Below are 81,512 nucleotides of genomic sequence, written 5' to 3'. Positions count from 1 at the left end.
GATGATGGCGGCCCGACCGTCGGCATTCCCATAGAATTTCACCCCCTCGCCCGGCTTCACATAGGGATCGTAGCCCTCGCGGTAACGCCACAGGGTTTCCTTGCCGTCCACCACCGGCCAGCGCAGGCCACGGACCTCGTGATAGGCGTCGTAGGGCGCGAGATCGTGGACGCGGTCGAGTCGTCGATTCGACGACAAAGTCTGGCACTGGCGTGCTGATGATGAGTAGACCTTGCGATCCTCCTATTGATCAGAGTGCACCGCCTTATCTTGCTGACGTGCTATCAATCGAACTTGGTGCATGATTGCCGACGCCATCTCTGCATCGGCTGGGGTGTGCCAGCTGCATCTTCACCCGTTGCCTCATTCTTTGAAATTGGCCATACAAGGATCGACAGCGCTGGGAGATTTGTGATTCGGCCAGATCATCTCCTGTATAAAGCGACCACAAGCAATAATTCCGATAGCCGGCGATCAAACCGTGCCATCGTCCGAGAGAAAAATGAGATCGTTCCTGCTTGCTTTGGTGATGGTGATAGCTGAGGTGATCACTTCAAGCAGCGGAGCTGTCCACGCGCAGTCTGCAGCGCAAGACCCATCCCCGCCAGCCTGCGTCAAGGATAGCAACGTCGACAGTTGCTGGAGCGCCGGCGTCGCGGCCGAAAAACGGAACGATGCTGCCGCTGCCTTGGCGAACTATGAACGCTCCTGCGCGGCCGGTTTTCAGGTGGACGGCTGTTACGAGGCCGGCAAAATCTATTTCCTCGATCCCGCCCGTCGGAACTACGGCATCGCGAAGGATCGGATGACCCTGGTCTGCGACTCCGATGATGCCGGGATAGGCCCCTATGCCTGCAAATATCTGGGCATCATCTATCGCAATGGGCTGACAGCGAAGCCGCAGGTCGATCTGGCGTTCCGGCCCCTGTCACGTTCCTGCTTCCTGCATAATACAGAACCGTTCATCGATGGAAACGGCTGCGATATCCTGGCCGAAAGCCTCCCCACTGCTGACGACATGGGGCTTTCGGACGCGGCATGGCAACGCGACTATATCGCCTATCTGGCCTATGCGATGGGCTGCACCGACGACGCGCCAGCGCTGTGCACCAAAGCGCGCGATCGGTACCGTCGAGCGATCGCGGCATCGGCGAGCTGGCCCGCGCGCTGTGTGGAGGAGCTGGAGCGGAGCCCGTTCCCCGGGACCTGCGACGTCGTGGCAGACCCGGGCATGAGCGCTCAGTTCGAGCAGCGGCAGAAGCTGCGCCGCACGCTCGTGCGCATGTTCCGCAATGCCACGGAGAATCCGCCGTCCGACGGATGACGCCGACGCGGCAACCGGATGCAAACCCGGATCCGGGGTCTGAGTAGCAATGAAACAAAAAACCTACATAAGGATTTTAAGGTTCTTCGTCCGGATCGGCGGTTTTCGGATCGCGTAGCGGCCTGAGTTCGCCTCTGGCCACGAATTCGGGGAGCGTGAAAGCGTATCGACCCAGCAGCCGCAACAGATCGTCCCAATGGTCGGCATCAGCTTCATGTTGATCCTATTCGACGCGATATCGTAGAGGATGCCGTAGTCGGCTTTTGCAACCTCGCGCCGCATTACTTTCGTGTGGCCTGACAACAGTGTTCGTGGCAGAAATGGAAGGAAAGTTGGTGTCGTCCTGCACACTTGCGATTGTGCCCAACCTGTCGCGGGTGCGCGACGGTATGGAATGATCGAATCTTGTTCCGGCCCCGGACAGTCACACTACCCCTTCGCAAGATCCTTGCCTCTGGTTTCGGGCAACAGGAACCACAAGACGAAGAAGCAGACGATGGAGATGAGCGCCAGATACCACCCCGGCGCATTTGCATCACCGGTCACATACACAAGGCTTGCACCAATAAGAGGACTTGGCCCCGCAAGGAGCGCCAAAGCCATATTATGGCCGATGGCAGCACCGGACGAGCGAACTGAAGCGGGAAACACTTCGACCAAGAGAACGACATTCATCACTGCGGCAATGGCCGCAAGGACCCCAAGCACAACCAACGCTAATAGTATCAGCGGAATGTTGGCCGTATTCAGGAGCAGGAATAACGGATAGCCGAATAGGCTTAGGCCCGCGGCCGACGCCAGCACGAGGGGACGACGACCGATCTTGTCGCTAAGATGCCCAACGACTGGATTCGCCGCGACGGAGATTGTTAGAGCGACCGCGCAAGGCCAAAGCGCATTCACGCTGCTCAAACCGACCGTTAGGGTAAGGTGGTTGCTGGCGTAGACGAGAAGGTAGTAAAGCGAAACCCCGAAGAGTGCAGAAAAGGCAAGGCTGACTACTAGCGCACGGCTGTTGTCGCGCAACGAGACGGAATTAAATTCCATCTTTGACCGTTTCAGCTCGATAGCCTTGAATATAGGCGTTTCATCGAGTTCGCGGCGTATGTAAAGCCCGATTGCAGCCAACACTACGGAAGCCAGAAACGGCAGCCGCCAGCCCCAACTGATCATTATGTCGTCCGAAACCGTCGCTGACAAAGCGGCAGCAATCGATGTTCCCGCAACATATGCAAGGCCCGCAGTACCAGTGACAAGACTGGCCGCAATCGCTCGCTGATCGCGAGGGGCGCTTTCAACGATGAAGATTGCAGCGCTGGACCATTCGCCACCCACCATCATGCCTTGCACGAAGCGCAGAATGGCAAGGAAGATCGGTGCGGCTATGCCGATTGATGCGTAGCCGGGAAGAAGCCCGATCAGTGCCGTCACCAATCCCATCCCGGCAATCGTGAACGCCAGGACAGGTTTTCGCCCATAGCGATCACCGATCGGCCCAAAAATCAGAGCCCCGATGGGCCGTGAGAGAAAGCCTACCGCGAACACTGCAAGCGACGAAAGCAGGGCAATACCAGGCTCGGCAGTCGGAAAGAACACACGTCCAATTACCGCCGCGAAATACCCATAAATCGCAAAGTCAAACCATTCAATGAAGTTGCCGATGGCGACGGCCACGCGGGCCTTTCGCAATGGCGTCTGTCCGTCGAGCAGGTCCTTGAATTCCGCGCCCGACCGCATGTTCAATTGTGTCATTACTAGCTCCCTCAGCCCCAATGCTGGAGAATTCTAACCCACTAAGAGGTTGCTTGGAAACGGTTTAGGCGCTCGCCTTCGGACGGGCGGGCTTTTACGCTCTCCTGATGATATGTCCGTCGTCAGCGCCAGTGACACAGAATTGAGTTTGAAGAAAAAGTAGCTCCGGAGATCAGGTGAACTTCAGCCCCAGCTTCTTCCGTTTAGCGGCTGGCGGCGGCACGACCTCAACGGGGGCGCTCGGCGCCCAAGGTCGGCGCTTTTCGCTAAGCCCGATCGCAATGTGGTATAGTTCGGAAGGACCATCGGATAGTCGGCGGGCAGGCCCCATTTCTGCCGATAGGTATTCGGCGTCGGATCATAATGCGTGGCCAGGTGCCGTTTCAGGGATTTGAATTTCTTGCCGTTCTCGAGGCAGATCAGGAAATCCGGCGTGACCGATTTGCGAATCGATACCGCATGAACCAGCTTCTATTCTGGTTGGGCCATAGTAGCGCCGGCTGAAAGCCCCGCAATCGCCGCATGCGTATTTACGGCCGTCGCGTCCCGGCGTTGCCTTCACCTTGAATTTCCCGAAGCCGGGAATGCTCGTCTCGGCTCCGCTCGCGGCCGCATCCGCGATGGCCTTGAACACGCCGTCGACGATCGATTTGGCCTGAGCCTTGGTAACGCTCTGGTCGGCCGCGATCTTCTCTGCGATCTCTGCTGCTGTTGTCAGCAAATGGCTCCTCGTGTTGATAAGCCACTCTGTTAGACAGGCAAAATACCCGCTTGTGTAGCAGTTCAAGGCGACGCAAGACCCTTCAATCCCCCGAAAATGCCCGGTTTCAGAGCATAGTCTCTACTGCTGGATGTATCCGCGTCTGAGCTTTCGACGCGAAAGTTGGGTATAGGCGTCCCGCGCCTCCGCCTCGCCCTCGTAGAGATCTATGCGGCGGCGGCCGCTGGAACCGATCCGTCCCCATTCGCGGACGACAGAAACCGTGCCGAACAAAGTCGGCTCGATGGTCAGATTGTAAAACCGGGCCATGTTCCTTTCCCGGTCGATGCGGCGAAAATGCAAAAGATCCATGCCGCGATTCTCTGCTGCGCGAACCGCTCGGTCCAATGACTATTTTGAATCGGACAAGGCACTTCGATTCACGCCGGTGATGACCTGGCGCTCAGGTAGGCTCTGTTTTCCAGCCCGAAGGGCCGAGCCCCGAAAGGGCGAGGCGGAGACCAGAACGCGCTTTCAAATTGCGCCGAAGTGACGGCCGGAGCCTTGTGGTAAACATAGCCGGGAGGCAAAGCTCAAAGCGTCCCGGCTTCTTTCGAACCTTCCGCAGCAAAGCGCTGCGGACGTTGACCAAAAGGACTGACTTACGCTCTATAAAATCTCAGCTGCGAAGCCGGAGGTCTTGCCATGACACAGAGGCCTTTTCCGTCCTACGAGGAATTCTGGCGCCGCCAAGTGCGTATGCCACCCGAAGATTCGGCGAATAAATATGTCGGCTTGTTTTTCGCCATCCCCCTCTTGGTTGTTGTTGCTGCATTGGTGATATGGTTCGGGACCAACGTGGTGTCGGGCGGGACTGAAATCCCCGACGCGGAAGGCGGATCAATGAACGAAGACACCGTTCTTTAGTATCGTAGCTTCGCGATCTGGGCTGTCGTGATCATCGGCTTGGTGACCATTGTCGCCAATGCGAAAGATCCGGGGACCGGTTCGATCACCAGACTTGGCCATGTCATGATGCCACTCGCGAATGCGCTCTATGTCGGCCGGTGGTTGACCAGCATCGTCGATAAGAGCGCCGCCCTGTCGAACGAGGAAATCTACGAGCGCCATCGTGCGTCTGCCGAGAAACGCCAAGCCCGCTGACACTGCGGGAAGGCAGGTGTCAGGGCGAGCCGCCTGTCGGCGGACGGCTCTATTCACTTGCGCTCACCGAACTCCTCGCGGGTTTCGGCCTCACGGTCACGATCCTCTCGCGGCTGTGGCACTGTCCCGCCCCATAACCGGCGCTCTCGACGCCGACACGTTTCTGGCCGGCTGGCCCCCGGATACTGTCGCGGCCCATTGTGGGTCCGCACCGGTCTGGCCGGAGTTCGGCAATGACGAGGACGCGAAGCTGACATGGTGAAGCGCGGCGATGTGTGGCTCGCCGCGCTTGATCCGACGATTGACAGCGAGATCCAGAAAGTGAGGCAATGCATCATTGTCTCTCCGCCGGAGATCCATAATCAACTGCGCACCGAGGTCGGTCCGCCGGCTTCCGGGTGCCGGTCAGCTTCGACGGAGTCGACGGGATGATCCTACTGGAAGAATCCCGGGCGCTCGGCAAGCGCCGACTGACCAAGCACGTCGGACAAGTCCCTGGTGCGGCGCCTTCGCAGGTCCTGCGGACTCTGCGCGAAAATGTTCGAGGAATAGGAAAGGGCGATGGACGACGGGCATAAGCGAAACCTGATCGGTCAGGCTGCCATCGCAGAACGGCGGAAGCGCGGTCTTGCCGCGCGCATTCTGCGCCGGCTCATGGCGCTTCCGGTCGACCTGCTCGCGTTCGTCGGCCGCACTGCATTCTACGGCACATGGCACCTGCTCTATTATATCGGCTGCGCCTTTCGCGCCTTCACTGCATTCATACTGCTCGGCGCGGCCGTGATGATGCTGATGACCGTCGCGGTGCTTGTCAAACCGGATGCGGCACCCATGCCGTTCTGGTTCTTTCCGCTGACGAGCATCGTGCTGATCGTCCTCGCCGTCGTCTACAACGTGCTGCTCGACCGCTTCGCGCCGCCGGGCGCTGAAGATCCGTTCGACGTTTATCGGCGGCGAAGCACAAAACGCTGACGCGCCGGCGGCGCATTCACGAAGTGCGCTGTTCCAGCGAACGGCAAAGACATATCTTCGACCGAACCGGAGGGGCAGAAATGTCGAAAATCATTGAGGCGGCTTGCGCCACCGATGCCATTCAGGATCATGTTGACGTGGCGCTGAGCCGCATACAGCAGGGCTTCAACGGCCGCATCGTCAACGGATAAGGGCATCTATTCCGATCCCTCCATGCGCCGCAGCGACCTCGTCGCGGCACAAGAGGCGATCGAGGGGGCGCTCGTCGTCATGCGGGCAACCGCTTGGCCGACGAATGCGGAATACGACGCCGACGAGGAAGCCAGAAGCGCCCGCGTCAGCTCGTCTTAACGAAGCGGTTCGGATTGGCGGCCGCGTTCATGTCATTGCGGCGAAAATAGATCGCCCGGCCGCAGCGGATCGGATCGTGCCCCTGCACAATGATGATCTGTTCGTCCTTGCGCATCTGCTGCGTGATCTCATGCGGCATGATCAGCGGTCGGCGCTGCAGGTTCATACTTTCGGATCTGCGCGACCCATTATTGGATGTTGACCATCCGACATTGCGGGATTTGCCCTGCACCTCAACGGTCATCTCGCCGCATTGCGCCGACACGTTCCGTGCCGTGTCGAGCGCCTTGATCGCGGCATAGGACGCAAACGCGCATCCGTCGATCCACGACGTCGCGCCGTCCTTGCCGAAATGCCGCTCAAGCTGACCGACCGATTGGTACATCAACATCAGGCTGATGCCGTATTTGCGGCCGCGATCGCGGGCTTCCTCCAGCAAGCGCATGTAGCCAAGGAGGTCGACCTCGTCGAGCATGAACAGAGCGCGCCGTGAGAATGCGCCATCGGCCTGCACCATGGCATTGATCAGCGAACCGATGATGACCCGGCCGATGCCCGGATAGGATCGAAGGATCGCGGCCGGGATGTTGAGGAACACGTCTTTCTTGCCCGAGACGATATCGCGCGACCTGAAAGAGTTGCCGCAGACGAGGGCGGCGTAATTGTCGAGCGACAGCCATTGCGTATCCTTCGAGGCGGTCGAATAGACGCCCGAGAATGTCTGCTCGGTCATGTTGGTGAACACGCCCAGCGTCTCGCGGATGAAATCCGACGACGACGTTTCCTGGATCTCACGGAGCATCGTCAGCACAGAGGGCTCCGGCTCGGAGACGATCTGGCGCAGGCTGCGCAGCGATCGCCTGCCGGCATATTCCGGCGACAGCATCACATGCGCCAGCAAACCGGTCAGGAGATTGTGCGCCTGATTCTGGAAATAGCTCCCCGTCGACGTCTCGAAGCGCGCGCTTTCCGACAACAGCATATGGGCGACGGCGACGATGTCCTCTTCCTTGTGCGGCGACGTCTCGATCCAGTCGAGGACGTTGAAGCCGGTCACCGGGTTCGACGGATCGAGCACCATGCACTCGCGTCCGAGCTTGCGCATCCGGTGCTCGACCACCATCGGCGCGACTTCCGTCGACGGATCGAGGCAGATCAGCGGACCAGTATAAAGCAACGCCGTCGGCACCACGTTGCTGGTGGTCTTGAACCCGCCCGATCCGGCGAAAAACAGCATATGGGTGGAGTCGAAGTCGAGCTTGTAGGTGAGCAGCGCGGCCGTGCCGCCCTTGCCCCATGTCTCGCGATCGGCGGGATCGAAGGGAACATCCCGGATCGTTTCCCTGTCGACGCGATAGCGCTCTCCGACGACGATCTCGCCGTCGGGCGGAAAGAGCTTTCCCGCCGCCGACATGCTCAGCCAGTCGGCATCTCCGAAGGTTCCGCGCCGCGCCCGTTTCACGGGATCGGCGACGACCACGGAGATGCGCGAGGAGATGGCGACGAGCACAAAGCCGGCGATCGCGCCCGCCACTACGAAGATGTCGAGATAGGAAAGCACGCCGTCCCATGTGGCGGCTCCGGCTTCAACGGCGGGGGCGAGCCGGCCGTATTCGCGCATCGCGTAGAATCCGGCGACCGCCAGAAAGGCGAGCAGCGTCACCATCGACACCAGCCGACGGCGATGCAGCGGCAGGGCGAAAACGGTGACGAGGCCCGCGGCCGGTCCGAGAATCAGGTTCGGCAATGGCGCGGCCCGCATGAACCAATAGCCATGCTGCGACGATAGTCCCGCCGCGATCCCCGGCCATCGCCAACCGGTGATGAACACCGTGATTGCCGTCACCGCGATCGGCACGAAGATCAGCGCAATGGCAGGATTGAATTTTCGCTTCGCTTCCATTTGCGGCTTCCTCGGTTTTCGGTTCAGTCTTCCTCGCGCGGCGTTTCGCGGAACGCCTTCGCGCCGAGCGCTCGCAGCCGGTAATGCTCCGGCGATTGCTCCCGCACCTTCGCGGCCTCGATCAGCACGCCGAGCAGGAAGGCACGGTCGGCTGATCTCAACCCGGCCTTCACGATCAATCCGCCCAAGGCGATTTTCTCATGCGCGTTGCGTTTGCGATCGTTCGTCACGGCTCTCCTCCGCATCCTCTCAAGCGCCAGAATGCGCTGATCGATCCGTCTAAGCGGGGGCACCGCCCGCCCGCTTGGAGCCGTCCCGAAATCGCGCGCCGATCTCCTCGAACAGCGCGTCCAGCTCGGCATCGGAAATGTCGAGTTCGGTCAGCCCCGCTTTGACGGCCGCTTTGGCGAACCGTTCGCTTGCCCTTACTACAAGATTTTTGCGCTTTTCCCGCAGCTTTTCTATCTGCGCGTCAATCTCCGAAATCGAGGTTTTCGCCCGCATTTCAATTCCTTTCGGCTGTTTCATGGCTTCTTCAGCCTATGATTATACAGCCTGTTATTCCGTAGTAAAATAGGCTATGTTTTCGCAAGCTCTCAGCTTGCAATCAGGTTTGCGCCCGGACGGGCGCATCCCTCAAACCAATCGGCCCTGCGGTCCGATTGGTTTGAGGGCGCAATATACGTCGCTGAAGCGACAGGCTTGAAAGGGGTTCGGGATCGCATGGCGATCATGTTCGTTCGGGCACAGGTGATCGGTCGCGGATCGGGGCGCAGCGTGGTCTCCGCCGCCGCTTATCGTCATCGCACCCGGATGTTCGACGAGCAGGCCGGCACGCAGTTCCGATATGAGGGCGGCGCAGCCGAACTGGTGCATGAGGAACTGGCACTGCCCGACGTGACGCCGGCGTGGCTGCGAACGGCGATCGACGGGCGCTCGATCGCAGGCGCCAGCGAGGTGCTCTGGAATGCCGTCGATGCGTTCGAGAAGCGGGCCGATGCGCAGCTTGCCCGCGAACTGATCATCGCCCTTCCGGAAGAGCTGACACGGGCGGAGAATATCGAGCTTGTGCGCGAGTTCGTCAGAGACAATCTCACCGCGCAGGGGATGATCGCCGATTGGGTCTACCACGACAAGGACGGCAATCCGCATATCCATCTGATGACGACGCTGCGGCCGCTCACCGACGATGGGTTCGGCGCGAAGAAGGTGGCCGTGCTGGGCGATGACGGCAATCCGCTGCGCGTCGTCACGCCAAAGCGCCCGAAGGGAAAGATCGTCTACAAGCTGTGGGCCGGCGACAAGGAAACCATGAAGTCATGGAAGATCGCCTGGGCCGACACCGCGAACCGGCATCTGGCGCTGGCCGGCCATGACATCCGTCTTGATGGACGCTCCTATGCCGAACGGGGCCTGGATGGGATCGCGCAGAAACATCTCGGTCCGTTGAAGGCAGCGCTTGCCCGCAAGGGCAGGCCGATGCATTTCGCGCCGGCGGATCTGGCGCGGCGTCAGCAGATGGCGGATCGCCTCGCTGACGAACCGGGCCTGCTGCTGAAGCAGCTCAGCAACGAAAGGTCCACCTTCGACGAACGCGAAATCGCCAAGGCGCTGCATCGTTATGTGGACAATCCGACCGTGTTCGCCAACCTGCGCGCCCAACTCATGGTGTCGCCCGATCTCGTCACATTGCGCGACCAGAAGGTCGACCCGGATAGCGGAAAGGTAGCGGAGCCTGCGATCTTCACCACGCGCACCATGCTCCGCACCGAATACGACATGGCGCAATCGGCACGCGCCCTGTCAGCCCGCAGCGGCTTCAACGTCGATGAACAGCTCGTCCTGCAGGCGATCGAGACGGTCGAGACCCGCAACCCCGAACGGCCGTTCAAGCTCGACGCCGAACAGATCGATGCGGTCCGGCACGTTGCCGGCGATACCGCGATTGCCGCAGTCGTCGGTCTGGCCGGCGCGGGCAAATCCACGCTTCTTGACGCCGCCCGCATCGCCTGGGAGGCCGACGGCCGGAAAGTGATCGGCGCGGCTCTCGCCGGCAAGGCGGCGGAGGGGTTGGAGGATTCCTCCGGTATCCGCTCGCGCACGCTCGCCGCGTGGGAGCTTGCCTGGGCCGACGGGCGCGACCGCCTCAGCAAGGGCGATGTGCTCGTGGTCGACGAGGCGGGCATGGTGTCGTCGGAGCAACTGGCGCGGATCGTGAAAATAACCGAGGAGGCGCAGGCAAAGATCGTGCTCGTCGGCGACGCCATGCAGCTCCAGCCCATCCAGGCCGGCGCTGCGTTCCGTGCCATTGTCGAGCGGATCGGCTTTGCCGAACTGGTCGGTGTGCGCCGCCAGAGGGAACAATGGGCACGCGATGCGTCCCGCCTCTTCGCGCGCGGCAAGGTCGAGGATGCCCTCGACGCTTATGCGAAGCGGGGGCATATCGTTCAAACCGAAACGCGCGATTTCGCGATCGAGCGCATTGTCGCCGACTGGACAGCGGCGCGCGCCGAGATGCGGACTAAAGCCGAATCGGAAAGCCGCCAGCTCACCGGCTCGGAGCTTCTTGTGCTCGCCCAGACCAATGACGACGTCAGGAAGCTCAACGCCGCCATTCGCGACGTCATGATCGCACAGGGCGACCTTGCCGGAAGCAGCGCGTTCGACACCGAGCGCGGCAAGCGGGAATTCGCGGCGGGCGACCGCCTCATCTTCCTTCAGAACGCCCGCTTCGTCGAAGCCAGGGCGCAGCATCTCGGCCCGCAGGCGGTCAAGAACGGAATGCTCGGTACGGTCACCTCGGCACAATCGGACCGGGGCGAGACGGTGCTTTCCGTTCGCCTCGACAGTGGCCGCGACGTCGTCTTCTCCCAGGGGAGCTACCGCAATATCGATCATGGCTACGCGGCCACGGTTCACAAGTCCCAGGGTGCGACCGTCGACAGGACCTTCGTGCTGGCGACCGGCATGATGGACCAGCATCTGGGCTATGTGGCAATGTCGCGCCATCGCGCCCGCGCCGATCTCTACATGGCCGACGATGACTTTGCGCCTCGGAGCGGACCGGGTGGCAGCCGCCGTGTCGATCATGCCGCCGGCGTAACCGGCGAGCTGGTCGAGACCGGCGAGGCGCACTATCGCGACGATCAGGATTCCAAGCCGATCCCCTATGCCGACGTGAAGACCGACGATGACGAAGTGCATCGCGTCTGGGGCGTCAGCCTGCCGAAGGCGATCAAGGACGCCGGCGTCGGTCTCGGAGAAACGGTGACCTTGCGCAAGGATGGCACCGAGAAAGTCACCGTCACGGTGCCAGTCGTCGATGCCAAGACCGGCAAGAAGACATTCGAGGAGCGCGAGGTCAAGCGCAATGTCTGGACGGCAAACCAGCTCGAAACGGTCGAGCAGCGCACCGAGCGCCTGGACCAGGAAAGCTATCGGCCCGCTCTGTTCAAGCAGCTCGTCGAACGCCTGTCGCGCTCCGGCGCCAAGACCACGACGCTCGATTACGAAACCGAGGCCGGCTACCAGGCGCAGGTTGCCGACTTCGCGCGCCGTCGCGGCATGGACCATGCCTCCGAGGTGGTGGCCGGGATGGAGGAGCGGGTCGAGCGGCGGCTGTCGTGGATTTCCGGACAGCGCCAGCGCGTCGCAAAGCTCTGGGAACGCGCCAGCGTCGCCCTCGGCCTGACGATCGAGAAGGAGCGCAGCGTTTCCTATAGTGATCAGGCGCTCACACCGGCCCAATCCGCGCCGGTGGGCGCCCCGGCGAGGCCCGCCATCCTGCCGGCCGAAACCAGCTTTGCCCGGTCGCTCGAAGAGGATGCCCGCCGCCAGCAGCTTGCCTCTCCCCGATGGACGGAACGGGAAGAAGCGATCGCGCCGGTTCTCGATCGCATCTATCGCGATCCGCAGGCTGCCCTGAAGCGCCTGAACGACCACGCTTCCGACTTTCGTGCCGATCCGCGCCGGCTTGCCGAAGACATCGAGCGCAATCCGGATATGCTCGGCGCTGTGCGCGGCAGTCCTCATCTCGTCGACGGTCAGGCAGCGCGCAAGGAGAGGTCCGAGGCGCTCGCGGCCGCCGGCGAGCTGGCGCCGCTGGCGCGCGGCCACGCCGAGGCCTTCAAGGCAGACCAGAGCCGCTTCGGCATCCGCGAACATGCCCGGCGCGCGCATATGGCCCTTACAGTGCCGGCACTTTCGCCCAACGCCGCCGCGCGTCTCGCCGAGATCGAGGCCATCCGCGACAAGGGAGGCGACGATGCTTACAAGACCGCCTTCGCGCTTGCCGCCGAGGATCGCAGCGTCATCCAGGAGATCAAGGCCGTCGACGCCGCCCTGACCGCGCGCTTCGGCTGGAGCGCTTTCACGGCCAAAGCCGACGAGTTCGCCGAAAAGCATATCGCCGAGCGGATGCCGGACCATCTGGCCGAGGATCGCCGCGAGGAATTGACGAAGCTGTTTGTCGCGGTGCGCCGCTTCTCGGCGGAGCAGCATATATCCGAGAGCCGCAATCCCGCCCGTGTCGTCGCGCCTGCCGCTTATGATCCGGCGCAAGCGCCTGCTGCCAATCAGCGCCCGGTCCTGCCGATGCTGGCGGCCATTACCGAGTTCAAGACCACGCTCGACGAGGAGGCCAGGGAGCGCGCCGTCGGCTCCGGGCGCTACAAGCAGGAGCGGGCCGCCTTCAGCGAAGCCGCTGTGAAGGTCTGGCGAGATCCCGCCGCGGCGATCGCCACCATCGAGGGCCTGCTCCAGCGCGGCGTCGATCCGGACCGCGTTGCCCGCGCGATCGCGAATGATCCCTCCGCCTACGGCCCACTGCGCGGCAACGAGCGCGTCATGGACCGGCTGCTGGCACCCGGCCGGGAAAGGAAAGAAGCCCTTGCGTCTGTCGACACCGTTTCGGAGCGCATGTGGACGATGGGCAGGACGTGGCAAACCGTCCTCGATGGTGAAAAACAGACCGTGGCAGCCGATCGCGACCGGATGGCGATCCCGGTTCCGGCGCTGTCCGAGCACGCCGAGGCCGAGCTGAAGCGCTTGGCGGCGGCGGTCGAGAAGACCCCCACGGATCTTACGAAACTTGCCCGTGCCCTCGACAAGTCGGTGCGCGCCGAGTTCGCTGCCGTCAGCAAGGTGCTCGATGCGCGCTTCGGGCCGAATGCGATTGCCCGTGGCGACAAGGACGCGGTCAACAGGGTTCCGGCGGCGCAACGCAAAATCTTCGAGGCGATGCAGGTCCGCCTGCGCGTCCTGCAGAACGCCGTGCGGGCCGATCGAGCCCAGGCGGTGATTGCGGAGCGGCAGAACCGTGCGCTCAACCAGGCGCGCGGAAGGACGATCTGACAGGAAAAACAAGGAGGCAGACGCACCATGGCTGAAGACATCCCATACGACGCGATCGTGCGCGCGGAGATCGCGATCGAGATCATGAACAAGGCCAGGGGCCTGGTTTCGGCGCGCGTGACCGAGATCGAAGATGCCGATCCTGCCGGCGCCGAAGCGCTTCGGCGCAAGCGGCGCGAGCTGCTCGCAATCCAGAACGGCATCCGCGTCGGCGACGATGAGCATATCGAGGCGGTCATCGCGGAATGGGGGCCGCGCGTGAAGGATGCAGCCCGCTTCTGGCGCGAGCTGTAGCCATGGCGGAACTATCCGATCACGGACGGCTTTCGGACGCCGAAAACGAGCGCATCTTCCGGACCGAAATCCTGCCCGACTATCTGCCGGCCGAAACCAGCCGTGCCGATAGGCCGGTCCTCGTCATTCTCGGCGGTCAGCCGGGCGCCGGCAAGACCGCGTTGCTCACCTCGAGCCAGACGGAACTGGAAGGGCAGGGGCCGACGATCCGCATCGTGGGTGACGATCTGCGCTCCTACCATCCCGCCTTCAGCTCGCTGCAGGCGGCCGATACCGAGCGCGCGTCCCGTCACACCCAGCTCGATGCTGGCCGGTGGACGGAAAAGCTTCTCGCGGTCGCCACCGAACGCGGTGTGAACGTCGTCTTCGAGACGACCATGCGGACACCGGACAATGTGGCTCGTGTGGTCGAAAAAGGGAGGGAGGCGGGCTATCGGGTCGAGGCGCGCATCGTCGCCGTCAATCCGAGGGTCAGTTGGCAGGGTTGCCTTTATCGGTTCGAGGAGATGCACCATGCCGGAGAGGCGGCACGGATCCCGCCCCGAACGGTGCATGACGCCGCTGTCGCGGGGCTTGCCGCAAGTCTCGATCGTATCGAACGCGACCAGCTCGCCGACCGTGTCGTCATCCGCTTGCGCAATGGCGCCACAGTCTACGACAACGAGGTTGCCGACGGCCGGTGGCGGGCGACGCCCGAGGCCGTGTCCAGGCTCGAGAACGCCCGAAATCTCGTGATGTCCCGCCAGGAGAGCGAGACTTTCGCCGCGACTTGGCTGAAGGTGATCGCGCGCATGGAAGCACGCGGCGCGCGTGCCGAACTGGTCGACGAAGCCCGTGCCCTTTCGAAGCAGGATCTCGCCTGGCTCGCCGTGGAACGGCGCAAGACCGATCAGGGTGATGACGAAAAGCGCGCGCGATCGATGAAACCCCAGATCGGGGAGGGACCCGCCATTAGGCGGGCCATGGCAGAAGACGAGCGGCAAGATCGCGGTAGGGAGGAGCGCCGACGCCCGCCGCCATCGGCGCGCGCCAGCGATGCCGACGTTCTTATTCCCGGCCGGAACCTGCCCGATCTGGGCGCGGCCGAGATCGGCGACGCGCTTTCCCGATCCGTCAGGCTCGCCGAAAAGCGGGCCGAGATCGAACGCCTGTCCGTGCTCGTCTATGGCAGCGCGACGGCTGTCTCCCCATCGCTGCAGAATATCGACGGCGCTTCCGCGGGGTCTGTCGCCGGCGACGACGTCCGAACCGGCAAGCTAGGCCCGCTCGCCGGAGAGGGCAGGACGTTCCTGCGCGCCGAAAGCCCGGAGCGGCAGGCCGCGAAGGCACATCTGCCCCAGCTCGCAGCAGCCATGGAAGACTATGGCCGGTCGGTCGACTTCGAACGGCATCGCGTCGAGACGACGCATCGCGAGGAGCAATTCAGGCAGCGCCAGGAAGTCCGCCGCCCGTCCGAAGCGCTGGCAACCGTGCTCGACGTTCCGGCGCATGAGCAGGCCAGCCGGCTCGCCGCCTCTCCGGACCTGCGGCGGGAGCTGGACAGGATCTCGACCTCGATCAACCGGCGGCTCAATGTCGACGAGCGTAAGGCGCTCTCGATCGGCAATGCCGCAGAACTGTCGAGGTCTCTTGCCGTTTCCCGCTCGCAGGCGGACAACCTCATCAAGGTGCATGCGCAGACCCAGGCCGCCCAGCAGCTAAACCATGCACTGCGGCAATCCCAGGCGCGAGCGCGAACGGATGGCATCGGCCTGAAGCGGTGACCGGCCCCTTTTGCAGTTCATGGCTGCGCCCCTCAGGGCTGGCCCGAAAGGCTGTCCAACAGGGCTCCGAGATCGACCGCGATCACCTTTGCAATTGCGAATTGGCGGGCCTTGCCTCTGCCGAGGGAATTCTTGACCCAGGATTCGGTCAGGAGTCCGCGTTCCACAAGCGGATTGAGAAGCTCCTCAAGGCTTGGCCTGGACAGGCCGGTAATCTCGGCGAGCGACGTTATCGTGATGGGTATGCGCTGCGCATGCAGTTCCACGATGATCGACATCAGGCCGTATTGCCGCAGCCTCGATCCGGCCGACTCGCCGGCGAGAAGCTGTCCGAAGACCTGGTACGTGGTGACCGCCGATAGCACCGTATTCGCCAATTGTGGTGGGAGCTTTGGGACCATCGCGATCAGCACGCCTCGATCAACGCCCTCGACGAGAGAACGTGATCGCTTCTGGCGCGGCCGAGATCCCGGGCGGCGGCCGGGAAGCGCTCGGACAATGAAAATCTCAAATGGCAGGTCTGATTGGGCATTCGTCCGGTTTCGAAGGCATCGCTTGCGGTACGCCCCCGCTGCGATGCTCATTGACCCCTGGTGATCGGGGAGTTCGAAACCGTCACGAAACGGCCCCATGGCCTTTAGTCCGGAAGAGCCTGTTGTATACGCCACAGGCTCCCCGACCATAAGGTCAAGGAGGATGGTGCCGTAGCGGCCGACACCAGCCGTCGTGAGGGGTTTCGACGCCCCGAGGCAGTGCGTACCTGCCTCACCGATGGCTTATAGCCGGAAGGTTGGACGTTGTCGCGCCTAACCTGCGGTTTCTAATGCACAACTCATCTGCAAAGTGCCGACCGTGACCGGTCCGGTCTGGGAATTATGCGATGATGACGATGCCGGCACGCTGCCCGAAACGCCGCATTTCGAGCAGAAGGTCATCGTCGTCGCCGATGTCGATTTCCTCGAGCACGTCGAAATCATCCTCGCCTACCCGGTCTTCGAACAGGACGAGACACCGTTCCGGATCGCACTGCCTCGAGGTCCAGATCAGCCCGTCGAGATCCGGCCGCGCTTCATGGATCGCCTTTGCCCAGAGGACGGTTCGGGCATAGCTCGACTTGGGCGTCTCGATGATCTGGCCGCGATCAATGCTCCAGAGCTTCAGGTCAGGCGCGAAGAGCGCGGCAAACTGCAGATCACGCTTCGGCGATATCCGGCTGGCTGTCCTCGCTTCGACGTCATTCAAGCGCACGGTCTTGAATCTTGCGGCCGGATTGATGTCGTGGAAGATCGATTCGAAAGCGGCCGCTTCCCGGCTGGTGGCGGCGTAAAGCGTTGCGACACAGCCACCAGCCGCGTCCTGAAAGGGGGCGAAGCGGGTCGGCTGTCCCTTGCAGGGGTTGAACTGAGCGGGCCGGAAGGCGGACAGATGATTGCGATGGAGGACGCTTCCGGCTGTGAGTGTTTGGGCGTTAACGGTTGGAAACGGATCGGGCGGCAGGGGCAGCGGGGATGTCACCCGACCACCTCTTGCCCTTCACGCTCGGCCGCTTCGATCACGGCCTTGGCGTTGTCGAGCACGTCGACCGGTGCCTTGTCGCCCAGCCAGCCATTGGTCGACACGAACCAGAACGTCTTCTGCCATCCAGACAGGTGCGCGGGCAGCGCCTTCAGCACCTTCTTGATCGCCGGATGTGGCCGCCCGTCGCGGAACTGGAAGGCGGGATAATATTCGGTGCCACGATGAAGGACGGAGAAGATCTCCCCATTCTTTTTCCACCGCGCGGCGGTCGCATACGGGTTCTTCGTCTGCAAGCCAGCCTTGGCGCCGATCTCGGCGCTTGTCAGTTGCGGAACTTCCGAAATAAACTTGTCACGCAGTTCCAGATTGTCCGCTGCAAGCGCTCCCCGCGCTACTGACAAATCATCGGGCAGCATGAGATCGGCGAGCTTGCTGATCGTCGCTTCGAACCGGCTTTCGTCCAGGTTCTCGGACACGCGCACCAGCGTCTCGAGGAAGCTCCTGACGGCGCTCCGCTCCCCTTCGGCCAGGCCCGGCTTGAGCTGCAGGAGCACGGACCTGCCGCTGGCGAAATCCGCAAAGGCGTCCGCCAGCTTGTCGAACTCGATTCGACCCGCTCCCTCCGTCATAAGGTCGGGCAGTACAGCTTGCTCGACGCTCTGCCGGAACGCCCTGACCAGGGCATCATGGAACTTCTGATCGTCCGGCTCGCGTGTCGCTGCGGTCCGGAGCGCCCGCCTGGCGCGTGGCACGTTTCGATCACCAGGCGGCGGGACAACCCGGTCGATCATCAGGAATTGGGAAATTAGCGCTTCGGTCATGATCCACACATGAGATAGATTAGTTAGGTCTTCATATCATGTATGTCACGTCAAGTCGACTGCAAGACCTGTTCCACGAGATTCCGCGCGTTTCCTATCGCCGTCGAGCCGTCAGCATCCTGCTTGCGCGCGCGCGGCTCACTTCGATCCCTGATCCTCGATCCGCACTCGTCGGACGCGCGTGAGGATCGGGGGCAAGATCGGCTGCTCCTCATAGCGCAGCTTGTCTTCGTAGAGATCGTTTCCGGGCCGTGTCAGAAACCGGATCTCGCTCCTGGTCACGAATGAGGGAGCCAGATCGAAGAACACTGCTGCCGCAACGAGAACGATCATGACCAGCACGATGACGAGCCCAAGGTCCCTTGCGAGATCAGGCGAAATACCGAGCGTCTCCGCGGTGCCATTCAGCAACCACAAGAGAATGAAAGCCCCGACGCTGAGGCCGGCCATCCACCAGGACAGCGGCGAGCGCAACATATGGGAAAAATCGCGCTTGATTGCCTTGATGTCCGCTTGGTCTCGTTCGTCCTTCAGGGTGAGTTTGTCTTTCAGATTCATGATTTTATGCCCTCGAATAGCCCGCTCCTATAGTAATCGTAAGTGGTAGTAATAACAATCGCGACATATAAAAGTCACAAGTGATTATTGCGAGAAGAGTTTCCAAAATGAACATTAAATCAATGTTATAGGAGTTTCGGACCCGAAATCCCAAGAACCAAATAGTCTTGGATTTCCCGTTGGGTACCCGGTCATAGGTCACGTCCTGGGACTCCTCGCGGCCGAGCCCTACGCCCAAATGATCCCCGTTTATTCTCCGGGTTGATCGTGGAGGTTGAAAGGAGTGATCGTGCTGCATGAAATGCCGAGGAGACAACATGAATGACAGAAGCAGCTTGCGAGTATTTCTATACGCTTTCCGTCGACCGATGGGGCTCTGCCTCGCTCGGCTATTTCGACACCTGGCAAGAGGCGCGAGACGGAGCAGTGGCGCTTCGCCATGATCTGATCGGCCAGAGTGACGAAACCGCCCCAATACCGGATATGCAGATCGAGAAGATCCTCGTCGCGCCGATGACGAGGAAGAACCTGATCCACCTGTTGGAACATGGTGTCGAAAAGCTGATCCGAGATCGGGAGGTCGTCGAAATCGTCAACGAGCCCCAGCGCGAGCACATCAAGGCTTAGACCACTGTTTCGAAAGTAAACCGAGCCCATGCGCCTTTATCATTTCACGTCAGAGAAATACGGCTTGCTCGCACTCGAACAGCGCAGACTCAAAATTGCCCGCATCGATGAGCTGAACGATCCTTTCGAACTGCTCGGCTGGAACCTTCGAGACAAGAATGTGCGGGCCAAACTACGACGCTGGAAGCGCGATCGAAACGCCGAATTCGGCATCCTGTGCTTCAGCCGGAAATGGTCGCACCCGCTTCTCTGGGGCCACTATGCCGACAAGCACAAAGGCATGGCGATCGGCTTCGATGTGCCGGACGATGACAGCTATAGTCCGGTCGATTACCATCCCAAACGCTTTCCGATATCCCTCAACTCGCCGTTCGGCGAAAGCGATCTCAAGCGCCTTCTCATGAGCAAATTCACCGCTTGGCGCTACGAGACCGAATATCGCTGCTTCCTCCGGTTGAGCGGTCGAACGCCAGAGGGCGGTCTCTATTTCGAGCCGTTCTCCGACAGGTTGAAGGTGGCGGAAGTTATTATCGGCGATCGATGCGGCATCAGCCGCACGCGGTTGGCCGAGGCGCTCGGCCCCGACCACGCTCATGTCAAATCGTTCAAGGCACGGCCGGCCTTCGGGTCGTTCACAGTCGTGCAGAATCGCAACAAGGACTTGTGGACCTGAAGCCCGGATCTCAGGTTGCGGCCGCAGCCGTCAATCCTTGCCGAGAAGGCCTTTCCAGATGAACGCGCCAACGGCCGCGCCGATCAGCAGAGCGATCCAGAACAGCCAGAGCTGGCCGAGCGCACCAGTGTCGGCAAACAGGGCGACGCCCGTCGAGCGGGCTGGATTCACCGACGTGTTGGTGACCGGGATCGACACGAGATGGATCAGGGTGAGCCCAAGGCCGATCGCGATTGGCGCGAAGCCCGCCGGCGCCGCCGGCGCCGTCGAGCCGAGAATGATGATCAGGAAAAATGCGGTCAGGACAATTTCGCTCAGCAGGGCGGCCACAAGCCCATAGCCGCCCGGAGACAATTCCCCGAAGCCGTTCGATGCGAAGCCGCCCGCGGCAAACCCGGCCTTCCCCGATGCAATGACATAAAGCACGGCAGCGGCGATGATGGCGCCGGCGACCTGAACCGCCCAGTACGGCACGAGGTTTTTGGCGTCGAAGCGCCCGGCGAGCGCGAGCCCCAGCGACACGGCAGGATTGAAGTGGCCGCCGGAGATGCCGCCAACCGCAAAGGCCATGGTCATCACGGTGAGTCCGAAGGCGAGTGCGACACCGAGATAGCCGATCCCGACCTCGGGAATGCCGGCAGCAAGCACCGCGCTGCCGCATCCACCGAGAACGAGCCAGAATGTGCCGAAAAATTCGGCGGACAGTTTTTTGATCATGGGACCCTCTCCGGTCATCGATGCTGATTTGGCGGCCACGGCAACATCCATGCGCTGCCGTCGCCATTGCGAATTGCGAAGTCGGGGCCGCCTATTTGAGGTTGGCCAGCCTGTCGATCGCCGACGTGAACCCGGTCAGTGAAACGGGTATGGTGAGTGGATTACGCGTCACCGTTTCCAGCCCGATGTTCAGGACGGAACCGGCCTTGAGGGCGTTCAGCAGCTCGGGAGCCAGGGTGACGTTCGCATAGGCACCGTTCTGGTCGCTGCTGAAAATGACGGCCGTGTTCTTGGCCCCGGTGCCAATCTGATAGCTCACACCTGCCGGTAGATAGAGGCCGTGCGGCAGGACAAGGTTCATGCTCATCGAACCGCTTTGCGGCTTCCTGATCGTAATCACCATCAGGATCTGTCCCGTCTCTTGACGCAGGATCGTCTGGGACATCTGGCATTCGAGTGCGCCGGCGCCGGCATTCGCGCTGGAGCAGCTCAAGGCCCAGGCCGGCGCAGCCGGTTGGCTCGCGGCCGGGTTGCGTTGCGTCGTCTGGGCTCCTTGCGCCATTGCTGGCGCTGATCCGCCAACCAGTATGAGCAGCATGAGGCCGGCCAGGACCGGAGGCTTGCGAAAGACCATCATTTTCGTATTTCCCTTTCCCCAGGAGGTTTCACGATCGTCCGATCCAGTCATTTGCTGTCGTCGGGCGTTCTGCGGCGACCGCCGACCGCATGCTCAGTGTCCTTGGCGGCCTTGTGCTCGATGATTGCCTCGAAGGGCGTGTCCCGGGCTTCGATCCACATGACGCGCTCCGGCATGCCGATAGCGACTTCCGCAATCGCTGCTTCAAGCAGGATCTTGGCGCCATGGCAGGTTTGGATGTCGGTGGACTCGACATGCAGCAAGAGGGCTCCATCCTGCGGCCTGACCCTTGCCTGGGCGAAATCGAAATTGAAGAGATAATCCGTTTGATCACGCGATCTCGACGCGCAGAATTTCCCCAATAGATCAAAGACCAGTTCGATTGCCTCTTTGGCGTTGGCGATCTCTACACACGCCGATCCGGCAATAGTCATAATCATGCTGCTCCCGAATATGCTTGTATGCGCCCCCCGGCCGATCCGCCGGGCTGACTTCGTTTCAATAGGAAGGAGTAAAGTGTGGAATGCCCCCTGCGCGCCGAGGCGGGTGATGTCGCCAATGGTTAAAGTAAAGTCAGACATGGCCGCCCTCATTTCGGGAGGGTCTGGTTCACGAGACCTGCGGCGGAGGCGAGGCTCGCGAGCGTTGAAAATGGCTCCGCCTCGACAGGTGTGACGATCGGTACGCGCGACAGTTCCGCGATTGTGACGCTGTTGCGGCCCCGCGATTTGGAGTGGTAGAGCGCCTGGTCGACCGTTTCGAACAGCAGGCCGGGATCGCGTGGTTCGTGAAACATGGCGAGACCGAATGATGCGGTGACGACCCCTTCAGGATCGTTGCGCATATGGGGAATCGCCTTCGCGGCGATGCTTTTGCGCAGTTTCTCGAAGAATGCGATCGCTCCCGCCTCATTGCGGGCCTTGCAGGCTATAACGAATTCCTCGCCGCCAATCCGGAAGGCGCTGGCCGCTGGGTCCCGCAGATGGGAGGCGATGACCCGTCCGACACGCTGCAGCACAACGTCGCCTGCTGCATGTCCATAGGCGTCGTTGTAAGCCTTGAAGTTGTCGATATCCATGATCGCCAAAGCCGTGACGCGCCCGTCGGAGGGCGCCGACACAAGGGCGGGATAACGGATTGAATATGCGCGACGGTTCGGGAGACCGGTGAGGAGATCGATCTGCGCCTGGATCGCGTCGGTGATATCGCTGAAGATCCAGATCCGGGCGAAGCCGTCACCTTTCTCCTCAAGAGGTGCACTGCGCCTTGCGAAGACCCTGCCGTCCTTCAACAGAATTTCGTCATCGGAATGTTCAGCCGACCCGTAGAGCCTCTCGGCCTCGTTGCGGATCGTGCCGGGATCCACGAGCTGCCCCGCCATGAGGTGGAACACGTCTTCCTCGAGCAGCGTGCTCAACGCTCCGTCGGGTATGTTCCACAAACGAAGGAAGGGCCGGCTGGCATAGACTATATCACGCGCACGCCCGGTTAGAAGAACGCCATCGGCCATGCAGTCGAGCGTTCGTTGAAATAAAGATACTGTAACCTCACTGCGGGCTTGCACTGCGGACTCCGGTCTGCCTCTTCGGGCGGCTCCTCCACGGTCATTTTGAATGATGACAAGGGGAATCTGGGTAGGTCATGGATCTCGTGGTTCTTCCTCGTCAGTGTCCGTCGGGGCGTTCCATTGGGATGGCCTCGCTCGACGATCGGACGGTGGTGAGAGCCCGAGGGATGCGATGTCGTGGAAGCGGATGCCGCCTGAAGGGTCGGCGTCGTTCGCAAGGGCGGAATCCATACGTTCTAATTGGAACAAGGTCTTGTCGTTGACTTGCAGGGCCGCGACGCACATGACGGCGCACACCGCCTGCTGCTCGTCCCAGCCGGCCTCTGCCGCCAGTTTGATCAGCTTGATCACCGACGGCTCCAGCGCGAAAATGCAATCCTGCTGATACCGGTCGCTTCCGACCGGCGAATCGGTGGGTCCGTTGATCCGGCCAGCTTCGCTCATTGATATATGCCTTCATGATCCGGCATCCCCGCAGCGGGGGACCGCTCCATTTCGTTTGTGGTGATGTTCATGGGCCAGGTGATCGCCGGAAGGCTGGCAAGTCCCGGCCTGGCGAACAGGAAGCCCTGCATTAGGGTCACGCCGAGCTGCGAGAGCATGGAAAATTCCTGGTCGGTTTCCACACCCTCGGCGATCACGGTGCAATCGAATGATCGACAGGCGTCGACGACGCCCTTGACCAGGGCCTGACGGCTTCGGTCCGTGTCGATGTTGCGGACAAGCGCGAGGTCGAGCTTGATGATTTCGGGGCGCAGCGCGAGCAGGCTGCTGAGACCCGCATAGCCGGCGCCGAAATCGTCGATCGCGATCTTGACGTCGCGGGACCGGGCGGCTGCGATCCACCGTCCGAGCCGGTCGACGTCGGCGACGGGGTCATGCTCGGTCATCTCGAAGATCAGATTGTCGATCGGCCATCCAAGCTTTCGCGCCCGACGCAGCGTGGCATGAAGCCCATGCCTGCGGTCGCAGATGGCGGTCGCCGAAACATTGAGGCTGAGACGCGACGACATGCCGAGCGACGAAGCCAGATCGATTGCGCGGGACCGGCAGGCTTCGTCGAAAGCGGTGAGGGAAGTGGGCGATATGCCCGCGAAGATCTTGTCGGCGCCCTGTCCTGACGGCCCTCTGACAAGCGCCTCATACGCGAAGACCGACCCTCCCGCCCCGGTGTCGACTATGGGCTGAAAGGCCATGGTGAACTCTATCTCAATGTGCGTCGGCGCCCCCATGTGTCTCATCGTGTTCCCTGCCCCTTTTTGCTGCCGCGAAACCTGTTGCCATCTGCGATTCACCAATGTTCGTCTGCTGACCGAACGACACGAAGTGCTCAGTCGACACCACATTCCCCGGCAGGCGCGAGGCTGCCGTTCTTTCGATCCTCGATCGTCACGATCTCGTCCGAAGCGTAATTCGTGTTGGCGAGCGCAAACCGTTCGGGGGCCTTGCCATAGGCAAGCTTCTGCCAATATCCGGCCGGCGGTCTGGCGATCTCGTAGACATCACAAGCCTGTGCGACTTTCATCGCCGGGACGCCGTAGAACCTGGCGATCTCTGTCATCGGCTGAGACCAGATCAGCTCGTAAAGCTCAGATCGCGTTATCTCCATCATCACGCCGTTCCCGAATCCTCATCGACCGGCCGAATACGGCCGGCCACTCCATGGCTGCACATCCGCTCGTCAGGTGCAGACCCACTCCCTGATCTTGCACTGTACGGAACCGGCCTCGCACTGCTGGAGCGCCTGGTCTTCCGCGTCCTTGCGCGTCTCTGCTGAGGATGCCGCCCACGGCGTGGTTGCATCCGATGACTTCGCGTTCACTGCGAGGGCGGCGCAGTGATTGTAGGGGAAGCCGCTGCCGTCATCGTCGTCCCAATGGCGATGGTTTCGGAACGTCGTCACCAGAGCACAACTCTTGCCGCCTGCGTTCTCGCAATGCTCCACAGCGATATCCTCGGCTTCCTGGCGCTTGTCGGCGCCCCAGAAGAACCCGTGTTTGCCGTCGGCCTGGGAATAGGCGATGGCGCCCCAGATCCCGACCTGCTCGACGGGAGGCGACGGGACCTCGTTATAGGTCTGCGGCAGATCTGCGGCAGATCCCATCTGGCTGAAGGCCAGGACTATGCTGGCTGCAATGGTAATGGCTTTCCTATTCATCGGCGCCGGTCCTTTTCGTGATCTTGCCCCGCCGAGCTGCCGGCAAGAGCTGGTCCTGTCTCGTCCCTCATCTCCTGCAGCAGGTGCCTGCAGCATGGGCCGCCATCGCGTCTCTGCACTGCCGCGGAATCGGGGCCGGCTCGACCGGGACCAGGACTGGCGCCCGGTGCGGGGCCAGCAAACAGCGCCGCAGCCGTCATCACCGCGACGAAGGGATGAACCATCAAGACCGAACCGACGCGGAATTCCTTCTGCTTCTCTGTCATGATCAACCTTTCGCCCACGCGATCGACACGACCACGCAGGTCTCTCCAGACGGCACCAGCAGCGCCTGGCCGCCGTTTCCGGCCAGTGTGTAAAGCGACACCTTGCCCAGCGTATTGGCGATTTTGCTTCCCTGCGGGAGCGTGGCGGGGACGTTCGAACAAGCCATCGGCAATGGTGCGACCCGAACCATTGCCCCTTCGCAATCCGTCCCGTTTGGCGCGGCCATCACGATGCCGCCGGCCGGCCCGGTGTAGTTCTGCGATTCATAATCGAGCCCGACCAGTGCCTGGATCGGATGCTGATCCGGAGCCTGCTGGTTCCATTCGCTGACGATGTTATATTTGGCTCCGCTCGTCAGGAGCTGGCCGAGAACCGGAAACACGTTGGAGCAGGCGCTGAGTCCGGCCTGCTTGGTATGCGTCAGAAATGGCGTATCGGCCAGCGACGGGTCCGGCGTCTTCGTTGCCGTCACCGGCTGGGCAAAGACCTGCTGCACCTGGGGGAGCTGGTAGGCTGCAAAGCCTGCGACCCCGAGCAGGAGCAATCCCGCCACGGTGAACGCGATCGTCTTGATCGTCCGTTTTGACGATCTCAGCACCTTCTCGTCTTCAGGTGAAATGCGCGGACCGCTTTCGCGGGCCATGATCCTGTCGTGGATGGATTGCTGGCTCATGCGCCTCGCCCCCCGGTCAGTTGATCGCCGCAAGCGCTTTGTCGAGGCCCGCCAACGATGTGGTTACGGTTCTTGTTTCGCCCGACACCGTCGGGAATGAAATTTTGGGGTTCGTCGCTTTGGCGATCTGCCCACGCAGGATCGGCCCGACCGGAACCATGGCAATGCAAACTGCCTCATTGCAGCCCTGCAACGAGACATCGACAGGGTTCTGTCGCCCGTCGAAATAGAGCGACACCTTGCCGTCACTCGGCATGTTGGGTGGTGCGCGCATCAGAAAATACGGCTTCCCGTCTTCCGTTGCTGCCAGAGACCAACTGAAGACGCTGTTTCCTGCTTGGTCCTCGATAACCTGCGTGATGTTGCAGACCTTCTTCCGCTCCTTCAGGTTCTCGTCGCAAATCAGCGTCCAGTTTTCGAAGGGACGAATAGTCCGCTGGTACTGTCCCGTCGGAACGTCGGCAGGGATGACTACCTCCGACGGCTTGATTCTGTAGACCTGCGTGGATGGTTCCTGCCCGGCGGCGGGGGCGCCGCCGAGCAGGATCAGGCAAGCCAGGGCTATCCCTAGGCGGTGGGCTGGGGCGGCCTGCCTAATCATCTTGACCTCAGTTCAGCGTGAAGCTGACGCCGGCGCCCGCGCCCCACTTGCCGCCGGCGGTTGTCGCCGAGAGATTGGCCCGGACGCGCCCGTCCTCGCTTGTGTAGCCGGCGCCAAGGGCAAACGCGCCCTGGCCTCGCCAAACACCACCGCCAACCGCAACGCTCGCCTTTCCGGGCCGGTCGTCATACCGCAGTGAGGCAGCGGCAAGACCAATCGCGGCCGCCTGTCGGGCCTCGTTCCGAACCTCCCCGATCTCCTGGTTCAACTGCCCGAACTTGTAGTCGGTATAGTTGTTGGCCTGGTTGAGCGTCGTGACCGCCACCTGATCCGTGTAGCTGTTCGCGGTGTCGATCGCGTAGGACACGCGATTGTCGGTGTAGGAATTGGCGTCGATAAGGGTGTTCGACAGGCCTTCCTTGAGCTGGCCGACATTGACGGCATCGTTATTGGCGACGCCGTCGGCGACGTTGGAGAGCAATACCGGTGCATTCGGATCGCCACCAATCAAGGTGACCGAGTTCGCGCGCGAGCCGTCGGGGTTTTTGTCGTACATGACCGCCCCGTCCTGCAGATCCCCGATGCCGCTCGCCAGATCGTCGATCGCCTGGTTCGTGGCATAGAGCTGGCTGCCGTTGATGGCATCTGTCGAGTCGGCTGTGACACGGCCGGCGGCGACGTTGGTGATCGTGCGCTCGGAGCCGACCCCGCCGACGCTCACCGTGCTCGTGGCATTGGTTCCGGCAAAGGCGTAGTCCGTGCCGTTGATAGTCGTTCCGCTCGTGTTGACCACCGCCTGGGTGGTCGAGCCGGAACCGAGCGCGACGTCGCCGGCATTATTGGCCGTCGCACCCTGGCCGAGAGCAACCGCACCATCGGCGCCGGCGACCGTCGTGGCGCCGTTGCCCATGGCAACGCTGTTGTCTGCATTGGCCACGGCCTGCGGTCCGACCGCGACGCTCTCCTGTCCGATGGCCTGGCTGTCCGCTGCGGCGGAGTTGGCGTGGAAATACTTGATACCCCCGCCGTTGTTGATGTCGGTGATAGTATTGTTGATGTTGGTCAAGCTGGTGTCGACGGCCGCGAAGGTGTCGTAGACGGTCGTGTAATTCCCGCCCTGCATCACATAGGTCGGACCGTTGACAGTGCCGTCCGGGTTGACCGTCGCACCGCCGCCAAGGTGGTTGGCGATACTATTGGATACACCGTAGAGCTGGCTGCCGTTGACGGCGTCAGTCGAGGTTGAATTCACCGCGCCGGCTGCCAGGTTCGTGATAGTGGTGCCGTTGGTACCCTCGAGCGTGATGGTATCCTTCGGATCTCCGAGTGCACCGTCATACTTCACGGCGCGATCATCGAGTTCGGCCACGTTGTCGTCGATCGCCTCGACGGCCTGGTTCGTCGCAAAAAGCTGCGAACCGTTGATGGCGTCGGTGCTGTCGGCCGTGACGCGGCCTGCAGCAACATTGATGAGCTGCCGCTCGGCGCCAACCGCCCCGATGCTGACAACGCTTTCTGGCGTTGCGCCTGCGAAGGCGTAGGTCTGGCCGTTGATCACGATCTCCGAGGTGCCGACCGCTGCGGCTGTCATCGAACCCGAACCGAGAGCGACGCCGAGATAGTGATCTGCGACGGCGCCAGCGCCGATAGCGATCGCCTGCTCGCCGCCAGCCTGTGAACTTGTTCCGAGCGCGATGCCGTCGGCCATCATGACGTGGGCGTCCTGCCCGATCGCCGTGCCGCCCGGCGCAGTGGCATCGACGATCGAGCCGTTGCCCATGCCGATGCCGTTGTCGCCATTGACCACGGTCGAGGGACCGACCGCAATCGAGTCCGTCCCGATCGCCAGCGAATCCGGGGCTGCCGAATTCGCATGGAAATACTGGGTGGCCGTAACGCCAACCGACGCGATCGCGCCCTGGAGCTGGCGGATCGTCACGGCATCCTGGGCATCAGTGCCATCAGCAACATTGGTGATCTGGCGGTATGCTCCGTCCCGGCCTACCGAGACCGCGCCGAGCAGTTCCTGATCCGTCGTGTTGTAGGTGATGACCGCCGAGCCAGCCGGGATCGTCCCTGTCGAAGGCGCAATCACACGATCGGCGATCGATCCAGCACCAAGCGCAACGCCACCAAGGACATCCGCCTGCGCGTCCCGGCCGAGCGCCAGCGCGCTTTCTGCCGAGGCCGTTGCCTGATAGCCGACCGCAGTCGAGCCGACCCCTTGGGCAAACGCATCCGTCTGCGCAAGGCCCGTCTCGTTGGTGCGTGCATAGCGAATCCCGACGCCGTTCGCCTCGGTATAAGTGGTCGAGGTGTCGCCGGCGATGTTGGTGATGGTGTCGCCCAGATTGGTGATGTCTGTGGTATTCTGATCGACCTGTTGGTTCGTGGCAAAGAGCTGGCTGCCGTTCACCGCGTCGGTCGACGTCGCGCTGATATCACCGTCTGCCAAGTTGGTGATGGTCGTGCCCGCCGTGCCCTCAAGGGTTATTGTATCCTTCGGATCGCCGAGGGCGCCATCATATTTCACGGCACGATCGCCGAGTTCGGCGACGTCGTCATCGATCGCCTCGACTGCCTGGTTCGTCGCGAAAAGCTGCGAGCCGTTGATCGCATCGGTCGACGTGGCGCTGATCCGGCCGGCCGCCACGTTGGTGATGGTCCGCTCGGCCCCGACATTCCCCACCGACACTGTGCTCGTCGGCGTAGTTCCGGCGAAGGTGTAGGTCGTGCCGTTGATGTCGACGCTGGTTGTGCCGACCGCGGCATCCGTTACAGAGCCGGAGCCAAGCGCGACATCGGCTTCGTTGGTTGCCGTAGCCCCGGTGCCGATGGCAACGCCATCGTTGTCGCTTACGGTGCCGGCAGCACCAATGAGGACGCCGCCCGAGACACCATCAGCCACCGTGCCGCCGCTGGCAAGAACCTGAGTATTGCTTAGGCCGGTACCGAGCGTGTTCGCAAAACCGGAAACAGAGTTCCGCGTCCCGTTGGCTAGCGTGTTCTGACTGCCGATGATGCTGTTCTGGCTACCCCCGGTAATCGTATTTCCGACACCGGATATATTCGCCTGCATTGTGCCGGTAGCAGTATTGTTAACACCCGTGACACTCGCAAAATTGCCTGCGTTTAAGGTATTGCCTATGCCGATCACGCTGGCGCTGATGGAATTCTGAATGTTATTCAGGCCACCGATCACGGCAACGGCCGTTGAGGAGGCTATCGTATTCTGCGAGCCCGCCAGGACAGATGAGGATACCGAGGTGAGGGTATTGTTACCTCCCATCACGCCCGTGCCGCCAACATCGGCAAGCGTATTCGAAATGCCGATGACACTCGATTCGGTCGTACTGGTGAGTGAGTTGTCTCCGCCCAGTATCCCTGTTGATTCCGAATCCGAGGATATATTGGCCACGCCAATGGCAATCGAATTCGGGCTATCTGCGATCTGGTTCGAGTATCCGACCGAGATGCTGTTGATACTGCTGGCCCCGGAAACAGAACCGGATGACCCGATGACAACCGAATTTGCGGCTTCCGCCACGCTACCGACACCAGCCGCTATCGCATTCGTCCCCGTCGCGCCGTCATTGTTGTAGTTGCCGCCAGCCGTGCCGCCGTCATTGACGCTGTAGTAATGCGTCGCCGAAGCCTCGACCGTGCTGCCAAGATCCTCGATCGCCTGGTTTGTAGCAAAGAGCTGGGAGCCGTTGACCGCATCGGTCGAGGTGCCTGACACCTGGCCGGCGGCTACGTTGGTGATGGTCCGTTCGGCCCCGACATCCCCCACAGATACCGTACTTCCAGGGTTCGTCCCCGCGAAAGTGTAGGCAGAACCATTGATCGTGGCACCTGAGGTCCCGACAGCGGCGGCGGTCACGGACCCGGCACCCAGCGCAACCGAACCGTCCTCGGTGGCTACTGCATTCTGTCCGAGCGCCAGGGCGCCGACGCCGACTGCGGTGGCGTCATAGCCAACTGCGGTCGACCCCTGGCCCTGCGCGGAGGAGTCGCTCGGCGTCAGACCGGTTTCGTTGGTGCGGACATAGCGGATGCCGGAACCGTTCGCTTCGACATACGTGGTCGAGGTGTCGCCGGCGATGTTCGTGATTGTATCGCCGAGATTGGTGATGTCTGTCGTGTTCTGGTCGACCTGCTCATTGGTGGCGAAGAGCTGCGAGCCGTTCACGGCGTCAGTCGACGTTGCGCTCAACTCGCCGGGCGCCAGATTGGTAATTGTGGTGCCCGCAGTCCCCTCAAGCGTGATCGTGTCCTTCGGATCGCCGAGGGCACCATCATACTTGACGGCCCGGTCATTGACCTCGCCAACTTCTGTCCCGATCTCGTCTATCGCCTGATTGGTCGCGAAGAGCTGCGAGCCATTGATAGCATCGGTAGAAGTGCCACTAACCTGACCGGCCGCGACGTTGGTGATTGTCCGCTCGGCTCCCACGTCGCCGACTGAAACAGTGCTGCCCGGCGTGGTGCCGGCGAAGGTATAGGCTGTACCGTTAATTGTCGCGCCCGCGGTTCCAACCGCAGCGGCGGTCACTGAACCTTCGCCGAGGGCGACAGAGCCCTCTTCATTGGCTTGCGCACCGTTGCCGAGCGCGAGCGCATTGATGCCGACCGCGGTCGCCTCGTAGCCGACGGCGGTCGATCCCTGCCCCTGGGCCGAGGAATCGCTGGGCGTCAGTCCGGTTTCGTTGGTGCGGACATAGCGTATCCCGACGCCGTTGGCCTCGACATAGGTGGTCGAGGTGTCGCCGGCGATGTTGGTGATTGTATCGCCCAAATTCGTGATGTCGGTGGTATTTTGATCGACCTGCTCGTTGGTGGCGAACAGTTGGGACCCATTGACTGCATCCGTGGACGTCGCGCTCAGCTCGCCGGGGGCGACATTGGTGATCGTCGTTCCGGCGGTGCCTTCGAGCGTGATCGTGTCCTTCGGATCGCCGAGGGCACCATCATATTTGACGGCTCGATCATCGACCGCTGCCACATCGTCTGCAACCGATTGAAGCTGCCGCACATTGACAGCGTCTGTTGCCTGTGTGCCGCCGGCGACATTGGTGATCTGTCGCTCATTGCCACCCGATCCGACAGAGACCGCGCCTCGCGTGGAGGCAACAGCCGTTCCCGAAAAAAGCTCGGTCCCGCCATTCAAACCGGCGCGATTTGCGTTCGATCCTTCACCCAAGGCGACCCCGCCTGCTGCCGAGGCGCTCGTTCCGACGCCACCGATCGCAACCGCTCCGGCACCGGTGCTGGTCGTTCCAAAGCCCATCGCGATGCCGCGAAGGCCGGCGCTCGTGTTGCGCCCGATCGAAATGCCGAACTGACCGTCACTGGTCGTCGCCCCCTCGCCGATAGCGACGCCCCATTCGGCGCGGGTGTTCTCACCGATGGCGACACCGGGATTAGCGCCTTGCCCGGCGTATGAGTTATTACCCAGAGCAACCGAACTGTCACCGATCGCTGTATTCGCATTGCCGATCGCGACTGCTCCCGTCGCCGGATTTACCACCGACGTTCCAGTCGCCCGGTTGTTCGCACCGATCGCGACGGCGCCGGTGCCGTTCACGACATTGGGGTCACCGATAGCGACTGCACCGTCACCGGTCGCCATCTGGCCAACGCCGATCGCGACTGCCTGGCCGCCTTGTGCAGAAGAGTCTTGCCCGATAGCGATTGCGCCATCCGTCACGGCCGAGGCGTTCGCACCCATGGCGATTGAGGAAATGCCGGTTGCGCTGGCACCGGACGCCGCGTCGCCGCCGATAGCAATTGAGTTTTCGCCTTGCGCCAGGGCATTGCGCCCACCTGCAAAGGAACTCACTCCTTGCGCAGAAGCATTGTTCCCAACCGCTGTCGCACCGTCCGCTCCAGTATTCGCGCCAGAGCCTAATGCCGTCGAGGCAATCCCCTGGGCGTTCGATTGGTTACCAATGGCTGTGCTGAAATTGTCCGACGCTGTTGAGGCGAGACCCACAGCTGAGGCACCCTCACCGCCTGCGGTGGCTTCGCCGCCGATTGCGATACTATTGACGCTGGTAGCTTGCGCACCGCGCGTCCCATTCACACCGATCGCAATTGCGCCGTTTGCCGTTGCCCTTGTGGAATCCGCCTCCGATAGAACTGAGGCGCCGCCGCCGCCGATCGCGACAGTATTGTTTCCTGACGCTATGCTGCCGACGCCGTAAGCGGAACTACCCTCACCGGTCGCCGATGCTTCCACACCGACTGCCGTCGCAAAACGCCCTGTGGCGATCGCAGAATTGCCGACAGCAGTGACGCCGGTCCCGGTGGCTGTCGCAAAACTCCCTATGGCGGTGTAACCGAGTCCTGTCCCGGTGGACGCGCAACCTGACACCCAACCATAAGTACCGCCGCCGCTTCCGTCGCGGACACCACCGGCCGTCATTCCAGGCCCATTGGTCCCTCCCGGGTTCTTGCGAAACATGACGTCGTTGGCAGCGCTGAGGCACGGGTTTCCATCCATCGAAACAGACATTGCCCACACATCGCCTGGAGCCACGGTCCCGGCGGCAAGTGCCCCAAGGATCACGGCTGCCAGCGCGCCTCTTCCGCTCAGGAAGCCGACCTGCTCGCGTCTCTGGGCGATCTGGCGCTGTGCAGCCGTCGCCATTGCGATCGGTCGGCCGCATCCTGGGCATTTCGGAACATCACCGCGCGCCATCACCGACAGTTCCATCGGTGGGGATGTTTCGAGCCCCATGGCATCAAGCGCGGCTGCAATGGTGGCTCCCACGCCGAGTGAACCGAGCCCCAGACGCTTCCGCCCCATGCCGAGCGCCATATGCGCCAGCCTGAGAATAGCCATGAGGCGGCGGCGAACCGAACGGCTGTCGCCAGCACCGGCCACCCAGTTGCGAACGAATTCCTTGCGGTTTCCGGACCGATCGGTGCTGTTAAGCTGAAAATCGACGGGCATGCTATTCCTCCAAATGCTGCGCAGATCGGTCCAAGGACAGAGCTTCTGGTTTCGTTGTTGATCTCGTAGTTTTGAGTTGGTCTGAAAGTGCCCGGCCGTCCTTGACGCCCAGGGCTTCGATTGAATCGAAGGCCGTAGCGATCCATTCGTCCGAAGTTTTGGGGACCCGATGCAGGGTCCGCTCGATGCGCTCCGGCGAAAGCTTCAGTGCCAGTACCGTCCGGCAGACATGAAGGTGCGTTTGTGGATCGTCCTCGCCATGGAACGGTTGGGTCAATCCAAACACAAACCGCGCGAAGAGATGGTCGATTTCATCGGATGAAATCTCCCGACCATAACGGCCTTCAAGCGCTTTCCAGGCGGCAAGCGCCTTTCCGGTGAATATCTCGCAGTCGACAGACAGGTGGATGGGGAGGGCCGAATTCATTGCCGCCCTCCCCACCATTCCAGGGTCCGCCGCAACGCCTGATCCTGGTTGTCCATTTGCCAGCCGGAATACGAGAGAAACAGAAGATGTGTTTCGTCCGATGCGGGCTCCCCGGTATTCACTCCCGTCCATGGTCTTTGAGCGCCGCGATAGACGGCAACGCACAACAGGGTCTCGGCCGGGTAATATCGCGGAAGGGATGCGGCGACGCGGGGCAGCTCTCCTTCTCCATCGACCAGCTCCCCTCCGAGGACCTTCCCGTTGCGATACATCAGCGCGTAGATACCGCGCTGCGGGAAGCCGATGATGCGATCGGCTTCCTCCTTGGTTATGGTTAACGTGGTTGGTCCAAGCGGAGGTCGATCGCGAAGCAGCTCAGGTCCATTTGCGAAGTTAGTTGCTTTCTTCATGCATCGACCCTTGGATGCGTCGGTGCGGAGCCGATTGGAAAAAGCTCGGGCATGCCATGATGAAAGCCCTGCTGGTGCGTCGCCCCTGCAGAGCGGGCGGCGTCCGAATGTTCCCCCGTCTCGATCCCGTCGACGACGACCACGGGCACGAAGCATGAGGCGAAACCGACCAGATGCCGCAGGCTCGTTTGCCCGCCACGCTTCTGTTTCAGGTCTTGAACGAAGGTGCCGTCGATCTTGACGATGTCGAAGTCGATCAGGTGAAGGAGAGTGGGAGATGCAAAGCCTGCGCCAAAGTCGTCGAGCGCAACGCGGCAACCGAGCCTGCGGATCAGGTCTATCATCCCCGAGACCATGTCGAGATCCTCGAATGGTTCGGTCTGCGAGAATTCGAGAACAAGGCGGTCAAGCAGCGCCGGCCGCTCTTCCATCAGGTCAATGATCGAAATCCAGGCTGCGCCATCCTTGAGATAGTTCCCGCAGATGTTGCAGCCGAGCACGGCAGCGCCATCGGCCTCCAACGCATTCAGGACCTGCAGCAACACTGCCCGGTCGAGAGCGCGGAGGTCAGGTTGGTGGAGGACCGACGGATAGAACCGCTCGGCGCGCAACACCTCGCCTGTGTCAGTCATGAAGCGGGCAAGGCATTCGGTATAGAGCGCTTCGGCGCCGTCCGCGGTTGACACAACCGGCTGTTGGGCCAGGAGAAGTTGCCCGACCTCGATTTCCTCGAGCCAGTCAATGTTGAAAGAAGATGGAGGCATCGACCAGCTATTCATCGACGCTCTCACACGATGCTGGTGGATGCGGCCGTGTCATCCCAGCGCACGAGCCGTCGGTGCGGAATTCCGGAAGATGCGGAAAGAACGGCGAGGAGCCGCTGTAAGTCGTTGATTTGAATAGAAAACGACCGCGACAAAACCGGTCCTTTTTGGCGCATCCCCAACATGCCAGCCGCCCTCACAAATCGCTCAACAATTTCAATGGCCGGAGTTCTGTAACGCCATAGAATTGTGCAATTGATACCACATAGTCTAAATCGACCCCTTTTGTCAAGGAGTCCGGTAGCTCGGTCGTTTTAACAGTAATGGAAAAGGCATCGGGAGAAGACGTTATGTCCCGAGTGCACCGCGTCCTTCGTCCCGTGCTGGAAAGCAAGGACCAAATGATCATAGGATACGCTCGAGTATCGACCGAAGAGCAAAAGCTCGACCTGCAAATTCAGGCGCTGGAAAATCTTGGATGCGAGCGAATATTCACTGACCACGGCCAATCAGGTTTCCGTTTTGCGCGCAACGGCCTTGAGGACGCGCTTCGGAACCTCGGTCCCGGTGGGACACTTGTCGTCTGGCGGCTTGATCGACTAGGGCGCTCGCTGTCAGGGCTGGTGGGATTGATGGAACAACTCGGTGCACGCGATATCCACTTCCGATCGGTGATGGAAAATATCGACACCGGCTCGTCAGGTGGCAAGTTGATGTTTCACATGATGGCTGCACTCGCTGAATTCGAGCGTTCCATCATCAGCGAGCGAACGCGCGCCGGCATGGCCGCCGCTAAGGCGCGCGGAAGCAGGCTCGGGCGTCCGAGGATAACATCAGAAGAGCAACTCCGCCGTGCCGCAAGTGCGATCCGGACGCACGATATGCCGGCGCGTGACCTTGCCCGGGAACTCGGTATCTCGGTTCGGACGCTACATCGCCGTTTGAGGGAATTGCCGGTCACGAATAGGGTCACCGGGATTCTCTGATCTTGGAATGAAGCGCGTTGGGGTGACCGGCACTTTAACTGTCCGAAGGAAGCAAGCCGCATGCCCGAGCCTTCATGACGGCTTGGATGCGGCTGCTGACGCCCAGCTTGCCATAGATGTTTTTAAGGTGCCATTTGATCGTATTGACATCGAGGCCGAGTGTGCGAGCAATTTCCTTGTTCGACTTGCCGCGAGCGAGAATGTCGAGGATTTGCAGTTCCCGGTGGTTGAACTGCTCGCCCCATCCCGCCCCTCGCTCTTTCGTGATCGATGAATCGGTTGTGGCACCGCGGTCACCGCTCGGATTGGTGTTCGGCCACTGACGGAGGGTATCCCAGACATAACGATGCACTTCAGCATTGTCGTCAGCAACGCGAAGCTGCTTTGCGAGACGCTCCAGAAGCGTCCGCATCACCGGCCCCTCGTCGACTACATCCTGAACCAGGCCTTGTTGAGCAGCGAATGCAACGACATCGGCAAGCACCGACAGGGCGGCAGACGGCTCGCCGGCCATTGCCAGTGTTGTTGCGGTCTGGAGTTGAATGCGGAACTCCAGGAGCCGATGGCGTGACTGTCTGCTAAGGTCAAGGCGATGTCCAAGCATCGCCAGCGCTTCGCCGGTTTGCCCCTTCGCGGCCAGCACCCGGGCTTGAACAGGCTCTATTATCTCAGCTATCCACCTGCCAATCCGAGCGTCGCACTCCGCCGGGGAGTAACCGGTTAATGTTGCTTGGGCCTCGTCAGTGAGCCCTTGCGCCAGATAGATGCGGACCTTTTCAGCTATCATTGTGGCGCGTAGCCGTTCGTTTGAAAACGACGTGGCGGTCTGCAATCCCTCTTCCACGATGTTCAACGCATCGAAGAAGCGTCCTTGTAATGCAGCGATCCGCAAAGCTGCCACATAAGCGGCCATCGAGAAGTCGATGACACCTCCCTCGATGTCAAGTTTGCGGTTCTCGTTGATCAGCTTGACTGCCCGATCGACGTCCCCGCTCTCATAGGCCACGAGTCCCAGGACACCTAGAGCGATCCTCGACCCGAACGACCGGCTCCCCACCTCTGTAAGGGCGAGTTGATACGCCTTCTCCAAGGCGACGCGGCACGCATCCATGCGCCCACGGCTTCGCTCCGCCAGCCCCAGGTAACAAAGGCCGCAGAGCTTCGCGACAGGGCTCGGGTCCCGGTCGTGGAACTCAAAATAGCGATCCAGTATGTCGACGGCGCCGTCTAAATCTCCCTCGATGAACATCGCGAAGGAGATCATGTTCGAAGCCGACGCGACGGTATGGATGTTATATTTCCACGGTTCCGCGATAAGAGGATAAAGATGGTCCGACAGGCCTTGGACCCTGTCGAGATAGGCATTGTAGATCGACTGTATCAATTGAGCTTCACCGTGAAGCTTTGTCGCTTCAGGGGAGTCGGGGTTTTCATCGAGGATCGCACGCATGTCGCGAATGGTGTTGTTCACTTTTTCCATGCGCCGGGTGAGGCAATACGCCCAACTCAATGCCTGCAGAAGCGACAATCGCTTCCGGATACCCTCTTCCGGCAATAAGTTGACAAGGCCGATCAGTGTGCCGTATCGCCCCGCAATCGCAAGGTTCATGGCTTGCTTGTCGACGACAGTAATGGCTCGCTCGATGTCACCGGCCGCTTTGGCGTGCATCACTGCCGCCTCAGTATCGCCGGCCTGATCCAACCATTCGCATGCCGCCAGGTGCACATCCCGGATCCACGACGGGCGATCACGGTGCAGACGTCGTTGCAGATGATCGGCAAAAAGATGATGGTAGGTGAACCATTCTCCATGATCGTCGGCGGGGCGAATGAACAGATTCTGTCGAACCAATTCCTCCAGCACTGCCTGGCTTCCGCTGTGACCGCAAACCGCGTCGCAGAGATCGGATGACAGCCGCTGCAGGATAGAGGTCTTTAAAAGGAAATTCAGGGTATCCTCCGGAAGCGTGTCGAACACGTTTTCAGCCAGATACTCTCCGACATTGTCGGCCATTCCGATGGCGACCGCTGACTGAAGTCTATAACGCGCCGCTCCTGCCTCTCCGCGCATTGAAAGCGCCGCGAGTTGCAAAGCCGCAAGCCAGCCATCGGTACTACGCCAGAGGGATGCGGCCTCCTCGCATGTTACATCAAGCTCCCATACGTTTTGCAGAAATGATCGCGCCTCGTCCTCGTCGAGCCTCAAGTCGCGCGCGTTGATCAGGGTGAGGTTCCTTGCGACCCGCAGGCGCGACAGGGGCAGCTTGGGGCGCAAGCGCGACGTTACGAGGAAACGAACATTGGCGGACGATCGCTCGATCAGGAAAGCCAGAATCTGAAGGGACGCAGCATCGTCTCCGATCAGATGCAAATCTTCGATTGCCACACAAATCTCGCGATCGGTGGCAGCGAGACCGTTTATGAATTCCACAGACATGTTCTGGATGAGGCTGGGGCCACTTTGCTCAAAGGCAATTTCCTGATCATTGATCAGGTCGGGCTCGACCTTACGGACCGCCTCGACGACATAGCGCAAAAAGCGTGCCGGATCGGCATCAAGCCGGTCGATGTTCAGCCAGGCAACGGATATTCCGTTCTTTTCCATCATGTGCCGGCATGACAGGGCAAAAGTCGTCTTTCCAAAGCCGGCCGGCGCCTGAACCAGCGTCAGCTTTCGTTCCAATGCCGTCTCGAGCTGGGCAAGCAGCCCTGGTCGCTCGACCACTTTCTCGAGCATTCGAGGTGCAAGGAATTTTGTCGCAAGGAAGCCCCGTTCGAGCCCCACTGAACCCGCTGTAAATCTCACCTATTCCGCCGCCAATATATTTGCCCATGGTCGCCCCACCACCCGTTTTAGCGGCTCACCGCTACCCCTCCGGGTGGTGACGACCTTCAGCCCGATCTTATATTTCAGCACTTCTCCTTTCCAAACAACCATAAAATCGGACAGGCGCTCTCAATAATTCAAGCAGAAGAGTGGATCTTGCCCGCAAAACGGCGACGAGAATGATTGATGATTGTAGGTTATGCGCGAGTGTCGACCGACGAGCAGAAACTTGATTTGCAAATAAGCGCACTGGAAGTTGCCGGATGTCATCGGATCTACAAAGATCAGGGCCGGTCTGGTCAAAGCTTTGATCGAGAAGGTCTGGAGAGCGCGCTGAATAGTCTGCAGCCCGGGAGCACGCTCGTCGTCTGGCGACTCGACCGACTTGGACGATCACTTTCCGGTCTCGTTCAGCTCATCGACCAGCTCGGCAAACGGGAGGTCCATTTCCGCTCTGTTATGGAGAACATCGACACCTCTTCTCCAGGCGGCCGGCTCATGTTTCATATGATGGCAGCGTTGGCCGAATTCGAGCGCGCCCTTATCAGTGAACGAACACGAGCCGGACTGAACGAAGCGAGGTCGCAAGGCAAGCTGATCGGCCGACCGAAAGCTCTAACTGAAGCGGACGTCCGTCGCGCACTGCACGATGTCCACCGTCACGGCCTGACGATGATCGAGACGTCGGAGCGGCTCGGTGTGTCTGTACGCACTTTGCAGCGCCATCTGCGCTTGGCGAGGGCCAGCATCACAGTACCGGTCTGTGCCGAGCCCCCAATGACCGCAGCGCCGCCACGCACTATGCGACGCCAAAGACCCGACGGCGAAGTTGCTCGCCAATAATCGGCTGTTGAGGCGTCCGATCTGCCGCGACATTAGCGTTCGTCAAGCGGCGACCGCCGGCGAGCCAGAGCGAGAGTTAAAGTAGATCTCCGTAACCCGAAACCGACCGTCGACGCGCTTGCATTGAACGATCACGTCAATCGAAAGGCGCAATAGGTTATGGATGTCGTCACGGTCGAGATCGCGGCCGCCCTCCGATTCCTTGACCAGCAGTGTGAGCTGCTCGAACGCCAGCGAAGCGGAATCGGCGTGGACGGTGGTGATCGAGCCCGGATGGCCACTCATTACGTTACGGACATAGTAGAATGCGGTGCCGTCGCGCAGCTCCTGCAGCAGGATGCGGTCCGGTCGCATCCTGAGGCAGGATTCCAACAGATCCTTTGGGCCCGTTTTGGCGAGGCCCTGATCACCCTTCGAATAGAATAGCCTGACGTGATTGGCCTGGGGGATCACAAGCTCGGGCGTGTCCTCGATGGTGATGATCCGCTCCTCGGCCGGGATATGCTGGATCAGCGCCTTTGAAAGCGTGGTCTTACCCGAGCCGGTGGCGCCCGAAATGATGATGTTCTTGCGCGCCAGAACCGCCGCTTCCAGAAATTCCCGAAAGCACCCCTCCCTGTAGAGATCCACAATGTCCTTGCCGCTTTGACGCTCAAGCGATGTCGCCTCGGTTCCTTCGAAGAGCCCGCCGCGTTCGAGGTCGCTCATGCTGAGATTGACCGAGGAGGGCTTGCGTATGGTGATGCTGATCGCTCCCTTCGTCGTGGCTGGAGGGATCACGATCTGGATACGTTCCTCGTCTGGCAGCGTCGCCGAAAGCACCGGCCGGGTCTCATCGATTCCCTGGCTCGAAAAGCTCGCGACGGCCCGTGCAAGCCGCATCAGCTTGTCATAGGTCAGTTCTTCGCGCTTGTGCGTCTGCCAGCCGTCAGCGCCTTCCGTGAGCACCTCGCCCGGTCGGTTGATGACGATCTCGTAAAGCGTGGTGTCGGCGAGGAACCCGGAAAGAGGGGTGAGAAGCTGCCGAACGACACCGGCGTCGGACGTTTCGGCCATCCATCCCCTGCCCTATTTCGTGACCAGGTCGGAATGCCGGCTGAAATCACCCATCGCAGCCCGGTCGTAGATGATGTTTTTCGGTTCCGTCACGCGCAGGCTGTAAATGTTCGAGAAATCGAGGTCACGCGCGACGAAAATCGACACCAGCGAACCCTGGTGCTTGGAGAGCGTCGGCGGAATGTTGATCGATTGCTCGACTGCGATCGATGCCGCATCGCGGCCAGCGCTTGTCGTGCCCTGCGCTTGCACATCCTGATCCTGAAGCTGCTGACTGGCATAGGAGGTGACGTCGCCGACGATCGACAGCAGCAGAGCGCTGCCAAACCTCTCCCACCAATGCGTGTCGACATAGCCATCGAATCCAGCTCGGCCGAGCGCGTCGGTTGCGGGCGAGGCGAGCGTAATGATCACACCCGTCGGCGTCTTCGCGCGGTTCCAGAGCACGAAGAGCCTGCTTTGCCCGCGCCTCAGCCCGCCTCGGTACTCTCCGACCACCTGGGTGCCCTTTTCCATCAGCACCACCCGGCCGTTGTCTGAGAGCACGTCACGGGTGATGACGCAGCTCGTGAAACCGGGCTGATCGGAGCTGAGCGCGGTCTCCAGGGCACAGGGGATCGAGGTCCCCATCGCGACGATGAAGTTCCGGTTGCCGAGATATCCGGCCTTCGATCCCTCGAGCCGTGTGGGTGTCATCATGCGCGAGAACCGCTGATCCTCATTCTCTCCGCCCTGCCCGCCGCTCAACATCCCGTTAGCGGGAATGAAGCCGGACTCGCCGGCCGCCGCTGCCGAGGGCGGTTGCCGGTTTGCCGTTCCAGATTGCCCTCCGCCAAAGGCCATGACGGGCGCGCGCCTTGCCGACTCCAACAATTCGTCGACGGGCGCCGCCTCGGGCGTGGCCAGGACGGGGGTGGGGAGCTGCACTTCCGGAACGACCGTTACCGTCGGCCGAGGCTCCTCACGGGCTGGCTCGAACGGCGTGTTCTGCCGGATGACGGTGCGTTCTGGCTGGTCCGTCGTCTCTTCCTGCGGAGCCTGGCGCATCGACCAGAGCGCAAAGCCCATGAAGGCCACGACAGCAACCACAACCACGCCTCTCTTGAGGGTCGGATTGCCGTCAACCTTGCGCGCCGTGTCCGACTGGCTGCGCTCGCCCGGTATGGTAGCGTCTGCCTCTTCGGCCATGCATCTCTCCCTATTTCGGTGTTGCCTGGCTTGATGGGTTCACCACACGTTCGACCGACGGCGACGTGGTGTTGGTTCCCGGATTGATGCCAACGGGCGTATACGCTTCGTTGAAAATGCACAGAGTATCGTTCCCACGCCGCAGGATGAATTTACGGCTGATCGCGTGGACCATGACCAGATCGCCCTGCACGGTCTTGGGGACGAGGCTTTCCGTGCCATCCGAGTTCTCGATATAGATCGCCGGCATCTCCTGATTGCCCGTGAACGCAAATGTCGTGATCTTGCCGTTGTCATAGACCGCCTGGGGCTCGATCGCGGCCGAGCCCTGCGCCGAATAACGCCAATTGCGTGGCCCGTACTGCTCGTGGACATTGAGCACCTGATCGGCAAGGACGGCCTGCGCGGCACGTTTGGCCGCTTCCGCCTCCAGCCGCCACCGTTCGGCCTCATCCGCCGGGTAGCGGTATTTCACATAAAAATAGGTCGCCTCGCCGGCCGCGACCGATCCTTCCCTGACGACCAGTTCCATCTGATAACTGCGCTTTGAACCGTCGCGGCGCGTGGTCACGACCGAGATATTCGTGACGGGCTGGTTTTCGCGCGGCTTCAGAAAGAGGATGTTGCCGGCTGGAGCCACTTCCCAGGCGACCGAGTTGCCAAGCGCGATATGGGCGATCTCCTCATCAGCGGCGAATTCGACTTGGACCGAGGACCTGATCGAGCCGATGACGCGCGTCACGTTGTACGGCTGGTAATCGACGAAGCGCACCCGGTTGTCCTGTCCGCCGCCGCTCGGCACCTCGAGCGCGCCTGCCGGCAACGACGACATCACCACTACGATTGCGGCCGCAAGAATTACGTTCCTCGTCAATTGATTGCCTCCGGGTCTGCTCGGTACTCGCTGACAACAAAGCCGAGCGGGTTGACCAGGCGGTCTGTCGCGGACATCGGCGCATTCGCATAGGTATAGGTGATGGTCGCGACCCAGTGGGTCGTTCTCACCTCCTCGCCGCGGGTGATCGTCCTGATATAGCGGACGGAAACCACATTGCTGTTGATCAGCGATATCGACTTGATGGCGATTCGGGAGGTGGTGGCGCGGCCATAGATATTCTGCGGCGATTCCGGGTTGCCGCCCCGGTAATAGGCGGAAAACCGGGTCTGCTCGGCCGCATTCGACAAAAGCGAGACTGTCCGAAAATTCTCCTCCGCCTCGCTCCACACATATCCCTCGCGCGCCCGGACATATCGACCCGCGAAGTATTTCGTGACTTCCTCATCATAGGTCCCCGCCGTCGACGTAAGCGCCGAGACGACGTCGACGATGCCTGTCGCATTGTCGACTCGGATCACGAAGGGCTCGACCGTCTTCAGCGGCGTCAAAGCGGCCACCGCTGCCATCGAAAGGGCGGCGATCCCGCTCGCCACGATGGCCACGAACCAAGCCAGACGGCGCGAACGCTCGGCAGAAATCAGCCTGTCCTGATCGAACCGCCGCGCCTTGTCGAAATAGTCCTTCAAACTGTCATTCGTCACCATGGAATGCCCTACCCTGCCGAGCAAGAGCGGTAGGAGGCCGCTTCGTTGAAGCTGGCAAAGGCCGTCGGCTGCTGCCGATTCGGAGGGGCATCCGCGAAGGAAAGCGGGGTGACAGGTGTCGACGTCGTGGCGTTCGTCTGCTGCTGCTGGGCGCCGGCCTTGCCAGCTTCCCAATTCCACATCGAACGATTGAGGGGTCGCTTGGCGTATCCGTCGCATTTCGGTAGCGGATAGCTCAACGATGCACATCCGCCGAGAGAGAGCACAATCACCAATAAAGACAGAACTCTGAACATGGCTTCACTATGCGGGCTTCAGCCCGTCCCCCTTATCCTGCGGTATGCCCAGGCCATCGACCGGACTACCGTGTTGTGATGCCCATCCCTCGCCGCCGTGTAGCCATAGGTGAGCGATGCCCCGCCCGAGGCGAGCGCAGACGCGATGCCGGGCAATTGGTAGAAGACGTAGAGTGCGGCCAGCCCGATCGCCCCGACCGCGATCGGCCGCATGAGCACGTCGGAATAGGCCTCGATCGTTGTGAACATCGTGGCGAAGCTTGTCACGAGGAGCGATCCGACCGCGACCACCAGGACCTGCAGGATGACGAAATTGGCGAGCTGGCCGATCCAGGCTTCGGTGAAGCGCCGTGTCGACTGGAACATGGCCAGCGCGATGAAAATCGGCCCGATCGCCAGAACGATCGCCAGCGCGACGCGGGCATAGAGAGATACAACATAGCCGATCGAGGCCACGATGAAGGTCACGACGATCACGACGAGGCCGGCGAAGCTCGTGAGCGGATCGACCGGCCATGCCGATTGCGCCCAGATGTCGTTGGCCGATTTCTGGCCCTTGTCGAGCAAGCTATCGAAGGTCGACGCGCTCGGCGCTCCGCCCGTGTTCAGCGCCTCCGAGACCTCCCGCGGCAGGATCTCGAAGAAGACGTTCGTCACATAAGTCTGGTATTCGCTGGCATTGCGCACCAAGAGCAGGATGATGGCGAGCTTCATCGCCCGAAAGGCGAATTCCATGATCGGCTCCTGCACGGAGCCGCGAAGGACGAGAAACCCGTATAGGATAACATAAAGGGTCAGCGCCGCGGTCAGCGGGCCGGTCACCCATCCGCTGATGCCGCTCGTGCTGGAACTGATGAAGTTCTGCAATGGCGAGGAGAACTGATTGTCGAGAAAGGCGAAGACATTATACATCCGCTAGCCCCCCAGCGCTCTGTTCATGCGCTGGAGGCGCATCCTGCCCTCCGCCTCTTCGGCATTCTTGCAGTTGGCCGTGTTCTGCAACGATCCCGGGTTCTCACGGCAACGGCGGAGATGGTCGGACCGCAAAGCACTGTCGGCCATAAATTCGCTGACCGTCCACGTCCGCTCCGGCACCTCCGAGCAGGCCGAGGTCAATAGGAGCAGAAGGACGGCCAGCACTTGTCTCATTGGCCGAGCGCCGTGTTCATCGTGTCGATGCGTCGGCGCCAGTCTTCGGCCTTGCGCTGCTCCTCGACCTGCGCCTGCGCTTGCTGGACCATCTGCAAGCCCTGCATGCGCAGAACATCCGTCTGGAGAAACGCCGATTCAGCCTGGATGCGCGCCTGAAGGTCGGCGATGTCCTTTGCGTCACTGGCCGACGAGATCTGCTGACGCAACTGGTCGATCCCGTCAATACGCTTCGTGGCCGCATCGTAGATCTGTTGCCCAAGGCTCATCTGGCCGGCGTTACGTTGCTGAACGCGCGACAGCTCCTGCGCGTAAAAATCGTTGGCGCTCGTATGGTAGGTCGAATTGCTTTCTAGAAAGCGAGAGGCCGCCTCTCCGAAGACCCCTGAGCCGTTGCCGTTGATCAGGCCCTCGATCGCCGAGAAATTCTCCGGCAGAGCTTTGCGGATCGCAGGGTCCTTCAGCACGGAAGCGACGTCGGCCATATTGGTCAGCTTGTTCAGCGAGCCGAAGAGCTGCTCGGCCTGCGTGATCTGCTGGTTCAGCGCGTCGAGCTGCGACTTCAATTGCGCGATGCTCTCGATGTGCTTGGCGATCGCCGTTTGGTCGATAACAGGGATGCCCTGCGCCTCAGCGAGCTGTGCCGACAAAACGAGCCATGCGGCGACGGCCGCTGCGGATTTCCATTTACGCATCATCCGGCACTCCTTTGCTGCTGGAAGAGAGGCACCCAAGCCTCAGGATCATCGCCGACCTTGGCGCGGATCGTTTCGACAAGCTCGACATTCGCCGTCCGGCCGGAGAGAATGGCGAGTTCATCGTCAAAGCCGGCCAGATTCAGCTCGGCCACGACAGAGTTGTGCCCCTGCTTGACGATGAAGCGGCGGCTTTCGTTCGACAGCTCGCGCGCGATCAGTTCATACTCGCGCTCGGTGAGCTTGAATCCCCCGACATAGTCGTCGTGACTGCCCCGCGAATTCGGCATGAACACCTGGGTAGGGCACTGCTCGATGATGGTGTGGGCGATCGGCGACGCGATGGCATCACGCGCGCTCTGCGTCGCAAACAGCATCAGGCCATTCTGTTTGCGGATCGTCTTGAGCTTGTTCTGGGCAAGATCGCGAAAGCCCTCGTCGGCCAGCGCCTTCCAGAACTCGTCGATGACGATGATGATCCGACGACCGTCGATGAGCTGCTCGACGCGATAGAAAAGATACGACATGAGCGGCGTGCGGATTTCCTCATTGTCGAGGAACTGCGTCATGTCGTAGCCGAGGAATTTGGCCCCGATGCCGATTTCGTCCCGCTCGTTGTCGAAGACCCAACCAAGCGGCCCTCCCCGCTCCCATCGCCGCAGCCGAGCGGCGATGCCTTCCGGGTCCGTATTGTTGAGAAACGTTCTTAGCGCTCCGATCGTCCGGCGCTCGACCGGCAGATCGGCCAGCCCGTCGATCGCGCTTGCGATATCGCGGACTTCCGCCACCGCCAGCTCCCGGCCCCTGGCACCGACGAGCTTCGCGATCCACTGCGCCAGGAACACCTTGTTTTCCGCTGTGAGATCGAGAGCCTGCAGCGGAGCACAGCCGGTCGGCACACCGTTCTTCAACGGCAGATAGGTGCCGCCCGCCGCGCGCACGAACAGGTCCGCGCCCCTGTCCTTGTCGAAGAAGACGATATGCGGATCGTGCTTTTCGATTTGTGACAGCAGGAAGTTGAGCAGTACCGTCTTTCCTGACCCGGACGGGCCGGAAACGAAGGTATTGCCGAGATCGCCGAAATGGAGATTGAAATAGAACGGTGATCCGGAGGCTGTCTTGAGCATCGCCACCGCCGGACCCCATTCATTGCCGTCGCGCTGACCGACCGGATAGGAATGAAATGGCGACAGCGACGAGAAATTTCTCGATGTGATTGAGCCGGATCGCGCCCGATAACGGAAATTGCCGGGAAGCTGCGCCCACCATCCGGATTCGAGGCCGAGATCCTCACGCGCGACCACGGCTCCGCCATTGGTCAGATGCGAGCGCGATTTCGCCAGATTGTCGGTGAGTTCCTTGATCGTGGCCGCATAGACCGTGAGCGTCAGATGATGATCCCCAAGAACAAAGCGGTTCGATTCCAGATTGTCGAGAGCCTCGTCCAGTTCCTCGATCTGCGAATTCGCCTTGTCGCCTGCGCTCACCATCTGATTTTGCTTGCGGCCCATGACCGTCTTGGCGTCGCTCTTCGAAAGGAATGAGAAGCTCTGCGTCAGCACCAGCTCGAAAGGGACCGTAAGAAGTCCGCCGAGCATCCCCGGACGGGTCCGGGCAGGATATTCCTTGAAGCCGAACATGCCGGCATAGCGGCTTGAGCCTTCGTGGCGAATCTCGATGGCTTCGCGGCCGACGATCACGCGATCGGAATAGATCGCCGATGACACTCGGCCCTGGGTCAGCGGTACGCGCTCGCGGCGTCCTCCGACAAGCTGATGCAGCACCTCGCTTGGCTCGGAGAAGACTACACCCTCATGCTCATAGAGGGTCAGCACGCGCGGCCCGAAGCGCTTCAACCCCGCCTCGACATCAATGGTCGCGTCATTGAGATGCTTCAGCGCTTCTTCGTCGTGTTCAACGCCGCCTCGACGCGCCTTGCGCAGCCGGGAGAACAATTCGGCCAGCCGCTCGGCCGGATCGCGGCCTGGATGCCAGACAAGGGTCAGGTAGAGGTCGTTGCGGAACAGATCCTCGCCTACCATGCGCTGGCGATATTTCTCGTTCAGCCGACGAGAGAATGGGGTGCGGAAATCGCCTTCGGGATACTGGTTGTCACGGCGCCGGATCACATGCGTCCACAGCGCCAGCCGTTCATCAGCGATGTTGCGATAGAGCGTGTTGAGATCTCGATGCAATGCGTTGAGGTCGAGCGTGTCCGCCGTTTCGAACGAGACGCCCTCCAGCGCGATCATCACCATTAAGGCGCGGGAATCGAGCGCGATCACCCGTTCGTCGACATGGCGGACGAAGGGAATAAACGTTTCGGGTTCGATCTCCCGTTTCTTGGTGGTGGCGACGCTAGACAAGGCCGAGGTCCCTTTCGTCATAGCGCCGCACCAGTTTCAGCGGCGTCACGGAAGAACCACCCCAGACCGTGCCGTTGCGCGCCCTGCCACGCGTCTCGATCCAGGCCATGAGGACGCGAAACATATTGTGGTCGTGCTTGATGATCGCCTTGAAGATGAGGTGGAAGGCCACCCCGACGAGGGCGTAGACAACTGACCCGGCGACGATGAACAGGGTCGTCGTGGCGATCATGTTGAACCCCATCGCCTCCATGGTGACGCCGGCAATCATCGCCGGGCGTGTGCAGGCGAGAAACAACGTCTCCTCTTCAAGCTCGACCGTTTGCGCCATCGTCAGCCGCCCGCGATCGTGTTGACCAGCTCGGTCGCGCCGAAGATGATGCCGATGCCAAGAACGACGAAGGCCGCCTTGCGCAGATCGAGATATCCGTACATCCAGGCAATGCCGACAATGGCGACCGCTATGACGGCGAGCAGCCGCATCACGTTGCCTTGGAGCATGTTGACGATGTTCTGCAGCACCGTCTCGATGCCCCCGGCCTGCGCCATCGCTGGCTCCGCGGCGGCCAGCGCGAAAACGGCTGCCATTGTGAGGACTGCTGCGAAAGGCCTGACACGCGCGCCAATCGTCATTGCGAGATCTCCGGATTGTCTTTTGAGAAAACAAGGACGGAGGTTCCCCGCCCCGAATTGAATACGTCCCATTGCGGCGCCGGTGGCGAACGGCCGACCGCCTCCTGGTCGTGCTCGCCGCTGACGACTGACTTTTCGGCCTGCTCGATCCCAGGGGAAGCCCCGCCCCCCTTTTCGCGAGCTGGCAACGGGCCAGTGTCACCTTCCTTGAGCGTCAGCGCCTCGAGCTGCGGCGCCAGCCGATCGCGCTCGGAGAAGACGCGGCGGTCATATCCGACCATCTCGCCCGTCGAACTGTCGCCCTGCCCATAATAGGCGCGCAGCATGAAGGTCTCGGCCTGGCCGTCAGCCGCGCCGGCCTTGACCGCAACACGGTAGTAGCCGTCGAGCAGCCGCGCCGTCGCCTTCAGGTTCAGGCACACATCGAAGGCGTCGGAGATGCTGAGGCCGAGACGGCTAAGCTGGCTGGCGTTGACCCCGCCGAGGCCAAGATCGAGATCCTGACCTTCCGCGATCATGACGGTGGCGGTCTCAATCGCCTCCGCCTTGCTCTTCGGCTGGTCTGCCAGCGGGTAGCCGGAGTTGATCCTGATCGCCAGCGGCCTGAATCCGCTTTCGACGCTGACGATCGCCGCAATCGTTTCAGTGGCTATCTGTGGAGCACAGGTCTGGGCAATGTCGAAAAATCCCCCCACCATGACGTCAGAACCACACGCGCTGACGCCCCACTCCATCGATGGTCACATCGACAAATCGCGGCTTCTCCCGAATATTGGGTCCTTGGGTGATGATGGCGGTGCAGGAATATCGACCGTCGACGCGCTCCCATCGTGCGGACATGGCCGTCCCGCTTCCACCATTTTCGTCATATCGGCAGAAGCTCGCATTGACGACCTGCCGTTCGGTGGAGACGCAGCCGACTTCCTGACCGCCGTGGTCCCCGCCGCGATAGACGAGCCGGAAGCCATCGTTGCAGTAGTACGGCTCATATCCCGGCCTTGACGCCTTGAACCCGACCCCAGTGCAGATCGGGAAGGAATGACCTCTGGCGAGGTGACGCCAGAGCTTTTCGATCGGCGGTCGGCACTCGGCAAACTCAGTCGCCCCGCCCGGATTGGAAAGGCAGAGGATGACCTGGCAACCCCAATCATCCGCGCGCGCAATACTCCCGGAAATAGGGTATAATGAGATTAGCCAGAAAGTAGCCCAAATAGCCCGAAAGATAGCGCTTTTCATGCCGACCTCCCACACACATCCGCCCGGAATGGCTCTTAAAGGGGCAGGTTCAGGGCAGCTTGTCTATAGCATATCCTGTAGTTAAACACATGCCAAGCCCCCTTCAGATAAGATGGCATAGTACGATTTTTGCGACCCTCATAACGCAGGAGATCATGTTCAAGCCGCTGGCCGACGAGACGCCCTCGTCGCGATTAAGGCAGCTTGGAATGATGAATCTGTTGTATAGTCTCTACAAAGCTGAGTCGCCCCTGACGCTAACGGCAGTGACCGAATTGACGGGAATGAACCGTACTAGCGCGCAGGAAACGATTGATCCGCTTGTAGAGCGGGGTCTCCTTGTCGCGTCCATGGGCAGAACTTCCCTCGGTCGAGGGAAGGCTTGGCAGTATGAGATCGCGCCGCACATCTTCGAAAAACTGCGCGATTTATACGGCGAGTAAGCCGGGAGTATAGCTCCCGGTCCGACATCGCTCCCGTGAATCACTTACTGTGGCTTTGGCTGGAGTATTGCGCCGGCTGGAGGGCACGCGCATACTTACACAATCGAATCGGCTGCTTTGGCGAGCAGACTGATTCGATTGGCGTACCTAAATCAACGATTTTGGAGATGTAACAACGGCAGAAACGGAACGACCCCGGAAGTTGGCGCTTCCAAGGGCCGGTTCATTCAGACGGTAATTTTCCCGAAGCCCTTTGGCGAAGACCCCGGCTCATTTCTCATTCCGGATAATCGCAAAAGGCCGAATCAGTGTCAAGCGAAAACGCCCGTCCGGCGAACGATCCCGCTTTGCCGTTTTTCGGAAGGAAAACGGACGATGAAATCCACAAACTACCCTGGCGAAGGCCAGGGGGCGCGACGGGCCTATCCCGGCGCTCGGAAAATCACGCCTGAAAGTTTGGCCGCGCAACAGGGCGTTCGGGCCTACGCAGAAAGCAGGACATTGCGCATCAAGCGCACTCAGGCACTGCAGCTCGCCAAGCGCGCGGCTGCGGCCATGAGGCTCGGCGCGGCAAAGATCGCACTGCTCGACAAGCTGTTCGGCTGCTCGCCGGCGGCGGATTGGGACAATCCCGAGGCCAGCCCGATCGTATGGCCGTCCAACGCAACGCTGGCCAGCAAGCTCGGCCTTTCGGAGTCGACCACCCGCCACCATCTGCGCGGCCTGGTCGCTGTCGGGCTAATCGCGCAAAGCTCACATCCGACATTCCAGCGGCGCGGCCTGCGTGATCGTGATGGCCGGATCGTCGAGGCCTACGGCATCGACCTTTCTCCGATCATCACCCGCTACGACGAGCTGCTCGAACTTGCCGAAGCCTATGAGTACGAGGCGGCCGAGCGGCGCAGGCTCGGTTATCGGCGCACGACCATCCGCCGGGACATCGAAGCGATCCTCGACAGCGCTCGCAAGGCGGATCTCGACGGTCCGTGGCAGCAGATACAGGCGCAGCTCGATGCGCTTCGCGAGGCATCCGTCGCCGATCTCGATGTTTTTAGGGGCGTAGTCGAAGCCCTCGAAGCTCTGAGGGACGATGCGGAATCGGCATTTGAGGATGCTTCTCTACGTTCAGATTTAGACACCGCGGTGGCGATATATCGCCGGGTACAAACTACAGCCGATGAATCCCCTTATTCTGATAAAAGTAAAACGGCTTTCGAAAAAAAGCCTGGGGCAATTTCGAGGTCCGCGCAAGAATCTCAACGCCGGAAGTCCACGCTTGCCGATGACGTGCAGCATATTTCGCTGTCGCTCGTTAGGGACGCCTGCCCTTCCATAGTCGAATTTGTGCCCAATGCCTTCGAAAGCTGGAGCGCCCTTCGTGATTCCTGGCGGGGGATGTGTGCGGTCGCCGCGATCAACCCGCAGGTCTGGCAGGAAGCACAGAGCCAGCTCGGGCCGGACATCGCGATCTCAGCTCTCGCGGTGACGGTCCAGAAATACAGCGATGGGATCGTTGAAAATCCAGGTGCTTATCTGCGCTCTCTGGTAAAGCGTGGGCGCGCTGGAGAGCTATTCATCAGCAGATCCCTTTTCGCGCTGGCCAAGGATCGGCTTGCCGCGAAGTTGGCGGGGTCTGCAGCTCCGCGAGCGAGCGGGTTCCCGAAATCGGGCTCGATCGGCTTCGGTAGATGGGCTGAGATTGTTCGCCGTCACGCTCCCGCTCCGGCTCCGGACGCTGATATCGTCGCGCAGGCCTTCCGTGGCTGGGCGACCTCTCGCGGCATCGATCTCGATCAGCCGAGTATCGAAAAGACCTTTGCGACGTTCTGCACGAAATGGAGGCCGAATTGAAGTTGATGCGCTCGGCGTTGATTGCAGGCATGATTAGCGGTCCGGGCCAACCGGCCTTGGCGCAGGCGTTGCCTGAAGCAATCACAGGGCTTGCGCAGGTGTATGATGCTCGCAGCTTCGATCTCCTGCCGGCGCCAGCCGACGCTGGCCGATATCCCACGGCGAACCGGATACGCCTGGAAGGGGTAGAAGGTTGCGAGGTGAGGCAGAAAGCGGAACTGGAGGGAGTGCAATGGCCGTGTGGTGCGGTTGGCGCGGCCTGGCTCGTGGGTTTGACGCTCGGGAAGACGGTGGAGTGTCGGCCGACACGGTTTGAACGGGGCGGCGACAGCGCATATCGCGCTCAATGTTTCGTCGATGGCCGGGATCTTGCTGCAGAGGGCATACGCGCGGGCATGTTGGTCATGGCGACGCCGGCGGGAGAACCTCCCCTGCCCTCCTATGCGGAACTGGAGGCCGAGGCGCGCGCGGCGCGGCGTGGGATCTGGTCGAGCCATTTCGAACTTCCGTCGGAATGGCGACGTGCCAACGGATCATATAATCCTCTGGCGCCGTCGCGATGAGGCCGCCGGCCAGCCGCGGAGAGGGAGGGCCGTTTGGCGCCGCCGCTCCTGGTTCAGGCAATTGTTGGCGATGACCGCGTGAAGATTGGTATCGTCCTGGCCTGCGTAGCGGCCGAACTGCCGTGTTGCTCTGTCTGTCGCCCTCCCCGCGACTTCGGCGGTTGGTCATTGATGCTCAACATCTGGTGAGTCTACGGTTGGGTCGCAATACGTTTGTTCCGGGCGCTATCGGGCTACAAAAGGCATGGGCGACCCGCTTGGAGAACAGAAGTCCTCTCTACACGATGCCATTCGAGGATGTCCCGGTTGCCCGCTGAGAGGCAAGTTGACGAAACGAGTGATTGCGCCGGCGGTCCTGATGAATGACGAAACGCCCATAATATCAACGGCATATGGTGCAAGCAATCTGCAATCATGCTGATAGCAAGCGAGATGATAGCAGCATGAGAGCTATCGGAAAGCGTGCGGAGAGCAAGCAGATTGCGCGCGATCATGCTTGCATGCGTGCGCGCTTGCTGTATGCTTGCGCGCTATCAGCAAGCAGGCTTGTAGCAAGCAGGCTTGTAGCAAGCGTGCTGAAAGATTGCAGAAAGCGGGCTTTCGGACAGCAAGCGTTCAGAAAGCATTTACGAAAGCGCGCTAGATTGCAGAAAGCTATCAGCCCAACAGGAGAAACCCATGCCGGTCATATGTGCGGCAAACCCGAAAGGCGGCGCCGGTAAGTCGACGACCATCATGGCGATCGCGGCGACGCTCGCTCAAGCCGGTGCAAACGTATCCATTATTGACGCCGACCCCAATAAGCCCATTACCGATTGGCGGACAGGGGCCAGCAAATTGAGCATCAACGTCGTCAGCGACGTGACCGAAAGCAACATCCGAGACCTGATCGCAGCAGAGGCAGCGAAGTCGACCTTCGTTCTCGTTGACCTTGAAGGCACCGCGAGCCGTCTGGCCTCACGCACGATCATGCGCGCGGACCTGACCTTGATCCCGCTTGGGGGCACCGCGCTTGACGCCAAACAGGCCGCGCGTGCGGTCGAATTGGTGCGGGAAAGCGAAGCCGATATGGGGCGGAGCATCCGCTATGTTCTCGCCTTCAACCGCACGAGCCCGCCACCATTCTCGCGGCGCATCGAGCGTGAAATCACCCGCCAGATGAAAGACAACGATTTGCCAGTCTTGCGCACGCATCTGTACCAGCGCGAGGCCTTCAACGCCATGTTCATGCAGAAGCTCAGCCTCTTTGAGCTGGACCCGAAAGAAGTGAACGGGCTCGCAGCGGCGATCGAAAATGCCCAGACACTCACAGCCGAAGTGCTGGAACTTCTGCGCGGGGATGAGCAGGAAAGGAAGGCGGGATGACCGCAAAAAACAACGACCTCGGATTCGGCGCCAAGCCGAAGGTCGACATTTCTGGGTTCAAGCCGACCCCGATCGTCGAGCAGCCCGATCCGGATAGAGAAGACCGCGCCGAGCGCGCCGCCGAAAAGGTCGGCTTCGTCAGCCGCGAACCGGTAACGCGCGTGGAGCGCGTGCGCCGGCAGTCCGAGCCGCAGGATTCCGCCTATGTGCGCGGGCCGGTCAGCATGATCAATCGCTTCAAGCAATACTGTAACGATACGGGCCTGTCCTATGGCGAGGCCCTCGACGAGCTGATGAAGCGGGCCGGCATCTGATCCGATCGGCGACCGGACTAGGCGCCTGCCGACGGTTCCGCGTCGCTATCTGCCGGTGACACCAGGCCGAGCTGCTGGGCGCGGTCGAGCTGGTTCTTGACCGAGGAGGCCGACCACTTCAGACCGCCCCGCGGTGTCCGCTCACGCAGCTTCTCAAGCTGCCCGGCGATATCGCGGAGGCTGAGATCCGGGTTGGCTGCCGCAATGCCGGCGACAAGCTTCATCAGGCGATCCTCGGGCGGCGAGGGGAGGGCGCGTTCGAGAAGCTCGGGCGAGGCCAGCCCTGATGCGACCAGGGCCTTCACGGAGCGCCGCAGCCGCTCCTGCGTCCACACGATACCGCTCAGCGCCAATACCCGTGTCACATCCTCCCAGCTATTGCCGGGGCGCATCCGCTTCACGATCGGCATCCACGAATCCATGGTCGATCGCAGCTCCGCTTCATGGTTCGATCGACGGGCGGCCGAGATCTTCGCGATCGCCGCAGGCTTTCTCGCTCGCAGGCCCGGATTGCCGGGCATCCGGCCTTTCGCCTTGGCCGACCGGACGCCGGCCTTGGTGCGCTCGGAGATGAGCGCCCGTTCAAGCTGCGCGACGGCACCGAGAACCTGCAGCGAAAACATTCCCTGGGGGGTTGAGGTGTCAATCGGATCATGCAGCGACCGGAAATGAGCGCCGCGATCGGTCAGGTCCTCGATCACGGCGAGCAGATGGCTCACCGATCGCGCCAGCCGATCGAGGCGGACAACGACGAGAACGTCGCCGGCGCTGATATTGGAAATCAGCCTGGTGAGGGCAGGGCGGGCGCGCGATGCACCGGAGCCATGCTCGGTCACGATCCGCGTGCAGCCGGCGGCCTGCAGCTCGGCCGTCTGCGCGTCGGTCTGCTGATCCTCGGTGGAGACGCGCGCATAGCCGATAAGGCGCTGCTTTGTGTTGGGGCGCTTCATCGAGCAGCCTCCAGGAGCTGGCCTCCGAGCTGCCGAAGAGGCAACACCTCGATATCGCCGGAAAGCGGAAATGCTTCAGCACCGGGATAGACGACGATGCGGCGATCGGGCTGCAGATCCTCGCACGCATGATGGAAACCGCGCTCGACTTTGGGGCTCAGGCTTCGCTTGATCTCGATTGCCCATTTCCGGCCGCCGGGAAGGGTAATGACCAGGTCGACCTCGGCGCCGGCCGAGGTGCGATAGAAATTCGACCGGCTGCCCTCGGGCAGGACGGCATGTACGGTTTCGATCACGAAGCCTTCCCAGCTCGCGCCGCTGATCGGATGACCGAGAACGTCATCGAGGGTTTCGAGCCCAAGAAGCGTGTGGACGAGGCCGGAATCGCGAACATAGACCCGCGGGGACTTGACCAGCCGCTTGCCGGCATTGCTGTGCCACGGCTCAAGCCGTCGCACTAGCAGCAGATCGACCAGCAGGTCGAGATATGAGGCGACCGTTTTGCCGTCGACGCTCAGCGAGCGCGCGAAATCCGCCGCATTGAGCAATCCCGATTGGTGATGCGCCAGCATTGTCCAGAAACGGCGAAGCGTTTCGGCTGCAATGCGAGGGCCGAGCATCGGAATGTCGCGTTCGAGATAGGTCCGGATGAAGTCGGTCCGCCAGCGCTGACTGGCGCGGTCATTGGCAGCGATAAGGCTGTCGGGAAACCCGCCGCGGACCCACAGCTTGTCGAGTTCGCCGGCCTCGACCTCCAGACCGTCGATCGGCGCCAGCTCTATATAGGCGATCCGGCCGGCAAGGCTCTCCCCGGATTGCTTCAGAAGATCGATGGACGCCGATCCCAGCAGCAGGAAGCGCCCTGTACGCAATCCCTTGCGCCGGCCGCGATCGATCAGGCCGCGCAGGTTCTGAAACAGATCCGGCAAACGATGCACTTCATCGAGGATCACCAGCCTGTCCTCGAAACGGCTGAGATATAATTCCGGCTCGGCCAGCTTGGCGCGGTCAGCGTCGGATTCGAGATCGAGATAGATCGACGGCCGCCTTTCACCGATTTCGAGGGCAAGTGTCGTCTTGCCCACCTGGCGCGGCCCCAGAAGGGCCACGGCTGGGCTGGTATCAAGGAGGTCTTCGACCTGTTTGGCTTTACGACGGTGAATCATCCTTGCAATTATGGAGCCTCGCTCCTGATTTGCAAGGTAATAAGCACGGAAGCCGCCGCCTGTTCAAACTCAGAAGACACGAGAAAACGATCGTTTGTAAACGTCTCTAGGCGCTTTTGCCGGCCGCGTTTTGCTGCCAAACTGCTGAAAATCCCGACATTTCCGGGCGAAAACACGCTTTAGGAGCATGTTTGTTCAATTCGATACCCAGTACTTATCGGCGGTGAACCACCGCGGGCTTATTTATATCATGTGTGGAACCGTAGCCGCGGACTAGCTTTCGTTTAAGAAATCGTTTACCATAAAAACAATGCCTTGCGATCTTTCCAAATTACCCATCTCCACCCTGCTGAAACCCGTCGCCGACGCCAGCAGCGCCCTTACCCGTCTTGACGAGCGCATCTCTCGCTCCCCCGTCGGCGGCGGATGGCTCGAACGCCAAAACTTCACCGACGCCTGCGCCTCCCTCTGGATCGACGGCGAACTCGTCCACCTCGAAGACCTCGTCCTCCACGACAGTCTCCGCGACATCCGCACACCCACCCACGAACTCACCATCGCCCGCGACGTTTTACGCACCCGCCGGCGCATCGCCGACCATCCACCCGCCTGGGCTCTGTCAGAAGAAGGCCTGCGCGGCCTGCGCCGGCCGTGGGCCGGGGCATCTTTGGGAGAGGGAGGCAGTGCCGTGGCCGACGAAGCCAAGGCGAGTGAAGTGGCTGACCGGGGAGGGGAGGGGCCGGAGGAATGCGAGGAGAAAGGCGATGACGCTGGCGAGGACGCGTTGGATGCCGAGCTCGCCGCCCTCGATGCGCTGCTCGCCCGCTCCGACGCAGCCATCAAAGAAGCAAGGAAGCCCGGCGCGATCAACAAGCCCGGACGGACTCCGGCCGACCCACTCGTTTATGATCTTGATTGGGATGAGGATGCGCGGCTGGAGGAATGGCGGGCCGTGCTCCGCGGGGCACAAGAACTGCCGGCGGTGCTGCAGGCGATCGTGGCGCTCGATGCGTGGAACGAGATCGGTGTTCTGCAGCACGCCGCCTGGATGGGCCGGCTGCTCGCCGCCTCGCTCCTGCGCCAGGGTGGTGTCACATCAGGTGGTCACCTCGCGGCGATCAACCTCGGCCTGAAAACCATCCCCGTTGATCGCCGTCGTCATCGCAACCGCGAAACCCGGCTGCTTGCCATCGCCCACGGTGTTTTGGCGGCCGCCGAGGCCGGCCTGAAAGAGCATGATCGGCTGGCGCTGGCGCGGCGGATGATGGAGCGCAAGCTGGAGGGGCGCCGGGCCTCGTCAAAGCTACCCGAGCTGGTGGAACTCGTCATGGCGAAGCCATTGGTGTCGGCCGGGATGGTGGCAAAAACGCTCGACGTCACGCCGCAAGGGGCGCGGCGGATCGTGTTGGAGCTCGGCCTCAGGGAGATGACGGGCAGGGGGAGGTTTCGGGCATGGGGGGTTATTTGATTGCGAGGCTGAAGCTTTTGAAGGCATTTTTTGGATAACCATGAGAATTACGACTTGGCCGGGGAAGTGAAATCGGCCAATAACTGTGGTCAGGGGACATGATGATGCTAGCAACGACTGACCAGGAAATCAGAGCCGCGCTTCACAGGAAGAAGCTACGTTCTTACCGCCGGACCGACGATGTTATCATTGTCGACGAACTTGGTTTGTCTCACGCCAAGGTAAGGATTGACGTCGCAGTTATATCCGCGGAAGTCCACGGGTTCGAAATCAAGAGCAGTCTTGATACGCTCGACCGACTTCCAGGTCAGCTGGAATTTTATTCGAAGGGCCTGAGCAGGCTTACTCTTGTTTGCGCGGATAAACACCTGGCCAAAGCCGAGCGGATCGTGCCTGACTGGTGCGGTCTGATTTGTGCTGAAAAAGGACCGCGAGGCGGAATTACGTTTGAAACAGTGCGGCGCGCTCGCGCCAATCCATCCGTCGATGCCATTCAAGTTGCTCACTTGCTCTGGCATTCGGAAGCTGCCGAGCTGTTAGCAGGGTTCGGAGCGTCGCCGCGTGAACTCAAGCGAAGCAGGCTACAGCTCTACATCGATTTGGCCGCTCAGATGCCGATCGCGGACTTAATTGCGGCGATCCGCAATTTCATGGTCCAGCGCTCGGCGTGGCGAGATCAGCCAGCACATGCATAATGTGGTGGCTGATGCCATTTTCCTTCCAGCGCGTAAGATTTGAAGGCGTAGCTAGCTTCTTCGCACATAGGTCAATGTACTCGTCGCCCGCTGAAAAGTGAGGGCCGCAAAACTGCCCCGATTTGAGAATGCTGTCGCAATGCGTGTGCATCTGTCCCGGATCAGATCTGAATGCTCCGCCCTTTCGAACATTCCATGTGTCGCCCGCCGTATAGACGAGCTTGCCCGCCGGCTTCAGCATCCGCATGTCCTGGGCGGTGAATTCCGGGTGCACGATCGTGTAATCTCCAAAATTTGGAATCCGCCCAATTCCGGCAAGTTTGGCGCGCAGTGTCTTGTAAAAGACCCAATCGTGCCGCGGCAAGTAACCACCCGGTTTGTCGATGGCAAGAATCTGGGGAAAGCCAGTGCCTATTACCACGAGGGAACGATAGCTGCTCAGCGCAGACACGTTGTCCATTGCCGCTATCAGCCCATCAGCGAAGTCTGCGTAGGGCTGAAAATTCGGGGCGCCGAGATCGATGATGAGGTCTGTGTGCTCTCGCATGAGACCAATCGAAGAGATCAGTGCGATTAGTCGAGCATCGAAGTTGGGCTTCATGACGTGCTCAAGCCGAGCTCGGATTCCCACACCGAGCCTGTCGATTGCCGCAATGTCGGCCACAAGAGCATTGACGGTCGGTGGGGCATCCAACGAGGTGATTGGTACAGCCCTCGATCCGAAACTTCGAATTTCTTCAAAGACGAACAACATGGGCGTTCGGCCATCCGCCATGCTTGTCGTGGCGATATTCGCGTGCACGTCGATCCACGCAGGTCTCTTGCCCCACTTTTGCTGGTAGCGCTTCGGAAACGTCTGGACCTGCTCTTGAACCGTCTTCTTCGGTCGGCCTTCCTCGAAATCGTATTCCGGCTCGGGAATAAGTATGAACGGAACGACGAACTGCTTTGCCGCGTCACTAAGTCGGAACAGCGCCTGGTATTCGCCTTGGCGCCACCGCAGTGACGGAACGTACATGCTGGGAATTAGCTTCATTCCATCATTCCCTCAAACTGCGTCCGAACGGTTCCCGACCCAACCAGATTGGTGAAGAGGCGAAAATCGTTTCTCTCCTTTCTGATCCTGCCAGCAATGATACTTGCACTGATCCCGAGCTTTTCTGCGTCGATGAGGACCGCTTCTTCCGTAAGGGCGAATCGAGAAAGGCACCTGCGCCAAGTATCTTGCGGAATGAGCTGATCCAGGGAAAACCTGTCCGCATCCTCCTCATACTGATCGCCTTGATGGCCATCCTCTTCGTCGAAAAAATCGAACCGAAGAGAGTTGTATAGGTGCAGGAATACGTGTCCCAGTTCGTGGAACAGGACGAACCAAAAGTTATCCAGGCGATCGAACCGAAGGGTTAGGGCAACAACTGGATTTCCAAATGGAGCGACCATTGCCGCGCCATCAAGATATGTTCCGGGAAGATGACTTTGAACGACCATCCCAATGCCGTTTTGGCCGAGCAGATCCTTGGCTTTGCGTGGTCCGTCGCTGTCCTTCGTAAGGGCGACCAACTGACCCAACCAACGATCGTTCGAGCTAAACTCTCCTATCAAGCCTGCTTTGAAATCATCGGTTGCCTTCTGAAGCACGCGTGCTTGCCACGCCAAGAGAGCGTGCTCGTTTGGTGCGTTGCCACTATGCATTTTCTTGCGGTGAAGTGCCGTCGCGAACTGAGGCCCGGCCACCTGATGAAACCAGGTGCGAGCTGACATCGCCAGGTCATCACCCTTGATCCAACCACGTCTAGCCATCTCCCGAAGCGGGAACTTGTTCCATTCAATGGAACCAGCGTCAGACCAGGCATAAATCGCCCCCTCCGAACGCTCTTCACCTGATCCGTAGGACGCAGAGACGCGAACGCCCAACATACTGGCGACTTCCATCAGGCGTGCAAGGCTGGCGCTCTTGTAGTTAGTTGCTTCGTACCGCTGCACTTGTTGCGCTTTCAGGCCAAGACTCTCGGCGAGATCTGTTTGGGACAGGCCTCTTGCGATACGCGCCTGGATTAGAACGCGAGGCAGCTCTTCAAAGGAGAACTCCTCCGTGAATCCAGCAGCTCCGGACTTTAGGTAGTCGTACTCTGCCATCTCTCGCTGGATGTCTGCGATTTGGCTTTGGAGCGCATCGGACTCAATTTTTCTCAGCCAATCGAGCTTGGCGTCTCCAGATTGGACAGCCAAAGCCGCATTTCTCAGATTGTTGAGCTGTTCCTTTGATACCGCGTACTGTCGATCACTGAATATCATGAGCTAGCCTCCGTAAGACCGTCGCATCCGTCATGATCGAAATCTCAATGATTCCCTTTTTCCCACCCGAGTGTTTCTCCACTTGGAAAAAATCCAGGAACGCCCGTCCAGAGCCGGCTTCCACGATGCTCGAAGGGAAGAACTCACCGCCGAAACGGGCTTTTTGTCGGGCTCTCCCATCGCTAAAATCCGTGAACACGGGATCGAGGAGGGAGCCGACAACCCCAGCTGGATCCCAGCATGCATCGTAGTCGCCAGGAATGGGTTTCGCCGTGACGAAGCTACCGTCGAGATAGATCGTTGAACATCCAGCCTTTGCCAATGCAAGAGCACCGTCGAGTAGACCGGTCAGCAGTTCGCGGCGACGGCCGTTATAGCCAAACACGGATTCGATCTCACTAAGCGTCGCGGCATGAATGCCGGTTGGCAGCACATCCCATGGCGAGCCAGGATTCGAAATAAGCGCTGGAATCATGCTTACAACAATAACGTTGTAATACGCCAAAAGCAAGGCTGTCGCTTTTGGCCGTGTAGGAATGCTGGGGCCTCACGTAGAATAGGGCATGCTAGCGGGGCGATGTTGCAGCATCATCCGCACTGGGACTGTTCCAGCACTTTGCCAGCGATCGCGACTTCTTGCCTTTGCTCCGCGTAGATCAGTATCGCGCTTTAAAAATGTAATTGATCGGCCTGTTCAGGCTGCGGTCGCCTCGACCGAATTTGCTCCGACATGAGAGCGATAAACCCCTCTGCCGAAGTCATCGCTCTATCCAAAAGGTCCGCTCGCATCAAAGAAACGAACAGAGCGCAGGATTTTGCTTGGCAGTTAATCGACTTTTTGGGGTTGAATTCGATATCGGTAAAACCCGCGTAACGCATGTGACCGTCGATCCTGTCCCTTAGCCATTCCCGATGTGGGTAAATGGCGTTGAGATATAGCCAGTCATAAAAAACTGTAGGCGGCTGGAGCGGAAACTCGCTTCCATCGATCTCGAAGGCCACTAAGCGACCAGACTCCCTTAATCGGGGATCTCGCTTCGCGCTACGCGGATCGGTCAGGTACAAGTCGGTGAACGGACCACCGTACTCAAATACTTTGCTGCCTTGGAAGGCGTTTTCGAGAGGTATAGATCCGGAAGCGGTATCGACCTTGAGATGAAATGCGCTCAGGTGACGGCCTGCTTTCTCCTCGGACTTAGAAGATATTTCGAGCAGCGGACTATATCCGGCACGCGCAGCGGCAGCGTGCAGCGCGCGAACGTTCTTCTGCTTCTGAACCGGCGCGAAACCTGTTGCGAACGGGATATCGAAGCTCACGACTTTGACGAAACCGGGAGATTCAACCGACGGTATGAAAATGGGGCGCTCGGCCATTAAATGTTTCCGATCAACTCCAGAGGTATCTGGCTTGGTACCAGGACCTCATATTTTTCTGCTTGCAGGAGCCGCTGCTGGATCGCTGGGTCTCTCCAATCCGTCCGAGTGTAAAGTACCTCGAAATCAATAAGAGCGGCTGCCTGCTCGATCGGAACAGATTCTACACCACTTTTGTTCGAAACGTCATTTGTAAAACGTACGCCATTAAAGTCGAGGACTGCGGGATGGATCCGGAGGAAAATCGAGTCTGTGATGCGGCCGTCTCTGCGTGCAACGAATTCCATGGGATGGCTGTTGCGGAAACAAAGATGCACGTAGTTGCCCATTCCCTTCAAGGCGTCTGCGTCTCGGCTCCATTCGTTTCCGCCTGGGGCGGGAACAGTGACACCTCCTGCGATGAGTTGCGCGATCGGGAATAGCCCGCCGCGTTGGCGAATGAGATCGAGATTTCTCCGGTCGGTGAAATGGTAGAGAAAGGGGACTTTCTTTAGCGGGCTGTTTGGGTCCACGATGGCCTCCTCCAAGGGTGGCGCTACCATGCCGTGTATTGACGGGACGCTCAATCCCTTACTTTCGAGTTCGATGTTCTTTCCCTTCGCCTCCGAGCAGTACCCAGCTGAAAGTGGCCATCAGCGATGTTGCGGATTCTCAGCTAGGTTGTGATGCAGTACATTAATGCGCGTCTGCTTGTGCGGGACAGATATTCTATGTAGCTGTTGTAAAATTGAAGTATTCTGCAGCGAGGGGGATAAGCTTGCCTATCCAGAGCATTCATACATACCTTGTCTATCCCAATAAGGGGGCAACCGAGCCGTCGGCCATCGTCGGAAGCCAAGTGCTGCATGAAGGCGACATGTTCAACCTCCTGAGGAGCGTGTACGAAAAGGCTGATACCGAATGCAACATCGGCATTGCCTTCAACAAGGGCAACGACGGCGCCCAAGCCAACGTGCGTCGTGACATGTTGATTGCCTATGCGTCAGCCCCGGGGGTCGACCTGGGCCGCGTGCTTGCCGAGGAATTGGCGACAGTAACGACACGTCGCTCGGGGCTTGGGCTTCTATTCCTGATCAAAGGCATCGAAGGTATCGAGCACAAGGTGGTGATATCACGCTTTCGTGCCAACAACGGCGTGGTTGTGAACGAGGGTGCCGACATGCTGACGGTCGAATTCATCGACCGCGTATTCATGAAGAATGCGCATTCCTACAAGGCTGTCGTTTACAGGCACCAGTCATTCCAAGGCGGCTTCTGGAGCGGCATGGCTGTCGATAAGCAGATTAACAGCCAGGATCTGGAGTCGTCGGACTATTGGGTTAAAGAGTTTCTGCTGTCGGACTTCATGACCAGTCCTGCGTTTGGTACCCGACGTCTCGCTGTTGCATTGAAAAAGGCAATCAAAATGACGGACGATTTGGAAATCAAGCGCCAGATTACTGCGGCAGCTACGCTGGCCAGTGGGCTTGGAACAGAGACATTGAGCGTCGAGGCTTTCTGTAACCGCTACGGATTTTCCGAGGGCGCCAAAACCGCCGTGGTGAAGCAGCTCGAACGAGCTGACCTGGCCAATGATAATTTCCAGTTCGATTCCACCGAGTTCACTAAGCAATTGCCTTACCGGACGGTGGAACTGGACAATGGGGCAATGCTCACGGCCGACGCTGCCTCCTTCGATAAGGTCTTCGAACACAAACCCGTCGAGGAAGGAGCCGACAAGATGCGGTTCAGCACAGTCGGCGCAGTGGTCAGCGAAAAACTGGAGAAGGGTAGATGACCGTCGAAGCTCAATATCGAGCGCGGTACGAAACCGTACTCTTCCCCATCGCCGATAAGCTTTCCAACTTATTGCAGGAAATCTTCGCCGGTCAGCCGCGGATTGATCGCATCTCGACGCGCCCGAAGTCTGTGGAGCGCTTCATGGGGAAAGCCGCTGCGGTGAAGGATGGTAAAGCGAAGTACGATGATCCGCTTCATCAGATTCAGGATCAGATCGGAGCGCGGATCATCACTTTCTATAAGGACGATGTGCATAGGATTTCGGAGGAAGTTCAGCGCTACTTCCACGCCATCGAATCGAAAGACATGCTGCCAGAGAACGAATGGGAGTTTGGATATTTTGGAAATCACCATATCCTTATGCTGCAGCAAGATCTGATCGATCCGAATTTCGACAAGAACCTCGTGCCCTACTGCTTCGAGTTGCAGATCAAGACTCTCTTTCAGCACGCGTGGTCCGAAGCGAACCATGATCTCGGCTACAAGCCTGGGCAGCAACCACTGGCCAGCGACGAGTTGCGACAGCTAGCCTTCACATCGGCTCAGGCGTGGGGAGCGGATCGGGTGTTCAACGATCTGTTCGTAAAGCGGAGCGCGCAGCATTGAGGAGAACTGCTATAGGTATGCATATCGTACTCGTTTAGATAGTCACCCCGCATTGGCATTCTTGAGTCAGGCCGGCTCGACTTCGGCCGGTTCCGAATGCTCGTTTAGGGCCTGGGCTTCCTCCAAAGAGATTTTGTTCGCCACATAATCCTCCAGCTCTGCAGCGTGGTTTTCACAGCCCTTCGCCTGCTTGCGAAGAAGTAATATATGGTCAGAGAGTTCTCGCGGCGTGCAAAGGCTTATGGGAACCAGTGCCCTCTCACCGTTTCTGATCACGGGATATGATTTAACCAAACGGGTATGGCCCGGAAACACCATCTGAGGAGAGGCGGGATCGTCGCTCATGCCGATGCGCTTCAGCATTCGCGTAACTACCTTTACCAGTTCGCATGAACGATGTCGAAGCCGAGCAACAGTTCCCCGAAGCGGCTGAATAAGCCGTTAGCCGGTCGCGCTCCTCTCCGGCGCGGCCAGCTCCCCCAAAAACCCATTAGCGCCCGGCCAGGTATCGAACCTGCCCGGGCGCTTGGCGTTCCGCCAATTTTCTCATGCCCCTTGTTCGATCCGCGCCGGAGGCGGATCGAACTTCCTCGCCAGCGGGCGAGGGGCGATGCCCCTCGTCCCGATGTTTTCAGCACCGCGCCGGCGCGCAGGCTTGTGCAAGGGCGGCCTTCAGGCCGGGACCGGAGCCACGCGCAGCGGGCAAGGCCCGCGAGCATGGCGAGGACCCACCACTTGCAAAAGCCGAGCACTGGTGCATTCATGTAACGCGTAAGAACAGATGGCAGTAAGGGGAAATGCGGGATTATCCGAGTTTATGCGGGATCATGCGATTTAACGTGCGGTTTCATAAGGCGTTTTGGGATCGGGCGGGCGACGGGCGGGAAAAGTCGCGGCGCAAGATCAAATGGCAGTAAACGCGCCATAAGCGGCGAGAATCGCCGGGCGGAAGCGGGGAAGTCCGAATTCGGTTCGGAGTTCGGCGAAAAGCGGAATAACGGCTTCAAACCAACGGGTTGCGGGAAAATTTGGCGCGGATCGACGGGCGCGAACTCCGAAATCCGGCGCGGCGAACTCGAACGGCCGTCACAGTTCGCGGGAACCGAGTTCCCGGTTAGTAAGCTTGCCCTTTGATTGCGTCACATGCCGAAAACGTATGCTTGCGCAACACCTTAGCAAGAGGAAGCCTGTTGGCAGACCACAAAGCGAAGCGGGAAATGAACTCTGATCGATCTGTGACGCGGTAAGGGCCAAGGTTGTTGCAACAGAGTTGCGACAATCGTTGGAGCGGAAACGGTGCCGAACAGGGGCCGGCGCCTGCGCTGCCGCACCTTGTTATACAAGTGTACAATAAGTCTAAATATTAGACTCACGTCGATTTTAGACTCACTTCGGGCGGCGAGCGGATGTTCGCCTCCCGTCTGCAAGTTTTCGGGAGCCCGCCATGTCCAGGTATGTCACTTCAATTCTCGCCGCGCTGGCCTTCGCCTTCGTGCTGTCGCCTGCCTCGGCGCAGCAAAGCCTCTCGCCCGAGGAGTTCGCCCGGGAGGTGGCCATCTCCAATGCGTTCGAGATCGAGGCAGCCGAACTCGCGATCGAGCGCGGCAAGGATCCGCGCGCCATCGGGTTCGCCAGGGATATGCTCCGCGACCACGGCAGGGCTTCGGCCGAACTGATGGACGCGGCGAAAATGGACGGCGTTTCGATTTCCGAAGGGCTCGACGACCGGCGGCAGAAGCAGCTCGACGCCCTGAAGGCGGCAACGGGAGCGGATTTCGACCAGGCCTATCTCTCGACCCAGGTCACCGCCCACGAAAATGCGGTCGCCTTGCTGGACGCCTATGCGAAAAGCGACAACCCGGGTTCCCTGAAGTCGTTCGCGCAGCAACACCTTGGCACGCTGAGGACGCATAATATCCGTGTGCATGACCTGACGGACCGGGAATGAACCGGAGCCGGAGCCGGCGATCGTCAATCAGGCAGCAGGCACCGTTGTCAGAAAATGCTCCGTGTCCATCAGCGTCAGCTGCACGGAGAATCTGTCCGCCAGCACATCGATGATCTTGTCATGGGTCTCGTCCGCGCCGCTGCAGATCGCATCGCTGAGGACGACGACCCGGAAGCCGAGGTCGATCGCGCCCATCACCGTCGCCAGCACACAGACATCGGTTTCACCGCCGGTTATGACGACCGTCTCCACCGCTTCCGCCTGGAACGTGCGGAACAACCGACCGTTCGTCCAGGGGGAATAGACCGCCTTGTCGAAGACGCGGGCCGGCGGCACGAACCTGTTCAGGCGCGCGGGAAGTTCCAGCAGTTCGGCGGGAAGGCGCTCACCCGTCATCGCGGACCATTTCTTGTAGTAATCCCTCCAGGTTCCCCGGACATCGTCGGCATGGCGGGGCGGAATGAAGCGCGTGAAGACCGTGCGCGCGTCATGCCGTCCCGCGACGGCCTCGATCTGCGGCAGCACCCGCTCCATCCACGGTACGTGCCACGGTGTATCCTCGAGAAACATGCGCTGCACATCGACACAGATGTGCAGCCAATTGCGAAACTCGTACATATCAACAGCTTCAGGTCTGGGGCCGGTCTCCGGCGGGCTTGCATGGTCACGACATGCGGAACCACCTCTCGACCTTTTTGTTCCGGTGTCAGATCTTCAAACGCGGCTCGCGGTCTTCCAGCGCGAGTTTGCGCATCAGCTGGAACAACAGGAAGCGTGTATCGGGGCGGTCACGCACGGATTTCGGCAGCCTCCGGGCACGCATCATCGTCCGTCGCGCCAGGTCGGCCACGTCGTCGTCCAAAGGGGTAAACCATCTGGCCATGCGATTGATATCGTTTATCGTCTCGTCGCTGAACCAGGCGGTATTCGCGGATTTCGGGCTGCGGGGGATTGGCACCGGACTCTCCCTCTTCGCCGTTGATAACGGACCGCAGCGGGATGTTGTTCCGGTACCTTGGCAGACGGTGCACCCGACATACTCGCCCGGGTCAGCGTTGCGCGTCAGCCGGTTATTTTATGCTCTCGGCAATAGCGCGCATCCATAGCGACACAGCAACAGCGCCACCATCCGGCACCCCAATCGCACGTTCGCCGAGATAGCTTGAACGGCCGACGCGCGCGGTCAGCGTTGACGTCATCTCGGCACCGCGCGCGGCTGCATCAGCCGCTTTCGAGAAGGCGTCCACAGGTGTGTTGCCGCCGGCGCTCGCCTCCTGCCATGCCTCCAGAGCCGGGATCAGCGCGTCGAGCATGGTGCGGTCGCCGCGCCTTGCTCCGCCGAGGTCTGAGATCGCACCGATGGCAACGGCGAACGCATTCCGCCAGTCCTGCTCACCGGCATCCTGAATACCGCGCAGTTGCCCTGCGGCGCGGAGCATCGCTGTTGCATAAAACGGGCCGGAGCTGCCAGCGATGGCACGCCGGACTGCATGGCTGAGGCTGGTCAGCAACAGTTCCGGGTTCGCAAACTTTCCTTTCGGCAGATCGCGGATAGCCGCGGCTCCGCGCGCCATGCTGGCGCCGAGATCGCCGTCGCCCACCTTGCCGTCTAGATCGCCGAGCTCCGCCTCCGCCGCCTCGAGCGCGTCAGCCACGGCTAACGCCACGCGGCGCAGAGGCTCGTGAGGAGTCAGCTCTTCATCATCGAGAGCGGGCTCCTCTACGGTAGCCGCACCTTCCAGCACGGTGATCTGCGCCTTCAGCCTGCCGTCCCCCTGCCAGGCGACCGCCTGGACTGGGTGGTCGAGCAAGGCGGTTCGTCGTTCGTCGATCGGCAGCAGAGTGAGCGACATGCCGGGCATTTCGAGCGCCGTCATGAAATTTCCGCACCAGGCGCGGGCGACGTCCATGCCACGGGCGGAAAGATTGGCCAGCGCACGGCGAAGCACGATTGCGAGCTCCATCTGCGGCGTCGCCCCGAGGCCGTTGACCAGGAGCGCGAAGCGATCGCCATTGCCGACCTTCAGTTCCGAGCACAGCACATCGAGAACATCGTCGACGATCGCATCGGCCGGCTTGATCCTGCTGCGACTGACGCCCTTTTCTCCGTGGATGCCAAGTCCGAGCTCCATCTCGCCGTCTTCAAGCGTGAAAGCCGGATGGCCGACCGCCGGCACGATGCATACACCCAGCCCTACGCCCATGGTGCGTAGATCGGCAGAAGCACGCCGGGCGAGCCTGGCGACTTCGGCAAGGGGAAGCCCCTCCTCCGCCGCCGCGCCAGCGAGCTTGTGGATCAATACGGTCCCGGCAATGCCTCGCCGCCGCTCCACCGGAACCGTGTCCGCCAAAGCCGCATCGTCAGCCGTGACGATGATTTCGACCGGGATTCCCTCATCCCGGGCGATCTCGGCCGCCAGGCCAAAATTGAGACGGTCTCCGGTGTAGTTCTTGACCACCAGAACGGCTCCCGCCGGGCCGGAAACGGCACGGATGGCGGCAAGCACCGCGTCGACACTCGGTGAGGTGAAGACATCCCCGACCACCGCCGCCGACAGCATGCCGGCACCGACATAACCGGCATGCGCCGGTTCATGGCCCGCGCCGCCGCCGGAGATCACCGCGACCTTGCGCATGCCTCGTTCCGGAAGGTCGTTGCGCAACACGACATTCTCGTCCCTCAGAAGGGCAAGCGAGGGCGTCAGCGTCACCGAGCCCTCAAGCATTTCGCGGACGGCTGATTTCGGGTCGTTAATCAGTTTCTTCATGGCGTCACTCTCACTCCTCTTCGGAAATCAGGCGCCGGCCGCCTGCAGCACGGCACGGACGTCTTCGGCGCCGATATCGCCAGCCTCGCCCAAAGGCAGCTGGCCGGCAACGACGAGGTGATGGATGACCTTTTCGGGATCGACGGTGATCCCCGGCAGGTCGGAAAAGGTTACCGGGCAATTCATCCGGCGAAAGAAGGTTTCAGTGCGCGCGATGGCGGCTTGCGCAGCCTTGCGTTCATCCGGTTCGTCGATTCTCCACACGCGGCGCCCGTAGCGGGCCAGCATCGCCTGCTTCGCCTCCAGTCGATGGCGCATCAGATGCGGCATGACCACCGAAAGCGAGCGGGCGTGATCGATCCCGTGCAGCGCCGTCAGCGCATGGCCGATCATGTGCGTCGACCAGTCTTGCGGTACGCCCGCGCCGATCAATCCGTTGAGCGCCTGATTGGCCGCCCACATGACATTCTCGCGCGCCTCGTCGCTGTCTTCCTCGACAAGCCTCGGCCCCCAGTCGAACAGCACTTCCAGAAGGGTTTCGCTGAATCCGTACTGCACCGGCGCATTCACCCGCACCGTCATATATTGCTCCAGAACATGGGTGACGGCATCGACCACGCCATTCTCCAGCTGCCGCCGCGGCAGCGATTTCATCGTCAAGGGATCGAGGATGGCAAATCGAGGCCGTGTCGCTTCGTTGCGGAAGGGAAGTTTCAGGCCGCGTTCAGAGCGCGAGATCACCGAGACGGCATTGCTCTCGGAGCCGGTCGCCGGCAAGGTCAGGATCGCGCCGATATCGAGCGGCGCCGGAACTTCATCGCCCCTCACCAGCGCGTCCCAGGCGTCGCCGTGCCGGATGGTCACGACCGACGCGAGGAATTTCGCGGCGTCGATAACAGAACCGCCGCCGACGCCGAGAATGAAAGTTATCCCCTCGCGCCGGGCCAGATCGGCAGCGCGAAGGATCGTCCCATATTCCGGATTGGGCTCGATGCCGCCGAATTCCACCACGAACCGGTCGGCCAGGCCGCGCATCACGGCGTCGTGGACGCCGTTCTGCTTGATACTTCCGCCGCCGAAAAGGAGCAGCACCCTCTCATCTGGCGCTACCAGCGAAGCAAGACTGGAGATCGTGCTTGGTCCAAAAACAATCTTGGTGCGATTCTCCAACGTGAAATTCATGCTCATGGCCAGGCGCTCCTCGGCGGCGGTTGGTTATCAGGCAAGTCCCAGAATCTTGCGCGCCTCGTCGGGCGAGGCGATTTCGATATTGAGCTCCGAGAGGATGCCGATCACCTTCTCGACCTGATGCGCATTCGATTTGAACGGAACGCCGGGTTTTTCGAAGAGATTGTCTTCCTGCCCGACACGGATATGGGTTCCCATCATCGCGCCATATGTCGCCGCCTTGATGTTACCGGTGCCGGTGCCGTGAGTGAAGAGTTCCACGGCATCGCCGAACAGCCGCTCCGCCGTCCGCTTCAAATGCACGAGGTGGTCGATATCCGAGGGAATGCCGCCGAGGATACCAGTCAGGAACTGAAGGATGATCGGTCGCTTGATGTTTGGCTTGCGGCTGAGGTGATGGTCGAGGATGTAAAGGTGACCGACATCATAGCATTCGAATTCCATCGCGATGTCGTGCTCGACCAGCATGTCGATCATCCGGTGAATGGTCGCGAAACTATTCTGCGTGACGATCTGGTAGGCTTTCTCGCCGAAGGCTTCGGTTTCCCAGGCCTGCGAGAATTCCGAGACGCCCTGGTTCTTGGACTTGTTGAAGAGGCCGTAGTTCATCGAGCCAACGATGACGGTGGCGATATCCGGCTTCAACGCCAGCACCGCCTCAAGGCGTTCTTCGGCAGTCTTGCCCAGCGAGGCGGACATGTTGATGAGCGCCGGGGTTTCCTGCTGCAACCGCGGGACGAACTCGCTCCAGATGGCGGTATCGTTGGTCGGGCGACCGTCGGGCAGGCGCGCATGCAGATGAAGAACCGACGCGCCGGCCTTGACGGCATCGATTGACTGAGCCGCGATTTCCGCCGGCGACACCGGCAGGTTGGGCGACATGGACGGTGTCAGCGAAGCGCCTGTCACGGCGCAGGTGACAATGGTTTTCTTGGTGGACATGAGTTCGGCTCCTCCTTGGGGCGTTTGGATGACGTTTGGATTTAGTAACGTTGCGGGAGATCGGGCTCGCTGGGCACGAAGCCGAAGCCTCCGTCCTTGCGGCGTACGAAGCCGCAATGCGGTGGCCCGAAATGGCAAGGCATGATCAGCGTTTCGGTATCTGCGACCCGTTCCAGAAAGGCGCGGCGGATCTGACGCGCGACATCCGGCAGGACACAGAAGCCGGTGTTCAGATGGGGATCGGTGATCTGCAGCGGATGATGGAAGATGTCGGCGCTGAAAACGGCCGACTGCCTGTCGGAGCCGAGCCAGTAGTTCATCTGACCCGGTGTATGACCCGGCGCGAACACGGCCCGCAGGCAATCGGCCACGACATCGCCGTCATCGACGAAATCCACCAGCCCGGCATCAAGCACAGGAAGGACGCTGTCACCGAAGGAAGGCTCGGCCTCGGGATTCTTCTCGTAAAGGCCCTGGAAATACTGGAAATCGACGCGCGGCATCAGGTAGCGCGCGTTGGGGAAGGCCGGCACCCAGCGCGCGCCGTCCCACACCGTGTTCCAGCCGACGTGATCGCCGTGCAGATGGGTCATCACCACATGGGTGACCCGGTCGAACGAGGCGTCGGCGGCTGCCAGCCATTGCGGCACGAGGCTGTTCAGCATGTTCATCCGGGCCGCGGCGCGCGGTTTCTGGTTGCCGACGCCGGCATCGATCAGGATCACCTTGTCGCCGGCATGGACGATCCAGATCTGGATCGCGATCACCATGCGTTGCAGGTTGTCGTACCAATGGGCATTGGTGAGCCAGTCCCTGTTGCGTTCGATCACGGAGGGATCGAAATCGGGGAAGGTGACGGCGGGGTCGTGCGTCGGGCCGACATATTCGATTAGGTTGGTGACGCGGATGTCGCCGATCATGCGGGTATAGATCACGAAATGCCTCCTGCCGCAGCTAGCTAGCGGACCATGCCGGCAAGCGCCGGCGACGTGTCTTCGAAGGGGTTGTCACGAAGGGAAGGTCGCGTGGTGAAGTCGCGATGCCATGCACCGAGCCGCGGACGTGTCTTGCGCCATTCGAGAAAGGCGAAACGAAAATCGAGATAGATCAGGGCGACCGCTAGGGCCAGCGTGCCGATCGTGCAGCCTTCGGCGACGAGCGTTTCATGCTCCGCCTCCAGTTGGTCGAGCACGGCGGCCATCTTGATGTCGCAAGCAGCGACGACCTCGGGCCACTGCCGTTCCGCGGGCTTGGCCACCTCGACGAGGCGCATGATGGCGAGATCCAGCAGCCCGTTTGCCAGCGCATGGCGCGTCAGCACCCGGAACCTGGCTTCGGGATCGCCAGGCATCAGGTCGTCGCGGCCGGCCTTCCAGGCAAGGAATTCGCTGATCACCAGCGAATCGAACAATACGCGCCCGTCGTCCAGAACAAGCGTCGGTAGCTTGTTGAGCGGATTGACCGCCATGACCTCGGGCTCATGGGACGCAAGATGCACGGAATGCAGCACGAGTTCGATATCCGCGCGCAGTCCCGCCTCGGAGGCGACGACGAGCGCCTTCCGGACATAGGGCGACCTGAGCGAGCCGAGCAGCTTCATGCCCGCGCCCTCCGATCCACCGGCTGCACGCGATCGAGGAAGCGGCCGATATGCTGGTTGACCAGTTCCGGCGCCTGATCGGGAACATGGTGAGCGGCGTCGATCTCGATGACCTCGTACGGGCCGATAGCCTCCACGACCGTGCGGACATAGGCCGGTGGCCGCAGCGGGTCATGCACGCCCGAAAGGCCGAGAACGGGCACCTGGATGCGGGAGAGCTCCGGAAACAGATCGGTGCGCGCCAGCATGCGAAACAGGGCGCCGAGACTGACCGGATCGTTGCCGAGCCAACGGACCCGGAAACTTGCATAGTGCGCCGGATTGCGCTCCCGGAAGCGCGTCGGATAGCCGGTATCGAGCGAGGCGGCCTCGATCGACCGCATCCCCTTCTCCGGCAGGATATGGGAGCGCGAAATCAGGCCCTTGCCTGATTCTCCGGGCGCGTCGATCGCCGGGTTGAGGACGATGACGGCCGCGGTCCTTTCCGGAAAGTCGAGTGCGAAGCGAAGTGCGATCGCGCCGCCGACAGCGCAGCCGGCAACCGAGACGGGCTCGTCCAGGCCGAGCACGTCGAGAAGCGCGGCGAGATCCGAGGCCATGGTTGCAAGGTCGATCTCGCCGGTGATCTTCTCCGACATTCCGGCGCCGCGAGTATCGTAACGCAGCACGCGGCGGGTCCGGGCGAGTTCCGGAGCGACACGATCCCAGGATTCCAGCGTGCCGCCCATTTCGTGAATAAGGACCACGACCGGACCGGTCGTTCCGAGAAAGTCATAGCGTAGCCCAACGCCGTGGGCGTCGATCCAGTTCATATGCGTACCTCAATGCCGGAAGGCGGCTAATTCTTCAGAAATAGTTCCAGAGATCGATCTGTTCGGCCTCGGCTTTACTGCCGTTGAAGACCAGCTTGCCGCTGTTGATAATCATGACATGGTCGGCGATCTTCATCGCCGAGACGATCTTGTGTTCGATCAGGATCGCGGAGATCGAGAGCTGCTTGCAGATATCGGACATCTTGCCGAACAGCTCCTCCACCAGATCCGGCTGCAGCCCGACCGACGGCTCTTCGAGCAGCACGCATTTCGGTGAGCCGAGAAGCGCAAGCCCGAACGCCAGCATTTGCTGCTGGCCACCGCTCATCTCGCCGGCAATCGTCTTTCGCCGGTCCTTCAGCACCGGCAGCAGTTCGTAGACGTCGTCCTGGGAGATCTTGTTGCCGTTCGGATCGCGATTGCCGCGGGCGACAATCTCGATGCTGTCCTCGACGCTGAGGTCGGGAAACACGCCCCTGCCTTCCGGCAGCAACCGGAGCCCCCGCTTCAACCGAGCACCGACCGAGAGTTTTTCGATGCGCTCGCCATCCAGCAGGATCTCGCCCTCCTGTGCCGGGAGGAGGCCCAATACGGCCTTGAGCGTTGTCGATTTGCCCGCTCCGTTATGTCCGAAGAAAGCGAGGATTTTCCCGTCTTCCAGCGTGAAGGACACCTTGTCGAGAATGGATTTGTCGCCATAGCCGGCGACGAGGCCGCGTGCTTCGAGAGTCATGTCACGCTCCCTCCCCGAAATAGATCCTGCCGAGTTCCTCGTTGGCGATAATCTCCTCGGGCTTGCCCTTGGCCAGCAGGGTGCCGCGATGGAAGAACAGCACCTCGTCGGCGATGCGCTTGACGATCTTGGTGTTGTGCTCGACGACGAGGAGCGTCTTCTTCTGCGCCTTGAGGCTGTGGATGAGCTCCACCATGTTATCCAACGCTGCCGCGGCCAGCCCGGAGGTCGGCTCGTCGAGCAGCAGGAGTTCGGCGCCGGTCGCCAAAACCCTGGCAATGCAGAGGAGCTTTTTCTGGCCGTAGCTGAGGTTGATCGCCTGGTCGTTCGCCTTGTGGACAAGGCCGACCTGCTCGAGCAGAAGCATGGCCGCGTCGCGCTTGCGCTTCAGCACAGCCTGGGTATGAAACGGGCGGAAAACGGCCGTCAGCGGATCATTGGCAGCCTCGTCGCCGAGGCAGATCATCACATTGTCAAGCACGCTCAGCGTATCGAAAAGCCGCAGGTTCTGGAATGTGCGGGCGATGCCGGCCTTGACGCGGCCGTGCCTGTCCATGCCGGTGATGTCCACGCCCTTGAATTCGATCCGGCCCGTCTCGGGGGTGATGAAGCCCGTGACGACGTTGAAAACCGAGGTCTTGCCGGCGCCGTTCGGGCCGACGACGCAGCTCGCTTCGAACTGGTTGATGGTGAAGCTGCAATCGGTAAGGGCCCGGATACCGCCGAAGCGCTTGTTGACGTTGGTAACGGTAAGATAAGTCATGATCAGAGGCTCCTTCCGGCGATGCCCTGCGGGCGCCACAGCATGAAGGCGATGAGGATGAGGCCGTAGCTGAGTTGGCGGATCGGACCGAGAAGCGTCGAGGGAATGTCGAACATGGTCAGAAGCTGCGGGATGGCCATCAGCACGAAGGGGCCGATGATCGAGCCTGCTAGGGTTCGCGCACCGCCCACCACCACCATGGTCACCACCAGCACGGAAACGTGGATGTCGAAGGAAGCCGGATCGATGAAGCTGATATAGGCGGCGTACAGCGCCCCGCCGATGCCGGCATAGGCGCCGGACACGGCGGAGACGCCGATCTTGGCCTGCAGCACCCGCCGCCCGGAGGCGACCACGGCAATCTCGTCGAGCCGGATCGCGTTCAGCATCCGCCCGTAGGGTGAGCGCAGGATCAGCCAGAAGCTGACGGCGACCAGAAGGAGCGCCACCGTCGACAGCACGACGAACTGCCTGGATGTCACGAAGGTGAAACCGAACAACTCGATGATCGGGATGCCCGTGAGCCCGGATGCGCCGCCGGTCACCGACGACCAGTTGATGAAAACCGCCGTGGCGACGAGCTGGGTACCGAAGGAGGTGATGATGAAGTAGTCACCCGCAAGGCGCAGCGAAGGCAACGACGACAGGAGATTGATGAAGGCGCAGACGACGATCACCGCCGCCATGGCAAGCGGGAACGGAACGCCCATCATTGACAGTACGCCGAAGACATAGGCGCCGATACCCATGATCGCGGCCTGGGCGACCGAGAAGATGCCGACGACGCCCATCAGCAGATTGGTCGATAGTGCTACGATCGAGAAGATTTCTGCCAGGACGACGAAGCTAAGGAAGAAGTTCATGGCTCTGTTCTCTCCTTAGATCGCACGGTTGAACTTGTGGCGGAAAAGACCTTCCGGCCTGATGAGGATGAAAATCACGAATATCCCGAAGACGACCGCGACGCTCCAGCGGCCGGAGACGAAAGCCACCGACAGGCTTTGCACGACGGCAAGCACGATCGACATGATGAATGCGCCGCCGAGACTGCCGATTCCGCCTGCGATCATCGCAATGACGGCAGTCAGAAGGATGATCAGCGAGGTATAGGGCTGGAGGGCCTGGTCGAGGCCAATCAACACCCCTGGCACGGCCACGAGGCCGGAGGCGATCGCGATCACATAGATGAAGACCTTCTGCGGCTGGAGATGAGTGATTTCGGCAAGGGCCGGATTTGAGGCCACGGCCCGGATGCGTTTTCCGAGCGTTGTATAGTTCGAGAACGCAACCATCCCGGCGAACAGGGCGATGCCGAACACCAGCACCAGCACCTGAGGCACGCTGAAGGCCAGGCCCCCGACTGTGACCCGGGCAAGGCGCCAGGGAAGATCGAACTGCACGATATTGGGTGTGAACAGGATGGCAACGATGTTCTGCAGCGCCGTCAGCACGCCGATCGACGCGATCAGCTTGACGAGCGGCGAGGCGCCCTTCTTATCCAGATGCCGGTAGAGCGTGACCTGGATCGCCGCCCCCACGAGTGCGCCGCAGGCGATGCTCGCGAGAAGGGCCAGGATGAAGGGTACCCCGAGGCCGGTCAGATACCACGCGATGTAACCGCAGAGCGTGTAGATGCCGGCATGGGCGACGTGGAAGATGCCGGTCGTTGCATAGAAATAGGCGAAGCTGACCGATACCAGGCCGATGGCGCATCCGGTAACGACGCCATCGGCAACGAGCTGCAAGTAAAGCATTGGATTTTCCATTTTTCGGCTGATCGGATCAGTTCGAGGTCGCCGGCGTCGAAACCTCGATCACCTTGCGCTCTTTGCCCTCGTAGCGCTGAATCTCCACCGGGCGCGACGCGGTGTTTGTCTCGAAGACGATATCGGCAATCGGCGAGTTGAACCTCTTTATCTCCAGGATCGCTTCCTTGATTGCCGTGCCTGTAAGGTCACCGCCCTCGTCGGCGACTTTCTTGGCCGCCTGGATCACGATATCGGTCGCGTTGTAGTATTCACGGGCGAAGAAACCCATGTCCTCGACCTTGAACTGCTTCTTGAACGCGTCGAAAACCGCGGGCTCCGGATAGCCGGACTGGATCGCCGTCTGATACCAGCCTTCTGTCGACTGGTAGCCGAAGAATGGGCGGGAGAAGGTGTTGCCGATCGCCAGGGGAAAATCCGGGATCTGCCCGACTTGGTCGGCCATGGCCTCATGGCTCTGGGTGATGGCGATATAGACGAACTCAGGCTTGACGCTGGCGATCTTGAGTAGCGTGGCGCGATAGTTCGTCTGACCGAATTCAACCGGCTCCTCGGCGATGATCTCGCCGCCGGCTTCTTCGAAATATTTGCGGAAATCATCGCGGCCATCGATGCCGGCCGCGGCGTTTTCATAAATGATCGCCGCTTTCTTGCCGACCTTTTCCGTGGCGTATTTTGCCAGAACCTGCGCCTCGCCCTTGACCAGCGGAATGGTGTTCAAAAGGAACGGAGACGCGGTTTCCAGTTTGTCGGTCTGGGCCGCCGGATTGACGACCAGGATTTCGCGGCGGGTAGCCAGCGGTGCGATCGCCAGCGAAATCGACGAGAAAGCGGTGATCAGCGCCGGAACGTTTTCCAGGTCGGCCATGCGGTTGAACGCGAGCACCGCCTGATCCGGCTTGCCCTGGCTGTCGTCGAAGATCACGCGCACCGGCGTTCCGTTGAGACCGCCTTTTGCATTGATCTGGTCGATCGCGAACTGAACGCCCTGCTGTTCCTCCAGCCCGATCGGCGCTGCCGGTCCGGTCAGCGGCAGCAGCGCTCCGATCACCAGTTGCTTGCTCTGCGCCTGCGCCAGGCTTGCCGCGCAGACGATCATGACGCCCGTCAGAAGGCCCTTGGAACTCGTATTCCACTTCATCGCATATCCTCCCCAGGATTAATTCGGTTATTTTGAACCGGTTCATTTCAACGCCGAGAATGATGCCGCTGACTGGCACTGTCAATAGGTATTTGATGCCGAAGTAGATGCTGCAATGCACCGTCCCGCCTGACAAAACGAGAAAAATGCTTATGGTAAAAAGGGATGTACCACTTTCGCCGAACACGAAAATTTAGGGCATATTGGGCATTATTGGGGTGGTTTTTGTCATTGACGCAGAACTTTCGGGCCGGCTATCCGGTGACAACCACAGTCGATGCCGCCGGGGAATCAGGGCCTCTAAGATGCCGACGACTGCGATAGGAGCTTGAATATTACGATGAACCGTTTCATAATCCCAGAAGTCTGACGGTGCAGGATTTCAGGAATGACGAAAAAAAAGGAGCGCGCTGCCGACGTGAAGTTGGCACAGGACCGAAAGGTGACGATCGGCGATGTGGCAGCACTGGCCGGGGTATCCGTCGGAACCGTCTCGAACGTCATCAACGGGCGCGCCAATGTCACCGAACAGCGCCGCCAGAAGGTCAACGAGGCCATCAAGGCCCTTTCCTTCACCGGCAGTCTGCTTGCCAAAGGCATGCGGGCGCAACGCTATCCCGTTGTTGGTCTCTGCGTGCCGAACACCACTTCCTCAAACTTCGTCTCCATGGCGGACATGCTGGAAGAACATGCGGCCGGCGCCAATTTTGAGCTCATGCAGATGATCACCCGGCATGATCCGGCGCGTGAGTATCAGCGCATCGAGCGTCTGATCGCCTCGCGGGCGAGTGGTGTGCTGCTGCTGCCGACCCTGGAGGCTGAACCGGTGCTCGAACTGCTGCGCGGCGCCAGCATGCCGACCGTCGTCATCAACCGCTTCGTCGCACATGAGCGAAGCTTCGATCAGGTTCTGGTCGATCATCGGGGAGCATTTTCCCGCGCCACCTGCCAGCTCATCGAGTGGGGGCATCGCCGGGTTCTCGTCGCCACCCAGTTCCCGAATTTCTCGGTCGTGCAGGAGAACATCGCCGGCATCAGGCAGGCGATCGACGGGAGTGGCGAGGACGTGCAGCTATCGATCCTGAAATGCGGTTCCAGCCAGGAAAACTTCCGGCACATGCTGGCCACGGAACTTCAGGGCGATCCCCGTAAGACGGTGCTGATCGCAAGCAGCAGCCTGCTGGCGGCCTGGAGCATCGAAACCTTCCGCGAACTCGGCCTCAGATGTCCGGAAGAAATCTCGCTGCTGGCCGCCGAAGAACCGGACTGGGCCATCGCCGCATGGCCAAGCCTTTCCTGCATCCAGCAGCCAACACGCGAACTCGCCCGTATTTCATGGGACCTCCTCAGCCGGCGCATGGCCGGCAGCCCTGACGAGCCGGTAACGATCCGCTGTGACGCCCGCGTCAATTTCCGGCAGTCGGTAGCCCGGTCAGATTGACAGGGCTCTTCACCTGTATCGGCGAACTATTCTGAAATCTTTCTATTTCGGTCGCGCCACCGGTCGAGACGGATATTCACGCCGAGACTCAATCGCGAACGCGATGCGCTTCCCGCACCACCAGGCGAAGTTCCTCGACCGGCGATAGAGAAGCCTGCGCCCCGTCCTCCAAAGCCGGCGGCATCTTCCAGCCCGGGTCGATCCCTTCCATGTTGGGGAGTTCGTGCGCGATACCCTTGTGGCAGTCTATGCACGTCGCCTGCCCGGTCAGCAGGAAACGCGAATGGATGTCGGCGGCGCGTTGCGTCTGCTTGGTGAAGTCCATCGCCACGGCGGAATGACAGTTGCGGCATTCCAGGCTGTCGTTTGCCTTCAGGCGCGCCCATTCGTGCTGGGCGAGCTCCAGGCGATGGTCGAGGAATTTCTCGCGGGTATCGATCGTTCCGAAGATCTTGCCCCAGACCTCTTTCGAGGCCTGCATCTTCCGGGCGATCTTGTCCGTCCATTCGTGCGGGACATGGCAGTCGGGACAGGAGGCGCGCACTCCGGAACGGTTGGTGAAATGCACGGTCCTCGTCAGTTCCTCGTAGACGTTCGCCCGCATCTCGTGACAGGAGACGCAAAAGGCCTCGGTATTGGTCATTTCCAGCGCCGTGTTGAAGGCGCCCCAGAAGATCACCCCGCCGACGAAGCCGCCGAGCGTGAGGAAGGCAAGGCTCAAAGTCGCGGCCGGCAGGCTGAGTATCGTCCAGACCCAGGCCAGTATTCGCTTGATCCCGCTCCACATCACTCGCTTCCCGCCTTGGTGACGCCCATCTCGCTCATATCCCTGAACGTGTTGGTGACGAGCGGCTTGATGTCGGCCTGGGGAACATGGCAGGCGGTGCAGAAGTAACGGCGCGGGGAAACGTCGGCCAGCATCTGCCCTTCGCGCGTCATGTAATGGGTGATGCTGATCATCGGCGCCCCGGCATCCTGCGAGAACTCGCGCTTGTGGCAGGAGAGGCAGCGGTTCGTATTAACCGAGAGCTGGTAGCCGTCGATCGAGTGCGGAATGATCGGCGGCTGCTCGGGATAGGCCCGCATGCGCCTGAGATCGTCGATGACCCATTTGGGCAGCGGCTCCGCCTGCGGCGTCTGCATGGCGTCTCCCGGCGGACCGGACAATTCCGGCACCATCTGCGCCGCGGCCCCGGTGACGATCAGGACAGCACCGGTCGCGACGAGGATCCATCTATGCCTGGAGATCAGGCGACGGGTACGATCTTGACTGCGCATTTCTTGAAATCGGTCTGCTTGGAGATGGGATCTGTGGCGTCCAGCGTGACCTTGTTGATGAGCTGGCTGGCATCGAACCAGGGTACGAAAACCAAGCCCGGCGGCACCCTGTTGCGCCCGCGGGTCTCGACACGCGAACGGATCTCGCCGCGCCGCGAGATGATGCGGATCTCCGAGCCCTGGTTGAGGCCTCGCTTGCGGGCATCATCGGCGTTCATGAAACAACAGGCGCCGGGGAACGCCCTATAGAGTTCGGGAACGCGCAACGTCATGGAGCCGGAATGCCAGTGTTCCAGCACGCGGCCCGTGACCAGCCAGGTATCGAACTCCTCGTCGGGCGATTCGGCCGGCGGCTCGTAGGGAACGGCGATGATGGCGGCCCGACCGTCGGCATTCCCATAGAATTTCACCCCCTCGCCCGGCTTCACATAGGGATCGTAGCCCTCGCGGTAACGCCACAGGGTTTCCTTGCCGTCCACCACCGGCCAGCGCAGG

Annotated in this window: 87 protein-coding genes and 5 pseudogenes; 26 read left to right on the top strand and 66 right to left on the bottom strand. The window is 60.8% G+C overall.

The features are described from left to right. On the bottom strand, positions 1–198 hold a 198-nt coding region (locus F9K94_RS22915), incomplete at its 3' end, for a hypothetical protein (RefSeq protein ID WP_151648890.1). 304 nt (positions 199–502) lie between these two features. Here F9K94_RS22915 and F9K94_RS22910 point away from each other — a divergent pair. Continuing rightward, complete coding sequence (locus F9K94_RS22910) at positions 503–1,324, top strand: hypothetical protein (protein WP_151648888.1); 822 nt, start codon at positions 503–505, stop codon at positions 1,322–1,324. 429 nt (positions 1,325–1,753) lie between these two features. Here F9K94_RS22910 and F9K94_RS22905 read toward each other — a convergent pair whose 3' ends face one another. From F9K94_RS22905 to F9K94_RS22890, 4 genes and pseudogenes are all read right to left on the bottom strand, one after another. Beyond that, on the bottom strand, positions 1,754–3,076 hold the full coding sequence (locus F9K94_RS22905; protein ID WP_151648886.1) for an MFS transporter: 1,323 nt from the start codon (positions 3,074–3,076) through the stop codon (positions 1,754–1,756). Between the two features lie 183 nt (positions 3,077–3,259). Then, positions 3,260–3,544 (bottom strand): annotated as a pseudogene (locus tag F9K94_RS22900) (MucR family transcriptional regulator); the annotation flags it as partial. A 49-nt stretch (positions 3,545–3,593) separates the two neighbouring features. Further along, positions 3,594–3,794, bottom strand: a pseudogene (locus F9K94_RS24735) (HU family DNA-binding protein); the annotation flags it as partial. A gap of 123 nt (positions 3,795–3,917) precedes the next feature. Continuing rightward, positions 3,918–4,148 (bottom strand): WGR domain-containing protein, encoded by a 231-nt coding sequence (locus F9K94_RS22890; RefSeq protein WP_151648884.1) that lies wholly within the window; start codon positions 4,146–4,148, stop codon positions 3,918–3,920. A 333-nt stretch (positions 4,149–4,481) separates the two neighbouring features. On the opposite strand from F9K94_RS22890, the gene F9K94_RS22885 reads away from it, so the two are divergent. The 6 genes from F9K94_RS22885 (at position 4,482) to F9K94_RS22870 (ending at position 5,912) form a co-directional block, all read left to right on the top strand. Beyond that, complete coding sequence (locus F9K94_RS22885) at positions 4,482–4,703, top strand: hypothetical protein (protein ID WP_151648882.1); 222 nt, start codon at positions 4,482–4,484, stop codon at positions 4,701–4,703. 27 nt (positions 4,704–4,730) lie between these two features. Next, a complete protein-coding gene (locus F9K94_RS22880) occupies positions 4,731–4,940 on the top strand; it encodes a hypothetical protein (protein WP_151648880.1) in 210 nt (69 codons plus the stop codon). A 115-nt stretch (positions 4,941–5,055) separates the two neighbouring features. Further along, entirely contained in the window at positions 5,056–5,202 is a 147-nt protein-coding gene (locus F9K94_RS24540; protein WP_192799569.1) for a hypothetical protein, read from the top strand. Beyond that, on the top strand, positions 5,196–5,372 hold the full coding sequence (locus F9K94_RS24975) for a type II toxin-antitoxin system PemK/MazF family toxin (RefSeq protein ID WP_407922068.1): 177 nt from the start codon (positions 5,196–5,198) through the stop codon (positions 5,370–5,372). Before F9K94_RS24540 ends, F9K94_RS24975 begins: the two co-directional genes overlap by 7 nt. Beyond that, the gene (locus F9K94_RS24885) at positions 5,369–5,518 is read left to right on the top strand and encodes a hypothetical protein (RefSeq protein WP_328593840.1); all 150 of its coding nucleotides are present in this window, start codon (positions 5,369–5,371) and stop codon (positions 5,516–5,518) included. The genes F9K94_RS24975 and F9K94_RS24885 overlap by 4 nt, the downstream gene beginning before the upstream one ends. Further along, on the top strand, positions 5,502–5,912 hold the full coding sequence (locus tag F9K94_RS22870) for a hypothetical protein (RefSeq protein WP_151648878.1): 411 nt from the start codon (positions 5,502–5,504) through the stop codon (positions 5,910–5,912). The genes F9K94_RS24885 and F9K94_RS22870 overlap by 17 nt, the downstream gene beginning before the upstream one ends. Before the next feature lie 337 nt (positions 5,913–6,249). Here F9K94_RS22870 and traG read toward each other — a convergent pair whose 3' ends face one another. The 3 genes from traG to F9K94_RS22850 are packed head-to-tail and all read right to left on the bottom strand — an operon-like array spanning position 6,250 to position 8,694. After that, positions 6,250–8,166, bottom strand: a complete 1,917-nt coding sequence (gene traG, locus F9K94_RS22860; RefSeq protein ID WP_151648876.1) for a Ti-type conjugative transfer system protein TraG — start codon at positions 8,164–8,166, stop codon at positions 6,250–6,252. Between the two features lie 23 nt (positions 8,167–8,189). Next, entirely contained in the window at positions 8,190–8,396 is a 207-nt protein-coding gene (locus F9K94_RS22855; protein ID WP_151648874.1) for a conjugal transfer protein TraD, read from the bottom strand. Positions 8,397–8,445: 49 nt separating this feature from the next. Further along, positions 8,446–8,694 carry a TraC family protein gene (locus F9K94_RS22850; protein WP_235920677.1) on the bottom strand — a complete coding sequence of 83 codons (249 nt, stop codon included), beginning with the start codon at positions 8,692–8,694 and terminating at the stop codon, positions 8,446–8,448. 195 nt (positions 8,695–8,889) lie between these two features. Here F9K94_RS22850 and traA point away from each other — a divergent pair, with 195 nt between their 5' ends. The 3 genes from traA to F9K94_RS22835 are packed head-to-tail and all read left to right on the top strand — an operon-like array spanning position 8,890 to position 15,575. Further along, a complete protein-coding gene (traA, locus tag F9K94_RS22845) occupies positions 8,890–13,518 on the top strand; it encodes a Ti-type conjugative transfer relaxase TraA (protein WP_151648872.1) in 4,629 nt (1,542 codons plus the stop codon). A 27-nt stretch (positions 13,519–13,545) separates the two neighbouring features. Further along, the gene (locus tag F9K94_RS22840; protein ID WP_151648870.1) at positions 13,546–13,812 is read left to right on the top strand and encodes a hypothetical protein; all 267 of its coding nucleotides are present in this window, start codon (positions 13,546–13,548) and stop codon (positions 13,810–13,812) included. Positions 13,813–13,814: 2 nt separating this feature from the next. Further along, on the top strand, positions 13,815–15,575 hold the full coding sequence (locus F9K94_RS22835) for a zeta toxin family protein (protein ID WP_151648868.1): 1,761 nt from the start codon (positions 13,815–13,817) through the stop codon (positions 15,573–15,575). 32 nt (positions 15,576–15,607) lie between these two features. Here the strand turns inward: F9K94_RS22835 and F9K94_RS22830 are convergent, their stop codons facing one another. The 4 genes from F9K94_RS22830 to F9K94_RS22815 all read right to left on the bottom strand — a co-directional run bounded on the left by F9K94_RS22830 (position 15,608) and on the right by F9K94_RS22815 (position 18,472). Continuing rightward, positions 15,608–15,976, bottom strand: a complete 369-nt coding sequence (locus F9K94_RS22830) for a helix-turn-helix domain-containing protein (RefSeq protein WP_151648866.1) — start codon at positions 15,974–15,976, stop codon at positions 15,608–15,610. A 472-nt stretch (positions 15,977–16,448) separates the two neighbouring features. Then, entirely contained in the window at positions 16,449–17,090 is a 642-nt protein-coding gene (locus F9K94_RS22825; RefSeq protein ID WP_151648864.1) for an RES family NAD+ phosphorylase, read from the bottom strand. After that, positions 17,087–17,914, bottom strand: a complete 828-nt coding sequence (locus tag F9K94_RS22820) for a hypothetical protein (protein ID WP_151648862.1) — start codon at positions 17,912–17,914, stop codon at positions 17,087–17,089. Before F9K94_RS22820 ends, F9K94_RS22825 begins: the two co-directional genes overlap by 4 nt. 138 nt (positions 17,915–18,052) lie before the next feature. After that, complete coding sequence (locus tag F9K94_RS22815; RefSeq protein ID WP_151648860.1) at positions 18,053–18,472, bottom strand: hypothetical protein; 420 nt, start codon at positions 18,470–18,472, stop codon at positions 18,053–18,055. Positions 18,473–18,793: 321 nt separating this feature from the next. Here F9K94_RS22815 and F9K94_RS22810 point away from each other — a divergent pair, with 321 nt between their 5' ends. Further along, a complete protein-coding gene (locus tag F9K94_RS22810) occupies positions 18,794–19,099 on the top strand; it encodes a hypothetical protein (protein WP_151648858.1) in 306 nt (101 codons plus the stop codon). A 64-nt stretch (positions 19,100–19,163) separates the two neighbouring features. After that, a complete protein-coding gene (locus F9K94_RS22805) occupies positions 19,164–19,772 on the top strand; it encodes a DUF2971 domain-containing protein (protein ID WP_192799568.1) in 609 nt (202 codons plus the stop codon). Between the two features lie 30 nt (positions 19,773–19,802). On the opposite strand, the gene aqpZ is transcribed toward F9K94_RS22805, so the two are convergent. From aqpZ to F9K94_RS22735, 16 genes and pseudogenes are all read right to left on the bottom strand, one after another. Continuing rightward, positions 19,803–20,489 (bottom strand): aquaporin Z, encoded by a 687-nt coding sequence (aqpZ, locus tag F9K94_RS22800; protein WP_151648854.1) that lies wholly within the window; start codon positions 20,487–20,489, stop codon positions 19,803–19,805. 91 nt (positions 20,490–20,580) lie between these two features. Further along, positions 20,581–21,126: an invasion associated locus B family protein gene (locus F9K94_RS22795; protein ID WP_151648852.1), complete on the bottom strand. Its 546-nt coding sequence runs from the start codon at positions 21,124–21,126 to the stop codon at positions 20,581–20,583. Between the two features lie 47 nt (positions 21,127–21,173). Continuing rightward, positions 21,174–21,707 (bottom strand): hypothetical protein, encoded by a 534-nt coding sequence (locus F9K94_RS22790; RefSeq protein ID WP_151648850.1) that lies wholly within the window; start codon positions 21,705–21,707, stop codon positions 21,174–21,176. A gap of 8 nt (positions 21,708–21,715) precedes the next feature. Beyond that, complete coding sequence (locus tag F9K94_RS22785) at positions 21,716–22,636, bottom strand: GGDEF domain-containing protein (RefSeq protein WP_151648848.1); 921 nt, start codon at positions 22,634–22,636, stop codon at positions 21,716–21,718. 129 nt (positions 22,637–22,765) lie between these two features. Next, entirely contained in the window at positions 22,766–23,137 is a 372-nt protein-coding gene (locus F9K94_RS22780) for a hypothetical protein (protein ID WP_151648846.1), read from the bottom strand. Further along, positions 23,134–23,889: an EAL domain-containing protein gene (locus F9K94_RS22775; protein ID WP_192799567.1), complete on the bottom strand. Its 756-nt coding sequence runs from the start codon at positions 23,887–23,889 to the stop codon at positions 23,134–23,136. Before F9K94_RS22775 ends, F9K94_RS22780 begins: the two co-directional genes overlap by 4 nt. A 134-nt stretch (positions 23,890–24,023) precedes the next feature. Further along, a complete protein-coding gene (locus F9K94_RS22770) occupies positions 24,024–24,305 on the bottom strand; it encodes a hypothetical protein (protein ID WP_151648842.1) in 282 nt (93 codons plus the stop codon). Between the two features lie 69 nt (positions 24,306–24,374). Then, positions 24,375–24,851: a DUF4189 domain-containing protein gene (locus F9K94_RS22765; protein ID WP_151648840.1), complete on the bottom strand. Its 477-nt coding sequence runs from the start codon at positions 24,849–24,851 to the stop codon at positions 24,375–24,377. 268 nt (positions 24,852–25,119) lie between these two features. Then, on the bottom strand, positions 25,120–25,791 hold the full coding sequence (locus F9K94_RS22760) for a hypothetical protein (protein WP_151648838.1): 672 nt from the start codon (positions 25,789–25,791) through the stop codon (positions 25,120–25,122). Positions 25,792–25,807: 16 nt separating this feature from the next. Next, positions 25,808–26,392 carry an invasion associated locus B family protein gene (locus tag F9K94_RS22755; RefSeq protein WP_151648836.1) on the bottom strand — a complete coding sequence of 195 codons (585 nt, stop codon included), beginning with the start codon at positions 26,390–26,392 and terminating at the stop codon, positions 25,808–25,810. Positions 26,393–26,399: 7 nt separating this feature from the next. Further along, positions 26,400–29,969 (bottom strand): annotated as a pseudogene (locus F9K94_RS25025) (YadA-like family protein); the annotation flags it as partial. A 99-nt stretch (positions 29,970–30,068) separates the two neighbouring features. Then, positions 30,069–31,304, bottom strand: a pseudogene (locus F9K94_RS25020) (YadA family autotransporter adhesin); the annotation flags it as partial. Positions 31,305–31,373: 69 nt separating this feature from the next. Continuing rightward, positions 31,374–32,819 (bottom strand): annotated as a pseudogene (locus F9K94_RS25015) (YadA family autotransporter adhesin); the annotation flags it as partial. Positions 32,820–33,351: 532 nt separating this feature from the next. After that, a complete protein-coding gene (locus F9K94_RS22745; protein WP_151648832.1) occupies positions 33,352–33,777 on the bottom strand; it encodes a hypothetical protein in 426 nt (141 codons plus the stop codon). Then, the gene (locus F9K94_RS22740) at positions 33,774–34,187 is read right to left on the bottom strand and encodes a hypothetical protein (RefSeq protein WP_151648830.1); all 414 of its coding nucleotides are present in this window, start codon (positions 34,185–34,187) and stop codon (positions 33,774–33,776) included. Before F9K94_RS22740 ends, F9K94_RS22745 begins: the two co-directional genes overlap by 4 nt. Beyond that, on the bottom strand, positions 34,184–34,966 hold the full coding sequence (locus F9K94_RS22735; RefSeq protein ID WP_151648828.1) for an EAL domain-containing protein: 783 nt from the start codon (positions 34,964–34,966) through the stop codon (positions 34,184–34,186). Before F9K94_RS22735 ends, F9K94_RS22740 begins: the two co-directional genes overlap by 4 nt. Before the next feature lie 335 nt (positions 34,967–35,301). Here F9K94_RS22735 and F9K94_RS22730 point away from each other — a divergent pair, with 335 nt between their 5' ends. Then, positions 35,302–35,937 (top strand): recombinase family protein, encoded by a 636-nt coding sequence (locus F9K94_RS22730; protein ID WP_407922067.1) that lies wholly within the window; start codon positions 35,302–35,304, stop codon positions 35,935–35,937. A 34-nt stretch (positions 35,938–35,971) separates the two neighbouring features. On the opposite strand, the gene F9K94_RS22725 is transcribed toward F9K94_RS22730, so the two are convergent. Continuing rightward, the gene (locus F9K94_RS22725) at positions 35,972–38,674 is read right to left on the bottom strand and encodes a LuxR C-terminal-related transcriptional regulator (RefSeq protein WP_151648826.1); all 2,703 of its coding nucleotides are present in this window, start codon (positions 38,672–38,674) and stop codon (positions 35,972–35,974) included. A 276-nt stretch (positions 38,675–38,950) separates the two neighbouring features. Between F9K94_RS22725 and F9K94_RS22720 the strand changes: the two genes are divergently transcribed. Continuing rightward, complete coding sequence (locus F9K94_RS22720; protein WP_151648909.1) at positions 38,951–39,607, top strand: recombinase family protein; 657 nt, start codon at positions 38,951–38,953, stop codon at positions 39,605–39,607. Positions 39,608–39,649: 42 nt separating this feature from the next. Here F9K94_RS22720 and virB11 read toward each other — a convergent pair whose 3' ends face one another. Genes virB11 through F9K94_RS22655 form a run of 13 tightly spaced genes read right to left on the bottom strand, consistent with a single transcriptional unit; the run spans position 39,650 to position 49,768 of the window. Then, positions 39,650–40,663 (bottom strand): P-type DNA transfer ATPase VirB11, encoded by a 1,014-nt coding sequence (gene virB11 / locus F9K94_RS22715; RefSeq protein ID WP_151648824.1) that lies wholly within the window; start codon positions 40,661–40,663, stop codon positions 39,650–39,652. A gap of 12 nt (positions 40,664–40,675) precedes the next feature. Next, positions 40,676–41,851 (bottom strand): type IV secretion system protein VirB10, encoded by a 1,176-nt coding sequence (gene virB10 / locus F9K94_RS22710; protein ID WP_151648822.1) that lies wholly within the window; start codon positions 41,849–41,851, stop codon positions 40,676–40,678. A 10-nt stretch (positions 41,852–41,861) separates the two neighbouring features. Then, positions 41,862–42,695 carry a P-type conjugative transfer protein VirB9 gene (gene virB9, locus F9K94_RS22705; RefSeq protein WP_268906966.1) on the bottom strand — a complete coding sequence of 278 codons (834 nt, stop codon included), beginning with the start codon at positions 42,693–42,695 and terminating at the stop codon, positions 41,862–41,864. A 26-nt stretch (positions 42,696–42,721) separates the two neighbouring features. Next, positions 42,722–43,393 (bottom strand): virB8 family protein, encoded by a 672-nt coding sequence (locus tag F9K94_RS22700; protein WP_151648820.1) that lies wholly within the window; start codon positions 43,391–43,393, stop codon positions 42,722–42,724. Between the two features lie 8 nt (positions 43,394–43,401). Beyond that, positions 43,402–43,689, bottom strand: a complete 288-nt coding sequence (locus tag F9K94_RS24970; protein ID WP_151648818.1) for a type IV secretion system protein VirB7 — start codon at positions 43,687–43,689, stop codon at positions 43,402–43,404. Between the two features lie 18 nt (positions 43,690–43,707). Continuing rightward, positions 43,708–44,601: a type IV secretion system protein gene (locus F9K94_RS22690; RefSeq protein ID WP_151648816.1), complete on the bottom strand. Its 894-nt coding sequence runs from the start codon at positions 44,599–44,601 to the stop codon at positions 43,708–43,710. Positions 44,602–44,604: 3 nt separating this feature from the next. Continuing rightward, positions 44,605–44,838 carry an EexN family lipoprotein gene (locus F9K94_RS22685; RefSeq protein WP_151648814.1) on the bottom strand — a complete coding sequence of 78 codons (234 nt, stop codon included), beginning with the start codon at positions 44,836–44,838 and terminating at the stop codon, positions 44,605–44,607. Then, positions 44,835–45,533 carry a P-type DNA transfer protein VirB5 gene (gene virB5, locus F9K94_RS22680; protein ID WP_151648904.1) on the bottom strand — a complete coding sequence of 233 codons (699 nt, stop codon included), beginning with the start codon at positions 45,531–45,533 and terminating at the stop codon, positions 44,835–44,837. The genes F9K94_RS22685 and virB5 overlap by 4 nt, the downstream gene beginning before the upstream one ends. Further along, on the bottom strand, positions 45,533–47,920 hold the full coding sequence (locus F9K94_RS22675; RefSeq protein ID WP_235920676.1) for a VirB4 family type IV secretion/conjugal transfer ATPase: 2,388 nt from the start codon (positions 47,918–47,920) through the stop codon (positions 45,533–45,535). Before F9K94_RS22675 ends, virB5 begins: the two co-directional genes overlap by 1 nt. Continuing rightward, positions 47,892–48,230 carry a type IV secretion system protein VirB3 gene (locus F9K94_RS22670; protein WP_151648812.1) on the bottom strand — a complete coding sequence of 113 codons (339 nt, stop codon included), beginning with the start codon at positions 48,228–48,230 and terminating at the stop codon, positions 47,892–47,894. The genes F9K94_RS22675 and F9K94_RS22670 overlap by 29 nt, the downstream gene beginning before the upstream one ends. A gap of 2 nt (positions 48,231–48,232) precedes the next feature. Beyond that, a complete protein-coding gene (locus F9K94_RS22665; protein ID WP_151648810.1) occupies positions 48,233–48,532 on the bottom strand; it encodes a TrbC/VirB2 family protein in 300 nt (99 codons plus the stop codon). Next, positions 48,529–49,266, bottom strand: a complete 738-nt coding sequence (locus F9K94_RS22660; RefSeq protein ID WP_407922066.1) for a lytic transglycosylase domain-containing protein — start codon at positions 49,264–49,266, stop codon at positions 48,529–48,531. Before F9K94_RS22660 ends, F9K94_RS22665 begins: the two co-directional genes overlap by 4 nt. Then, positions 49,235–49,768, bottom strand: a complete 534-nt coding sequence (locus F9K94_RS22655; RefSeq protein WP_151648808.1) for a hypothetical protein — start codon at positions 49,766–49,768, stop codon at positions 49,235–49,237. Before F9K94_RS22655 ends, F9K94_RS22660 begins: the two co-directional genes overlap by 32 nt. A 155-nt stretch (positions 49,769–49,923) precedes the next feature. Here F9K94_RS22655 and F9K94_RS22650 point away from each other — a divergent pair, with 155 nt between their 5' ends. The 6 genes from F9K94_RS22650 (at position 49,924) to F9K94_RS22625 (ending at position 54,304) form a co-directional block, all read left to right on the top strand. Further along, positions 49,924–50,211: a MarR family transcriptional regulator gene (locus tag F9K94_RS22650; protein WP_235920675.1), complete on the top strand. Its 288-nt coding sequence runs from the start codon at positions 49,924–49,926 to the stop codon at positions 50,209–50,211. Positions 50,212–50,586: 375 nt separating this feature from the next. Beyond that, complete coding sequence (gene repC, locus F9K94_RS22645) at positions 50,587–52,062, top strand: plasmid replication protein RepC (protein WP_151648804.1); 1,476 nt, start codon at positions 50,587–50,589, stop codon at positions 52,060–52,062. A gap of 5 nt (positions 52,063–52,067) precedes the next feature. Then, the gene (locus tag F9K94_RS22640) at positions 52,068–52,625 is read left to right on the top strand and encodes a hypothetical protein (protein ID WP_235920678.1); all 558 of its coding nucleotides are present in this window, start codon (positions 52,068–52,070) and stop codon (positions 52,623–52,625) included. A 122-nt stretch (positions 52,626–52,747) separates the two neighbouring features. After that, positions 52,748–52,942: a DUF4113 domain-containing protein gene (locus F9K94_RS24965; RefSeq protein ID WP_407922065.1), complete on the top strand. Its 195-nt coding sequence runs from the start codon at positions 52,748–52,750 to the stop codon at positions 52,940–52,942. Positions 52,943–53,303: 361 nt separating this feature from the next. Next, positions 53,304–53,990 (top strand): ParA family protein, encoded by a 687-nt coding sequence (locus F9K94_RS22630; protein WP_151648800.1) that lies wholly within the window; start codon positions 53,304–53,306, stop codon positions 53,988–53,990. Beyond that, the gene (locus tag F9K94_RS22625; protein WP_151648798.1) at positions 53,987–54,304 is read left to right on the top strand and encodes a hypothetical protein; all 318 of its coding nucleotides are present in this window, start codon (positions 53,987–53,989) and stop codon (positions 54,302–54,304) included. Before F9K94_RS22630 ends, F9K94_RS22625 begins: the two co-directional genes overlap by 4 nt. Before the next feature lie 17 nt (positions 54,305–54,321). Here the strand turns inward: F9K94_RS22625 and F9K94_RS22620 are convergent, their stop codons facing one another. Further along, complete coding sequence (locus F9K94_RS22620) at positions 54,322–55,254, bottom strand: recombinase family protein (protein WP_151648796.1); 933 nt, start codon at positions 55,252–55,254, stop codon at positions 54,322–54,324. Continuing rightward, positions 55,251–56,420 carry an ATP-binding protein gene (locus F9K94_RS22615; RefSeq protein ID WP_151648794.1) on the bottom strand — a complete coding sequence of 390 codons (1,170 nt, stop codon included), beginning with the start codon at positions 56,418–56,420 and terminating at the stop codon, positions 55,251–55,253. Before F9K94_RS22615 ends, F9K94_RS22620 begins: the two co-directional genes overlap by 4 nt. A gap of 310 nt (positions 56,421–56,730) precedes the next feature. Between F9K94_RS22615 and F9K94_RS22610 the strand changes: the two genes are divergently transcribed. Together F9K94_RS22610 and F9K94_RS22605 are read left to right on the top strand one after the other, a co-directional pair. Next, positions 56,731–57,888: an RHE_PE00001 family protein gene (locus F9K94_RS22610; protein ID WP_407922064.1), complete on the top strand. Its 1,158-nt coding sequence runs from the start codon at positions 56,731–56,733 to the stop codon at positions 57,886–57,888. Positions 57,889–57,986: 98 nt separating this feature from the next. Further along, positions 57,987–58,583 (top strand): sce7726 family protein, encoded by a 597-nt coding sequence (locus F9K94_RS22605; protein ID WP_151648790.1) that lies wholly within the window; start codon positions 57,987–57,989, stop codon positions 58,581–58,583. Here the strand turns inward: F9K94_RS22605 and F9K94_RS22600 are convergent. From F9K94_RS22600 to F9K94_RS22580, 5 genes are all read right to left on the bottom strand, one after another. Beyond that, positions 58,537–59,619, bottom strand: coding sequence for a beta family protein (locus F9K94_RS22600; RefSeq protein ID WP_235920674.1), 1,083 nt, complete (start codon positions 59,617–59,619; stop codon positions 58,537–58,539). The two genes, F9K94_RS22605 and F9K94_RS22600, sit on opposite strands and share 47 nt — an antisense overlap. Next, positions 59,616–60,878: a helix-turn-helix domain-containing protein gene (locus F9K94_RS22595; protein ID WP_151648788.1), complete on the bottom strand. Its 1,263-nt coding sequence runs from the start codon at positions 60,876–60,878 to the stop codon at positions 59,616–59,618. Before F9K94_RS22595 ends, F9K94_RS22600 begins: the two co-directional genes overlap by 4 nt. After that, positions 60,865–61,389, bottom strand: coding sequence for a DUF6932 family protein (locus F9K94_RS22590; RefSeq protein ID WP_235920673.1), 525 nt, complete (start codon positions 61,387–61,389; stop codon positions 60,865–60,867). The genes F9K94_RS22595 and F9K94_RS22590 overlap by 14 nt, the downstream gene beginning before the upstream one ends. Before the next feature lie 158 nt (positions 61,390–61,547). Further along, positions 61,548–62,252, bottom strand: coding sequence for a DarT1-associated NADAR antitoxin family protein (locus F9K94_RS22585; RefSeq protein WP_151648786.1), 705 nt, complete (start codon positions 62,250–62,252; stop codon positions 61,548–61,550). Further along, positions 62,252–62,764: a DarT ssDNA thymidine ADP-ribosyltransferase family protein gene (locus F9K94_RS22580; RefSeq protein WP_192799565.1), complete on the bottom strand. Its 513-nt coding sequence runs from the start codon at positions 62,762–62,764 to the stop codon at positions 62,252–62,254. The genes F9K94_RS22585 and F9K94_RS22580 overlap by 1 nt, the downstream gene beginning before the upstream one ends. Before the next feature lie 245 nt (positions 62,765–63,009). On the opposite strand from F9K94_RS22580, the gene F9K94_RS22575 reads away from it, so the two are divergent. Next, positions 63,010–64,029 (top strand): hypothetical protein, encoded by a 1,020-nt coding sequence (locus tag F9K94_RS22575; RefSeq protein ID WP_151648782.1) that lies wholly within the window; start codon positions 63,010–63,012, stop codon positions 64,027–64,029. Continuing rightward, on the top strand, positions 64,026–64,637 hold the full coding sequence (locus tag F9K94_RS22570; protein ID WP_151648780.1) for a GTP pyrophosphokinase: 612 nt from the start codon (positions 64,026–64,028) through the stop codon (positions 64,635–64,637). Before F9K94_RS22575 ends, F9K94_RS22570 begins: the two co-directional genes overlap by 4 nt. 66 nt (positions 64,638–64,703) lie before the next feature. On the opposite strand, the gene F9K94_RS22565 is transcribed toward F9K94_RS22570, so the two are convergent. Beyond that, positions 64,704–65,000, bottom strand: a complete 297-nt coding sequence (locus F9K94_RS22565) for a hypothetical protein (protein ID WP_151648778.1) — start codon at positions 64,998–65,000, stop codon at positions 64,704–64,706. 1,081 nt (positions 65,001–66,081) lie between these two features. Here F9K94_RS22565 and F9K94_RS22560 point away from each other — a divergent pair. Beyond that, positions 66,082–66,585, top strand: a complete 504-nt coding sequence (locus F9K94_RS22560) for a DUF4142 domain-containing protein (RefSeq protein ID WP_151648776.1) — start codon at positions 66,082–66,084, stop codon at positions 66,583–66,585. Positions 66,586–66,612: 27 nt separating this feature from the next. On the opposite strand, the gene F9K94_RS22555 is transcribed toward F9K94_RS22560, so the two are convergent. The 13 genes from F9K94_RS22555 to F9K94_RS22495 form a co-directional block, all read right to left on the bottom strand. Further along, positions 66,613–67,203: a cysteine hydrolase family protein gene (locus F9K94_RS22555; protein ID WP_151648774.1), complete on the bottom strand. Its 591-nt coding sequence runs from the start codon at positions 67,201–67,203 to the stop codon at positions 66,613–66,615. Between the two features lie 88 nt (positions 67,204–67,291). Beyond that, positions 67,292–67,543, bottom strand: a complete 252-nt coding sequence (locus F9K94_RS22550; protein WP_151648772.1) for a hypothetical protein — start codon at positions 67,541–67,543, stop codon at positions 67,292–67,294. Positions 67,544–67,655: 112 nt separating this feature from the next. Further along, positions 67,656–69,353, bottom strand: coding sequence for a dihydroxyacetone kinase family protein (locus F9K94_RS22545; RefSeq protein WP_151648770.1), 1,698 nt, complete (start codon positions 69,351–69,353; stop codon positions 67,656–67,658). Positions 69,354–69,380: 27 nt separating this feature from the next. Further along, positions 69,381–70,541 (bottom strand): iron-containing alcohol dehydrogenase, encoded by a 1,161-nt coding sequence (locus tag F9K94_RS22540; RefSeq protein ID WP_210250263.1) that lies wholly within the window; start codon positions 70,539–70,541, stop codon positions 69,381–69,383. 30 nt (positions 70,542–70,571) lie between these two features. Continuing rightward, complete coding sequence (locus F9K94_RS22535) at positions 70,572–71,483, bottom strand: BKACE family enzyme (RefSeq protein ID WP_151648768.1); 912 nt, start codon at positions 71,481–71,483, stop codon at positions 70,572–70,574. A 41-nt stretch (positions 71,484–71,524) separates the two neighbouring features. Next, complete coding sequence (locus tag F9K94_RS22530; protein ID WP_151648766.1) at positions 71,525–72,418, bottom strand: MBL fold metallo-hydrolase; 894 nt, start codon at positions 72,416–72,418, stop codon at positions 71,525–71,527. Between the two features lie 23 nt (positions 72,419–72,441). Then, positions 72,442–73,083 (bottom strand): glutathione S-transferase family protein, encoded by a 642-nt coding sequence (locus F9K94_RS22525; RefSeq protein WP_151648764.1) that lies wholly within the window; start codon positions 73,081–73,083, stop codon positions 72,442–72,444. Beyond that, positions 73,080–73,895, bottom strand: coding sequence for an alpha/beta fold hydrolase (locus F9K94_RS22520; RefSeq protein WP_151648762.1), 816 nt, complete (start codon positions 73,893–73,895; stop codon positions 73,080–73,082). Before F9K94_RS22520 ends, F9K94_RS22525 begins: the two co-directional genes overlap by 4 nt. A gap of 34 nt (positions 73,896–73,929) precedes the next feature. Further along, positions 73,930–74,628, bottom strand: a complete 699-nt coding sequence (locus F9K94_RS22515; RefSeq protein ID WP_151648760.1) for an ATP-binding cassette domain-containing protein — start codon at positions 74,626–74,628, stop codon at positions 73,930–73,932. A gap of 1 nt (position 74,629) precedes the next feature. After that, positions 74,630–75,391 (bottom strand): ABC transporter ATP-binding protein, encoded by a 762-nt coding sequence (locus F9K94_RS22510; protein ID WP_151648758.1) that lies wholly within the window; start codon positions 75,389–75,391, stop codon positions 74,630–74,632. Positions 75,392–75,393: 2 nt separating this feature from the next. Next, the gene (locus tag F9K94_RS22505; RefSeq protein WP_151648756.1) at positions 75,394–76,254 is read right to left on the bottom strand and encodes a branched-chain amino acid ABC transporter permease; all 861 of its coding nucleotides are present in this window, start codon (positions 76,252–76,254) and stop codon (positions 75,394–75,396) included. A gap of 15 nt (positions 76,255–76,269) precedes the next feature. Then, entirely contained in the window at positions 76,270–77,145 is an 876-nt protein-coding gene (locus tag F9K94_RS22500; RefSeq protein ID WP_192799564.1) for a branched-chain amino acid ABC transporter permease, read from the bottom strand. 28 nt (positions 77,146–77,173) lie between these two features. Beyond that, positions 77,174–78,298, bottom strand: a complete 1,125-nt coding sequence (locus tag F9K94_RS22495; protein WP_151648753.1) for an ABC transporter substrate-binding protein — start codon at positions 78,296–78,298, stop codon at positions 77,174–77,176. Between the two features lie 388 nt (positions 78,299–78,686). Between F9K94_RS22495 and F9K94_RS22490 the strand changes: the two genes are divergently transcribed. Continuing rightward, entirely contained in the window at positions 78,687–79,739 is a 1,053-nt protein-coding gene (locus F9K94_RS22490) for a LacI family DNA-binding transcriptional regulator (RefSeq protein ID WP_151648751.1), read from the top strand. 88 nt (positions 79,740–79,827) lie between these two features. Here F9K94_RS22490 and F9K94_RS22485 read toward each other — a convergent pair whose 3' ends face one another. The 3 genes from F9K94_RS22485 to F9K94_RS22475 form a co-directional block, all read right to left on the bottom strand. Continuing rightward, positions 79,828–80,526 carry a cytochrome c3 family protein gene (locus tag F9K94_RS22485; RefSeq protein WP_151648749.1) on the bottom strand — a complete coding sequence of 233 codons (699 nt, stop codon included), beginning with the start codon at positions 80,524–80,526 and terminating at the stop codon, positions 79,828–79,830. Then, positions 80,526–81,017, bottom strand: a complete 492-nt coding sequence (locus F9K94_RS22480) for a nitrate reductase cytochrome c-type subunit (RefSeq protein ID WP_151648747.1) — start codon at positions 81,015–81,017, stop codon at positions 80,526–80,528. Before F9K94_RS22480 ends, F9K94_RS22485 begins: the two co-directional genes overlap by 1 nt. Further along, on the bottom strand, positions 80,987–81,512 hold a 526-nt coding region (locus F9K94_RS22475), incomplete at its 5' end, for a molybdopterin dinucleotide binding domain-containing protein (RefSeq protein WP_328593827.1). The genes F9K94_RS22480 and F9K94_RS22475, both read right to left, overlap by 31 nt.

Origin of the sequence: Brucella tritici, assembly GCF_008932285.1 — a bacterium.
Classification (GTDB): domain Bacteria; phylum Pseudomonadota; class Alphaproteobacteria; order Rhizobiales; family Rhizobiaceae; genus Brucella; species Brucella tritici.
This window is presented reverse-complemented; position numbering and strand designations above follow the sequence as displayed.

Coding starts and splice junctions, on each gene's coding strand:
- F9K94_RS22770 (WP_151648842.1), bottom strand. CDS start 24,305: ATGATGGAGATAACGCGATCTGAGCTTTACGAGCTGATCTGGTCTCAG.
- F9K94_RS24970 (WP_151648818.1), bottom strand. CDS start 43,689: ATGTTCAGAGTTCTGTCTTTATTGGTGATTGTGCTCTCTCTCGGCGGA.
- F9K94_RS22485 (WP_151648749.1), bottom strand. CDS start 80,526: ATGTGGAGCGGGATCAAGCGAATACTGGCCTGGGTCTGGACGATACTC.
- F9K94_RS22665 (WP_151648810.1), bottom strand. CDS start 48,532: ATGACGATTGGCGCGCGTGTCAGGCCTTTCGCAGCAGTCCTCACAATG.
- F9K94_RS22810 (WP_151648858.1), top strand. CDS start 18,794: ATGACAGAAGCAGCTTGCGAGTATTTCTATACGCTTTCCGTCGACCGA.
- F9K94_RS22820 (WP_151648862.1), bottom strand. CDS start 17,914: ATGACCGAAGCGCTAATTTCCCAATTCCTGATGATCGACCGGGTTGTC.
- F9K94_RS22630 (WP_151648800.1), top strand. CDS start 53,304: ATGCCGGTCATATGTGCGGCAAACCCGAAAGGCGGCGCCGGTAAGTCG.
- F9K94_RS22790 (WP_151648850.1), bottom strand. CDS start 21,707: ATGTCTGACTTTACTTTAACCATTGGCGACATCACCCGCCTCGGCGCG.
- F9K94_RS22655 (WP_151648808.1), bottom strand. CDS start 49,768: ATGAAAAGCGCTATCTTTCGGGCTATTTGGGCTACTTTCTGGCTAATC.
- repC (WP_151648804.1), top strand. CDS start 50,587: ATGAAATCCACAAACTACCCTGGCGAAGGCCAGGGGGCGCGACGGGCC.
- F9K94_RS22755 (WP_151648836.1), bottom strand. CDS start 26,392: ATGATTAGGCAGGCCGCCCCAGCCCACCGCCTAGGGATAGCCCTGGCT.
- F9K94_RS22690 (WP_151648816.1), bottom strand. CDS start 44,601: ATGTATAATGTCTTCGCCTTTCTCGACAATCAGTTCTCCTCGCCATTG.
- F9K94_RS22650 (WP_235920675.1), top strand. CDS start 49,924: ATGTTCAAGCCGCTGGCCGACGAGACGCCCTCGTCGCGATTAAGGCAG.
- F9K94_RS22740 (WP_151648830.1), bottom strand. CDS start 34,187: ATGAAGAAAGCAACTAACTTCGCAAATGGACCTGAGCTGCTTCGCGAT.
- traG (WP_151648876.1), bottom strand. CDS start 8,166: ATGGAAGCGAAGCGAAAATTCAATCCTGCCATTGCGCTGATCTTCGTG.
- F9K94_RS22615 (WP_151648794.1), bottom strand. CDS start 56,420: ATGATTCACCGTCGTAAAGCCAAACAGGTCGAAGACCTCCTTGATACC.
- F9K94_RS22560 (WP_151648776.1), top strand. CDS start 66,082: ATGTCCAGGTATGTCACTTCAATTCTCGCCGCGCTGGCCTTCGCCTTC.
- F9K94_RS22555 (WP_151648774.1), bottom strand. CDS start 67,203: ATGTACGAGTTTCGCAATTGGCTGCACATCTGTGTCGATGTGCAGCGC.
- F9K94_RS22480 (WP_151648747.1), bottom strand. CDS start 81,017: ATGCGCAGTCAAGATCGTACCCGTCGCCTGATCTCCAGGCATAGATGG.
- virB5 (WP_151648904.1), bottom strand. CDS start 45,533: ATGCGTAAATGGAAATCCGCAGCGGCCGTCGCCGCATGGCTCGTTTTG.
- F9K94_RS22720 (WP_151648909.1), top strand. CDS start 38,951: ATGATTGTAGGTTATGCGCGAGTGTCGACCGACGAGCAGAAACTTGAT.
- F9K94_RS22890 (WP_151648884.1), bottom strand. CDS start 4,148: ATGGATCTTTTGCATTTTCGCCGCATCGACCGGGAAAGGAACATGGCC.
- F9K94_RS22520 (WP_151648762.1), bottom strand. CDS start 73,895: ATGAACTGGATCGACGCCCACGGCGTTGGGCTACGCTATGACTTTCTC.
- F9K94_RS22660 (WP_407922066.1), bottom strand. CDS start 49,266: ATGGAGTGGGGCGTCAGCGCGTGTGGTTCTGACGTCATGGTGGGGGGA.
- traA (WP_151648872.1), top strand. CDS start 8,890: ATGGCGATCATGTTCGTTCGGGCACAGGTGATCGGTCGCGGATCGGGG.
- F9K94_RS22725 (WP_151648826.1), bottom strand. CDS start 38,674: ATGCTCGAGAAAGTGGTCGAGCGACCAGGGCTGCTTGCCCAGCTCGAG.
- F9K94_RS22515 (WP_151648760.1), bottom strand. CDS start 74,628: ATGACTCTCGAAGCACGCGGCCTCGTCGCCGGCTATGGCGACAAATCC.
- F9K94_RS22565 (WP_151648778.1), bottom strand. CDS start 65,000: ATGCTGAAGCGCATCGGCATGAGCGACGATCCCGCCTCTCCTCAGATG.
- F9K94_RS22745 (WP_151648832.1), bottom strand. CDS start 33,777: ATGAATTCGGCCCTCCCCATCCACCTGTCTGTCGACTGCGAGATATTC.
- F9K94_RS22815 (WP_151648860.1), bottom strand. CDS start 18,472: ATGAATCTGAAAGACAAACTCACCCTGAAGGACGAACGAGACCAAGCG.
- F9K94_RS24885 (WP_328593840.1), top strand. CDS start 5,369: ATGATCCTACTGGAAGAATCCCGGGCGCTCGGCAAGCGCCGACTGACC.
- F9K94_RS22675 (WP_235920676.1), bottom strand. CDS start 47,920: ATGACGAAAGGGACCTCGGCCTTGTCTAGCGTCGCCACCACCAAGAAA.
- F9K94_RS22585 (WP_151648786.1), bottom strand. CDS start 62,252: ATGGCCGAGCGCCCCATTTTCATACCGTCGGTTGAATCTCCCGGTTTC.
- F9K94_RS22610 (WP_407922064.1), top strand. CDS start 56,731: ATGCCTTGCGATCTTTCCAAATTACCCATCTCCACCCTGCTGAAACCC.
- F9K94_RS22780 (WP_151648846.1), bottom strand. CDS start 23,137: ATGAGCGAAGCTGGCCGGATCAACGGACCCACCGATTCGCCGGTCGGA.
- F9K94_RS22830 (WP_151648866.1), bottom strand. CDS start 15,976: ATGGTCCCAAAGCTCCCACCACAATTGGCGAATACGGTGCTATCGGCG.
- F9K94_RS22540 (WP_210250263.1), bottom strand. CDS start 70,541: ATGAGCATGAATTTCACGTTGGAGAATCGCACCAAGATTGTTTTTGGA.
- F9K94_RS22620 (WP_151648796.1), bottom strand. CDS start 55,254: ATGAAGCGCCCCAACACAAAGCAGCGCCTTATCGGCTATGCGCGCGTC.
- F9K94_RS22595 (WP_151648788.1), bottom strand. CDS start 60,878: ATGATATTCAGTGATCGACAGTACGCGGTATCAAAGGAACAGCTCAAC.
- F9K94_RS22910 (WP_151648888.1), top strand. CDS start 503: ATGAGATCGTTCCTGCTTGCTTTGGTGATGGTGATAGCTGAGGTGATC.
- F9K94_RS22835 (WP_151648868.1), top strand. CDS start 13,815: ATGGCGGAACTATCCGATCACGGACGGCTTTCGGACGCCGAAAACGAG.
- F9K94_RS22545 (WP_151648770.1), bottom strand. CDS start 69,353: ATGAAGAAACTGATTAACGACCCGAAATCAGCCGTCCGCGAAATGCTT.
- F9K94_RS22775 (WP_192799567.1), bottom strand. CDS start 23,889: ATGGCCTTTCAGCCCATAGTCGACACCGGGGCGGGAGGGTCGGTCTTC.
- F9K94_RS22840 (WP_151648870.1), top strand. CDS start 13,546: ATGGCTGAAGACATCCCATACGACGCGATCGTGCGCGCGGAGATCGCG.
- F9K94_RS24975 (WP_407922068.1), top strand. CDS start 5,196: ATGGTGAAGCGCGGCGATGTGTGGCTCGCCGCGCTTGATCCGACGATT.
- F9K94_RS22640 (WP_235920678.1), top strand. CDS start 52,068: ATGCGCTCGGCGTTGATTGCAGGCATGATTAGCGGTCCGGGCCAACCG.
- F9K94_RS22735 (WP_151648828.1), bottom strand. CDS start 34,966: ATGAATAGCTGGTCGATGCCTCCATCTTCTTTCAACATTGACTGGCTC.
- aqpZ (WP_151648854.1), bottom strand. CDS start 20,489: ATGATCAAAAAACTGTCCGCCGAATTTTTCGGCACATTCTGGCTCGTT.
- F9K94_RS22670 (WP_151648812.1), bottom strand. CDS start 48,230: ATGGCGCAAACGGTCGAGCTTGAAGAGGAGACGTTGTTTCTCGCCTGC.
- F9K94_RS22510 (WP_151648758.1), bottom strand. CDS start 75,391: ATGACTTATCTTACCGTTACCAACGTCAACAAGCGCTTCGGCGGTATC.
- F9K94_RS22605 (WP_151648790.1), top strand. CDS start 57,987: ATGATGATGCTAGCAACGACTGACCAGGAAATCAGAGCCGCGCTTCAC.
- F9K94_RS22625 (WP_151648798.1), top strand. CDS start 53,987: ATGACCGCAAAAAACAACGACCTCGGATTCGGCGCCAAGCCGAAGGTC.
- F9K94_RS22700 (WP_151648820.1), bottom strand. CDS start 43,393: ATGGTGACGAATGACAGTTTGAAGGACTATTTCGACAAGGCGCGGCGG.
- F9K94_RS22905 (WP_151648886.1), bottom strand. CDS start 3,076: ATGACACAATTGAACATGCGGTCGGGCGCGGAATTCAAGGACCTGCTC.
- F9K94_RS22850 (WP_235920677.1), bottom strand. CDS start 8,694: ATGAAACAGCCGAAAGGAATTGAAATGCGGGCGAAAACCTCGATTTCG.
- F9K94_RS22495 (WP_151648753.1), bottom strand. CDS start 78,298: ATGAAGTGGAATACGAGTTCCAAGGGCCTTCTGACGGGCGTCATGATC.
- F9K94_RS22490 (WP_151648751.1), top strand. CDS start 78,687: ATGACGAAAAAAAAGGAGCGCGCTGCCGACGTGAAGTTGGCACAGGAC.
- F9K94_RS22500 (WP_192799564.1), bottom strand. CDS start 77,145: ATGCTTTACTTGCAGCTCGTTGCCGATGGCGTCGTTACCGGATGCGCC.
- F9K94_RS22760 (WP_151648838.1), bottom strand. CDS start 25,791: ATGAGCCAGCAATCCATCCACGACAGGATCATGGCCCGCGAAAGCGGT.
- virB11 (WP_151648824.1), bottom strand. CDS start 40,663: ATGGCCGAAACGTCCGACGCCGGTGTCGTTCGGCAGCTTCTCACCCCT.
- F9K94_RS22885 (WP_151648882.1), top strand. CDS start 4,482: ATGACACAGAGGCCTTTTCCGTCCTACGAGGAATTCTGGCGCCGCCAA.
- F9K94_RS22570 (WP_151648780.1), top strand. CDS start 64,026: ATGACCGTCGAAGCTCAATATCGAGCGCGGTACGAAACCGTACTCTTC.
- F9K94_RS22870 (WP_151648878.1), top strand. CDS start 5,502: ATGGACGACGGGCATAAGCGAAACCTGATCGGTCAGGCTGCCATCGCA.
- F9K94_RS22730 (WP_407922067.1), top strand. CDS start 35,302: ATGTCCCGAGTGCACCGCGTCCTTCGTCCCGTGCTGGAAAGCAAGGAC.
- F9K94_RS22765 (WP_151648840.1), bottom strand. CDS start 24,851: ATGAATAGGAAAGCCATTACCATTGCAGCCAGCATAGTCCTGGCCTTC.
- F9K94_RS22685 (WP_151648814.1), bottom strand. CDS start 44,838: ATGAGACAAGTGCTGGCCGTCCTTCTGCTCCTATTGACCTCGGCCTGC.
- F9K94_RS22535 (WP_151648768.1), bottom strand. CDS start 71,483: ATGTCCACCAAGAAAACCATTGTCACCTGCGCCGTGACAGGCGCTTCG.
- F9K94_RS22525 (WP_151648764.1), bottom strand. CDS start 73,083: ATGAAGCTGCTCGGCTCGCTCAGGTCGCCCTATGTCCGGAAGGCGCTC.
- F9K94_RS22505 (WP_151648756.1), bottom strand. CDS start 76,254: ATGAACTTCTTCCTTAGCTTCGTCGTCCTGGCAGAAATCTTCTCGATC.
- F9K94_RS22795 (WP_151648852.1), bottom strand. CDS start 21,126: ATGATGGTCTTTCGCAAGCCTCCGGTCCTGGCCGGCCTCATGCTGCTC.
- F9K94_RS22785 (WP_151648848.1), bottom strand. CDS start 22,636: ATGGCCGATGGCGTTCTTCTAACCGGGCGTGCGCGTGATATAGTCTAT.
- F9K94_RS22600 (WP_235920674.1), bottom strand. CDS start 59,619: ATGAAGCTAATTCCCAGCATGTACGTTCCGTCACTGCGGTGGCGCCAA.
- virB10 (WP_151648822.1), bottom strand. CDS start 41,851: ATGGCCGAAGAGGCAGACGCTACCATACCGGGCGAGCGCAGCCAGTCG.